Raw genomic sequence first — 111,660 nt, forward strand, 5'->3', positions numbered from 1 at the left:
CCCGGTGTGCACGGCGGTGCTGGCTTTCCTGGTCTTCGGCGAGAAAGCCAGCCCCGCGCGGCTGATCGGCCTCGTGGTGATCGTCTGCGGCGTCGCGCTGTTCTCCTGGGAGGCGATCCTCAGCACGCCGACGCGCGCCGACGCCTGGATCGGCGACCTGCTCTTCGTGGTGATCGCGCTGCTCTGGTCGACCTTCGGCCTGCTCGCCCGGCGTTGGGGCGCCGACGCGGTCGAGGTCACCATGGCGACCTGCCTGCTCTCGGTGCCGTTCCTGCCGCTCATCGGCCTGGTGCAGCCGGTGACGCTGCTCAGCGCCCCGCTGTCGGCCATGGCGCTGCAGGCGATCTATCAGGGCGTGCTGGTCGGCGCGGTCGCGCTCTTCCTCTATGCCCAGTCGGTGACGGTGCTGGGCGCGGCGCGGGCGGCGCTGTTCCTGCCCTTCGTGCCGGTGGTCACCGCACTGGTCAGCGCGGCCTGGCTCGGCGAGCACGCATCGGCGCTCGAGGTGGCCGGCATGATGGTCGCCATGGCCGGCATGCTGGTGGCGCTGCGGGCTCCGAGCAGCGCCTGAGGGCGGTCAGCCCTTCGAACCCTTGGCGATCGGCTCGACATAGGACAGGCCCATATCCCAGGGGAAATAGATCCAGGTGTCCTGGCTGACCTCGGTGACGAAGGTATCGACGGTCGGCACGCCGGCCGGCTTGGCGTAGACGGTGGCGAAATGCGCGTTCGGCAGCATCTCGCGCACGATGCGCGCGGTCTTGCCGGTATCGGTCAGGTCGTCGACGACCAGAACGCCCTTGCCCTTGCCGTCGCCGATGGCGCGGATCGAGGGGGCGACCTCCTTCATCACCACGAGCTCGGTCTGGTTCTTGTAGTCGTGATAGCTCGCGACGCAGACCGTCTCGATCAGGCGCAGGTTGAGCTCGCGGCAGATGATCGCCGCCGGGACGAGGCCGCCGCGGGTGATGCAGACGATCGCCTCGAACGGGCCGGAATCGGCCAGGCGCCAGGCGAGCGCACGCGCGTCGCGGTGGAACTGGTCCCAGGAAACGGGGAAGGCCTTATTGGCGGTCGGATCGGCCATGAGCGGAAGTCCCTGCGGCGAGCGGTGGCGACCTCCTGCGAAAAGCGCATTGCGGCGGCCGTGACAAGTGCCCGGCCACCGCTTTTCCCGAAACCGGGCGCGATCCGGCTCAGAATTCTTCCCAGCCGCTGCCTCCCGCTCCTGCGACGACACGCGGTGCCTTCGCCGGCGCGGGCCGTGACGCCGAAGCGGGCGCCGCCGCGATGGCGGCCGTCGCACGCGGGCGCGGCGCCGGCCTGGCCGGCTCGGCCTTCGCCATCAGGGCGCGCAGCTCGCCGACCATGGCGTCGGTCGTCGCCGGCCGTGCCTCGCCCGCGACCCGGAAGCCGCCGACCAGCGCCGCCAGCGCCTGCGTCTCGCCGAGCAGCTCGCCCGACAGCCGCGAGCCCGAATCCGCCATCATCGCGTTCTGCTGGGTCATCTCGTCGAGATGGGCGATGGTACGGGCCATCTCCTCGACGCCGCTCGCCTGCTCGGAGGCCGCGCTGGAGATCTCGCCGATGGTCGTGGCGACGCGGTTCGCCGCCTCGACGATCTCCTCCAGCGTCTTGCCGGCCTCCTTGACCAACCGCACGCCATTGCGGACCTGCTCGCTCGAATTGCCGATCAACCCCTTGATGCCGTTGGCGGATTCGCTCGAGCGCTTGGCGAGTTCGCGCACCTCGGAGGCGACGACCGCAAAGCCGCGCCCGGCATCGCCGGCGCGGGCCGCCTCGACCGCCGCGTTGAGCGCCAGAAGGTTGGTCTGGAAGGAGATCTCGTCGATCATCGTGATGATGTCGCCGATCGAGGCCGAGGCCTGCTCGATGCGCGCCATGGCATCGACCGCGTCGGCGACGGTGGCGCCGCCGCGCGAGGCGACGCGCCGCGCCTCCTCGCCGAGCGAGGCCGCCTGGCGCGAATGCCCGGCGCTGGTCTTGATCGAGGCCGCCAACTCCTCAGTGGTCGCCGCCGTCTCCTGCAGGCTCGAGGCCTGCGCGTCGGTGCGGCCGGCGAGATCGACGCTCTCGCTGGCGACCCGGTCGGCCGCGACCGAGACCTTGCCGGAGATCGCCCCGACCGAGACGACGACCTCGGCCATGGTCTCGATCAGGTCGTTGATGCCGCCGCAGAGCTCGGCCACCTCGCCTTCCTTGCTGGTCATCGCGATGCGCGGCAGCAGGTCGCGGCCCTTGGCGCTGGCGATCACCTCGCGCGCTTCGGCCACCGCCTGGGCCAGCTGGCGCGCCGCCTTCTGCTCGGTGATGTCGGTGGCGTATTTCACCACCTTGAGCGGTCGCCCCCGCGCGTCGAGGATCGGGTTGTAGCTCGCCTGGATCCAGACCTCGCGACCGCCCTTGCCGAGCCGCAGATACTGCCCCGCATCGTATTCACCGCGGCCCAGCCGCTCCCAGAAGGCGCGATAGTCGGGCGAGGACCGGTAGGCCGGCTCGCAGAACAGGCTGTGATGCTGCCCGCGGATCTCGTCCAGCGTATAGCCGGTCACCGCCAGGAAGTTCTCGTTGGCGTCGAGCACCACGCCCTCGGGCGAGAACTCGATCACCGCCATCGCCTTGCGGATCGCGGTGACCTGCCCGGCGAGGTCGGCCTCGTGCAGCTTGCGGTCGGTGATGACGGTGGCGAACTTCACCACCTTCACCGGCCGTCCGGCGCCGTCGAAGACCGGGTTGTAGCTCGCCTCGATCCAGAGTTCGCGCCCGCCGGCGCCGACGCGCAGGAACTGGCCGGCCTCGTATTCGCCCTTGCCGAGCCGCTCCCAGAACGCCCGGTATCCCGGCGTGTCGGCCTCGCCCGGCGGCATGAACAGGCTGTGGTGGCGGCCCTTCACCTCGCCGAGGCGATAGCCGACCGCGCAGAGGAAGTTCTCGTTGGCGTCGAGGATGGTGCCGTCCAGCCCGAAGCTGATCACCGCCATCGACCGGTCGAGCGCCGCCAGCTCGGCCAGGCGCTCCCGGCGCGCCGCGCCGCCAGCAAAAGGATTCAGTCGCATGCCATTCCCCTTCGTCAGCCGCACGGTCCACCGCGATGAGAAAGATGATGCCGGCAAAGGGGTTACGGCAAGATAAACGGCTCACTAACCGCAGCGGGCGAGTGGAGGGGTTACGACGAAAGATGAAGAACAGCGAAGACTGGACACAGCGCCAAGAGGATCGGCGCACGCCAAACAACCATGCCGCCACATCTGTCGTGAGACCTTCGCGCGCCGGCCGAGCGCGCGCCCACCCATGCGGTTCCGCGCGAGCACGCGCACGCGCACGACCGCCGGCAGGAGACCGCCGGCTGTGTCGGGGGCTGCGGGCGCCGCCTCTGCCGGCGCCCGGCTCCAGGGCTCAGCCCTTCAGGCGGGAGCGTTCGTGCTCGACCATGGCCTGCACCGCGGCGACCGCACGCATCAGCGCCTCGGGATCGCGCGAGCGCACCACGACATTGGTATCCGGCCCGGTCTCGGACCAGAAGGGATAGGAGCCGATGGCGCAGTCGGGATGGGCCTTGGCGATCTCGCCAAGCGCGGTGCCGATGTCGCCTTCGCGCAGCCCGGCCAGGACGGTCTCCGAGAGCATGCGCACGCCGGTCTTCAGCGTCGGCGCGACATGGTCGAGCATCGCCTGCATGATCGAGGGCACCCCGGCCATGACATGCACGTTGCCGATGCGGAAGCCCGGCGCCTTGGAGACCGGATTGTCGATCAGGTCGGCGCCCTGGGGGATGCGGGCCATGCGCATCCGCGCCTCGTTGAGCTGGTCCGGCGGGAAGCGCTCGGCCAGCATCGCCACGGCGCGCGGATCATGGTCGATCGGCACGCCGAAGGCGCAGGCGACCGCGTCGGCGGTGATGTCGTCATGGGTCGGCCCGATGCCGCCGGTAGTAAAGACGTAGGTATAGCGCGCCCGGATCGCGTTCAGCGCCGAGACGATCTCGTCCATCAGGTCCGGCACGATGCGGACCTCGCGCAGGTCGATGCCGAGATTGGTCAGGTACTCGGCGATGTAGCCGATGTTCTTGTCCTTGGTCCGCCCCGACAGGATCTCGTCACCGATGACGAGGATCGCCGCCGTCACGGGCGTGCGGGAGGCCGGCGTGCTGCTCTGCGACATAAGCGTGCTTCCGTTGCGGTCGATGCCTTGCTCCTCACGGAGCTACAGCATCGCGCAGCGGCAGGGAATTCGCGTTCGCGGCAGGGGGCCACGCGGCCGGCGCGCCCGCTCAGGCGGCGCCGCGCTCGTAGACCAGGTTGAGCCGGGTCTGCGCCACGAGGCGATAGCCCTTGGCCACCAGCAGGCCGGCAAGGTCGGACTGCCAGCGCGTCCGCGAATCCTCGACGATGATGAAGCCGGGCCAGAGCGCCTCGGGCGCATCGCGCAGGAAGGGCTCGAGGATCAGGTCCTCGGCGCCCTCGACGTCGAGCTTGATCGCGTCGATGCGCTCGTAGCCCTCGCCCTGCACCAGCGCGAGCAGCGTCGTCGCCGGCACGCGCACCGAGGTCGCGCTGCTGGAGCGCAGGATGCGCACGCTCGACTCGCCCTTGTTGGCCGGGTCGAGGAAGAGCGTCAGCTCGCCCGACTTGTCGGCCAGCGCGCAGGCGATCGCCTTCACCGTGCCGAACGGGTTCTGCCCGATATTGTAGGTGAGCCGCGCGAAGATCTCCGGCTGCGGCTCGACCGCGAGGATGCGGGCGCGCGGCCCGGCCTTGGCGGCGACGAACAGCGAATAGGCGCCGATATTGGCTCCGACATCGATGAAGCAGAAGCCCTCGCCGATGCGCGCGGCGAGCAGCTCGCGCTCCTTGGCGTCGAAATATTGCGGCGTGAACAGCACGCGCTTCTCGCAGACATTGCCGTCCGGATAGAGCCGCATGCGCGCGCCGAGCGACTCGACGTCGACCGGTCGGCCCTTGAGCGAGCGCAGGCCGAAGCGCCGGAGCGCAAAGGCGATCTTGCGACCGAGGAAGGAATCGGACGCCGCGCGCGTCCACGCGATGACGCGGGCCATCGCGCCTTGCGGCGCATATGCGCCGAAGGGCTTGTCATCGCGGGATTGCATATCGTTCAGTGCCATCGTGCCGGCTGATACACCTCGCGCCCGCGAAGCGCCAGCCTTGCGCGCTCGAGACCGCGCGCGGCTTGCACGGGCCGCCAAACCCAATAGATAGAACGGCAGAGGAGCGATCCCCGGAATGACGCTGAACGAAACCTTCGCCCGCCGCCGTGATCCCGCGATCAAGCTGCATGGTCCGGACGCCTTCGCTGCGATGCACAAGGCCGGGCAGCTGACGGCGCAGGGGCTCGACATGCTGGCCGCCGAAGTGCGCCCCGGCGTCACCACCCAGCGGCTCGACGACCTCGCCTTCCAGTTCGCCATGGATAACGGCGCCCTGCCGGCGACGCTGTTCTATCGCGGCTACACCAAGTCGATCTGCACCTCGATCAACCATGTCGTCTGCCATGGCATCCCCGACGACAAGCCGCTGCGCGAAGGCGACATCCTCAACATCGACTACACGCTGATCGTCGACGGCTGGCACGGCGATTCCAGCCGCATGTACGGCGTCGGCGAAATCCCGCGGAAGGCCGAGCGGCTGATCGAGATCACGCTGGAATGCCTGCGGATCGGCATCGCCGCCGTGCGTCCCGGCGCCACCACCGGCGATATCGGCTTCGCCATCCAGCGCTATGCCGAGGGCGAGCGCTGCTCGGTGGTGCGCGACTTCTGCGGCCACGGGCTCGGCCAGCTCTTCCACGACGCGCCGAACATCCTGCACTATGGCAGCCCCGGCGACGGCCCGGTGCTCAAGCCCGGCATGATCTTCACCATCGAGCCGATGATCAATCTCGGCAAGCCGGACGTGAAGGTGCTGCGCGATGGCTGGACCGCCGTCACGCGCGACCGTTCGCTCTCGGCGCAGTTCGAGCACAGCATCGGCGTCACCGAGACGGGCTGCGAGATCTTCACCCTCTCGCCCGCCGGCCTCGACAACCCGCTCGCCAGGCGATGAGCGAGGGCGGCGGGGCCAGGAACGGCAAGCCTGCCGCCGGCGCCCCGGCCTCCCCGCACCATCTCGGCCATCGCGACCGGCTGCGTCAGCGCTTCGCCGAAGCCGGCGACGCCGCCCTGCCCGATTACGAACTGCTCGAGCTCTTGCTGTTCCGCTCGATCCCGCAGCGCGACGTCAAGCCGCTCGCCAAGCAGCTGATCCAGCATTTCGGCTCCTTTGCCGAGGTGATCGGCGCGCCCGCCGCCCGTCTCACCGAGGTGAAGGGCGTCGGCGAGAGCGTGGCGCTCGACCTCAAGATCGTCGAGGCGGCGCTGAAGCGCACGATGAAGGGCGAGGTCGCCCGCAAGACCGTGCTCTCCTCCTGGTCGGCGGTGATCGACTATTGCCGCATGGCGATGGCCTTCGCCGAACGCGAGCAGTTCCGCATCCTCTTCCTCGACAAGAAGAATGCGCTGATCGCCGACGAGGTGCAGCAGACCGGCACGGTCGACCACACCCCGGTCTACCCGCGCGAGGTGATGCGGCGGGCGCTGGAGCTCTCGGCGACGGCGCTGATCCTGGTTCACAACCACCCGTCGGGCGACCCGACGCCGTCCGGCGCCGACATGCGCATGACCCGCGAGCTGGTCGACATCGCCAAGCCGCTCGGCATCGCGATCCACGACCACATCATCGTCGGCCGCGACGGCCATGCCAGCTTCAAGGGCCTCGGCCTGATCTGACGGAACACCGGCGCGGCGCCCGCGTTAACGCCGGCCTTCCTGCTCAGGAAACGGGCAGGGCTTCGCCGAATGGCTGGCAACGCACCTCTTCCCGAACCGCTCCGAATGGGCATAGGCTGACCGAAACGGGGACGGTGGCGGCATGGTCGCATTCGACGAGATGACCGGCGGAGAGGGCGGCCTGCGGTCGGCCTATGGCGAGCTCGATCGCTGGTTGAAGGAGGCGCCGCCCGAGACGCTGGCCCTGCGCCGTTCCCAGGCCGAGCTGTTCTTCCGCCGCATCGGCATCACCTTCGCCGTCTATGGCGAGGAGGAGGCGACCGAGCGCCTGATCCCCTTCGACATCATCCCGCGCGTGCTGACCAAGCCGGAATGGACCAAGCTGGAGAAGGGGCTGCGCCAGCGCGTCACCGCGCTCAACATGTTCCTCGCCGACGTCTACGGACCGAAGGAATGCATCAAGGCCGGGATCATCCCGCCCGAGCTGGTCTATCGCAACGCCAGCTATCAGGTGCAGATGCTGGATTTCCAGGTGCCGCACGGCATCTACTGCCACATCGCCGGCATCGACGTGGTGCGCGTCGACGCCGACACCTTCTATGTGCTCGAGGACAATGCCCGCACGCCGTCCGGCGTCTCCTACATGCTGGAGAACCGCGAGGTGATGCTGCGGCTCTTCCCCGAGCTGTTCGCCACCCATCGCGTCGCGCCGGTCGACAACTATCCCGACCAGCTCCTGGCGACGCTGCGCTCGGTGGCGCCGCGCAGCGCATCGTCGGACCCGACGATCTGCCTGCTGACGCCCGGCCAGTACAATTCGGCCTTCTACGAGCACTCCTTCCTGGCCGACAAGCTCGGCGTCGAGCTGGTCGAGGGTTCCGACCTACTGGTCAAGGACGACGTCGTCTACATGCGCACCACGCAGGGGCCGAAGCGCGTCGACGTGATCTACCGGCGCATCGACGACGACTTCCTCGACCCGCTGGTCTTCCGCAGCGATTCCGTGCTCGGCGTGCCGGGCATCGTCGGCGCCTACAAGGCGGGCAACGTCACGCTCGCCAACGCGATCGGCACCGGCGTCGCCGACGACAAGGCGGTCTACAGCTACATGCCCGAGATCGTGCGCTTCTTCACCGGCGAGGAGCCGATCCTGAAGAACGTGCCGACCTGGCGCTGCCGCGAGCCCGACGCCCATGCCTATGTGCTCGACAACCTGGCCGAGCTGGTCGTCAAGGAGGTCAACGGCTCCGGCGGCTACGGCATGCTGGTCGGCCCGCATGCCAGCAAGGCGCAGATCGAGGATTTCCGGAAGAAGCTGAAGGCGCATCCGGACGGCTTCATCGCCCAGCCGACGCTGGCGCTCTCCACCTGCCCGACCTTCGTCGCCTCCGGGGTCGCGCCGCGCCATGTCGACCTGCGCCCCTATGTGCTCTCCGGCGCCAACGGCATCTCCTGCGTGCCAGGCGGCTTGACCCGCGTGGCGCTGAAGGAAGGCTCGCTCGTCGTCAATTCCAGCCAGGGAGGCGGCACCAAGGATACCTGGGTGCTCGACGCATGACGCACGGCGCCCGCCACACGATCCCATCACGCCGATCGCTCACGGAGCGCACCTCTTGACCATGCTCTCGCGTACCGCCGACAGCCTCTACTGGGTCTCGCGCTATGTCGAGCGGGCCGAATACCTCGCCCGCATCCTCGACGCGACCATGCGGCTCAGCAACCTGCCCTCCTCCTATGGCGGAGCGGGCAGCGAATGGCAGAGCGCAGTCGCCACCGCCGGCTGCGAGGACACCTTCGCCAAGGCCTATGGCGAGGCCAACGAGCGCAATGTCCGCGACTTCCTCGCCTTCAACCCGGACAACCCGTCCTCGATCCGCAACTGCTTCGCCCTCGCCCGCTCCAATGCGCGTGCGGTGCGCACCGCGCTGACATCGGAGATGTGGGACGCGCTCAACGGCGCCTGGCTCGAGCTGCAGCGCTTCGAACGCCGGCCTATGGACCGCGAGGAGTTCGCCCGCTTCCTCGACTGGGTGAAGAACGTCTCGCTGGTCTTCGACGGCTCGGCCTACCGCACCATGCTGCGCGACGATGGCTACTGGTTCCTGCGGCTCGGGGTGAACATCGAGCGCGCCGACAACACCGCCCGCATCCTCGACGTGAAATATCACCTGCTGCTGCCGGCCAACGAGCAGGTCGGCGGCTCGCTCGACTACTTCCAGTGGACCACGATGCTGCGCGAAGTCTCGGCGCTGACCGCCTATCACTGGGTCTACCGCCAGGCCGTGCAGCCGATGCTGGTGGCCGACCTGCTGATCCTCAACCGGCGCATGCCGCGCTCTCTGGCGAGCTGCTATGAGAACGTCTCACGCTATCTCGACCAGCTCGGCGAGGCCTATGGCCGCCAGGGCGCGGCGCAGCGCCAGGCCAGGCGCACGCTGACCAAGCTCGGGAGCACGCCGATCGAGGCGATCGTCAAGCGCGGGCTGCACGAGTTCATTTCCGACTTCATCGGCGAGAACAACCGCCTCGGAAACACCATCGTCGAGCAGTATCTGCAATAGGAGCGACGCCGCTCCCCGGCCCCGACATCACGAAGCCCGCCATGCGAATCCGCGTCTCCCACAGCATTGCCTATTCCTATGCCGAGCCCGTGCGCCAAATCCGGCAGGTGCTCCGGCTGACGCCGCGCGACCATGACGGCCAGCATGTCGTGTCCTGGCGCGTCACGCCGAGCATCGACGGGCGCCTGCATGCCGGCCGCGACCCGTTCGGCAATATCAAGCATGACTTCTCGGCGGACGGCCCGATCGAGAACTACACGATCGACATCGAGGGGCTGGTCGAAACCAGCGACCTCGCCGGCATCGTGCGCGGCGCCAGCGAGCCGCTGCCGCCCGAGATCTTCATGCGCGAGACGCGGCTGACCGAGCCCGACGATGCCCTGCGGGCGCTCGCCGGCCAGGCCATGGTCGAGGGCACGGACCTCACCCGGCTGCACACGCTGCTCGCCACCCTGCATCGCGGTATCGCCTGCGTCCCGACCGCGGACCGGCTCGGCCAGGGCGCCGCGGCCTGCGTCGCGGCCGGCGAAGGCATTCCGCAGGACGTTGCGCATGTCTTCATCGCCTGCGCGCGCCTGCTCGGCGTGCCCGCCCGCTACGTCGCCGGCTATGTCGCGGCATCCGAGGGGCTGCCTCATGCCAACGGCGCCCATGCCTGGGCCGAGGCCTGGCTGCCGGACTATGGCTGGATCGGCTTCGACTGCGCCAACGGCATCTGCCCGGTCGACACCCATGTCCGGGTTTCCACCGGCATCGACTATGCCGACGCGGCCCCCGTGCGCGGCGCCCGCACCGGCGGCAATGGCGAGAGCCTGCTCGTCGCCGTCAGCGCCCGCGACGCCTCGGCGCAGCAAGTCCAGTAGCCGCGCGCCCGGCGGGCGATTGCCGCCCGCCGCCGGCGCTGTTACCCAGCAGCCGGCCGCCCCGGCCCGGAGACCAGACCCGTGACCTATTGCGTCGGCATCCTCGTCAAGGACGGCCTCGTCATCATGGCCGACACCCGCACCAATGCGGGCCTCGACGACATCTCGACCTTCCGCAAGCTGCACGTCTTCTCCTGGCCGGGCGAGCGCACCATCGCGCTGGCGACCGCCGGCAATCTCTCGATCAGCCAGTCCGTCGTCAGCCTGCTGCACGAGGGCGTGCCATCGCCCGAGACCGGCGAGGTCGAGACGCTGCTGGAGATGCCCTCGATGTTCCGCGCCGCGCAGCTGGTCGGGCGCGCCATCCGGACCGTGCGCGAGACCGACGGCCCGGGCCTCCAGGAGGCCGGGCTGAAATTCGACGTCTCGATGCTGCTCGGCGGCCAGATCAAGGGCGGGCCGATGCGGCTCTTCATGATCTACTCGGCCGGCAACTCGATCGAATGCGGCATCGACTCGCCGTTCCTCCAGATCGGCGAGCACAAATACGGCAAGCCGATCCTCGACCGCGCCGTGACCTTCGGCACACATCTCTACGACGCGCTCAAGGTCGGGCTGATCTCGATGGATTCGACCATGCGCTCCAATCTCGGCGTCGGCCTGCCGATCGACCTGCTGGTGCTGCGCCGTGACGCCGACGAGCCGGAGCTGAACTACCGCATCGAGGCCGGCGAGCCCTATTTCAACGATCTGCGCGAGCAATGGTCGGCCGCGCTGCGCGCCGCCCATATGGCGATCCCGCGCCCGCCCTACGGGCCCGGCAGCGACTGAGCGGCGAAAAACGAGCCGCCGGGCGACGAAATTAGCCCGAGAATTATTCGAAAGGCCCGGTTCGGAAACGGAGTGGCAAGAATCGACCGCCAGAGTGACGGTTCGATTGGTGCTGGGCGGGTCTTCGTGTTTTGCCTCCACTCCCCAAGATGACGAACGCCGAATCCTCGGCGCGGTTGCTGACAGGCACCATCGCGTCGCTCGCCGGCGCGTTCGTCGTCGTGCTGGCGGCCGCGGTGGCGCTCGCCTTCGGCATCATGACCAACGCCAACGACCTCGAAGCCGCGCGCCAGAACGACCGGCTCGACGCCGCGATGAATGCCGAAGTGCTGCTGCGGCGGGACAATCTGCGCACCGTGCGGGCGCTGAAGCCGCTGCTCGACGCCGGCCTGCCCCATGCCACGCTGCAATGGTCGTTCAGCCTGATCGCCGAGCGCCTGCTGGAGTTCGATGGCAGCTTCCTCGTCACGGCGGCTGGGAGGCTCCTCGCCGGCGTCGAGAATGGGCGCCCTGCCACCCAGGCAGGTTACGATGCCTTGCGCCGCCTGAAGCCCGGCCTGCCGGGTGGGAATTCAGCCGGCCAGTTGCCCCCCGCCGGCCATCCGCCCCCCCTGCCGCTGTTCAGCATCGTCAACGATAACGGCCAGATCACCAGCATCGTCGTCGCCACCATCGCCGACGACGACATCGTCAACGCCGCCACCCGCGAGGCGGCGTTCGTCGTCGGTTATCGCAGGGCTACGCCCGCGCGCATCGCCGCGCTGGGGCACCGCCACCGCATCGACGATCTGCATGTCGTCACCGACAAGCCCTCCGACGCCCTGCTGCGCCGGCCGATCCCCTCCCCCGACGGTCAGGTCGCCGCATGGCTGACCTGGCAGGCCTCGCGGCCCGGCGACGCGATGCTGCCGCGCTTCGCCTGGGCGCTCGGCATCGTCGCCATTCTGCTCAGCAGCATCTTCGCCTATGTCTGCCGGCGCCTCGGCCATGCCGCCCAGCAGATCGCGCTGCGCGAGCGCCAGATCCAGCGCCTCGCCGGCCAGGACGAGCTGTCCCGCCTGCCCAATCGCCGTACCTTCGACCGGCGCCTCGACCAGGAGATCGCCCAGCTCGACCGCAAGGGCAGTCCGCTCGCGGTGCTGCTGATCGATCTCGATCGCTTCAAGGCGGTCAACGACACCTATGGCCACAATGCCGGCGACGAACTCGTCCGCCAGGTCGCCGGCCGCCTCGCCGCCATGCTGCGCATCGGCGACACCGTCGCGCGCCTGGGCGGCGACGAATTCGGCATCATCATGACCCATCTCGGCCAGCCGGGCGACAGCGCCGCGCTCGCCCAGCGCATCCTCGACACCCTGGCCGAGCCCTTCGAGGTCGGCGGCGTCACGGTCTCGATCGGCTGCTCGATCGGCATCGCCCACGCCCCGCAGGACGGCAAGGACCGCGCCACACTCATGCGGCGCGCCGACGCCGCGCTCTACCAAGCCAAGAACGAGGGTCGCAACCGCTACGCCTTCTTCGAGACCCAGATGAACGCGGCGCTGCAGATGAAGCGCACGGTCGAGGACGAGCTGCGCAGCGCCATCGCCCGCGACGAGCTCACCCTGCACTACCAGCCGCAGGTCTCGATCGACGGCACCAAGATCATCGGCCTCGAGGCGCTGGTGCGCTGGCCGCATCCCGTCCACGGCATGATCCCGCCCTCGGAGTTCATTCCGATCGCCGAGGAGCGCGGCCTGATCATGCCTCTCAGCGAATGGGTGCTGCGCCGGGCCTGCGAGCAGGCGCGCCACTGGCCGGGCGTCAAGCTCGCGGTGAACGTCTCGCCGATCCAGTTCCGCCACAAGGATTTCGTCGCCAGCGTCATCCGCATCCTCGACGAGACCGGCTTCGACCCGGCGCGGCTGGAGCTGGAGCTGACCGAGGGCGTGCTGGTCGACGACGCCGACGCCGCGGAGAATGCGATGATGGATCTGCGCTCGCACGGGGTCAGCCTGGCGCTCGACGATTTCGGCACCGGCTATTCGAGCCTGATCTATCTGCGGCGCTTCGCCTTCGACAAGATCAAGATCGACCGCTCCTTCCTCGAATACATGGAAGCGACCGGCGAATCCGCGATCCTGGTCCACTCGGTCGTGCATCTCGGCCGGGCGCTCGGGCTGCGCGTCTGCGCCGAGGGTGTCGAGACGCCAGAGCAGCACCGCTTCCTGCAGGCGGTCGGCTGCCACGAATTGCAGGGCTTCCTGTTCTCGCGCCCGGTCCCGGCCGAGGCGATCGATACCCTGCTGGCGCGCGAAAGCCCGTTCGCCGCCACGCAGACCGCGGCCTGACGCATCTGGCTTCAGACTAGCAGCCCGGCGATCCCGCTGACCAGCGCATAGGCGAAACCGGCCGAAAGCATCAGGCCGACCGCGCCGATCGCCGCGCCAGCCAGGATCAGCACGCCATCGCGCTCGACAAGGCCGAGCCCGACCAGGCAGACGGCGAGGCCGAGCGGGATCTGCCCGATGAAGGGCGCCGAGACCACGAGCCCGATCGACAGCACCAGCAGCACCGCGCCGAGCACCGGAATCGCACGCGGCCCGCCGAGCATGGTCAGCCGGGCGCGCGAGACGCGCTCGAGCCGGATCAGCGGCGGCAGCGCCCGCTCGACGGCACGCACCAGGTCAGGCTGAGCGATGGAGCGCGCCAGCAGGCGCTGCGGCAACCAGGGCATCGCCCGGCCCATCAGCATCTGCGCCGCGACGAAGGCCAGCACCAGCCCGCAGACCAGCGGGATCGGCGGCGGCATCGGCAGGCAGTTGGGCAGGCCGAGCAGCACCACCAGCAGCGCGTAGGCGCGATCGCGCAGCGCGGCCACGATGTCGCCGACGGCGACGCGCGGCCCGGGCAGGGCCGCGATCGCGACGAGCAGATTGGAGGTGCGCAAGGGCGAGGACAAGCGGGGCCGCCAGCAGGAAGCAGGGGCTGCGGCCTAGCATGGCGGCGGGCGCGGCAACAAGCCTGCGCCACGCGCCCCCTCAATGCAGCAGCAGCTCCCGCGCCGCGACGATCTCCGCCGGCTTGATCAGCCGGGCATGCGCCACCGTCACCGAATGCAGCGCTCCGTCGAGTTCGCGCCGCCAGAAGTCGAGGAAGTGCCGCAGCTCGGGAAAGCGCGGGGCCAGGTCGTAGTCCTGCCAGATATAGCTTTGCAGCAGGCGCGGATGGTCGGGCATCCGGTAGAGGATCGTCGCCGTGGTCAACCCGTAGCCGGCGAGCTGGCGGGTGAAATCGCGTGAAGCCATGACCGATACGCTCCTTGTTCCAAAGGAAGGCCAGTCGACATCATCGAGGCTGCGCCTCGTTGGTTAACGAAAGCTTGCGGCAACCACGACAGCTTGCGAGGATCGCCGGAGGTGGGGGGCGCCGGCTCTGCCGGCGGACGGATCGTCATGGCGTGGCAGATCCGCATATCGGCCGTTCTGCGCGCGTGGCTATGCCGCGCGGCGGTGCTGCTCGCCTGCCTTCCGGCGGACAATGCCCAGGCCGACCCGGCCTTTCACCTGCGCGATCCGGACTGGCTGGTGATCTTCGCCTCGATCGAAACCGCCAGCCGCAAGACCCATGCCGCCGTCGGCATGAAGCGCGCGCTCGGCGCACCGCGCCTCGATTCCAGCGGCTTCCGACTCGGCGTCAAATGGGGCGAAAGCGTCGAGCCGGCCGAGCGGCGCCCGCGCCACGGGCGGCAATACCGCACCGAATTCCACGCGACGCTCGGCTATGAACGTCGCATTGGCGATAGTTTCCTGATGGTCTCGGCCGGCCCGGAACTGAGCGCCGCCTATGTCGAGACCCGCACGCGGCGGCAGCTGTCGCAGCGCCTCCGCCCGCGGCTCCAGCTCGATCTCTGGATGACGCCGAGCGACACCACCTTCGTGCAACTGGGCGCGTACCTCATTCCCGGCACCGACAGCCGCATCTGGGCCCGGCTGGCGGCGGGCTGGGCCCTGGCGCCCGGCGTCTATGTCGGCCCGGAGACGGAAGCCTATGGCGAGGGCGACTATCACAAGCTGCGCCTCGGCCTGCACCTGACCGGCCTGCGCCTGCTCGGGCTGCGCTGGCGCATCGCGCTCGGCGGGCAGGTCAGCCGCAACGAGCCGGGCGGCTTCTACGCCGTGCTCGGCCTCAACTGGTTGCGCTGAGGCCGCGGCTCAGGCGACGGGATCGCGGCCGGTGAGCGCCTTGAGCGCGGCGGGCGTGTCGATGTCGAGCGCGATCGCCGGATCGTCGAGCGGGACCTCCGCCACCGCGTCGCCGGCGGCGTCGAGCAGGCGACGGGCGCCCTGGTCGCCGTCGAGCGTCGCGACCTGCGCGAAGGCTGCACGGGACAGGAGCACCGGGTTGCCGCGCTCGCCCAGCAGCGTCGGCACCACCGCCAGCGCCTCGGGCCGGTCGGCGAAGGCTTGCGCCAGCCGGCCGATGACCTCCGGCGTGACGTTCGGCATGTCTCCGAGCGCGACGACCACGCCCGCGGCCTCGGCCGGCAGCGCCGCGATGCCCGCCTTCAGCGAACTGGCCAGCCCGCTCTCATGGTCGGGATTGGCGACGAAGGCGACATCGAGCCCGTCCAGCGCCGCGCGCACGCGGTCCTGCTCATGGCCGGTGACGACGAGCACCGGCCCGGTCGCCGCGCCGAGCAGCGCCTCCACCGCATGGCGCACCATCGGCACGCCCCTCACTACCTGCAGCAGCTTGTTCGCCTCGCCCATCCGGCGCGAGCGGCCGGCCGCCAGCACCAGCCCGGCGACGGGCTTCACCGCGGCACGGCCCGGCGCACGCGGCTGCGGCCGCGAAACGATCTCCATCAGCAGGCCGCCGACGCCCAGCGCCTGGATGTCGGCCCGCTTCAGCGGCAGCCCCGCCAGCGAGCGTTGCAGCACCCAGTCGAACCCGTTCTCCTTGAGCGAGCGCGCGCAGCCCGGCGCGCCGAGCACCGGCTTGCCCTCGATCTCGCCGAGCATCAGCAGGTTGCCCGGATCGACCGGCATGCCGAGGTGCTCGACCCTTCCCCCGGCCTCGACCAGCGCCTGCGGAACGATGTCGCGCCGGTCGGTGATCGCCGAGGCGCCGAAGACGACGACGAGCTCATCCGGCCCTGCCGCCGCCTCGCGGATCGCCTCCGCCAGCGCCGCCGTCTCGTGCGGCACGCGCCGCTCGAGCCCGATCGCGGCGCCGGCCGGCGCCAGCCGCTCCGCCATCACGCGCAGCGTCTTCTCCACCACCGAGGGCTTCAGCCCGGGCAGCAGCGTCGAGACCACGGCGACGCTCTTCAGCCGGTATTCCGTGACCGCGATCGGCTTGTCCGCGCCCAGGCGCTCCAGCGCCTCGTCGATCCGCGCCTGCGGCACGGCATAGGGGATGATCTTGACGGTGGCGACCATCTCGCCCGCGACGACCGCCTTGAGCGGCGGCAGGGTCGCGATGGTGATCGCCTCGTCCACCGCGTTCAGCGCATCGACCGTCGCCGCGTCGATGGACAGAACGCCGGCTGCGGCCGCGAACAGGTTCACCCGGCCGGTGAACGGCGCCTCGGTCACCACCGCGCGGCCGGCGAGCGCGCGCGCCAGTTCCTCCGCCGCCGCGTTCTCGTCGACGTCACCGGGCTCGAGCGTCACCGCGACGATCTCGGCGACGCCGGCCGCGGCGAGCCGCCGGGCCTCCTCCTCGCCGATGGTCGCGCCCTTGCGCACCACCACCTCGCCCGCCCGCAGGCTGTGCGCCGCGATGCAGCCGACGGCGTCCGCGATCGCGACCGGACCGAACTTCATGGCAATGCTCCTTCCCGGCCCTCAGGCCGGCCGGCGCCGCGGCCCGCGCAGCGCGGCGACGATCTCGCCGAGGACGGACAGCGCGATCTCGGCCGGCGAGACCGCGCCGATGTCGAGCCCGACAGGCGCGTGGATGCGGCCGGTATCGGCGGCCGAGAACCCGGCCTCCGCCAGCCGTTCGAGGCGGCGGCCATGCGTCTTCCGGCTGCCGAGCGCGCCGATATAGAAGCAGTCGGAGCGCAGGGCGGCCTGCAGGCCGGGATCGTCGATCTTGGGATCGTGGGTCAGCGCCACGAAGGCGGTCCAGGCGTCGAGCGGCACCCGCGCCAACGCCGCCTCCGGCCATTCAGCCAGCAGCGCGACATCGGGAAAGCGCTCCGGCGTCGCGAAGGCGCTGCGCGGGTCGATCACCACCATGTCGAGGTCGAGCAGGCGCGCCATCGGCGCCATGGCCTGCGAGATATGGACCGCCCCGGTGACGACGACGCGCGGCGGCGGCGCCTGCACGGTCAGGAACAGCTGCTGCCCATCGGCCTCGACGGCGCCGCTGCGGCCGCTGCGCAGTTGGCGCTCCAGCACCGCGGCCAGCGGATCGCTTGCGAGCCCGGCTTCGGTCACCAGACGCTGCCGGCCGGTCGCGACCTCGGTCACCAGCACGACGGCGCGGCGCGCGGCGCGCTCCGCATTGAGCGCTGCGAGCAGGGAGAGATCCATGGCTAGCCCTTGTCGGTAGCGAGCTTTAGGCCGAGCGCGATCATCAGCGAGCCGCCGAGCCAGCGGCCGAAGGCGAAGCCGGCGCGGCTCGCCTTCATCGTCTTCATCACCAGCGAAGCGCCGAAGACCGTGACGAGATCGGCCGAGGAGAAGGCGAAATTCACCACCGTTCCGAGAATGAGGAACTGCGCCCAGACCGGCAGCGACGCCGCCGGATCGACGAATTGCGGCAGCAGCGCGATGAAGAACAGCGCCACCTTCGGGTTCAGGATCTCGACGATGAAGGAATCGAGCAGCGCCCGCTTCACCGTTTTCGGCGGCGCCGGCGGGCTCTCGGCGCTCTGGCCCATGCGCGAGCGGATCATGCCGATGCCGAGCCAGACCAGATAGAGCGCGCCAGCGAGCTTCACCGCTAGATAGAGCTCCGGCACGTGCTTGAACACCGCCGAGAGCCCGAAGGCGGCGGCCATGACATGGACATAGCAGCCGAGATGAATGCCGAGCATCGCCATCAGCCCGGCACGCCGGCCATGCGCAATGGTCTGGGCGGCGGTATAGAGCAGCGCCGGGCCCGGGAAATAGGCCACCAGCAGTGTCAGCGTCGCGAAGGCGACGAGGGTCTCCCACGAGGCCATGTGGCGTATCCCTCAGACCGTGACGGGTTCGACATAGACGGCGATGCGCCCGCCGCAGGACAGGCCGACCTGCCAGGCGGTCTCGTCGGCGACGCCGAACTCCAGCCGGCGCGGCCGGCCCTCGGCGATGACCTCGGCCGCCTCCGCCACCACCGCGCCCTCGACGCAGCCGCCGGAGACCGAGCCGAGGAAGTTCCCCGTCCCGTCGATCACGAGATGCGAGCCGACCGGGCGCGGCGCCGAGCCCCAGGTCTCGACCACGGTCGCGATGGCGACGCCGCGGCCTTCGCGCGCCCAGCGCTCGGCCTCGGCGAGGATGTCGGTGTCTGTGCTGATCATCGGAAGACCTCGCGGGACGAGCGAACGACGACCGCTTTCGCCATGGCGCGCGACGGCAATGCGGCGTGTCGACGGCATATCATGCCTCACCCCGCGCGCTTCAACCACTCGCGCGGATCGCCGGCCCGCCCCGCGTCGGCGGAGAGGGCGGCGCAGAGATCGGCCATCGCCGCGAGGTTATGGATCGGCCGGAACTGGTCGACATGCGGCAGCATCGCGCGGATGCCGCTGGCCCGCGCCGCGAAGGCGTCATAGCGCAGCAGCGGGTTCAGCCAGATCAGCTGGCGGCAGGAGCGGTGCAGCCGGTCCATCTCGAAGCCGAGATCGTCGCCGAGATCGCGCTCCAGCCCGTCGGTGAACAGCAGCACCACCGCGCCGCCGGAGAGCACGCGCCGCGACCAGTTGCGGTTGAAGGCGTGCAGCGCCGAGGCGATGCGCGTGCCGCCTTCCCAGTCCGGAGCCGCCTTGCCCGCCAGCGCCAACGCCTCGTCGGGATCGCGGGCGCGCAGCATCCGGCTGATATTGGTCAGGCGCGTGCCGAACACGAAGGAGTGCACGCGGCGGCGCCGCTCGGTCAGCGCGTGCAGGAAATGCAGGAAGATGCGGGAATACTCCGCCATCGAGCCGGAGATGTCGACCAGCGCCACCAGCGGCGGCGCGACCTCCGCCCGCTCGCGGAAGGCGAGATCGATGACCTCCCCGCCATGGCGCAGCGAGCGCCGGAAGCTGCGGCGCGGATCGATGCGCCGGCCGGCCGGCGCAGGTTGGAAGCGGCGCGTCCGCACGGTGTCGTCCGGCAGGCGCAGCGCGGCGATCAGACGGCGGGCGCGCGAGATCTCAGCCGCGGTCATCTGCGCGAAGTCGCGCGTCTGCAGGGTCTCGCGTGCCGAGACGGTCAGCCGCGCCGAGAACTCGGTCAGCTCCACCGGCTCGTCCTCGTCGCGCTCGGGCGAGGCGAAGGCCTCGGCCACCCGCAGCGCCCCGGCCTCGGGCGGTGGCGGCGGCTCGTCGACGCGCGGCGTGGACGGCGACATCTGCGCCATCAGCTTCTCGATCAGGCCGCGCCTACGCCAGAACAGCCGGAAGGCCTGATCGTAGAGCGGGCTGTCCTCGTGGCGCTTCACGAAGATCGCGTGCAGGGCCCAGTAGACCTCTTCGCGGCCGCCCAGGGCCCCCTCGCCAAGCGCCTCGACCGCCTCGACCACCTGCCCCGGCCCGACGCGCAGGCCCGCGGCGCGCAGGGCGCGGGCGAAATGCGCGACGTTCTCGGGCAGGCAGCCGCTCATCGCCGGCTCAGCCCCGCGTCTCGACCGCGAAGACCTTCTGGACCACCTGCCAGCGGCCGCCGATCTTCAAGAACGACAGGAGATCGACGAAATAGCGCGGCGGGATCTGGCACTTCACCTTGACCAGAGCCATCCCCGGGGCGGCGAGGTCGATCGTCAGGATATGGTCGGCGCGCGCCAGCCCGGCCGCCTGCGGCGACTGGCGCCCGCCGACACGCTCCAGCCATTGCGCGCGCGGCAGGATCGAGACCTCGCCGCCCTCGAGATGGGTGAGCGCGCTGGTCGGATGGAAGACCGAGGCGAGCTTGGCGGTGTGCCCCTCGTAGAGCCCGTCGAGATAGGTGCGGGTCGCGGTCTCGATCGCCCGGATGTCCTCGTCGTCCATGGTCGTCCTCCCTCGTCGCCGGCATCGTCCCGGCCGTTCCCGCCCGGCGCTCAGCGCGCGGCCTGCTTCGCCCGGTCCAATAGCTCGGTCAGGCTCGAGCCCTGCATGGCCTGGATGTCGTCCTGGTATTTGAGCAGCGCACCCAGCGTGTCGGAGACGATCGCCGGATCGAGCCCCACCGCGTCGAGTTCGACCAGCGCGCTCGCCCAGTCCAGCGTCTCGGCGACGCCCGGCGCCTTGAACAGCTCCTCCTTGCGGATCGCCTGCACGAAGGCGACCACCTGCCGCGAGAGCTTCGCCGGAGCCTGCGGCGCCTTCGCCTTGAGGATGGCGAGCTCGCGCTGCGCGTCCGGATAGCCGACCCAGTGATAGAGGCAGCGGCGCTTGAGCGCGTCGTGGATCTCGCGGGTGCGGTTGGAGGTCACGATCACGATCGGCGGCTCGGGCGCCCTGATCGTCCCGAGTTCGGGGATAGTCACCTGCGCATCGGCCAGCACCTCGAGCAGGAAGGCCTCGAAGGCCTCGTCAGTGCGGTCCAGCTCGTCGATCAGCAGCACCGGCGCCCCGCCCTCCTGCGGCTCCAGCGCCTGCAGCAGCGGTCGCTTCACCAGATAGCGCTCGGAGAAGAGATCGCTTTCGAGCCGCGCCCGGTCGTTCGCGGCGCCACCGGCCTCGGCGAGGCGGATCGCCATCATCTGCCCGGCATAGTTCCACTCGTAGACGGCGGAGGCGAGGTCGAGCCCCTCATAGCATTGCAGCCGGATCAGCCGGCGCCCCAGCCCGGCCGAGAGCACCTTGGCGATCTCGGTTTTGCCGGTGCCGGCCTCGCCCTCGAGCAGCAGTGGCCGCTTCATCCGCAGCGCCAGGAACAGCACGGTGGCGAGCGGGCGGTCGGCGACGTAACCCTGCGCCTGCAGCAGGGCGAGCATCGCGTCGATCGAGTCAGGCAGCGCGTGCGTCATGCGGCATCCATGGTGATCGGCCGGGGCGGCGTCGGCGGGAGCGCCCCCGGTTTGGGCTCCCGTAACCCTTAGTCGCTAAGACGGGGCAGGAACAGCGAGCGGAGGCCGCGCCATGCTCCTCGTCATGTACATCGTCGCCATCGTGGTCGAGGCGATGTCGGCCGCGCTCGCCGCCGGCCGGCGCAGCATGGACTGGGTCGGCGTCTGCATGCTCGGCTGCGTCACCGCGCTCGGCGGCGGCTCGGTGCGCGACATGCTGCTCGGGCATTATCCGCTCGTCTGGGTGAAGCATCCGCACTATCTGCTGATCACCGCCGGCGCGGCGCTGTTCACCATCGCCGTCGCCCGCGTCATGCACCGGCTGCGAAAGCTCTTCCTGCTGCTCGATGCCATCGGCCTCGTGCTTTTCACCGTGATCGGCTGCAATGTCGCGCTGGAGATGCAGCTGCCCTTCGTGATCGTCATCGCGGCCGGGCTGATCACAGGCTGCGTCGGCGGCGTGCTGCGCGACGTTCTCTGCGCCGACATCCCGCTGCTCTTCCGCAGCGAGCTCTACGCCACCGTCTCGGTGGTCACCGGGCTGGTCTATGTCGGCGGGCTCCAGGTCGCACTGCCGCACGACCTGATCATGGTGATCGCCATGGCTGTCGGTCTGACGCTGCGCATGATGGCGCTGCGCTTCAACTGGAGCATGCCGAAATTCGTCTATACGCAGGACCTGCATTGAGCCGGGGCGAGCGTGCCGGAAGCTTGCGCGCCCGGCACGACGCCGCTCACTTGCCGGTGGCCATCGCGACCGCCTGACGGGCCATCACCCCGATCAGATGGGCGCGATATTCGGCGTCGGCGTGCATGTCGGCATTGATGCCGTCCGCGCCATGGGCCAGCCCGTCCAGCGACTTCACCGCGAAGCGCGCCTTCAACGCCGCCTCGGCCTCGGGCCAGCGGAAGACCCCGCCCTCGCCCGCGCCGGTCACCGCGACCGCGACCTCGCCGCCGCGCTTGGCGACGAAGACGCCGACCATCGCATAGCGCGAGGCCGGGTTGCGGAACTTGGCGTAGCCGGCCTTGGACACCACGGGGAAGGAGACGCGCAGGATGACCTCGCCTTCCTCCAGCGCGGTTTCGTAGAGGCCGGTGAAGAACTCCGCCGCCGAAAGCTTGCGGCGGTTGGTGACCACGGTGGCGCCCAGCGCCAGCAGCGCCGCCGGATAGTCCGCCGCGGGGTCGTTGTTGGCGACCGAGCCGCCGATCGTGCCGCGATGGCGCACCGCCGGGTCGCCGATATGGCCGGCAAGATAGGCCAGCGCCGGAATGGCGTCGCGCACCACGGGCGAATTGGCGACCTCGGCATGGGTCGTCATCGCGCCGATGATCAGGTTGCGCCCCTTCTGCGCAATCCCCTTGAGATCGAGGCAGCCGGAGAGATCGACCAGCGCGGTCGGCGCGGCTAGCCGCTGCTTCATCGTCGGCAGCAGGGTATGGCCGCCGGCCAGGAGCTTGGCGTCCTCCTTCTTGCCGAGAAGCGTCGCGGCCTGACGGGCGCTCGCCGGGCGATGGTAAGTGAAGGCGTACATGGGCCCTGTTCCTTCGTCGGAGAGATCAGGCTCGCCCCGGCGCAAGCACGCCGGGGCGAGGAAGATGGGTTATTCCGCGGCCAGCCGCGAGACGGTCCTGCGCGCGGCGCGCCAGACCGCCTGCGGCGTCGCCGGCATGGCGATGTCCTCATGGCCGAGCGCGTCGGTGATGGCGTTGATCACGGCGGGCGGCGCCGCGATCGCGCCCGCCTCGCCGCAGCCCTTGATGCCGAGCGGGTTGGACGGGCACGGCGTCACCGTCATCCCGACCTGGAAGGACGGCAGGTCGTCGGCCCGCGGCATGCAGTAGTCCATGAAGCTCGCGGTCACGAGCTGCCCGTCGCCGTCATAGCGCGCGCCTTCCAGCAGCGCCTGCCCGACGCCCTGAGCGATGCCGCCATGCACCTGCCCCTCGACGATCATCGGGTTGATGACGTTGCCGAAATCGTCGACGGCCGACCAGCGCTCGATCGTTGTCACGCCGGTCTGCGGGTCGATCTCCAGCTCGCAGATGTGGACGCCGGCTGGGAAGGTGAAATTGGTTGGGTCGTAGAACGCCCCCTCCTTCAGCCCCGGCTCCAGCTCCTGGCCGCTGAACTTGTGCGCGATATAGGCCTGCAGGGCGCAGGAGCCGAAATCCAGCTTGCGATCGGTGCCCTTCACCGCGAAATGCCCGTCCGCGAACTCGATGTCGGCCTCGTCGGCCTCGAGCACATGGGCGGCGACCTTCTTGCCCTTGGCGATCACCTTGTCGAGCGCCACAGCGATGGCCGACATGCCGACCGCACCCGAGCGCGAGCCATAGGTGCCCATGCCCATCTGCACCTTGTCGGTGTCCCCATGGATGATCGAGACGTTCTCGATCGGCACGCCGAGCCGGTCGCTGACCAGCTGGGCGAAGGTGGTCTCGTGGCCCTGGCCGTGGCTGTGCGAGCCGGTCAGCACCTCGACCGTGCCGACCGGATTGACCCGGACCTCGGCCGATTCCCACAGGCCGACGCCGGCACCGAGCGAGCCGACCGCAGCGGAGGGCGCGATGCCGCAGGCCTCGATATAGGAGGAGAAGCCGATGCCGCGCAGCCGGCCGCGCCGGGCGGAATCGCGCTTGCGCTTCGCGAGCCCCTTGTAGTCCGCCAACTCCAGCGCCTTCTTCATCGAGGCGGCGTAGTTGCCGGTGTCGTACATCATGATCACCGGCGTCTGGTGCGGGAACTGCCGGATGTAGTTCTGCATGCGGAACTTCGCCGGGTCCTTGCCGAGCTGGCGCGCCGCCATCTCGACCAGCCGCTCGACCACGAAGGTCGCCTCCGGCCGTCCGGCGCCGCGATAGGCGTCGACCGGGGCCGTGTTGGTGTAGACCGCGTCGACCTCGCAATAGATCGCCGGGATGTCGTACTGGCCCGACAGCAGCGGCGCATAGAGATAGGTCGGCACCGAGGAGGAGAAGGTCGAGAGATAGGCGCCGAGATTGGCGGTGGTGTGCACGCGCATGCCGAGCATCCGTCCGTCCGCATCCATCGCCAGCTCGGCATGGGTGACGTGGTCGCGGCCATGCGCGTCGGCCAGGAAGGCCTCGGTGCGGTCGGAGGTCCACTTCACCGGCCGCCCGACCTTCTTCGCCGCCCAGACGCAGACCGTCTCCTCGGCATAGATGAAGATCTTCGAGCCGAAGCCCCCGCCGACATCCGGCGCGATCACCCTGAGCTTGTTCTCCGGCGCGATGCCGATGAAGGCCGAGAGCACCAGTCGCGCCACATGCGGGTTCTGGCTGGTGGTGTAGAGCGTGAAGACGCCGTCGCCGTCGTCATAGTCGCCGACGGCCGCACGCGGCTCCATCGGGTTCGGCACCAGCCGGTTGTTGACGAGGTCGAGCTTGGTGACATGGGCCGCCTTGGCGAAGGCCGCCTCGGTCGCCGCCTTGTCGCCGAGATGCCAGTTGAACACCGTGTTGTCCGGCGCCTCGTCATGGACGACCGACTTGGCCTTCGCCGCCCCCGCAGTGTCGACCACGGCCGGCAGCACCTCGTAATCGACGGTGATCGCCTCGGCCGCATCGCGCGCCTGGGCCAGCGTCTCGGCTACGACCACCGCGACATGGTCGCCGACATAGCGGACCTTGCCCTGCGCCAGCGCCGGGTGCGGCCCGGCCTTCATCGGCGTGCCATCCTTTGAATGGATCATCCAGCCGCAGATCAGCCCGCCGATCTTGTCGGCGGCGAGGTCCTCGCCGGTGAAGATGCCGAGGACGCCGGGCATCGCGGCCGCCGCCGCCGTATCGACGCTGCGCAGGCGGGCATGGGCGTGCGGCGAGCGCAGGAAGAAGGCGTGCGCCTGGCCGGGCCGGTTGATGTCGTCGGTATAGCGGCCCTGGCCGGTGATGAAGCGGTGGTCTTCCTTGCGGCGGACGGGGGCGCCGATTCCGGTGGCGGACATGGTTTCCTCCTGGCGTGGCGCCTCTTGTCGGGCGCTTGCTGCATGGACTGGGCTTGACGGCTGCTTGCGGGCCGCGCGGGCCCGGTCTCCGGAACCCGCTATTCGGCGGCCTGCCTGGCCGGTTCGCCCATTGCCTCCGCCCCGGCGGCGATCGCCTTGACGATGTTGTGGTAGCCCGTGCAGCGGCAGATGTTGCCGTCGAGATCCTCCCGGATCGTCGCTTCGTCCAGCGCATTGCCCCGGCGGTTCACCATGTCGACCGCCGTCATGATCATGCCCGGCGTGCAGAAGCCGCACTGCAGCCCGTGATGCTCGCGGAAAGCCTCCTGCATCGGATGCAGCGCGCCGCCCGCGGCCAGCCCCTCGATGGTCGTGACCGAGGCCCCCTCGCAGGACACCGCGAGCGTGGTGCAGGCCTTCACCGCCTTGCCGTCGAGATGCACGACGCAGGCGCCGCACTGGCTGGTGTCGCAGCCGACATGGGTGCCCGTCAGGCGCAGGTTCTCGCGCAGGAACTGTACCAGGAGCGTGCGCGGATCGATCGTCGCGGTGACGGGCTTGCCGTTCACCGTCATGGTCACATTGGCCATGGGGCATCCCCTCCGAAGCCTGTTCGTCCAGAGCGGAGCGAAGACATCTCGACGCGCCGCGCGGGCCTCCGGAGACCGCAGCGCCTCCGAAGACATTTTTCTTGGAACAACTACAAAACCGAGTTTGGCCCCGCATTTCGCCGGGGTCAAGCTGGCGGCCCTGCTGCGAAAGGCTGATTTCGCGGCAGTTTCGGGCAGTTTTCCAGAACGGCCCGCCAGCGCCCCTCTTCGACATTTGTTAAGGTCGAATCCCGATAATCGCGCGTGAAGACGGCATCAGATCGTCCAGACAATTCGGGGGACGCAGTGGCCACGATCCTGGAGCACGTCCGCAGACGCCTGGAGACCCTGGCGTATGACGAACAGCAGCGCCTGCGCCTGCGGCGCTATCGCGCCATCGTCGAGCGCGAGATCGAGCGGGTCGTCGCCGAGGATTTCGAGCGCGCCTTCGAGATCCACCCCCGCATCAGGGATGCCGTCGCCCCGGTCGCGGCCGAACTCTACGCCGCCGAGGCCCGTCATTTCCGCCTGCTCTTCGACGGCGATTTCGACGCCGCCTACTGCGACTCCCTCGAGCGGCTGAACGAGCTCGAGCGACGCGCCGAGGTCGGTGCCCGGGCCCGCGCCTCGATCGCCTTCACCCTCTTCCGCCTCTTCCTCGCCGAAAAGCCGCTCACCCTGGCGCGACGCAAACAGGCGCGCGACCTTTTCGTCATCGAGCGACTGCTGACCTATGACGTCAACACCGCGATGTCGCTCGACAAGCGCGCCGAGGCCGTCGACGCCAGCCGGCGCAGCACGGCGCTCGACCAGGTCGCGGCCACGCTGACCGCGCGCATCACCCAGATCGACAGCGTGATCACCACAGCGGTCGACGATTTCGCCGCCACCTCAGACGAGACCGCCGCCGCCACCAGCTTCATCCAGGACCAGGTCGCGCTGGTCGCCAAGGCCTCGACGCTGGTGCGCGAGCGCGCGCTGCAGACCGCGGCGGCCACCGAGGAGATGTCGGCCAACATCGCCGAGATCGAGCAGCGCGCCCGCCAGAGCCTCGCCATCACCAACCGGGCCGTCGCCGACGCCGAGGCGATGAACGGCGCCATCGCCCATCTGCGCGACGTCGCCAGCAGCATCGGCACCGTGGTGGGCATGATCGCCGACATCGCAGCGCAGACGAACCTGCTCGCGCTCAACGCCACCATCGAGGCGGCCAGAGCCGGCGAGGCCGGGCGCGGCTTTGCGGTCGTGGCCTCCGAGGTCAAGACGCTGGCCACGCAGACCGCCGGCGCCACGCAGGAGATCGCCCAGCAAATCTCCAAGCTCGCCGCCAGCACCGAGGCCTGCGACCAGCGCGCTTCCTCGATCGGCGGGACGATCCGCGAGATCAGGACGGATTCGGAGGCGATCTCCGAGGCGGTGGCGCAGCAGAGCCAGGTCACCGGCGCCATCGCCCGCGACGCGGCGGCCGTCGCCTCCTGTTCCGACGAGGCGATCGACAGCGCCCGCCGGGTCAACGACAGCCTGGAGGCCAGCGCCCGGGCGCTGGAGCGCGCCAACGCCGCCGCCTCCCACATCGCGCTTCAGGTCGGCGCCGCCGAGACGGCGGTCGGCGAAACGCTGGCGGCGCTGCGCAGCGTCTCCTGAGCGATCAGCCCTCGGCGACCGCCTTGGCGAAATTGGCGAAGAACTCGTCGGCCAGCTTCTTCGAGACCGAATCGATCAGCCGCGAGCCGAGCTGCATCAGCTTGCCGCCGACCTGCGCGTCAACCTCGTATCGCAGCAGCGTCTGCCCGCCCTCGGCGTCCTCGAGCATCACCTTGGCGCCGCCCTTGGCGAAGCCGGCGATGCCGCCCTCGCCCTTGCCGACGATGCGGTAGCCGTTCGGCGGATCGAGATCCTGCAGCTCGACCTCGCCCTTGAAGGTCGCCTTCACCGGGCCGAGCTTGATCTTCACCACCGCGGAGAAATGCGTGTCGTCGTCCTTGCTGAGCTGCTCGCAGCCTGGGATCGCCGCCTTCAGCACCTCGGGATCGTTGAGCTTCGCCCAAACCACGTCCTTGCCCGCCGGCAGGATCGCCTCGCCCGTCATCGTCATCGCCATGATGCCGTTCCTCCCTCAGTCACGGACCACGCCTGCCGGCGCTTTGACAATCCATGGCCGGAAAGCACCGGCGCGCACAAGGGGCCGGCGTACTCAGGCGGCGCCGAAATGGCGCTCGCGATAGATCAGCCCCGGCCCGGCCCCGCCGCCGCCGAGCCCGACCACCTCGCCGATCAGGATGCGATGCGTCGCGACCGCATGCGTCGCGACCAGCCGGCAGTCGAAGGCAGCGAGCGCGCTGGCCAGCGCCGGCGCGCCCGTGGTCAGCGCGCGCCACTGCCCCGCCCCGAAGCGCGCTTCGCCGAACAGGCCGCGCTGCCCGGCGAAGACGGCGGCGAGCTCGCGGTCGGCCTCGGCCAGCGTGTTGACGCAGAAGACGCCATTGGCCTCGATCGCCGCCAGCGTGCGGCTGCCGGCCGAGACGCAGACCAGCACGGTCGGCGGCGCGTCGGAGACGGAGGCGACAGCCGTCGCCGTCAGCCCGGCTCGCCCGCCGGCGCCCGCCGTGGTGACGAGATGCGCCGCGCTGGCGACCCGCGCCATCGCATCGCGGAAATCATGGGCGGAGGGAACCGCGACGGGCGCGGCGGCATCGGCGGTGCTGATCATCGGGCCTTGGGTCTGCGGGAGCGGAAAAGGCGCTCGCCGTTCATTTAGGCGCTCGGGACGGCGAAGGCCAGTTCGGCGCGCGACGGCCGACACGCATTGCCGCTGCCCGGCCCGCGCCCTAACCTCGGCAGCATCTGACCCGGGCGACGACCGCGGCCGGCCGGAATCGAATCCTCAACGCGACGGCCCAAATCCATGGCGACACACACTTTCTTCTGCGTCGACGGCCATACCTGCGGCAACCCGGTCCGGCTCGTCGCCGGCGGGGCCCCGCCGCTCGAGGGCGCGACCATGGTCGAGAAACGGGCGCACTTTCTCGCCGCCTTCGACTGGATCCGCACTGGGCTGATGTTCGAGCCGCGCGGCCACGACATGATGTCGGGCGCGATCCTCTATCCACCGACGCGGCCCGACGCCGACATCGCCTTCCTCTTCATCGAGACCTCGGGCTGCCTGCCGATGTGCGGCCACGGCACCATCGGCACCGTGACCATGGCGCTGGAGCGCGGCCTCGTCACGCCGCGGCAGGAGGGCGTGCTGAAGATCGACACGCCGGCCGGCCTCGTCACCGCGACCTATGTCCGCAACGGCGATCACGTCGACAGCGTGCGCATCACCAATATCGCGAGCTATCTCCACGCCACCCGGCTGGCAGCCACGGTGGAAGGGCTCGGCGAGGTCACGGTCGACGTCGCCTATGGCGGCAATTTCTACGCGATCGTCGATCCCCAGCCGGCCCTCGACGACATCGCCTCGGTCAACCCGTCCGACCTGCTGCGCTGGAGCCCGAAGCTGCGTGCCGCGCTCAACGCGGCATACGACTTCGTGCATCCGGAGAACCCGGCGATCCGCGGCCTGTCGCACATCCTCTGGACCGGCGCGCCGACCCGGCCGGAGGCCCATGCCCGCAACGCCGTGTTCTATGGCGACAAGGCGCTCGACCGCTCGCCCTGCGGCACCGGCACCTCGGCGCGCATGGCGCAATGGGCCGCCAAGGGCCGGCTCGCGGTCGGCGACGACTTCGTGCACGAGAGCATCATCGGCACGCTCTTCCGCGGCCGCGTCGAGGCGGCAGCGAAGGTCGGCCCGCATGACGCGATCATCCCCTCGATCGAGGGCTGGGCCCGGATGACCGGCTACAACACCATCTTCATCGACGACCGGGACCCGCTCGCCCACGGCTTCCAGCTGGCCGACCGGCCCTGAGCGGGCGCACGGCTCAGGCGAAGCGCGACGGCGCGAAGGGCGTCGGATCGACGAAGACCGGCCGCCCGGTCACCATCTCGGCGATCATGCGGCCGGTGACGGCGGCGAGCGTCAGCCCGTGATGGGCGTGGCCGAAGGAGAACCACAGGTTCCTGTGCTTCGGCGCCGGCCCGATGATCGGCATCATGTCCGGCGTGCAGGGCCGCGCCCCGAGCCAAGGCTCGGCATCGATCCGCTCGCCGAGCGGGAACAGGGTCTTCGCGATCGGCTCGGCCCGCGCCAGCTGCACCGGGGTGCGCCGCGCATCGCGTGCCGCGAATTCGGCACCGGTGGTCAGGCGGATGCCCTGCTTCATCGGCGCGAGGAAATAGCCGCGCTCGGTGTCGAGCACCGGATGGTTCAGCACCGCATTGCCGAGAGGCTTGTAATGCATGTGGTAGCCGCGCTTGACCGCCAGCGGCAGGCGATAGCCGAGGCGGTTGGTCAGCACGTCGGCCCAGGGGCCGAGCGCCACCACCGCATCGCGGGCCTGCGCCACCGTGCCGTCGGCCAAAGTCACGCTCCAGCCCTCGCCGTCCTGGCGCAGCGTGCCGGCGTCGCCGCGGGCGCTGCGCCCGCCGAGCCTCTCGAACAGAGCGAGATAGGCGCGCGACAGGCCGAGCGGATCGATGACCGTGACCGGGTCGGTCCAGTGCAGGCCGCCGATCAAGCTGGTGTCGAGATGCGGCTCCTCGGCGCGCAGCGCGGCGGCGTCGAGCGCGCGGTAATTCAGCCCGAAATCGCGGTTCCAGCGCGCGGCCTCGGCCAGGCGGGCCGCCTGCTCGCCCTCGCTGCGGAACACCTTCAGCCAGCCCTTGCGGCGCAAGAGCTCGGTCGCCCCGGCCTCCTGCGCCAGCGCATCGTGCTCGCTGACGCTGTGCTCGATCAGCGTCGCGTATTTGTGGGCGATGGCCTCGTGCTGCGAGGCGCGCGAATGCAGCCAGTAGGACCACAGGAACGGCGCGAGCTTCGGAATCGCGCTCCAGTGGTAATGCGCATCGATGGTGTTGTTCATCGCGTAGCGGATGAGCGCACCGAAATCATGCGGGAAGCCATAAGGGTAGACGCCCTCGCGCTGGATCAGGCCGGCATTGCCGTAGCTGGTCTCGCGCCCCGGCTCGCCGCGATCGACGAGGAGGACGGAGCGGCCCGCCTTCTGCAGATGGAGCGCGACCGAGATCCCGACGATCCCGGCACCCACAACGATCGCGTCGGTCCGCATGGACTCACACTCTCCGTTCGACCCTCTTGTGCCCCAAGGATAGCGCGTCCGCCGGCCCTGTCAGCACTCGCGCGCGATCATGCGGCCTATTGCGCAAATTATCGCTGATCGCGTCGCATCTTGACTATCTTGCCGCAACATCGGGCGAGCTTGGCGCCATAGTGCGAATTTTATACCGCGCCGAGCCGCCGAGGACATGCCCCCGCCACGCCGCCCCCCAATGCGCGCCGGGGAGATGACTATAGGGCACGGATCATCCACTGTGACCTCTTTGCGCCGACAGCGGATCTCATGCTCGGATTGATCGCTTCGTTTCTCGCCTGGCTGGGCCGCTACGGCACGCAGTGCTTCGCCCTGTCGATCATGCTCGGCCTCGCTTTGCCGCAGTTCTCGGCCGCCGCGCGCCCGCTCCTGCCGGTCGCGATTTTCTGCTTCACCCTGATCGTCTTCCTGCGCGCCGATTTCGGCGTGATCGCCGGGCTGGTGCGCCGACCGGCGCGGCTGATCGCGACCTGCCTCTGGCTGATCGCGGTGCCGCCGCTGATGATCGCGATCGCCTTCGCCCTGGTCGGCCGCGAGGCGATGGACCCCGGCCTGGTGCTCGGCATCGCCATTCTCGGCTCGGCCCCGCCGATCATGTCGGCGCCGGCGGTGGCGATCATCTACGGCTTCGAGCCCTCGCTGATGATCGCCGGCGTGATCGTCACCACCATCCTCTGCCCGATCGTCGCACCGATCTCGGTCGAATGGCTGGCCGGCGCCGCCGTGCCGCTCGACCTGATGGTGCTGACCATGCGGCTGCTGATCTTCATCGGCGGCGGCATGACGGCCGCCTTCGTGCTGCGCTACTGGCTCGGCCGGCAGCGCATCGTCGAGCTCAAGCCCAATCTCGATGGCTTCGGCGTGCTGATGTATTTCGTCTTCGCCATCGCGGCGATGGACGGCGTCACCCATGCCGCGATCGAGCGGCCGGGCCTGGTCGCCAGCTTCCTCGCCGTGGTCTTCGCGATCTCGGCGGCCGGGCTCGGCCTGTCCTATCTGCTGCTGCGCATCCTGCGGCCGTCCGAGCGCTTCATGATCGGCTACGGCACCGGCCAGCGGAACATGGGCCTGCTGATCGCGGCGCTCGGCGCCGGCGTGCCACCGACGACCTTCCTGTTCTTCGCCCTGGCCCAGTTCCCGATCTATCTGCTGCCCTGGCTGCTGGGCGGCATCGCCGCCCGCATCCGCCGCGGCGAGACGGGCTGACGGAAATGGCGTCGGCACGCCGGCAGCGGCGCGCCGGCATGGCATCGGCGTCCTGCGAAAAGTGCTTTCCCCTTTCCGGTCCGATGTTCTAGACCGCCCGCATGAGCACGCTGCGCATCGCCCCCTCCATCCTCTCCGCCGACTTCGCCCGGCTGGGCGAAGAGGTCCGCGCCATCGACGAGGCCGGTGCCGACTGGATCCATTGCGATGTGATGGACGGGCATTTCGTGCCGAACATCAGCTTCGGGCCCGACGTGCTGAAGGCGATCCGCCCGCATACGAAAAAGTTCTTCGACGTGCATCTGATGATCGCCCCGGTCGACCCTTACGTCGAGGCCTTCGCCAAGGCCGGCGCCGACCTGATCTCCTTCCATGTCGAGGCCGGTCCGCATCCGCACCGGACGATCCAGGCGATCAAGGCACAGGGCAAGAAGGCCGGCATCGTGCTCAACCCCGGCACGCCTGCGAGTGCCGCCGAGGCACTGATCGCCGATGTCGACCTCGTCCTGCTGATGACGGTCAATCCCGGCTTCGGCGGCCAGAGCTTTATCCATACGGTGGTCGACAAGATCGCCCAGCTCCGCGCCCTGATCGGCGACCGCCCGATCGCGCTCGAGATCGACGGCGGGGTGACGCCCGAGACCGCACCGCTCGCGGTCAAGGCCGGCGCCGACACGCTGGTCGCCGGCTCGGCCGCCTTCAAGGGCGGCCCATCGGCCTACGCCGCCAACATCGCGGCGATCCGCAAGGCGGCCGAGACCGCCCGCGGCGACTGGGTCTGAAGGCGATCACGGCAGGAGCCCGTCTTTCCGGGGCGCCGCGCAAGCGGCGAACCCGGAATCCATAACCGCGCCTGACCGGTCAGTCGCCCCTGACCGCCTCGTCTTCCTGGCCAGCGGCCATGGGGTACGGGCTCGGGCCTTACGCCCGCCCCGGACAGGCTGCCCGATTCAGAGCTCGATCGCGCTGAAACCGCCATAGATCATGCGGGCGCCGTCGAAGGGCATCGGATTGGCGCCCGGCGCCATGCGCGGATCCTCCATCATCTTCTGCCAGGCGGCGTCGCGCGCTTCCTTGCTCGGCCATTCGATCCAGGCGAAGACCACGACCTCGTCCTCCTTCGCCGCGACGGCGCGATGGAAGTCGGTCTGCTTGCCATGCGGGACGTCGTCGCCCCAGTTCTCGGCGATGCGCGTCGCGCCGAATTCCCTGAACAGCGGCGCCATAGCGCGGGCGTGCGCGGCATAGGCCTCGCGATTGGCGGCCGGCACGGCTGCGACGAACCCGTCGACATAGGACATGAGCGTTCTCCCTGCTGATCGGCCCTCGGCTGGGCCCTGCCCCGAACCTAGCAGGGCGGCGGTGCCCACTCCTGTCAGCAGGGCGTCGAGCCCTCACCGGCATTCCGTCTGCGGCCCTTCCGTGCTAGCGAGCCGGCAAGCCCTTCATCGTCACGTCGCGAGCCCGCTATGATCCCCCGCTATTCCCGCCCCGAAATGGTCGCGATCTGGGAGCCCCAGACGCGCTTCCGCATCTGGTTCGAGATCGAGGCGCATGCGACCGACAAGCTCGCCGAACTCGGCGTGGTGCCGAGGGAGGCCGCGCAGACGATCTGGGCCAAGGCCCGCGACGCGGAGTTCGACGTCGCCCGCATCGACGAGATCGAGCGCGTCACCAAGCACGACGTCATCGCCTTCCTGACCCATCTCGCCGAGATCGTCGGCCCCGAGGCGCGCTTCGTCCATCAGGGCATGACCTCCTCCGACGTGCTCGACACCACGCTGGCCGTGCAGCTCGCCCGCGCCGCCGACATCCTGATCGCCGATGTCGACGCGCTGCTCGCCGCCATCAGGCGCCGCGCCTTCGAGCACAAGCTGACCCCGACCATCGGCCGCTCGCACGGCATCCACGCCGAGCCGGTCACCTTCGGCCTCAAGCTCGCCCAGGCCTATGCGGAGTTCGACCGCTGCCGCGCCCGCCTTATTGCCGCGCGCGCCGAGATCGCGACCTGCGCCATTTCCGGCGCCGTCGGCACCTTTGCCAATATCGACCCGCAGGTGGAGGAATACGTCGCCGCGCAGATGGGCCTGACGCCCGAGCCGGTCTCGACCCAGGTCATCCCGCGCGACCGCCACGCCATGTTCTTCGCCACGCTCGGCGTGGTCGCCTCTTCGGTCGAGCGCCTCGCCACCGAGATCCGCCATCTGCAGCGCACCGAGGTCTACGAGGCTGAGGAGTATTTCTCGCCGGGCCAGAAGGGCTCCTCGGCGATGCCGCACAAGCGCAATCCCGTGCTGACCGAGAACCTGACCGGCCTCGCCCGCCTGGTGCGCGGCATGGTCACGCCGGCGCTGGAGAACGTCGCCCTCTGGCACGAGCGCGACATCTCGCACTCCTCGGTCGAGCGCATGATCGGCCCCGACGCCACCGTGACGCTCGACTTCGCGCTGGCGCGCCTGACCGGCGTGATCGACAAGCTGCTGATCTATCCGCAGAACATGCGCAAGAACCTCGACAAGCTCGGCGGCCTGCACAATTCGCAGCGCGTGCTGCTGGCCCTGACCCAGGCCGGCGCCAGCCGCGAGGACAGCTATTCCATGGTCCAGCGCAACGCGATGCGCACCTGGGAGCACGGCGAGGACTTCCTCACCAACCTCAAGGCCGACGCGGACGTCACCGCCCGGCTCTCCCCTGCCGCGCTCGAGGCGATGTTCGACGAGGGCTACCACTTCAAGCACGTCGACACGATCTTCCGGCGGGTGTTCGGAGAACACTGACCGTGACACGATTCACGAAGGTCAATTTCTCTGCCGGAGATCTGAAGCGAATACATCCAGCACATCGCGGATATTTGATTGCAAGCTCACACGCTTGTAATCAAATAAATTTTTCTAAGATATATCACATTCTTGAGAACGATAATCTTGTTGATCGCTCTCCTGAGAATGCCTTTATCGCGATAAGACAGTTAAATTTACTGAGATTTTGCATCTCATCGATCTTTGAATTTAATACACTAACTTCAAACTACCTTGGATCCATAAAGGAAATATTTCCTACCTTTGCAGAGAAACATAAAAAATCACACGCAGCGATAGTTCGAAAAATTTCAAACGAACGATGGGTAAAAATATTAAGAAACAAATTTTCGTTTCATTTCAGTGCGACAGAGTCACTCGAAATGCTAGAGAATATGCCTGACGACCACGGCCTATATTTTATTTTTGGGAACAGCATTGGCGAAGTAGCCTACTCATTCGCCGAGGAAATTGTTTCATCGAATCTCGCCTATGGTGCAGGAAACGGTCAAATCAAAGCAGGCTCTGAAAAGCTGTGGGAAACGATGAGCAATGCATCCAGCTCGATAATGAACTTTCACGCCATTTTAGTATCAGATATTTTATATCAATATAACCTAAACAAAGACTTTGAAGAGATTGAAGCCAAAAATGAATCATATGGCTCACCAGGAATAAATTTCATTCCAGTATTTATCCGATCCAAACAATAAAATGAGATACAGACTTCACACCGAAACTAAATTCACAAACTAAGAATCCGTCATGCGCACCTCCGACGCAGAAATCCTCATCATCCCCGGCTGGTCCGGCTCCGGGCCGGACCATTGGCAGACCCGCTGGGTCGCGCGCCTGTCCACCGCCCGCGTGATCGAGCAGGACGACTGGTACAGGCCGACCCGCGACGGCTGGGCGCAGCGCATCGTCGCGGCGGTGCGGGCGGCGAGCAAGCCGGTCGTGCTCGTCGCGCACTCGGCCGGCGTCTCGGCCGTGGCCCATGCCGCGGCCCATCTCCACCCGCACGACGTCGCCGGCGGCTTTCTGGTGGCGCCGGCCTCCGAGCGGGCCAAGCGCGCCATTCCGGAGATGGAGAGCGCCTTCATCGATCTGCCGCGCAAGCCCCTGCCCTTCCGCAGCGTGCTGATCGCCAGCCAGACCGATCCCTATTGCACGCCCGAGGAAGCCAAGGCGCTGGCGGAGGCCTGGGGCTCGGAGTTCGTCGATGCCGGCGATAGCGGCCACATCAACAGCGAATCCGGCCACGGGCCCTGGCCGGACGGGCTGATGCGCTTCGCCGGCTTCCTCAAGCAGCTCTCGGCGCACTGATCTACAGACGCCGCCAGTAGATTGTTAGGCTTCGCCTGCTACCTCCGGGCCGACATCGGTCGATCCGGGGGGATACCATGCTGACACGTCGCCTGTTCTGCGGCTGCCTGCCGCTCGTCGCCGGCTTTGCCGCGACCGCCGGGAGCGCGCTCGGCGCACCGGCCGAGCCCGAAGGCGGCGCCTGCGCCGTCTTCTCCCGCGAGCGCCAGCGCGCCGAGACGCCCGCAAGCGCGCTGGAGCGCCTGCTGCAGGGCCATGAGCGCTTTCTCTCCGGCCATACCGTCAATTGCGACCTGCGCGCCCAGGTCAAGGCGACGGCAGGCGGGCAGGCGCCCTTCGCCGCGATTCTCGGCTGCATGGACTCGCGCGTGCCGGTCGAGCTCGTCTTCGACCAGCGCATCGGCGACGTCTTCGTCGCCCGCGTCGCCGGCAACTTCGTCAACACCGACATCCTCGGCAGCCTCGAATACGCCACCCGCGTCGCCGGCGCGCGGCTCGTCATGGTACTCGGACACAGCGGTTGCGGCGCGATCAAGGGCGCGATCGACGACGTGCACCTCGGCAATCTCACCGCGACGCTCGCCAATATCGTCCCGGCCGTCAGCGCGACCGCCACGGCGGACGGGCCGCGCAGCACCGCCAACCCGCATTTCGTCCAGGCCGTCGCCGAGACGAATGCGCGTCTCGCCACCCGCGAGCTGACCCGGCGTAGCGACGTGATGCGCGACCTCGTCAAGGCGGGCGAACTGCGCATCGTCACCGCCATGCACGACGTCGCGACCGGCCGCGTCAGCCTGCTCGCCGACGCCTGAGCAAGGCCTTGAAACGGCGAAGGCCCGCCCCGGATCGCTCCGGGGCGGGCCTTCCTTCACTCTGCGCGATCAGCCGCGGCGATCAGTTCTCGACATAGGTGATCTTGCCGTCGGCCTGCTTCTTCCAAGTGTACATGGTGTAGTCGATGCGGGTGATGTCGCCCTTCTTGTCGAAGGCGAGATCGCCGAGCACGGTCTTGGTCGCGGTGCCGTTCTTCAGCGCCTCGGCCACCTTCTTCGGGTCGGCCGAACCGGCCCTCTTGATGCCGTCGGCGATGATCTGCACGCCCGAATAGGCGTAGAGCGTGTAGGCCTCGGGCTTGAAGTTGCGCGCCTCGAACTTCTTGATGACCTCGGCCGCCTCGGGCCGCTTCTGCGGATCGGGGGCGAAGGTCATCAGCGTGCCCTCGACGCCGGGGCCGCCGATCGTCGCGAACTCGTCGGTGGTGATGCCGTCGCCGCCGATCAGCACGGCGTTGACGCCCTGGCCGCGCATCTGGCGCACGATCAGGCCGCCCTCGGTGTGCAGGCCGCCCCAGTAGACGAAGTCGGCGCCCGAAGACTTGATCTTCGAGACAAGCGCCGAGAAGTCCTTCTCGCCGGCGTTCACGCCTTCGTAGAGCACTTCCTTGAGGCCGGCCTTCTGCAGGCCCTTCAGCGTCTCGTCGGCAAGGCCCTTGCCGTAGGTGGTCTTGTCATGGACCACCGCGATCTTCTTGTCCTTGAAGTTCTTGGCGATGTACTCGGCCGCAACCGTGCCCTGCTGGTCGTCGCGGCCGCAGATGCGGAAGGTGTTCCACAGCCCGCGCTCGGTGACCTGCGGGTTGGTCGAGGCCGGGGTGATCATCAGCGTTCCGTTCTCGGCATAGACCTCGGACGCCGGCATCGAGACGCCGGAGTTGAAGTGGCCGACCACGAACTTCACGCCGTCGCCGACGAACTTGTTCGCCACCGAGACGCCCTGCTTCGGGTCGGAGACGTCGTCGCCGACGACGATCTCGATCTTCTGGCCGTTGATGCCGCCGGCAGCGTTGATGTCGGCCGCGGCCTGCTCCGCCCCGTTCTTCAGCTGGGCGCCGAAGGCGGCGTTCGCCCCGGTGATCGGGCCGCCGACACCGATCTTGATCTGGGCGTTGGCGGCACCGGCGAAGGCCAGCACGGCGCCGAGAGCGATGCCGCTCAAGAACAGCTTCTTCATCTGGTGTGACTCCCCTGTTTTGGTCTTGAACGGGTCGGCCGGGGCCGCCCGTCTCGGCGCGTGGTGCCACCGTGAACGCAGTTTTGCGTGTTTTCCGGGGGCTGTCACGCGGCAAGCCGGTGAACTTTGGTGGTGGGCCCTCTCACCCGTCAGCCGCCCGCCCGCGCCTTCCAGCCGAAGGGGCCGTTCGGCTCGTAGAGCCAGCGATACTGCGTCACCATCTGCCAGGCGCGGTTGTAGCGCCAGCCGGCAAAGGCGAAGGCGAAGAGGATGACCGTGTCGATCAGGTAGAAGCGCAGGCTCAGCAGCGTGCCGTGGAACAGCGCGTAATGGATGAAGCGCACCACGGCGCCGAGCAGCAGCGTGTAGAGCACAAGCTGATAGGTCGGCCGCCAGGTCCGTGCCACCGCCCGCCCGGTCATCCAGGCGGCCCAGCCGCCCATCACCACGCTGACCAGCAGGAAGAGCCAGACCGTCGGTTCCTCGTAGAGAACGCCTTGCATGCCTCGGTCTCCCTAGTGCCGCCCGCCTTCGAGATAGGCCGCCCGCACCTGCGGATCGGCCAGGAGCTCGCGCCCGGTGCCGCTCATCGTGACCACGCCGTTGACCATGACATAGCCGCGATGGGCGAGCTTCAGCGCGTGAAAGGCGTTCTGCTCGACCAGGAACACGGTGAGCCCCTGCGTCCGGTTGAGCTCGCGGATCGCCTCGAAGATCTGCTTGACGATCAGCGGCGCCAGCCCGAGCGACGGCTCGTCGAGCAGGAGCAGCTTCGGCCGCGCCATCAAGGCGCGCGCGATCGCCACCATCTGCTGCTCGCCGCCCGACAGCGTGCCGCCGCGCTGCTGCAGGCGCTCGCGCACCCGCGGGAACAGCGTGCACATCTTCTCGAGGTCTTCCTCGAAATGCTCGAGGCCGGCCACCGTCGCCCCCATCTGGAGGTTCTCGTAGACGGTCATGCGCGGGAAGATGCGCCGGCCTTCCGGCGACTGCGCGATGCCGAGCCGGGCGATCTCGTGGCTCGGCATGCGGGTGATGTCGCGGCCGCGATAGGTCACCGTGCCCTCGCGCGCCTGCGGATTGCCGAAGATCGTCATCATCAGCGTCGACTTGCCGGCGCCGTTGGCGCCGATCATCGTGACGATCTCGCCCTCGTTCACGTCGATGTCGACGCCCTTGAGCGCGATGATCTTGCCGTAATAGGTCTTCACCCCGCGCACGGTGAGCATGGGCCTGGCCGGCACGGCCTGGGCGGCGGGAGAGCTCGCAGTCGCGATCGCCTCGCTCATAGCCCGACCTCCGCCTCGGCCTGCTCGACCTCGTCGTCGTCGACGCCGAGATAGGCGGCGATGACGCGCGGGTCCTCCTGGATCTGCGGCGGCGTGCCGTCGGCGATCTTGGTGCCGTAATCGAGCACCACGACATGGTCCGAGATTTCCATCACCACCGACATGTCGTGCTCGATCAACAGCAGCGCCGTGCCGATCTCCTCGCGGATCGACAGCAGCAACCGGTTGAGATCGAGGCTTTCGCGCGGGTTGAGGCCGGCGGCCGGCTCGTCGAGGCAGAGCAGCACCGGATCGGTGCACATCGCCCGGGCGATCTCGAGCCGGCGCTGGTCGCCATAGGGCAGGTCGGCGGCCGGATCGTCGGCGCGGTCGAGCAGGTTGATCTTGTCGAGCCAGAAGCGGGCCTTGTCGATCGCCTCGCGCTCGCGCGCCTTGTAGCCGCCGATGCCGAGCACGCCGAGGAAGGTGAAGCCCGAGGCCCGCATCAGCGGGTTGTGCTGCGCCACCAGCAGGTTCTCCAGCACGGTCATGCCGCCGAACAGGCGAATGTTCTGGAAGGTCCGCGCCACGCGCGCCTTCCAGGCGATGCGGAAGTCCGGCATGCGCTCCAGCAGGTAGGCGTCGCCATTCTCCTGCGTCAGCGTGATCATGCCCTCGGTCGGCTTGTAGAAGCCGGTGATGCAGTTGAAGACCGTGGTCTTGCCGGCACCGTTGGGGCCGATCAGCGCGGTGATGTCGCCCTTGTGCGCCTCGAAGGAGAGGTCGTTCACGGCGGTCAGCCCGCCGAAGCGCATGGTGACGTGCTCGACCTTGAGCAGCGGCGTCGCGGGCGGCGCCACGGTCTCGGCGGTGGTTGCGGCGGCCTTGGCGGCCGCGATCTCGGCGGAATCGCGCATCAGCCATGGCCCTCCTGCACGAGATCGGCGGAGATCGCCTTGCGCTCCTTGAGGAACGCCGTCGGCTGGCGTGTCGAGATCAGGCCGCGCGGCTTCCAGATCATGATCGCCACCATGGCGAAGCCGAAGATCAGCATGCGGTACTTGGTCGGGTCGAAATCGTTGCCGAGCCCGCCGACATGCCAGTTGGTGAAGGGGAAGGTGAAGCCAGTGCGCAGGAAGTCGAGCTCGCGCAGCAGCTCCGTGCCGCCGATCATCACGATCGCCGCCAGCGCCACGCCCCAGAGCGAGCCCATGCCGCCGAGCACGACGATCGCCAGGATCACCGCCGACTCCATGAAGACGAAGGATTCCGGCGAGATGAAGCCCTGGCGCGCCGCGAAGAACGAGCCGGCGAAGCCGCCGAACATCGCGCCGATCGAAAACGCGGTGAGCTTCGTGTTGGTGGTGTTGATGCCGAGCGAGCGGCAGGCGATCTCGTCCTCGCGCAGCGCCTCCCAGGCCCGGCCGATCGGCAGCCGCCGCAGCCGCAGGCTGACGAAGGCGGTGAGCAGCGCCAGCGCCAGGATCAGGTAATAGAGGAAGATCGTGCGGTAGAGCGGCGAGAATTCGAGCCCGAAGCGCGCCGCGAAGCCGTTGTCGGCCGCTGTAAAGGGGATGCCGAAGAAGGTCGGCCGGGGAATGCCCGAGATGCCGGCATAGCCGCCGGAGAAATCGGTCCAGTTCACCAGGACGAGGCGGATGATCTCGCCGAAGGCCAGGGTGACGATGGCGAGATAGTCGCCGCGCAGCCGCAGCACCGGGAAGCCGAGCAGCACGCCCCAGAAGGCGGCGAGGATGCCGGCCATCGGCAGCAGGATCCAGAAGGACAGGCCGAAATTCTTGGCGAGCAGCGCGTAGGAATAGGCGCCGACCGCGTAGAAGGCGACATAGCCGAGGTCGAGCAGGCCGGCGAGGCCGACCACGATGTTCAGCCCCCAGCCCAGCATCACATAGATCAGAATCTGGACGCCGAAATTGTCGATCCATTTCAGCGCCCCGCCCCAGCCGGCGAGGTTGATCGCGATGATCGGGAAGCTGACCAGGAAGCCGAGCCCGAACAGCGAGAACAGCCGCGAATAGCGCTGGAAGAAGGCAATGGTGCCGTGCGGCAGCAGGCGCAGGCCGGGCTCGCCGGGCCGCTTGTACTGCTGGCGCAGCGCCAGCACGAAGCGACCGACGAAGACGATCGCGACAGCCCAGGCCACCGCGTCCCAGCGCGGATCGAGCACCAGCTGGTTCTCGAGGTTCTGCCGGGTGCCCCAGGCGATGATCGGGATGCACAGGCCGAGCGTGACGAGGGCGGCGAAGGCGGCGTCCTTGAGCGCCGCCATCATGTCGGCCTGGCGGCGGGCCGGGGTGGAGATGTCCGCGGCCATGGGCTCAGACCTTCTCGACTTCCGGCCGCCCGAGGATGCCGGAGGGCTTGAACACCAGCACGATGGCGAGGATGCAGAACGCCGCCACGTCCTTGTAGTCGATGGTGAAATAGGCCGACCACATCACCTCGATCAGGCCGATGAGCAGCCCGCCGAGCACCGCGCCCGGCAGCGAGCCGATGCCGCCCAGCACCGCCGCGGTGAAGGCCTTCACGCCCGGCACGAAGCCGTCATGGAAGGAGACCACGCCGTAAAGCACGAGGTACATCACGCCGGCCACCGCCGCGAGGGCCGCGCCGATGATGAAGGTGATCGAGATCGTGCGGTCGACATCGATGCCGAGCAGCGCCGCCATCTTGCGGTCCTGCTCGCAGGCACGCTGGGCGCGGCCGAGCGAGGTCTTCTGCACCACGTACCAGAAGATGCTGAGCAGCACGACCGTGGTGAGGATGATGGCGATCTGCTTGTAGGAGATCGAGACCGGATAGGTCGCGCTGTCGATCAGCAGGATCGACTGGTTGAGCATGGGCGGCGTCGGCTTGTTGCGCGGCCCCTGCACCACCTGGACGAAGTTCATCAGGAAGATCGACATGCCGATCGCCGAGATCAGCGGCGCCAGCCGGAACGAGCCGCGCAGCGGCCGATAGGCCAGCCGCTCGATGGCCCAGCTCCACAGCGAGGTGAACACCATCGAGAGGATCAGCACGAACAGCAGCGCCAGCACGATCAGCCCGGCGCCGAGCCAGGCCGAGATCAGCATGAAGAAGATCAGCGCGATGAAGGCCGAGAGCATGAACACGTCGCCATGGGCGAAGTTCACCATGCCGATGATGCCGAAGACCATCGTATAGCCGATGGCGATGAGGCCGTAGATCGACCCCAGTGTCAGCCCGTTGATGAGCTGCTGGAGGAACACTTCCATGTGACGACGCCTACCCCTCGCTCAAGGCCGCCCGTTCTTCGTAGGCCACCGACATAATGTCGATGCATGCGGGCTAGGACTTTGTTGCGGAGCTTACAGGGCTCCGTCCCACCGACAATCCACCGGGGTCCCGAAACTGTCAAAAGCAATCTCAGCCTTTATGCCTATGCATTAAGCAGGAACCTGCACCCGCGGGGCGCGTTCCGCGCAGCCTGTCCGCCGGCGCGCGATCGCGCCCGAGCGCCGAGCACATTCTGGCGCTAAACGGCCCTTTCCCGGGCCGGCCGGGCCTGCCACCATCGCGGCCTTCCGCCGAATCCGGACAGCAGCCCATGGCCCTCGCCTCCCCGACCGTCGCCGACGACGCCCATGCCGCCGCCCTCGCCCTGCTCGAGACGGTGCCGCTGATCGACGGCCATAACGACCTGCCCTATGTCGTCCGCGAGGATCCGCAGGCACGCGGCGACCTCGCCCGCTACGACCTCGGGCGCATCCACGCCGAGACCGATACCGACATCCCGCGCATGCGGGCCGGCTGGCTCGCCGCGCAGTTCCTCGCCGCCTATGTGCCGCCGAAGCATCCGAGGCCCGCTGGCTACGCGCTCGCGCAGATCGCGCTGATGCGCGCCATTCTGGAGCGCCATGGCGACGTGTTCCGGCCCGGCCTCTGTGCCGACGACGTGCTCGCCGCCAAGGCCGAGGGGCGCATCGCGCTGGTCATGACGATCGAGAACGGCGCCGCGCTCGACGGCCAGCTCGACGCGCTCGACGCCTATTATGCCCTCGGCGTACGGCTGATGACGCTCTGCCACAACGGCACGCATGACTGGTGCGATTCGGCGACCGACGCCCCGCGCCATGGCGGGATCTCCGCCTTCGGCCGGGAGGTCGTGGCGCGCATGAACCGGCTCGGCATGATCATCGACCTCTCCCATGTCGCTCCTGCCGCCATGCATCAGGTGCTCGATCTCAGCGAGGTCCCGGTCGCCTGGTCGCACTCCAACGCGCTCTCGCTCTGCGACCATCCTCGCAACGTGCCCGACGACGTGCTCGACCGGGTGGCGCGCAATGACGGGATCGTCATGGCGACCTTCGTGCCGGACTTCATCAGCCAGGCCTCCTATGACTGGCACCGGCCGCTGCGCGACGCCTATGGCGGGGCGCGCGCCGATATCGACAAGGCGCAGGTCACCGCCGAGTTGATCCGCAGCGCCGGCCCGCCGCCGCGGGTGACGCTGGCGCAGTATTGCGACCATCTCGATTATCTGGCGCGGCGCATCGGCCACGACCATGTCGGCATAGGCTCGGATTTCTTCGGTGGCGCCGTGCCGGACGGGCTGGAGGACACCTCGACCTTCCCCAACATCCTGGCCGAGCTGATGCGTCGCGGCTGGTCGCGCGAGGACCTCGGCAAGCTCGCCGGCGGCAACATGCTGCGGGTGATGCGCGCTGTGGAATCCGGCCGCGGGGGCTGAAATCGGCGGTTGACGGCGGCCGGCGAGGCGCGCATGCCTCGGCTTTCCACGGAAAGCATCCAATCACGATGACCGGTTCAGGCACCGACCGCACGCGCCCGCCCGTTGCCGGGCAGGCCCCCGTCGTCATCCTCGTCGAGCCGCAGATGGCCGAGAATATCGGCATGTGCGCCCGCGCCATGGCGAATTTCGGCCTGACCGAGATGCGGCTAGTCGCCCCGCGCGACGGCTGGCCGAGCGGCGGCGGCCTCAAGAAGGGCGCGACGGCCGCCGCCTCGGGCGCAACCCATATCCTCGAGAATGCGCGGCTCTTCCCCGACGCCGCCGCCGCGATCGCCGACCTCAACTACGTGCTGGCCACCACCGCGCGCGAGCGCGGCCAGATGAAGCGGGTCTTCACCCCCGCCGAGGCGATGCCCGATCTCGCGCCGCGCATTGCCGGCGGCGAGCGCGTCGGCATCCTGTTCGGGCGCGAGCGCATCGGGCTGACCAATGAGGAGGTCAGCTTCGCCGACGCGATCCTGACCTTCCCGGTCAATCCCGGCTTCGCCTCGCTCAACCTCGCCCAGGCCGTGCTGCTCTGCGGCTATGAATGGCTCAAGGCCTCGGGCGGCCAGCCCGGCTTCCGCGAGAGCAACCCCTCCCCGCCGGCCAGCCGCGCTACGGTCCTGTCGATGTTCGACTATGTCGAGGGCGAACTCGAGCGCTGCGGCTTCTTCCCCGCCGGCAAGAAGCCGATCATGACGGCGAACCTGCGCGACATCCTGCATCGCCTCGCCATGACCGAGCAGGAGGCCCGCACGCTGCGCGGCGTCTTCAAGTCGCTGGCCGAAGGCCCCCGCGCCGGCCGCAAGGACCAGCCGACCGAGTAGGGTCGGCCCGCCTCCGCGACGCGATCGTCAGCGTCGCTCCCCCGTCGCCTGCCTCGCCTTCCAGCCCCCGCGAACGAAAAAGGGCCGCCCCGAAGGGCGGCCCGAAGTCGGTCTCGAAAGGGAGGTCTAGTCAGAACTGGTACTTCAGCGTGGCCTTCACCGTGCGGCCGGGCTCGCTGTAGTAGTCGCGCGCCTGGGCCAGCGTGCCGGCCGGGATGGAGACGGCGTCGAAGTACTTCTTGTCGAAGATGTTGTAGACGCCGACCTGCAGCTCGAGGTCCTGCATCGGGCGCCACCAGGCCGAGGCGTTGAACACCGCGTAGGACGGCGCGACGAAGCCGGCATTGGTGCCCGCCAGCGCCGCGACCTTGTCGCGCTTGCCGGCGATCTTGGCCGAGACCTCGGCGCCCCAGACATCCGTGCCATAAGCGACCGCGACAATGCCCTGCACCGGCGGGATCGAGTTCAGATAGGTGCCGGCGGTCTTGTTCTTGCCCTCGGTATAGGCGAACGAGCCGCGCACCAGCCAGTTCGGCGCGAAGGCATAGTGCAGGTTGGCCTCGACGCCCGAGATCTCGGCGCGCGCCACGTTGCGCGTGCCCTGGATGCCCCCCTGCGGGTAGAGCCCACCCGGAGGCGCGATCTGCACCGTCTCGATGAAGTTGCGGTAGCGGGTGTGGAAATAGGTCACCGAGCCGCCCAGCGCCTTGTCGCCGAAGCGCAGGCCGAGATCGACCCCGTTGGCGATCTCCGGCAGCAGGTTCGGGTTGCCCTGGCGCAGATAGGTGCCGACCGCGCCGAAATTGCCGTAGAGCTCGCTGGCGGTCGGGGCGCGGAAGCCCTTCGACCACTGCGCGAACAGGGTGAGGTCCTTCACCACCGGCGCATTCTTCAGGATGTCGTACTCGAAGCGGACGCGCGGCGACCAGGCATTGTCCGACGAGGAGCGCGGCAGCGAGCCCTGATAGGCGGCGCTGCGGGTGTAGCTGGGCGTGTCCTGCGGCTTCTCCTCGTACCAGTCGAACCGCACGCCGGGCGTGATCCGCATGCGGTTGTCGAGGAAGCCCATCTCGTTATGGGCGTAGAGCGCGAAGGCCTTGCCGTCGACGTCCGGCTGGTCGGACTGGTTGGTGTGCAGGTTGTTGCAGCCGGTGAAGGCGCCCGTATAGGGCCGACGACAATTGTCGAGCCCCTCAGAATACTGGGTCAGCTTGGTGGCACGCAGTTCGGTACCCAGCGTCAGCGCATGCGAGACCGGGCCGGTCTGGAGCCGCTTGACGATATGGCCGTTGAAGCCGAACGCGTCCTGCTCGGTCTGGTTGGTACGGGCGAACGGCCCGACGACGCTGGTGAAGCGATAGGCGCGGGTCAGCGAGTCGCGCTTGACGTTCTGCCAGTAGAGCTGGGCGTGCGCCTCGTCGAGGAAGGCGCCCGGCAGCTTGAAGTCGTAGCTCAGCGAGACGCGCTTGCGCTCGCTGTCTTCGCCGGTCCAGTGCGAGCCCGGACGGTAGTTGCCGGTCAGCGAGACGGCACTGGTGCGGGTCTGCACCCGGTCGCCGCGCTTGAAGAACTCGCCGGTCAGGCCGAAGCGGTGCACCTCGTCGACATAGTGGTTCACCTTGGCCAGCACGCTGTACTGGGTGAAGTCCGTCGGGTTCGGCGCGGTGCGGCTGGCGCCGATCGACTTCAGCGTGCCGCGATTGTCGGTCTCGTGTCCGTCCCGGAAGCCGCCCTGGAGCATGAACCAGGTATTGTTCATCCGTGCCGCCACGGCGCCGCTGCCGAACCAGGCGCGGTCGGTGCTGTCGTAGCCGGTCTTGGCCAGCGCGCCGAACTGCCGGCCGGCGCGGATCAGGTCCTCGGGATCGAGCGTGCGCACCGCGAGCACGCCGCCGAGCGCGCCGGAACCGAGCACGCTGGAGCCACTGCCGCCGCGCAGCAGGTCGAGCGTCGACAGCGAGTCGAAGTCGAAGCTGTTGGTCGAGCGGTTGTCGACGCGCGTATCGGCGAGGAAGGGCTGGCGGATGCCGTCGACCGTGGTCAGCACGCGGGCGCCGTCGAGGCCGCGGATATTGATGCTGCCGTTGACGCGGTTGAAGGAGATGCCGGCCTCGACGCGGTTCGCCAGGTCGGAAATGCTCTGGACCTGGGCCCGATCGAGCTGCTCGCGCGTGGTGACGGTGGTGGTCGGCCCGTCGAGCAGCGGCTCGGCGCGACGCTCGCCCTGCACGGTGATCTGGTCGAGCGCGACCGCATCGCCCGCCGCCGGCGCCTGCTGCGCCATCGCGGGCAAGGCCGTTGCAAGCATCAGGGCCCCGAGAGCGACGCCGCAGCGCAGGCGGCCGCAATATTCGTTCATCATCCCACTCCCGACAGACGCGTGCGAAATCGCTCGAACACGCAGTCTAAAACGATTTCAAACTAGGACAGAGCCTCATTCCTGACATGAAGCGGCTATTGAAAGAGAACTACACTGTCAATCGATTCGATTACTTTAAACTATTACTTGTTTGGACTAATTTAAAACTGAGGCGGAGGACCGCCTCGGGAACGCCGACGCGTCCCTCCCCATCTCGTGAACACGATCGCCCCCGCCGGCCGGCCCCCGCGCCTTGCCCGTTGCGGCCGCCATGTCATGATGCAGTGCGAAACGAGCCCGGAGCCGCGGCCCATGCCCGACCGTCGAACCTTGCTGACGGGCACGGCGGCCCTCGCCGCAAGTCTCGCCTGCCCCGCCCCCGGCTTCGCGGCCGCCCCCGACGTGGTGGTGATCGGCGCAGGCGCAGCCGGGATCGCCGCCGCCCGCGAGATTCGGGCCGCCGGCCGCTCCGTGATCGTGCTCGAGGCGCGCGGCCGCGTCGGCGGCCGGACCCTCACCGACGCCACGCTCGGCACGCCCTTCGAGGCCGGCGCGGTGTTCATCCACTGGGCCGAGCGCAATCCCTGGACGCAGATCGCGGCCGAGCTTGGAGTGCCAACCGCGAGCGAGAGCTGGCGCGGCAGCTTCCGCCTGTTCCAGAACGGGCGCCCGATGGCCGACGACGACCGCGCCAGGCGCCGCGCCGCCTTCCGCGAGGTCGACCGCCGGCTGGAATCGGCCGATCTCGGCAGCCGCGACAGCTCGATCGCCGAGCTGCTGGCGGGCCTCGGCCCCGGCGCCGCGCCCATCGCCTCCTCGGGCCTGCTGCTCTCGATCGGCGAGGAGGCCGCGCGCATCTCGGCGCAGGACTATCAGCGCCTCTGGGCCGGCGAGGACAGGATCGTCCCCTCGGGCTATGGCAACCTCGTCGCCCGCTATGGCGAAGGGCTCGACATCCGCTTGAACCAGCCGGTCGAGACGATCCGCTGGGACGGGCCGGGCGTCGCCGTCACCACGCGCGCGGGCACGATCTCGGCCCGCGCCTGCATCGTCACCGTCCCGGTCGGCGTGCTCAAGGCCGGCAGCATCCGCTTCGTGCCGGAACTGCCGGAGCGTACCGGCGCGGCGCTGGCCGGCATCGGCATGGGCGCGCTGACCAAGATCGCGGTGGCCCTGCCGCGGGCGCGCCTCGGCCTCGATCCCGACACCAGCTATCTCGAAGCCGGCGACCCCGGCCGGCTGATGAACATCGACCTCTTCCCCGGCGGCGGCGACATCGCCATCGGCTATTGCGGCGGCGACTTCGCCCGCGCGCTCTCGCAGGCCGGGCCGGAAGCCGCCCGCGCCGCCGTCGTCGATATGCTGGCCGACATGATCGGCGGCGCGGTGCGCGGGCTCGCCGGCGCCGTCTCCTTCCCCGCCTGGTGGACCGATCCTTTCGCGCGCGGCTCCTATTCCGTCTGCCTGCCCGGCCATGCCGGCGCGCGCGAGGCGCTGGCCGAACCGATCGCCGAGCGTATCTGGATCGCCGGCGAGGCCACGGCCGGCGGCGGCGCCATGACGGTGGGCGGCGCCGTGCTGGCCGGCCGGGCGGCGGCCCGCGCCACCGTCGCCCGCATCAAGGCCTGAGCTGCATCGGCCGGCGAAAACGCGCCTGGCCGCCGCAATGGCTGGTCATCTGGTGCAGTCTTTGCCACCATGACTAGGCTGGGGGGCCTTCAGCGGAGCCTTTGACATGCGCGCGTCGATCGTCCTCGCCGGTATGCTACTCGCAGCCCCTGCCCTCGCAGCCGGCCCCTTCGGCGCCTTCTCGGTGGAGAACTGGAAGGGCGGCGCCTTCACCAACAACCAGACCGGCCGCTTCTCGCATTGCGCGCTTTCGGCGAGCTACAAGAGCGGTGTCGTCATGCACGCGTCGGTCAATGCGAACCTGGGCTGGAGCCTCGGCTTCTCCAACCGCGCCTGGGGGCTGAAGCCTGGCTCCAGCGTCGCGATGACCATGGTGTTCGACCGCAACGACACCGTCCGCATCAACGCGACGGCGGTGCAGCCGCAGCTCGTCGTGGTGCAGATGCCGCCGAACTCGGACATCGTGCGCGCCTTTCGCGGCGCCCAGTTCCTCGAGATCAACATGCTCGGCGCGCGCTACACCTTCCGCCTGACCTCGACCTCGCGGATCATGCCGGCGCTGGTCGAATGCGTGAACGCCAACCGCAACCTCGCCGTCGCCCCGGGCACCACCGGGCCGCAGGGAGCCGCGCCGCCGGGCGGCACGGCGGCTGCCAATCCCGCCCTGCAGCTCGAGGCGGTGACGCTCGCCACCAATTTCCTGCTGCGCACGCAATTACCGGACTCGCGCGTGCTAGGCGGCAGCGAGACGCCCGCCGGCCTCGGCACCAACGGCGTCGCCTGGACCGCGGCCAACGCCACCGGCGTGGTGCGCGTCCTCGGCAGCGGCACCGGCCGCGACATCGACGTCGCCGCGGCCGTCTCGGCCGCCGATTCGCGCCGCTGCACCGGCAAGTTCGCTTCCGGCCGCACCACCGACACGATCGAGGAGCGCAGCCTGCTGCGCGGCTTCTCCTCCTGCGAGGTCAACGGCCGCACGCGCTATTCGGAATACTATGTCATCCCGCGCAAGCAGGGCGGCTTCGCGATGTTCTCCGTGGTCACCAGCGGCGACAGCGCCCTGCACCAGGAACGACGCGCCACCTTCCAGCGCGCGGCGCTCACCGCGGCGCAGTGACCGCCGGGGCCGCGGCGAGATCGAGCTCCCAAGTCTCGCCGACGAGGTCGCAGCCGAAGGAATGGTGCGGCTCCTGCGCGGTCAGCACGAAGCCCTCCGCGCGGTAGATCGCCCGCGCCGCATGCAGGATGTCGTTGGTCCAGAGCACCATGCGCCGATAGCCGGCGGCGCGCGCGAAGGCGACAGCCTCGGCCACCAGCCGCTTGCCGAGGCCGAGCCCCTGCGCCCGCCGCTCGACCAGCACCAGCCTGAGCTTGGCCGTCGCCTCGTCCGCCTGCACCACGAAGGCGCAGCCGACCGGTGCGCCGTCCATATCCGCGATGAAGGCGCGCTCGCGGCCGGGCCGGAAATCGCGCAGGAAGCCGGCCGCGATCTCCGCGACCAGCGCCTCGAAACTGTCGTCGAAGCCGTATTCCCGTGCATAGAGCCGGGCATGGGCCGCGATCACCCAGCCCATGTCGCCCGGACCATGTGGACGGATGGCCACCGCCGGCGGCTCTCCCGCTCCCGACAGCGACTGCTCGACCGTGCGCAGCGCCGCGACCAGCCCCTGCCGCGCAGCAGGATCGAGGCGCTGCACGATCGTCCCCGCCTGCCGGCGCGAAGCCGCCTCGAGCGTCGCGAACGCGGCCCTGCCCTCCGGCGTGAGACTGAGCAGATAGGCGCGGCCATCGCTGCGGGACGGACGCCGGGCGATCCAGCCCTGCGCCGCAAAGCGCTTGAGCAGTCGCGAGAGATAGGCCGGATCGACGCCGAGCTCCGCCGCCAGCGCGCTGGCCCGCCAGTCCTCGCGCTGGGCGAGTTCGTAGAGCACCCGCGCCTCGGTCAGCCCGACGCCGGAGCCGTGCAGATCGGCACCGAGCGCGCCCACCCAGCGGGTGTGGAACCTGTTGAAGCGCCGCAGCGCCTCGATCGCAGTCATGTCGGGATTCGTCATCGCTATCCCCTCCCGCTGAGAGAAGGCAGCGATTTAGTGGACGGAGTCAACTAAATTTCCCTGTCCATCAAACCGACACCTTCACCGGCCCTTAACCGCGCCGGCGCGCAATCGCGCTTCAGTGACGTGGACGCGTGACGCGATGCGAGTCGACCTTCTGGCGGGCAGCCGCCATGCCATGCCTGCGGCGCTGCTGCGCCGCCCTCCGGTGATCCTGCTGTTCGATTCGGGCCTGGGCGGCCTGACGGTTCTGGCCGAGGTGGCCCGTGCCCGGCCCGACGCCGATATCGTCTACGCCGCCGACGACGCCGCCTTTCCCTATGGCCGCTTCTCCGAGGAGAGCCTGTCCACCCGCGTCGTCGCGGTGATGGCGCGGCTGGTCGAGCGTTTCAGCCCGGATCTGGTGGTCATCGCCTGCAACACCGCCTCGACGCTGGTGCTGCCAGCGCTACGGGCCCGCTTCGCCATTCCCTTCGTCGGCACCGTCCCGGCGATCAAGCCTGCGGTCGCCGCCTCGCGCTCGGGGCTCGTCTCCGTACTGGCGACCCCCGGCACCGTGGCGCGCGACTACACCCGCTCGCTGGTCGAGACCTATGCGGAAGGCTGCGAGGTCACGCTGGTCGGCGCGACCGGGCTCGCGGCCATCGCCGAGGCCGCCCTGCGCGGCGAGCCCGTCTCGGACGCGGCGATCGCGGCCGAGATCGCGCCCTGCTTCGTCGCGCGCGACGGGCGCCGCACCGATGCCGTCGCGCTGGCCTGCACGCATTATCCCCTGCTGGTCGAGCGGCTGCGCCGGCTGGCGCCCTGGCCGGTCGCCTGGATCGACCCGGCCCCGGCGATCGCGCGCCGCATCCTGCAGCTGATCGGCCCGCCCACCGAGCGCCCCGACGCACCCGAGGCGACGGCCGTCTTCACCGGCGAGGCCCCCTCCGGCGCCACCCGCATCGCCCTGGCCGGGCGCGGCCTGGCGCGGGTCGAGAGCGAGCCGTTTCCGCTCGGGGTTTGACTTTCGCACGCATCGGTGCTTCTAAGCCGGCACCGCGCGGCTCCTCACGGGGCCGCGCGGTGTTTTCCGCACCCGCGATCCGCTCGCCTTCACGAGCCGGATCTGTCGCCCCGCACGGGGAACAGGAGGGCGCGGTCCTCACCTCGCGAACCTGAGAGGACACGCGACATGTCGAAGCGCCACGAGGCGAAATACAAGATTGACCGCCGCCTCGGTCAGAACATCTGGGGCCGCCCGAAGTCCCCGGTCAACCGCCGCGAATACGGCCCCGGCCAGCACGGCCAGCGCCGCAAGGGCAAGCTCTCCGACTTCGGCACGCAGCTGCGCGCCAAGCAGAAGCTCAAGGGCTATTACGGCTCGATCTCCGAGAAGCAGTTCCGCCGCTACTACGCCGAGGCGACCCGCCTCAAGGGCGATTCGGGCGAGAACCTGATCGGCCTGCTGGAGCGCCGTCTCGACGCGGTCGTCTACCGCGCCAAGTTCGTGCCGACCGTCTTCGCCGCCCGCCAGTTCATCAACCACGGCCACATCACCGTGAACGGCAAGCGCGTGAACATCGCCTCCTATCAGGTCCGTCCCGGCGACGTGATCGCGATCAAGGAGAGCTCGCGCCAGCTCGTTATCGTCCTCGAGTCGGCCGCCCTGGCCGAGCGTGACGTGCCGGACTACATCGACGCCGACCACAGCAAGTCGACCGCCACCTTCACCCGCACCCCGACCCTGTCGGACGTGCCCTACGCGGTGCAGATGGAACCGAACCTGGTCATCGAGTTCTACTCTCGGTAAGTAGCTCGAAGCGGATAGAAATATCCGTTACAGATAAAATACTTAGGGGATGGCGAGAAATCGCCCTCCCCCACACGCCACCCCACACGTTTCCCCCCTCACGCAAATCCGCTGCTGCGCTAGGGTGGCCCATGAGCATCGTCTACACGATAGGGTACGAGGGGACCGACATCACTCGGTTCATCGAGACGCTTCAGCATGTAGGCGTCGAAGTGCTTGCCGACGTGCGAGCCGTGACGGTGTCTCGCAAGCGAGGCTTCTCAAAGAACGGACTGCGGGAGCGGCTGCAAGAGGCAGGTATCTCCTACGAGCATTTCGGTAGCTTGGGCGATCCGAAGCCGGGCCGAGAGGCGGCGCGAGAAGGCCGCATGGCCGACTTTCAGCGCATCTACAGCACACACCTTGCGACAGCAGAGGCTCAAGATGGCCTCAGTTCTCTACGTAAAGTTGTGGACACTAAGGTCACTTGCTTGATGTGCTACGAGCGGGACCCGAAAATCTGCCATCGCACAATCGTCGCGAACTCACTTGCCGACGAAGGTGCGACCATCTTCGATCTCTTCGGAGACGATCCGGGCAGGTATCTTCGACATGCAGCAAAGCTGCCGGGTGGCCATCCTCGTCAAGGCCCTTCCTCAGCCGAGTAGCCGGTACGGCGAAACGGTGTGTTGTGCTGGCGTGACCTTGGATCGTCAGTGGAAGCGCCTCTATCCCGTGCGCTTCCGGCACCTCACCGGCGATAGTGCCTTCAAAAGATGGGACTTGGTCAGCTACGACTACGGTCGGCCCAAGCAGGACATGCGCCAAGAAAGCTGCCATGTCCACGAAGAGAGCATTCAGGTAGACGGAAAACTCGACGAGAAAGCCCGCGCCCGCCTACTGTCTCCCCTCATTGTTGGCTCTGCGGAAGACGCCATGTCGCGCGGACAGTCGTTGGCACTTGTCCGCCCCCGCAATCCTCGTTTCCGATGGAAGGCTAAATCGCCGGGGGTAATTGAGGCGGAGAAGGCCGCGTTTGCGCGAGCCGCGCGACAGATCGGCATGTTCGATCAGCATCTCGCGGCCATGGAGCCGACGCCCTACCATTTTGGCTTCTCGTTTGAGGACAGCGCCGGCAAGCACACTTACCAATGCGGCGATTGGGAAGCTCACGCGATGTTCTGGAATGAGAGCAGAAGGAGCAACGCTGCAAAGGCACTAGCGTGGATGGACGCCACCTTCAATGAGACCTATCCGAAGGCGGGCATGGTCTTCGCTATCGGCAATCAGGCCAAGCGCCCCAAGACATGGCAACTTCTCGGCGTCTTGAAGCTGCCAGAAGAGAAGCAGGGCGACCTTTTTGGATGATACAGACCTTCTTCACATCAGCATATTCTCAGCCGAGCCGGGGGCTCGTGGCGCAATGACGGAGAGTCAGGTGGAGGCGACGCTCGCCCCGGAAAAGGCGCACTGCCCGACATGCAACAGGCAGCAGAACTGCGACGTGCATGGGCGCATCTATAAGCCGTGGAGCTGGTCAGACCGCCAAGGTAATGGCATCGACGGCGGGATCACACACACCTTGTTCGAATGTCGCGGCTGCAACACTGTATTTTATGAGACAAGTTCTTGGGACGATAACGATTTTGACTTCTGGTATGACCAAGATGGTGAGACTCAGAGCGAACCAAATCTAACTAAAGAGACTTACCCGAAGCCACCCTCGCGGCCGCGCCCAGATTGGTTTGATAATATCGGGACGATAGACCCGGCACTTTATCGCATTCTCGATGAGACGTACAAAGCTGATGAGATGGACTGTCACTTACTGACAGCGGTCGGCCTCAGAACTGCCTTAGATAGTTGCGTTACTGCGGTAAAAATCGACCCAGCCATCTCATTTTCCGAGAAGCTGAAGGCTCTCCTTAAGGGAGGCTATATTGGCGAGACAGAGCACGATATTCTTACAGTTCTAACAGATGCTGGGAATGCTGCTGCGCATCAGGGATGGGCGCCTGCACGGGAGGAGGTCCGGCATCTTCTTGATGTCCTGGAGACCTTCATTAAGCGGGTGCTCGTCAACGGAAAGCGGGCGCTGGCCATGAAGGAGGGTATCCCACAAAAGCAGCGGCGCGAAAAACCAGCTAAATCAACCGGGGCGCCGCTTATCGCAGATAGCGAAAATGGCGCTTGAACGAAGGCGTCGCAAGTTCGCAATCGCAGATCCCGTTTGATCGCAAATAATTACGCGAAAAATCTGAAAGCCCTCCCCTCTCCGGCCGCTTCCCAATTTCCCCCCGTGGCCCCTCGCGTTTCCTGTAGGTTGCCATCACGGGGCCTGCCGGGGTCCTGAGGGGCCAAAACAACGGATCGCCCGCCGAGTGTATCGCTCAACGGGCTTTTGCGTTGTTGGTGCAGTGACTGCACCGGAGGCGGGGTTAGCCTTCGCTACTTGAACGAGAACGCCTCGGAGAGCTTGACCCCCGACCACGTGGCATAATTAGACATGCCCTGAATGCCGGCACCGACGACATTGGCGACCATCGCTCCCCGGTTCGGGCTCGCGACGGGAGCCTCCGGCCGTACGGGGTTGACCGGAGACGGGGGATTGATCGGAGCGATAGGGTTGTAGGTCTGGATCGGGATGTTGTAGAGGGCCGCGTCGGCATTCGCCTTCAGCCCCATCGCCTCTAGCGTAAGCTGCCGCATGGTGGCGCTTCGGTTCAGGTTCAGGATGGTTTCATTGTCCCCCTGCTGCCGCGACACGTCGTCGATAAGCTGCTCGACGGTGGACCCTTCGATCCCCTTGGCGTCGGCCGCAACCTGAGCCTTGGCGCGAGCCGCCATGCCGGCCTTCTCGTTGGAGTGGAGGTCGAACGCGGAGGCCATCCCCTCTTCGATCTGGCGCTGCAAGATTTGCGCGTACTTGGCGAAGAGGTTCTTCTGGATGCTCTCGGTCGCATTCTCGACCATTCGGCCCTGACGGTCGAACTCGCTCCGCTGGTACTCCAGCATCTTCCCGCCGTGGTCCACGTCCTGCTGATAGACGACGTTTTGATGCTGGATGATCTCGGCGCGATATTTCTCGTTTATCGCCTCGACCTTGGCGTTATACGCCCGCTGCTCCCATGCAGACTTGTTCTGCTGCTGGAAGCCAACGACCTGCCCGCCGATGCTGGCCCCGGTTGATAGGACGGCGGCGGCTGCGGTTATGCACATGCCAGCGCCTCCATATGGAGCGTGGCGGCTTTACCGCCCCGGACCCGAGCTTGGGTCTCGGGGGAGAATGCGCGGTGAGCGACGAAGACCGGCCCACGCCGCTCATTCTCAAGAACAGTCAGCCGCGCAGCCGCACCTATGGTCCCGCTAAGGTCAACCGTGTCGTGTCCCTCTCGGGACATCTGAAGCGGCGTTGCCGGGGACACGCCCTCCTTTGCGAGGATGCGGGCCGCATCGGTGAATGGAGTTCGCGATGTGCAGAGATGTCTTTGGCCGAGACGCGCGTGATAGCGCCCCCTCCCGGCCGGGGAGATGGTGATGAGCATGGAATGCCTGCTGCTGTGTTTCGGTAGAGGGCGAGAACGGCCGCCAATCAGGCCGCCGCTACCTCACTAACCCGGAGGGCCAAACGGCCGTCCTTGAGCGAGGATGTTACAGGGGCCGATGCTGGCCCGTTGGGGTGACCTTCGGGTGCCGCTTTACGGGTATCGTGATGAGATTATCCCGGCGCAGATCGAGGCCGTTGCGGTTGCGGTGTCGAACCTGATGGCCCTCGGGAGGGCTGACGATCAGGCGGGCGACCCGCTGTGTGTTTAGGGGCCGATGACCGACCCGCACAACGCGGCCGTCGAACGACCAGTTCGGGGAGACACCACGGGCCATGAGGGCGTCGAAGTCGGCGCGGTCGAGAATGGCATGGGCGTTGATCGTGGCGAGCGGTACGCGGACGACCGGAAGGCCGCGCTCATCGGTTCCGTAGCGGGGCGTACGGAGGGCGTTAGGTGGCATGATTTGTTGCGTTGCTGTTTCTCTCATAGAGACAGATCGTGAAGGACGAAGACAGAATTGTCCGGGGGCTTGCGCCCCCTCCGGGGAAGACCCCATCCCCCATGCTGGCCCCATGCCGCCGATGGACGGCCCGCTGGCTTTGGGAAGCCGGCGTGGATTGATTGGAGAGGATCGGTGCAGTGACTGCACTTGAGGTCAGCCCGGAGGGGCGGACGACATCACCCCCGCCCAATCAACATCATCGTAGGATGTAAGAAGGAAGGTTATTAAGGCGGGGAAGAATAAGGGTGATCCCTCCGAGGAAACCGTAACGTCCCCTCAAAGGAAACACTCTTGGATATATAGTACCTGAACCGGGGGGCTCTTCCCTTTCAAGTGGGGGTTAATTGAGTGCAGTACGACTGCACCGGAAGCGCCCGCCGAGAACGCATGTCAGACACCCCGCCTGCTGCATCTAGAGAAGGATGTTGATTGGAGGGGGATGAAGGAGGGGAGGAATGGGAAGAACCATACAGCCTAACTAGAGGGGTATCTTCAAGAAACAGACTAGCCCCCCTACCCCCCATGATGGTCATGAACGATAGGCGGTCGATTGTCGCGACTGAGCCCCCGATAAGAGATGTCGTCTCTTATGTGGAGGTGGGGGTTAATTCAGTGCAGTGCGACTGCACCTATCAATCCATCGGTGCAGTGACTGCACTTTCCCGGCCGGTCGAAGAGAAAGAGCCCCGCTAGGGGCTCCCGAAGATGTTTCTGACAGAGGGACCGTGAACCCTTTGAAGACTTACTAGCGGGCCTTCATTTCCAGTTCGTGGACTCGCATGTCGATGGTGTTATCTCGCTGCTTCAGCTTCTTGATGTCGGCCTCCAACGCCATGACAACCTCCCACGTGTTCATGAGCGTGCTGCTAAGGGTGTCTCTGTCTTGGCGGAGAGACGAAATATCCTGCTTGAGCTTTGCTATTTCCCGCTCCTGCTGTCGCTGCCGCTCAGACACAGAGGGGAATAGCTCAAGGCTTTGAGCCGTGGCGTGGGCAGGAATGCCGGAAGCAGCAAGGAGGATGGCTAGCGGCCGCAGCGCCTTCAAGGTGCTCTTCATGGTCACCCCCGGTTTCCCGAGAGGCGGGGCAGGAAGGCCGCCAGCATCGCAATGGGAGCGAGGATTGGCAGGGCAAAGGCGGCGGGCGTGTCCGCGTTCACCTCCCACCGGCCCAGCCAAACCGTGGTCCCGGTCTGCCGGTCGATGTCGAGACCGAGGCCCATATCGCGGGAGCGGCGGTCAGCCGTGACGAGACCGAGGAAGGGAAGCGAGACGGAACCGAAGCGAGGCATAGCGATAGTCCAAGGCGGCCGGCGGGCTGACAATCAGGCCCGGCAGAATGAGCGGCCGGAGATGTCATGCCGTGGCGGAGTCAGAGCCGTCCAATGACAGTTATGACTCGATCAGCGCCTATCGAGTCACGGCGTTGATAGGTTCCGGAACCGGGAAGGTTACGCTACCGGGCGCATCGCCAGCGGGCGGTTGGGGCTCCCCGGTAGGGATGTAGCCGAGGGGGCTGGAAAGATCGTCTCCGGTGACCCCGTCAGCACGGGAAACAGGCATCGCTGACTTGGGGGAAGTCGCGGAGGCTCGATGATGGTGGAGGTGGCGGATGATATGGCCGAGAACGTGCTATCATCGCCCCGCCACAGGTCCCGCCGCACCTTGAATTTCACTGACGAAACTCTCGACGATCTAACCGGCCTGATCTCGCGCGACTTTGGCCGGCCCCTGTCAAAGTCCGACATGGAAGGCGAGTTGCACGCTTGGCTGCACTATCGTGCCCGCCTGATACCGCAGCGCCCCCGGAAAGCTATTTGGTCGGCCAATGCGCAAGCTGCTGCACTTCGCATCCCGGCGGTGCGTCGAATAGCTGCGGTGTTAGAGGCAGGTGGCGACGTATCGCCGTGGCTCAGCAATCGCGTTCGCATGCGCAAAGACGACAATCAGGCAGACTTGCTCTTCAATGATTGGCAGATCAGCCATTTTCACACTAGCGAGATTTTCTCCACCTCTAGCGGCATTCGGCGGCGCGACGATCTGCTGTTCGCGTTTGTGAGAGCTAATTACGCTGTGCTCTTGGATGTCCTACCTCACAAGGGTTCTTGGACTAATCAAGACCTCATCCGAACCCTTCTTCGTACAAGCCCACGAGATGTCCCCGAGCTACAGGGAATACGTCCTCCGCGTGAACCGCCCGATGGCAACGAGACGAAGCGTCTTCGCGAGGCGCGTATGAACGGGTTCATTGTTATCGAAGACAAGGTTTATATGGCCCCCGGCTTTGGGCTCTCGGGAAGCGGCTCAGCAACAAGGATTGTCCGCTTTGCTGACAAGCTGATGCTCACAATGAGAGACGTAAAAAACGCCATCACTGCTAACAACCCACTCGTGGTCGGCCCGTTAGCAGGGCAGATCGGCCTACCCGTTACCTTGGGGCTACGTTTTCAAGGAGGGTTGTTCACGGTGTATGAGAAGCAGCGTCGCCACGACATCACGCACATTGGCCCGCTGGAATAAGCCTTATCCACCCAGCATCAAACAATGCCCGGCTCCGGTTCCTTTCTAGCTTTCAGGATGCGGTGAACACTGGCTTTGCCGATCCCGAGCCGCCGCGCGATCTCTGACAGACTGACATCCTGCGCCGCCAATTCGGCAACCTGCTCTTCCTTGGCCTTAGCGGTCGGTGCTCTGCCCTTGTACTTCCCCGCCGCCTTCGCCTTCGCGATGCCCTCCCGCTGACGTTCCAACATGATTTCCCGCTCGAACTGCGCCACGCTTCCCAGCACGTTGAGCATCAGGCGTCCGGTAGGTGTCCCCGTATCGAGGTGCATGGACAGGATGCGGAGGGTTGCGCCCTTGGCCTCTATGGTCCCGAGAAGACCCATGAGGTGAGCCATAGAGCGGGCGAGACGGTCCAGCTTCGTGACGACAAGCGCATCCCCAGAGCGGAGGTTGTCGAGGGCGCGGGCAAGCTCCTGCCGCTCCCCTACGTCCACGGAGGACACCTGCTCGACATAGACACGCTCACAGCCTGCCGCAGCAAGATCGCGCTGCTGAGCATCCAAGCCGGCTGTCTGGTCGAGGGTCGAGGTTCTGGCGTAGCCGATGAGCATGACGGGTCCCCATGAGCACTGTCGTTCCGATAGACTCTTAGACATTGCGCCGAATTTCAATGGACCATTTATGTGGAACGAAATGGACTCCATGTGGAACGGTCCATTAGGGCAAGCCCTGCGGAACGACACGCATCGTGCGGCACTGAGCAAGGACGGCCGATGACGCAGGCAGGTAGGGATGTAGCGGCGACACCCAAGGCGGGCCTGCACGGCGCACCCGTCAGCACGGGAAAGGCACATTCGGGGGCGAAGGGTGGCCGCCGCCCCGTCACCTCACCACGGGCGGGCGTGGTGCCTCAACGGTTGCCGAGCGGGAGCTTAGGATGGCCGTAGAGGTATGGGGGGAAATCGCCGCTCGCTCCTACGAGAAGGGCGCTCAGATTTTTGCGTCAAACATCCGGGGGTCTATGCCGCCTCCGACACCGTAGGCCCCTCACCTACCTCTATGCCGAGCGCTTTCCGGGCCTCTGCGGGCAACATCACGGACGCGACGCAGGCCCGCTTGGCTTCCGTCAGTTCGCCCTTGAAGTAGGTCCCGAGCGTGACATCGTTCCTCGGCTGCTCATGGCCCACGACCTGTCTGATAACATGCACCGGCGTCCCCGCCTTAACCGCCTCGGACACGAACCAGCGTCGGAAGGAGTGGAAGTTGACCAGCGACACCGTCTTGCCCGGTGCCTTCTCGTCCACCTCAACACGCTTGCGGAAGCGATAGAAGGCCGCGCTCATGTTGGGGGACCGCTTGCCGAACTTGTCCGGCTCGCCCGCCTCGTCCAATAGCCAATCCTCCGGCCCCTTGCCTTCCCGCCTCCGGTCTACAAGCGCCTGCAAGTCAGGATGGATCGGAACCTTCCTGCGGGCCGCTCTCGTCTTCGTGCCCCGCACGTCGAAGATGCCTTCGGCGCATTGCCCAACCGTGAGCGAACATGCCTCCGCGATACGCATCCCCGAGAGGGCGGCTAGCGCCATAAGGTCGCGCATCCCCGCATCCGGCGCTTTGGTGAAGAGCGTGACCAACTCGTCATCCGTGAAGGGGCGCAACTCGTCGTCGTCCGTCTCGTCATCGAACACCCCCTTGAGGGCGTGCCCTTTCGGGACCTTCGGGATGTCCTGTTCTTTCCACGGGTTGCCGCCTTTCGGAGCGAACCCCTTGCCCGCCAGCCAATCCCAATAGGTCGAGAGCGCAGCCAAGATGTCCCGCATACGGGCTGGACTGAGCTTCTGCTTGTGAAGGGAACTGACATAGCGCCCTGCCACAACCCGCGTGACGCTCTGGACCGTCGAGCCAAGCCCCTCTCCCCCGAGCCAAAGGGCGAAGGAGTCAAGGATGGCGCGATATTCCATCACGGTCCGTGGAGCACGCACCGTGCCCCTCTTGCCCGGCTCAGACAGCCACGTCTCGACATGATGCTTCAGGGGAGTCGCGCGTCCCATCGCGATGTCAGCAAACGCCTTCGCCCGGTCCCTGCCCTCCTCGGCGGCAATCTCCTCGCCCCGCGCTTCAATCGTCTCTCGGACTGTGTCCTCCGCTATGTCCACCTCAACGACAAGCTCGGTGCCTGTGGCGGGGTCCCATACGGTTTCCGGCTGATAGACCGATCCGCCCGGCTTCCGAACGCTTTCCATCTGCTCCCGATAGGCCATTGCTTCCGCCGTCACGGGATCGGTGTCAGCGTTACGGCGGCAGGCGGCATCAATCCGGGCATGAAGTTCCAGCAACGCCTTCGGCAGGCGGGCCTTCGCAACGTGCTTGTCTGGCGTTCCGAGCCCCTTCTTCAGGCGCTTCGCGCCGACCGCCCCGCGCTTTGAAGCGGGAACGTCCACGACTGCTGAGAACCCCCGCCGGCGCTGTTCAAGGTATCCCGCGATCTTCGCCACCCCACACGCTCCCCCACACGTTTCACCCCACACGCATAGCAAAAAGACCTTATGCGTCAATAGGATCAAGCAGTTAGGGTGAGCGTTTATCGAGTTCTACTCGCGCTGATCGGTCGGGACGGGGCGGGCAATCCGCCCGGACCTGCAAGTTTACAAGGGACGGCGAGCGATCGCCGTCCCTTTTTCGTTGCCACGTCGCGGAGTGAGGGCAACTCGCCGCCGACCTTCCCGCTGCCCGCCGGCCCCTCTTGAAAGCCGCCTGTCCCGCACAACATCGGGAACCGCGAAGACTGGCTTCGCGTATCCACATCCATGTTGCTCCAGGAGAATATGGCCATGGCATCCGCGTCTTCCGATGAATTCACGCATCCCGTCGTCGTCCTGACCAGCTTCGGCCGGCCGACCGCGATCGGCACCGCGATGGAAGCCCATATGGTCCTCGTCGACTGGCCGCGGTCGCGGCGCGGCCCCGCCTATGAGGCCGCCGCCGCGGCCTGCCTCGCTGCCCTGCGCGGCGAAACAGCGACAGACGAGGCGAGAGCATGCTTCGTCGCCTGGGCGCAGGAGCGCGGCATCCTCGCACTGGAAGCAGGCCTGATCGCGGCTTCGCGGCGCTCGCCGCCGCGCCGTGCAGCCTGAGCCCATGCAGTTCACGCCCGCCGCGCGATTCCCGCCCTGACGGCGCCAAGGGGAGAGCGTCATTCGCTCTTCCCTTTCTTCCCGGCCGCCCCTAAGCGGCAGGCCGGCCTTTAGCGACCGAGAGACCGATGAAGTTCCTGATCATCGCCGGCGGCATGGTTCTCGCCGCCGCCGTCACCGTCGGCGGGGCGTGGTACAGCTACGTCACCAACACCAAGACGCCCTATCAGGAGGTCGGCATCGAACTGAACAGCCGCATGCCCGGCCCGATCAACCAGTGGGGCTGCGACCGGCTACGCCAGACTTTCGGCAAGTCGCTGCCGCCCTATGGCTGCCAGGCCCCGCAGGGCGACGGCCGCCAGTGGCGCTGAGCCGCCGGCCGACAGAGAAGATCCGTGCCCCCGGCGTCCCGCGGGGGCCGAGATCGGAGCCCGCGGCGCGGCGCTAGCGCCCGCGGCCGGCGCCGCACCGACCGGGACCGCTACTGCCAACGAGAACGAGAGAGCCACCCCATGATCAAGCACGCCCTAGCCGCCCTGGGCTTCGTCGTCGTCGCCTCCGCCGCCCAGGCGCAGACCGTCGGCATCGCGTCCTGCGACGATTTCCTGACGAAATACGACGCCTGCGTTCCGAAAATGCCGGAGGCGCATCGCGCCACGATGAAGCAGCAGCTCGATCAGATGCGCAGCAGCTGGATCGAGGCGAGCAAGTCGCCGCAGGCCAAGGTGCATCTCGAGAGCATGTGCACGCAGACCGCCGAGCAGATGAAGGCCGCGGTCAAGGACTTCGGCTGCTCGTTCTGAACCGTCCCGGCGGAGGGCCATCGCGGCCTTCCGCCCTCTTCCGCCGGCGCCGGCGGCAGGCCGTCAGCCGCCCGTGCTGGTTTCCCAGGTGGCGTGCGTGACGCCCGGCAGCGCCTCGATGGCGACGAGCACCGCGTCCAGCTCCTTCGGGTCGACGGCGGTGTTGACCAGCTTGGCGACGATCTCGGTGCGCCGCTCGCCGCGCGGCGTCGCAACGATGTCCCCCGCCGGATAGCTCGCCTGCGCCAGAAGCTCCGCCAGCGCCTCGCGCACCACCGGCAGCGTCTCCGTCTCGCAGGTCACCACCACCTCATAGGTCGCCTCCGAATGGCGCTCGTGCAGCGGGATGCGGTTGATCGCGTTGACCAGCGGCCGCAGCAGCGTGTTGCCGGCGATCACGAACAACGTCACCAGCGCGCCCTCGGCCAGCATGTCGGAGCCGGTGCAGGCCCCGACCGCAGCTGCGCACCACAAGGTCGCGGCCGTGTTGAGGCCGCGCACGTTCATGCCTTCCTTCATGATCACGCCGGCGCCGAGGAAGCCGATGCCGGAGACGACATAGGAGATCACCCTGACCGCCTCGGTCGAGCCGGCGATGCGCATGGCGAGATCGACGAAGGCGGCCGAGCCCACTGCCACCAGAACCGTGGTCCGCAGCCCCGCCGTGCGCTGGCGGTACTGCCGCTCGGCCCCGATCATCGCGCCGAGGACGAAGGCCGAGGCCAGGCTCACCAGCGTGTCGAGGAAGGGAAAGAAGTCGAAGGTCTGGACGAACCGCACGTGCCTGCTCCCCTTCCTGTAGCCGGCCAAGACGGTCGTTCCGCGCCAGCCGCCTTGGCCGGCTATAGGCAGGGGAGCGTGACGGATCAATGAAAACGGCCGGGCAACACGCCCGGCCGTCGAACCTGCGATGCTTTATCGATGGATCGCTGGGCGACAGCCTCAGTCGCGACCGCCGTCGTCGTCATAACCGCGATCGCGATCCCGGTCGCGCTCATGGCGCGGCCCGCGGCCGCGACGGTCCTCGTAGCGGTGCTCGTGCCAGCCGCCCCGCATCTCGCGCATCTCCCGCATCTTGCCGCGGCCTTCGTGCATCACCTGCCGGAAGGCGCGGCGCACGGTGGTCTTCTGCGTGTCGCTGAGCGTAGTCCAGAGCGGGCGCGCGGCGTCGGCGAAAGCCTTGCTGCGCTCGGCGCGCTCGCTAAGGCGGGCGGCACGCATGTCGATGCGCTCCATCACGTCGGCGTCGCGCATGTGGTCGCGCTGCTCGCGCCATTTGGCGCGGCTCTCCTGCGCCATCTTCATGCCGCGCTTCAGCTCGGCCTCCAGCCTGTCGAACAGCGGCGCTTGTTCCGGGGTCAGCTTCAAATCCTCGCGCAGGCGGGCGAGACGCTCGTCCATGCGCTTCTCGGCGCGCTCGGCCCGGCGCTCGCGCCAGTCGTCACGGTCGCCGCGCTCGCTGCGCTCATGGGGCGGCGGAGGCGGCTTGGCGCCGGGGATCGGCTGCGGCTGTGCGATGGCGAGCGTCGCGGTGACGGCGGCCGCACCGGATGCCAGCAGGATGGCGAGGCGTTTCATGCGGTATCTCCATTGCTGTCCCGCGGGACGGGGATGCGCGGCGGGTCTCGAAACCGTCGGCGATGGGCATGAGGGTGGGCTCGCGATCCTCTCCCGGCTATGGCGCCATCATGAAAAGATCGTAATGTTGGCAAGACGCGCCCGGCGGCGCGAAGTTCCAGGAATGATCCCGCCTTGACCTTGCGAAACCTCATCACCGATGTCCGCGGCATCCTCGTCGGCAATGCCGAGGACAGCACCGCCGCCACCGGCGTCACCGTCGCCATGTTCGACAAGCCGACCATCACCTCCGCCGCCGTACTGGGCGGCGCGCCAGGCACCCGCGACACCGCGCTGCTCGACCCCGGCATGTCGGTGGACCATGTCGATGCCGTGGTGCTGTCCGGCGGCTCCGCCTGGGGGCTGGGCGCAGCCGACGGCGTGATGCAATGGCTCGCCTCGCAGGGGCGCGGCTTCCCGGTCGCCGGCTACCATGTGCCGATCGTGCCGCAGGCCATCCTGTTCGACCTCGCCAATGGCGGCGACAAGCCCTGGGCGCGCGGCGCCTGCGAGGCGCCGCACCGGCTGCTCGCGGCGGCCGCCTCGGCCGAGGCCTCCGCCGATTTCGCGCTGGGCAGCTTCGGTGCCGGCCACGGCGCCACCGTCGCCAATCTCAAGGGCGGCCTCGGCTCTGCCAGCGCCCGCGCCGCCACCGGCCAGATCGTCGGCGCGCTCGTCGCCGTCAACGCGGTCGGCACCGCGACCATCGGCGACGGCCCGCATTTCTGGGCGGCGCCCTATGAGCTCGACGACGAATTCGGCGGGCGCGGCTCACCGGCCAGGCTCTCGGCCGACGATCTGGCGCTGCGCTTCAAGGGCGGGCCGGGCGCCAACACCACGATCGCGTTGGTCGCCACGGACGCGACGCTGACAAAGTCGCAGGCAAAGCGACTGGCGCTGGCGGCGCATGACGGCCTGGCCCGGGCGCTGCGCCCGGTCCATGCCCCGCTCGACGGCGACGTCGTCTTCGCCGCGGCAACCGGCTATAGCGGCGCCCCCTCCGACGCCTTCGCCCTCACCGAGCTCTGCGCCACCGCGGCCGACGTGCTCGCCCGCGCGGTCGCCCGCGGGGTCTATGCGGCGACTGCGCTGCCCTTTGCCGGGGCGCAGCCGTCATGGAAGGATCGTTTCGGCGGCTGAACCGGATCCTTTGCCGCAGAAAGGATTACGAAACCATTGACCGGTAACGATTGAGACGGCCTGACGGCGTCCCGACTCTCCACGCCGCAGCCCGATGGCGCCCGCCGGCGCCGGCCGCGATCACGGAGGCTGGATGCGGGAACTGCTGTTCGGCACCGTGGTGGGATCGGCGATGGCCGCGGGCCTGTTGCTGCTCGCCGCCAGACCGGTCGAGGGACGCCCCGTCGTCGCGCTCTTCTCGCCCGGCACCAGCGACGCGGCCATGGCCGGCGCGGTCGCCACCGCCGGCGGCGCGATCATGGGCCTCAGCGACAGCCGCCCGATCGTGGTGAGCCAGGGCCCGCAGACGGACTATGCCGACCGCCTCTACGCCGCCGGAGCCTGGCTCGTGCTCGACGCCAGCCTGGCGCGTCTCTGCGCCGACATTTCGCCTCGCTCCGGGAGCCCTTCATGACGCTCGTCGAGGATTTCCGTGCCCGGTTCGGCCGCCTGGTGATCATGCTGCTCTGGCTGCAGGCCGCCCTGGTTGCGGCCGCGGCCAGCGCCGTCGACGCCCAGCGCTGGGACCTGATCGGCGCCGCGGTGACGCTGGCCCTCATATCGACCCTGCTCTGGATGCTGCGCGGCCCGGCCGCCGTGACGCGCCAGGTCAGCGCGCTCGCCGCGATCGGCCAGGTCATGGTCGTGCTCTATGTCGTGGCGGGCCATCCCTACCAGCCCGACATGCATATGAGCTTCTTCGCGGTGCTGGCGATCCTCGCCGGCTGGCTGGACTGGCGCATCTTCGTCACCACCGCGATCGCCATCGCCGTGCATCACGCCGGGCTCAACCTGATCTATTCCGACGGCGTCTTCCCCGGCGGGCCGGACGGCCGCCGCGTCCTGCTCCACGCTGCGATCGTCGTGCCGCAATGCGCCGCGCTGGCCTGGCTGGTGCACATGCTCGAATCGGCGCTGGTCACCGCCGGTCTGGAGAACCGCCGCGCCAACGAGGCGCGCCGCATCGCCGAGAAGGCCGAGCGCGACCTCGCCGAGAGCGCGCTGCACGCCGCGCTCGAGCGCCAGAAGCTGGTGCTGGAGATCGCCGACGACCTCGAGCGCGAGATCGCCGGCATCGCCAGCGACGTGCACGCCTCGGTCGAGCCGCTGCGCACCGCCGCAAGGCAGATGTCGGACGGCGCCAACCGCGTCCACGAGGGCGCGCGCGCCGCCGGCACCTCGGCCGAGAAGGCCTCCGACACCGTCTCGGCGGTCACGGTCGCCACCAACGACCTCGCCGACGCCATCGCCGACATCCGCGAGCAGGTCGGCGCCACCACGCGCGTCGTCGCCTTCACCACGGGCAATGCCCGCAACGTCGTCAGCACCGTCAACCAGCTCTCGCTCAAGGCCGAGGATATCGGGCAGATCGTCAGCCTGATCTCGACCATCGCCGAGCGCACCAACCTGCTCGCCCTCAACGCCTCGATCGAGGCCGCCCGCTTCGGCGCGCAAGGCCAGGGCTTCGCCGTGGTGGCGCAGGAAGTGAAGGCGCTGGCCGGCCAGACCAGCCAGGCCACCGCCGACATCCAGAAGCGCATCGAGGCGATCCGCGGCTCGGGCACAGAGGCGGTGCGCGCCATCGAGGTGATGGAGCAGTCGATCACCTCGCTGAACAGCGTCTCCGCCTCGGTCGCCGCCTCGATCATCCAGCAGGACCACGCCACCTCCGGCATCGCCGGCACGATCCGCGTCACCGCCAGCGAGGCGGCCGGCGCCTCCGAGGCCATCCGCCGCGTCACCGGCATCGCCAACGAGACCGGCTCGGCCGCGGGCTTCGTCGCCGAGGCGGCCGACAACCTCGCCGCCCAGGCCTCGCAGCTCGACGACCAGGTCCGCTGCTTCCTGCAGCGCATCCGCAACGCCGCCTGAGACGCGGCTCTTCCCCCCGCGCCCGCGGAGGCCTATGACGGCGCCATGTCGACCGACGATTTCCTTGCCCGCTTCGGCGCTGCCGGCCAGCGCCAGCCCGATCCCGTCGCCGCCGCCCAGCTGGCGATGCGAAACGCTTTGCCCAAGCGCTTCTACGCGCAGGCTGCCGTCTCGGAGCAGGACGGGCTGTTCCATGTCGCGCTCGACGGCCGCACAGCCCGCACGCCGGCGCGCCGGCCGCTCGCCGTCACCTCGCGCCCCGTCGCCGAGGCGCTCGCCGCCGAATGGCAGGCGCAGGACGGCCAGATCGATCCCGCCCGGATGCCGCTGACCCGGCTGGTCAATTCGGCGATCGACGGCGTCGCAGACCAGCAGCAGGCGGTGCGCGACGAGATCGTCCGCTATGCCGGCAGCGACGCGCTCTGCTACCGCAGCGGCGAGCCGGAGGCGCTGGTCGCGCGCCAGGACGCGGTCTGGAATCCGATCATCGCCGCGCTCGAGGCGCGGCTCGGCGCGCGCTTCGTCATGGCGCAGGGCATCGTCTTCGCGGCGCAGCCCGAGCCGGTTCTGTCAGCGGTGGCGCGCCGCGCCGGCACGATCCCCGGCCCGCTCGCGCTGGCCGGCGCGCATGCGGTGATGACGCTGACCGGCTCGGCCATTCTGGCGCTCGCCATGGCCGAGGGGCTCATTGCCCCCGATGCCGCCTGGGACGCCGCCCATCTCGACGAGGATTATCAGAGCGAGATCTGGGGTGGTGACGAGGAAGCGGCCGAACGCCGTGCCGCACGCCGCACCGAGTTCGACGCCGCAGCCCTGCTGCTGGCGCAGGGCTGAGCCAAGGCAGAGACGGCCAGGCCCGCGAGACGGCAATCCGTCTCGGGCTGGGAAGAGGCCTATGGTCGGGCTCTTGAAGCGCGAGAGCGCTACGCCGTGCAGCCGGATCGCCGGCCGCCTCCCCCCATGAGACAGAGCCGGCACGCCAGGCGCGACCGCAATGGCCGGTCAGACCGGGACAGGCGCCCCGATCAGCAGCGGCGAGACAGGAGCAGGCGCGCCGCCTATTCCCACTCACTTGTCAACGAGCAGAAAAAAATACGTGATTTCAGCGCGTTAGAGTGGTTCGATTTTCTCCATACCATGCGAAATGCCATGTTTGAGAAGCCTGTTTTCAGGAGCGAATTTTTGCCCCGAACCCAGTCACTTCCACTACGAGAGTCTAGGGGCAGGCGGCTTGCCGACCTCGCTGCGCTTCACTATTTTCGACCACGGCTGACGATAGGAGCACCGGAAGTCCGCTTTGGACCAATGGACCCCATGGGACGCTTTGGCATTCCGGCAATTCGGGATTACCTGGGCTTAGAAGACGCTTGCACGCAAGTGAAGGATGGTCGGCCATATTGATGGAGGCGCTGATGAAGCACTTCAAAAATATCCTTGGCCTCATCCGCAAGTACGGACCGAAGGCCTTTGTGATCTACAAGATTGCAAAGGAAATCGTGAAGTTTGCGGATGAGGTCCTCTTCTACAAATGTCGCACATCAACTACGAGTACCGCTATCAGATAAAGCCGGGCCGATTTGTCTATGTCCAAACCAAGTCATCTGCGGTTTTAGGTCGAGCCATAATCAAGCAAGTTTCAAAGAGATATAAGCCAAACCGGATTTTTTATCATTTTCAGCGCATGGGCGGTCACGTCGCAGCGCTTCGCCTTCATCAGAGTAGCGCATTCTTCTCGCGCTTCGATATCGAAAATTTTTTCGGACAGGTTACTCGATCGCGCATTGCGCGGTCGCTGCGGCAGATTGGGGTACCGCATCGACGCGCCTTCAACATCGCCGTTGAGTCCGTCGTTGTCGAAGGAGCAAACAAAGTTGTTCCCTTTGGATTTTGCCAATCGCCCGTACTGGCCACGGTCGCCCTTGAGTTTTCATTGCTTGGAAGCGCCCTCAGACGAATTTCGGATGCTGGTTTTCTTGTCTCAGTTTATGTGGACGACATCATCATCTCCGGGGACGATCAGAACGCGCTTGAAACCGTTTCCCTCGAACTGATTGATGCAGCTTCGGCATCAAAATTCCCGCTGTCCACGTCGAAGCGAACGATTGCAGCTAGCACTGTCGAGGCCTTCAATTGCCAGATAGATCATCACTTGATCACGGTTCTGGATGATCGAATGGACCGCTTTGCGTCCGACCATCGCGGCGGAACGCCTGCGGCAAAAGCCGCCATAGAGAAGTACGTCAACGCGATCTCCCCCGCAGAGCTGGCACGGCTCAACGCGCTACTCTGATTGACAACTAGGGTAGCAGGCGACCAGCTTCTGCCAGCTTCAACCGCAGCCTGATGATCTCCTGGGCTGCATCCCCGACAAGCTGGTGAACATGGTCATCGTCGCGCGCACTGCCTACGTGAGCGCTCGACCGCCAACGCTTAAGTGCCTCAGCCCTTTCCTGCTCTTCCTGGCGAAGACGGTAGAGAATGTCGTCGGAGCTAACGCGGAGAACGTCTTCGGGGGTCACGCTGCAAGTTCCTGAGGAGTGTCTACGGTGTCGCCCAGCTTTGAAGCCACGTAGCAGCGCATGGCGGCTATTAGATGTGTTTCGCCCTCGGCTATGCAGTCCCCTTTGGATTGAAGCTCACCCGATCTATCAAGATAGCCTTTGTGAAAGGCTTCCCATTCGCCAATCAGCTCGTCGTACACCGCCACAATGCGCTCGCGCTCGATGATCGGACCGCCATGCGCCCAGTTGGTGGACGGAGCATAGGCTTCTTCGCGTTCCAGACCCACGAACCAGTGATCCTTGTGCCTCAATGGGACTTTCCTCTCGGCCTTCGCCACCCAGTAATCCAGCAGCCCTCCGGCCAATTCGTTCGTCTTCATACATCTCCTTGACTAAATTCACCAGTCTACGCATAGACAATGGCGCGATTTCAAAGCAATGGTGTGACATTACTTTAGCACATGCTTCGGTCGGTGTGTGGTTGGATTTGAGACTCTCCAGGATCGGCTCCTTGATGACGCGGCCAAGTCATCAACAAGGTGACGGAGCCGGACCCACCCCAAGCCTTTGAAGTTGTTTCACTAACTCCAGATCGCCATGGTATCGGCGCCAAATTCGATACCATGAAATGAGGCGAGCCAAATTTTCTTGACGCAGCAACGAGTTGACTAGCGTCAATACCATGATCGAGAACCTTGGTGGCCTATGGTATCGGAACACCGCCCGACAAGCATCTCGCACCGTACCATGAACCAGCCCAAGAACTGTCCTGAGCACGCCGCGAATATTTCTCTCTGAGTACATCACACAGAGCATAAAAAAGCCCGCAATCACGCGGGCTTAGTGCATATCATCTTTGAGATTACTGAATCTATTCTTACAAGAATAGGAAAATAACCCTCACTCCCACTCGATCGTGCCGGGCGGCTTGCTCGTCACGTCGTAGACGACGCGGTTGATGCCCTTGACCTCGTTGATGATGCGGGTCGCGGTGCGGCCGAGGAAGGCCATGTCGTAGGGGTAGAAATCCGCCGTCATGCCGTCGACAGAGGTCACGGCGCGCAGCGCGCAGACATGGTCGTAGGTGCGATGGTCGCCCATGACGCCGACGGTGCGCACCGGCAGCAGCACGGCGAAGGCCTGCCAGATCACGTCGTAAAGCCCGGCCTTGCGGATCTCGTCGAGATAGATCGCGTCCGCCTTGCGCAGGATGTCGAGCTTCTCGCGGGTGATCTCGCCCGGGCAGCGGATGGCGAGCCCCGGACCCGGGAAGGGGTGACGGCCGACGAAGGCGTCGGGCAGGCCGAGCTCGCGGCCGAGCGCGCGCACCTCGTCCTTGAACAGCTCGCGCAGCGGCTCGACGAGCTTCATCTTCATGCGCTCGGGCAGGCCGCCGACATTGTGGTGGCTCTTGATGGTGACCGAGGGGCCGCCGGAGAAGGAGACGCTCTCGATCACGTCGGGATAGAGCGTTCCCTGCGCCAGGAAGTCGGCGCCGCCGAGCTTGATCGCCTCGGCGTCGAACACGTCGATGAACAGCCGGCCGATGGTCTTGCGCTTGGCCTCCGGGTCGGCGCCGCATTTGGCGAGCTCGCCGAGGAACAGCTCCTCGGCTTCGACATGGACCAGCGGGATATTGTAGTGGTCGCGGAACAGGGTGACGACCTCTTCGGCCTCGCCCTGGCGCATCAGGCCGTGATCGACGAAGACGCAGGTGAGCTGGTCGCCGATCGCCTCGTGGATCAGCACCGCGGCAACCGCGGAATCGACGCCGCCCGACAGGCCGCAGATCACGCGACCGAGGCCGACCTGCGCCCGGATCTTGGCGATCGCCTCGGCGCGATAGGCCGCCATTGTCCAGTCCGGCGTGCAACCGCAGATCTCGACGACGAAGTTGCGCAGCAGCTTGGCGCCGTCGGGCGTGTGCACCACCTCGGGGTGGAACATGGTGGAATAGAAGCGCCGCGCCTCGTCGCTGGCGATGGCGAAGGGCGCGTTCTCCGAGGTCGCCTTAACCGTGAAACCCTCCGGCAGCCGCGTGACGCGGTCGCCATGGCTCATCCAGACGGGGTAGCGCGCGCCCTGCTCCCAAAATCCGGCGAACAGCGCCGACGGCTCGCGGATCTCGATGTCGGCGCGGCCGAATTCGGCGGCGTGCCCGCCCTCGACCTTTCCGCCGAGCTGGTGCGCCATGGTCTGCTGGCCATAGCAGATCCCGAGCACCGGCAGGCCGGCGGAGAAAACCGCCTCCGGCGCGCGCGGCGAGCCCTCGTCCGCCACGGAAGCCGGCCCGCCCGAGAAGATGACGCCGCGCGGCTTCATCCGCTCGAAGGCCTCTGCCGCCGCCTGGAACGGGGCGATCTCGCAATAGACGCCGATCTCACGCACGCGACGCGCGATGAGCTGCGTCACCTGGCTGCCGAAATCGATGATGAGGATGGAGTCGTGGTGGGGCTTGACGGTCATGGCGATCGGTTACGCCATCGCGCGCGGACGCGCAACGGCACCGATCGCAGGATCAGGCCGCGCGCCTCACGCGGGCGCGGCGAGGCAGCTCAGATAGAAGCCGTCAGTGCCGGTGCGGCGCGGCGAGAGCTGCAGGCCCTGGCGCGTGGCGAAACGCGCGAGAAGCCCGAAATCGACCTCGCCCGCTGCCAGCACGTCGCGCAGCGCCACCGGCCGGAAGCCGGGATGGCGCTCGAGGAAAGCCTCGACCGCCAGGTCGTTCTCCTCCGGCAGCACCGAGCAGGTGACATAGGCGATGCGTCCGCCGGGCTTCACCAGACGCGCGGCGCGATCGAGCACCTGGGCCTGGTCCTTGATGCGCTCGGCCAGCGCGCCGGGGCGCACCCGCCATTTCGCATCAGGGTTGCGCCGCCAGGTGCCGGAGCCGGTGCAAGGCGCGTCGACCAGGACGAGATCGGCGGTGCCGGCGAGATCGGCGAGCGCCTCATGGCCGCGGCTCTTGGGCACCCGCACCTCGACCGTGCCGGCCCCGGCGCGCTTGAGGCGGTCATGCAGCGGCGCCAGCCGGCGGCTGTCGAGATCGGTCGCGACGATGCGCGTGCCCTCCCCCGTCAGCGCGGCGAGCGCCAGCGTCTTGCCGCCGGCGCCGGCGCAGAGATCGATCACGGTCTGGCCCGGCTTCGCACCGCTGAGCAGCGTCACCAGTTGCGAGCCCTCGTCCTGGATCTCGAACTGCCCGTCGAAGAAGCCGGGCTCGCTCTGCAGGGACGGGCCGCGCCCGTCCGGCCCCGGCTGGAAGCGCAGCGCATCGGGCGACCAGGCGCCCGGCTCTGGCTGGAGATGGGCGAGCGCGGCCTGCAGGCGCTCGCGGGTGACGACCAGCCGGTTGGCGCGGATATCGACCGGCGCGCGCCCGGCCAGCGCCTCGCCCTCTGCCACCGCTTCTTCGCCGAAGGCCTCGACGAAGCCGGGCCACAGCCATTCCGGCACGTCGGCGCGAACATGGCCCGGCGCGACGGCGAGATTGCGGGTGACGATGCTCGCCACCTCCTGCTCGCTCAGCGGCGCCGGCGCATAGCCGTCGCCGGAGAACAGGGCGGCGATCTCCTCGACCTCCATGCCGCGCTGGCTGACCAGCATGCCGATGACCAGCGCGCGCGCCGTCTCCTCGCCGAGCGTGAAGGCCGAGGAGGCGCGGCGGCGCAGCGCGTCATAGACCAGCGAGGCGACCGCGGCGCGATCCTTCGAGCCGGCGAAGCGGCGCGACAGCCCCCAGTCCTTGAGGGCGTCGGCGGCGGGCCGCCGGCGCTCGATCAGGTCGGCGAGGACCTCGATGGCTGCGCTGATGCGGGCGGCGGGCGTCATGACTGGCGGCTTCCTGCAAACGGCCCCGTCGCGCAACGAATTGGACCGATTCTGATGTTCCGGGCGGCTCTTGACGCCGTCGTTTCACAAGCAGAAAGACGATACAACCCTTCTGCTGCAACGTCCGTCCAGGAGATGCCCCGATGGCCACGCTGACCCGCCTCGCGCTTGCCGGTTTCCTCCTCACCGCGCTGGCGGCCTGCGCCACCCAGCAGCAGGACCTGACGCCCCCGCCGGCGAAGGCACTCGACGCCAAGACCACGCTCGAGAACCGCCGCTGACGTCAGGCCGGCCCGCTCCGCGCCGCCTCCGGTCCCGCAACGAGAAAGCCCGCCGGCCTCGCGGCCGACGGGCTTTTTTCGTGTGGTGAGAGCGCCGGTCAGTCGCAGACGCGGGTTGTGCGGCGGACCTGGCCGCGCGGGGTGTCGCGCGTCTCGGTCACGGTCCTGCAGCCGCGGCCGGCGCGATAGTCGCGGCGGCGCTCATAGCGCTCGCGACGCTCCTGCGCCCGGTAGCGCTCTTCGCGGCGGATCTCGCGATCCATTGCGCGCTCACGCGGGCTGCGCGGATCGACGGTGACGCCGCCGGGGCCGATATTGAGGGTCTGCGCCGCCGCCGGGGCGGCGCTGAGGCCGATGCCGCCGAGCAGCAGCCCGCCGACCAGGGTCGAAACCAGCAGTCTCATGAATGTCTCCTCGATGTTTCGAGGACAACAACACCGCTGATCCCGACAGGTTCCGCCAACGGGCACCGGCCGCGAGGCGGCCGATGCCGAGGATCGCCCCGCTCAGTGCAGGATCTGGCTGAGGAAGAGCCGGGTGCGCTCGTGCTGCGGGTTCTTGAAGAACTCGTCCGGGCGGTTCATCTCGACGATCTGCCCGGCATCCATGAAGATCACCCGGTCCGCGACCTGGCGAGCGAAGCCCATCTCGTGGGTGACGCAGAGCATGGTCATGCCCTCGTCCGCCAGCGAGACCATGGTGTCGAGCACCTCCTTGACCATCTCGGGATCGAGCGCCGAGGTCGGCTCGTCGAACAGCATGATCTTCGGGCTCATGCACAGCGAGCGCGCGATAGCGACGCGCTGCTGCTGGCCGCCGGAGAGCTGGCCGGGATACTTCGCCGCCTGCTCCGGGATCTTGACCCGGGTCAGGTAGTGCATGGCGATCTCCTCGGCATCCTTCCGGGGCATCTTCTTCACCCAGATCGGCGCCAGCGTCAGGTTCTCGAGGATCGTCAGATGCGGGAACAGGTTGAAGTGCTGGAACACCATGCCGACATCGCGGCGGATCTCGTCGATCTTCTTGAGATCGTTGGTCAGCTCGGTGCCGTCGACGATGATCTGGCCCTGCTGGTGCTCCTCGAGCCGGTTGATGCAGCGGATCATCGTCGACTTGCCGGAGCCGGACGGTCCGCAGATCACCAGCTTCTCGCCGCGCTCGACCTTGAGGTCGATGTCGCGCAGCACGTGGAACTCGCCGTACCACTTGTTGACGCCGATCATCTGGACCGCGGTGTCGGTCTGGAGCGCGGTGGGTTTCAGCGCCGCCGGGCGGGTGGTGGTCTCTGCCATGGCCATGGTCTCGGTCCCCCTAACGCTTTTGACCAGCTGCCAGCCGGCGCTCGACCGCGATCGAATAGCGCGACATGCCCCAGCAGCACAGGAAGTAGAAAACGGCGGCGAAGCCGTAGCCCGTCGCACGGGTCGTCGGCGTCGCCCAGGTCGGGTCGGTCAGCGACGCCTCGATCGTACGCAGGAAGTCGAAGATGCCGACGATCATCACCAGCGTCGTGTCCTTGAACAGGCCGATGAAGGTGTTGACGATCCCTGGGATCACGATGCGCAGCGCCTGCGGCAGGATGATCAGCCGCATCATGCTCCAGTAGCCGAGGCCGAGCGACATCGCGCCCTCATACTGGCCCTTCGGAATCGCCTGCAGGCCGCCGCGGATCACCTCGGCCATATAGGCGGAGGCGAACATGGCGACGCCGATCAGCGGGCGCAGCAGCCGGTCGGGCGAATACTCCTGCGGCACGAACAGCGGCAGCATGGTGTTGGCCATGAACAGCACGGTGATCAGCGGCACGCCGCGCACGAACTCGATTAAGATCACCGAGATGAGCTGGATGATCGGCAGGCGCGAGCGACGCCCCAGCGCCAGCAGCACGCCGAAGGGCAGCGAGAACACGATGCCGACCGCCGCGATCAGCAGCGTCACCGTGATGCCGCCCCACAGGCCGGTATCCACCCGCGGCAGCCCGATCGAGCTCTCGATCATGCCGAGCGCGGCGAACACCAGCAGCGCGAACAGGATGAGCTGCTTCTGCTCCCAGAAGCGCTTGAGCGGCGACATCTCCTCGACGACCGCGATCGCCGCGTCGCCCATGTAGAAGCGCACCAGCCGCGGCGCGAAGGAAAGCACGGCGTAGACCGCCGCCAGCGCCAGCGTGACGAACAGGCAGGTGCGCAGCAGGGCCGCGACGCCGGCGCCGCCGAGCAGCAGCGAATAGGCGCTGAGCGGCATCAGCACGAAGAAGTAGAAGAAGCCCAGCCGCTTGTAAGGCACCCGGCTCCACAGCAGCCAGACGACACCGATGGCGAACATCGCGAAGACGATGTTGACCCGCCAGCGCTGTGTCACCGGGTAGGAGCCGTAGATGAAGTACTGGTAGCGGTCGGCGACGTAGGCCCAGCAGGCGCCCACCGGCCGCCCCGCGGTCTCGGCCAGGCAGGCCTCGCGATTGGTCCCGGTCCACACCGCGTCGAGAATGTAGAAGCGGATCATCCCCGGCAGCGTCGTGACGACGATGTAGAGGCACAGCAGCGTCAGCAGCGTGTTGACGGGGCCGGAGAACAGGTTGTTGCGGATCCAGGCCAGCGGCCCCGCCACGGAGGCCGGTGCCGGGCGTTCCGGCAGGGTCTCGCGACGGATGAAGGCGTAGGGCGCGTTTTCGGTGACTGCGTCGGTCATGTGCGCCCCCTCACCGTTCCACCAGCGCCATGCGCTGATTGTAGATGTTCATGATCAGCGAGGTGACCAGCGAGATCGTCAGGTAGACCGCCATGGTGATCGCCACCACCTCGACCGCCTGCCCGGTCTGGTTCAGCACCGTGCCGGTGAAGACCTGGACGAGATCGGGATAGCCGATGGCCACCGCCAGCGAGGAGTTCTTGGTCAGGTTGAGGTAGTTCGAGGTCAGCGGCGGGATGATGACGCGCATGGCCTGCGGGATCACCACCAGCTTGAGCGTCGGCCCCGACCGCAGCCCCAGCGCATGGGCGGCCTCGGTCTGGCCCTTCGAGACCGCGAGGATGCCGGCGCGCACGACCTCGGCGATGAAGCCGGCCGTATAGGTGGTGAGGCCGAGCAGCAGCGCCACGAATTCCGGGAAGACCTGGATGCCGCCGCGTAGGTTGAAGCCCGCCAGCTCCGGATAGATGAAGGAGACCGGGCGGCCGAGCACGAAATAGAGCGCCAGCGGCAGCAGCACGATCAGCCCGAGCGCCACCCAGCCGATCGGATACTGCCGGCCGGTGCGGGCCTGCTGGCGACGCGCCCAGAAGCGGAATGCGATGCTGGCCACGATGCCGAGGACCAGCGCCCAGACGAGGACGCTGCCGCCGGGCCCGAGCTGCGGATCCGGCAGATAGAGCCCGCGATTGTTGATGAAGATGCCGCCCGGCAGCGTGATCGACTGGCGCGGATTCGGCAGCGGCTTGAGCACCGCATTGTACCAGAAGAACAGCTGCAGCAGGAGCGGCAGGTTCCGGATCACCTCGACATAGACCATCGCGATCTTGGCGACGACCCAGTTGTTGGAGAGGCGCGCCACGCCGACGGCGAAGCCGAGGAAGGTCGAAAGCACGATGCCGATCGAGGCGACAAGCAGCGTGTTGAGCAGGCCGACCCAGAAGGCGCGGCCATAAGTACCGGCAGAGGCGCTGTACTCGATCAGCTTCTGGTTGATGTCGAAGCCGGAGGCGTTGGTCCAGAAATCGAAGCCGGAGGCGATCTTCTGCGCCCGCAGGTTCTCGATCGCGTTCGAGGCGGCGGACCAGACCAGGAAGCCCACCGCGGCAAGCAGGAGCAGCTGGTAGGCATAGCCCCGGATCTTCGGATCGTAGAGCAGGGAGGCCCTGCCCGGTCGAACCGGCTCGGATGATGACGTGGACACCTATGAACGCCCCTTGTTCTGTGACGGCCGGAGGTCCGGTTGCGATCTCGCGATCGAGACACGGCCTCGTTTCTTGTCGGCTCGTCCTGTTTTACGGCGGCCGGATCGCCAGAGGCGAATCCGTATGGACCGGAAGGTCCGGAGTGCTAGTCGAAACGGGAGGAGGTCGCCAGCGTAAGGGACGCGCTACGCACGGCCCTGACCGGGCGCGGAGCCCGCGGTCCGTCGAACAGCGCCACGAAGGCCAGCCAGGCACCGATGGTCGCAACACCCTCGCGCCCGTCAGCGCTCGAAGGACGGGGCCGGCCGGCCTGGCGGGACGTCGCCGCCTCGCGCGGTCGTATCCCGAGCACGGCCCGCAGGGCCGTCAGCATGCGAGTCCCCATATCGTATCCCCTTGATCGCGCGGAGCGGGTTCGAGCCCGCCCTCTGGTATCGTCAGCAAGGATCGGGCCAGTATCGCCCCGATCCGCCTCCTTGGGGTATCGACGTCCGGAAGTCCTGCCGCGGCGGTCGCCCGCCGCGGCAGTTCGTCAGATCAGCGCACCGGCGGGGCGTATTGCAGGCCGCCCTTGGTCCACAGCGCGTTCTGGCCGCGGGCGATCTTCAGCAGCGAGCCCGAGCCGACATTGCGCTCGAAGCTCTCGCCGTAATTGCCGACATGCTTGATGATCCGGTAGGCCCAGTCGGGCGTCAGGCCGATCGCCTCGCCGAACTTGCCCTCGGTGCCGAGGAGACGCTTGATCTCCGGGTTCGGCGACTTGAGCATCTCGTCGACATTCGCCTGCGTCACGCCGAGCTCCTCGGCGTTCAGCATGGCGAAGTGCACCCACTTCACCAGGTTGAACCACTGCTGGTCGTTGTTGCGGGTCGAGGGGCCGAGCGGCTCCTTCGAGATGATCTCGGGCAGGACCATGTGATCGTCCGGCGCGGTAAGCTTCAGACGCTCGGAATACAGGCCCGACGCGTCCGTGGTGAAGGCGTCGCAGCGGCCGGAATCATAGGCCTTCACCGTCTCGTCGCTGGTCGCGAAGGCCACGACCTCGTATTTCAGGTTGTTGGCGCGGAAGAAGTCGGCGAGGTTCAGCTCGGTGGTCGTGCCCTGCTGCGTGCAAACCGAGGCGCCCGAAAGCTCCAGCGCCGAGGTGACGCCGAGCTTCTTGCGGACCATGAAGCCCTGGCCGTCATAGTAGTTCACGCCGGTGAAGAGCAGGCCGAGCGAGGTGTCGCGCGACATCGTCCAGGTGGTGTTGCGCACCAGTACGTCGACCTCGCCCGACTGGAGCGCGGTGAAGCGGTCCTTGGCCGAGAGCGGGATGAACTTCACCTTGGCCGGATCGTTGAAGATCGTCGCCGAGATGGCCCGGCACAGCTCGACGTCGAGCCCCTTCCAGTTGCCCTGCGCGTCCGGCATGGCGAAGCCGGCCAGGCCGGTGTTGGCGCCGCAGTTCAGGATGCCGCGGCTCTTGACCTGGGCCAGCGTCTGCGGCGCCTGCGCCTGGGACGCCGTGGCGGCGAGAGCGAGACCGAAACCGGCGACGGCGGCCGCCGTGAACTTCTTCATCGTGAAACTCCCCTGTTGTCGACTCCGGCCGCAGGCCGGTGTCATTCGTACCGTTCACCCTCGGCATCGCCGCGCCTTACTCGCGCTGTTCGCTGCCGTTTCTTGGTCCCGGCCGGTCGCCGCAGCGCCGCGCTGGGTGGCCGACAGCGGAATGCCGCCGTCCGGCCTCTTTTCAGTGCGGCCATCACATGCGAGTTTCCGGAGGTGGTCAAGTGCGACCGCCCCCGCCTCAGAGAGCGCTGCAGCCCCCGACATGAAGAAGCTACCGCCGTCCGAATTCGCCAAGCTGAGCGAAAAAACCCGCCTCGTGCTGGCGGGTCGCGATCCGACCGATTCCTATGGGTTCGTCAATACGCCTATCGTCCGGGGGTCCACGGTCGTCTATCCGAACACCGACGACTTCATGGTGCGGAAGGCGCGTTACTCCTACGGAACGCAGGGCAATCCGACGATCGACGCGCTGCTCGCCGCGATCGACACGATGGAGGGCGGCGCCGGCTCGGTGGTGGTCCCCTCGGGGCTGATGGCCTGCACGCTGCCGTTGCTGGCCAATCTCGAGGCCGGCGATCACCTGCTGGTCACCGACAGCGTCTACCGGCCGACCCGCAGCTTCTGCGACAAGATTCTGCCGCGCTACGGCGTCGAGGTCACCTACTACGATCCCGCGATCGGCGGCGACATCGCCAGCCTGTTCAAGCCGAACACCAAGGTCGTGTGGACGGAAGCTCCCGGCTCCCAGACCTTCGAGATGCAGGACATTCCGGCGATCGTCGCCGCCTGCCATGCCCGCGACATCCTGGTGATGATGGACAACACCTGGGCGACGCCGCTGTTCTTCCGCGCCCACGACTTCGGCGTCGACATCTCGGTGCAGGCCGGCACCAAGTATTTCGGCGGCCATTCCGACGTGCTGATCGGCACGATCTCGGCCCGGACGCCCGAACTCTACAAGCGCCTGCGCGAGACCTGGGAGACGATCGGCGTCATCATCGCGCCCGAGGACGCCTTCCTGACGCTGCGCGGCATCCGCACCATGAAGCTGCGGCTCGCCGAGCAGATGCCGGCCGGCATCGAGATGGCCCGCTGGCTCGCCGCGCGCCCGGAAGTGGCGCGGGTGATGCACCCTGCCCTGCCCGACGATCCCGGCCACGCGATCTGGAAGCGCGACTTCACCGGCGCCTCCTCGCTGTTCGCGATCGAGCTGAAGCCGGTCTCGATGAAGGCTGTCGGCGCGATGCTCGACGGGCTGACCCTGTTCGGCATCGGCGCCTCCTGGGGCGGCTATGAGAGCCTGGTCCTGCCCTTCGACTGCGCGAGCTACCGCACGGCGACCAGGCCGAGCCATGCCGGCCCGACCATCCGCTTCCATATCGGGCTGGAGGATCTTGCCGACCTCAAGGCCGATCTCGAGGCCGGCTTCGCGCGCCTGCGCGCCGCCGCCTGAGGCGAATCTGCTCCGGGCCGGGCGTCAGCCTGGCCCGGAGTTGGTGTCCTCGCCGCGCGCCCGGGCGCGCAGCACGAACTGCAGATTGCGCAGGTAGACGAATACGCCGAAGCCCTGGCCGACGATGAAGACAGGATCGCGGCGATAGAGCGCGTAGATCAGCAGCAGCGCGCCGCCGCCGATCGAGAACCACCAGAAGGTCATCGGCACGACCGAGCGCTGCGCCTTCTCGCTGGCCAGCCACTGCACCACGAAGCGCATGGTGAACAGGCCCTGCGCCACGATGCCGAGCAGCACCCACCAGTCGACATTGTTGACGAAGACGTCGTGGAAATAGCCACCCACGACATTTTGCAGGTCGACAAGCATCAGCGCGCCTCCTGGACGATCTGCGGCACCCGCCGGCGCCGCCGAATGAGCCACCAGACCCCGGCGAGATCGAGGATCCCGACCCAGAGCCTGTCGAAGAAGCCGTAATTCGAGACGCCGGTCAGCCGCGGCCGGTCGCGGACGTCGTGATGCAGCACCTCGTAGCCCTCGCGCACGACGAGCGCCGGCATGAAGCGGTGCAGCGCGTCGAAATAGGGCAGCGCCAGATAGGCCTCGCGGCGGAAGCACTTCAGGCCGCAGCCGGTATCGCGCGTGTCGTCCTTGAGCACGGCGCGGCGGACGCGGTTGGCGATGCGCGACTGGAAGCGCTTGAAGCCGGTATCCTTGCGGCCGACGCGCTGGCCCTGCACCAGCCCGGCGCCCGGGCCGGCGCTCTCGATCTGCGTCAGCATGGCCGGGATGAAGGCCGGGTCGTTCTGGCCGTCGCCGTCCAGCGTCACCACGATTGGGCCCGAGGCGGCGCGCACGCCGCTGCGGACCGCGGCCGACTGGCCGCAGGACTGCGCATGCGTGACGACGCGCAGCCAGGGCCTCGTCGCCTGGAGCGCGCGGAGCGCGGCAGGCGTGCCATCGCTGGAGCCGTCATCGACATAGACCAGCTCGAACGGGCCGGCGGCGGCGCAGGCCGCCTCGATGTCCTGCACGAGCGGGGCGATGTTGCCCTCCTCGTTGCGCACGGGCACGACGATGCTGAAGCGCGGGGGGCCGGCGATGGGCGCGGGCTGGATCACGGAAATCGGTCTTTCTGCTTACGGGGCGCGCAAACTGCTGCAACCGGCCGCGCGGGGCAAGGGCCGGTCACTCCTTGACGTAGACGGCGATCGACAGGCGCTTGCCGCCATTGAGGTTGAAGCCGCGGATCGTGGTCACCAGCCTCGGCGCCAGCGTCAGGCCGGCGATGCCTTCGGCGAGGCCCTCGGCGGACCGCGCCTCGACCAGCGCCACCCGGCAGCCCGGCTCGCGCAGGAAGCCCGCCGCGGCCGCGCCGTCATAGCCCATCGCCAGATCGGTGCCGACCAGGAAGACCAGGCTCGGTTCGCGATAGCCGACGGTCATCACCTTCGGGGCAGCGCAGGGCAGCGCGCGCACCGTCTCGGCCAGGCGCGGCGAGGTGTGGAGCGAGCGCAGGCTCGGCACCCCGAAACCGTAGACGCCGATCCCGAGCAGCAGGCTCGCCACGACCCCGCGCCAGAGCGCGCGCTCGGTGTGCCCGGCCAGGAAGGTGCGCACGCAGAGCACCGCGAAGGCCAGCGCCAGCGCGAGGATCGGCAGGGCGACGAAAGGCAGCGTGCGGTCGAGCGTCCAGTTGCCCCAGAGAATGACGCCGACCAGCGCGGTCGGCACCAGCACGACGAGCAGCGCGGTCGCCGTGGCGCCGCGGCGGGCGCGGTCGATGCCGCCGTTCAGCATGGCCAGCAGCAGCAGGGCGGTGATCGCCGGATAGAGCGGCAGCACGTAATGCGGCAGCTTGGTGGGCACCGCCTCGAACACCAGCCAGGACGGCACGATCCAGGCCAGCAGGAAGACGACCTGCGGCTCGCGCCGGCGCAGCCAGGCGAAGGGGATCGCCATCGCCGCCAGTGCCGCCGCCGGCCAGTAGGTGCCGAAAAACAGCACGAGATAGAGCCCGGGCGGTCCCCAGTGCTTCTCCTGCCCCTCGCCGACCTTGCCGAGCATGTCCTTGCCGACGCTCTCGCTGAAGAAGTCGCCGCCGGTCTTGAGCGCGATCGCCACGAACCAGGGCAGCACCACCACGAGGCAGAGCAGCAGGCCGCGCCCGGGCTTAAGCGCATAGAACCAGCGCAGCGTCCGCTCGCGCAGCGAGAGCACGACCACCGCCAGCCCCCAGACCATCGGCACGATCGGTCCCTTGACCAGCAGCGCCAGCGCCGTCGCCGACCAGAACACCAGCCAGTTCCAGCGGCTCGGCACGAAGGCGAGCGAGCGTGTCCAGTCCAGCCAGGCGCGAGCGAGCGCCCCCATGGTCGCCACCGCGCAGGCGGCGAGCACCGCATCGGTCTTCGCGATCCTGGCCTCGACCCCGAGCAGCGCCGCGCCCGCCATCAGCGCCCCGCCCAGCAAGGCCAGCGGCGGCGAGAGGAAGGCGAGCAGCGCCCAGTAGGTCAGCAGCACCGTCCCGATGGCGCCGATCAGCGAGGGAATGCGATAGAGCCAGATCTGCGTGCGCGCCTCGGGCACGCCGAGCGCCTCGCCGGCCGAGACCGCCGCCGATTGCAGCCAGTAGATGCCGACCGGCTTCTTGTGCCGCGCCTCCTCCTGGAAGCGGATGTCGACGAAGTCGCGCGTCTCCAGCATCTGCTTGGTCGCCTGCGCGAAACGCGGCTCGTCGCGGTCGAAGGGCGGCAGGCTGGCGAAGCCGGGCAGGAAGGCACCGAGCGACAGCAGCACCAGCAGCAGGCAGGCACGCCAGTGGCTGACGGAGGCGAAGGCCGTGAGCCGGTCTAGGCCGGAGCCGAACGGGTTCATCAGCACTCCTTGCGGCTGCATCGGGAGCGGCCGGGAACGAGAGGTCACGGCGCAGCCGACAGCGGCCAGCGCCTCGCGCACGGCCCGCGCGACATGGCCGGACCGTCCGCGCCGTTTACGGCTTCGGGCCGCCAGCGGCAAGATGGGCGGCCTCGCGGCGATGCCGCATGGCGGGCGGCCAACCGCCCGCTCCGGGAACCGTGCGCCCCCCCGCCCGTTCCTCTTTCATGGTTCACACGCCGCGGCAGCGGCGGCACCATGCCGCCGTGCCCAAGGTCGAAACCGCCTTACGGGGAGAGCAGGAATGAAGATGCCGATCGCCGTCCACACCGAAGAAGACTATGCGCAAGCGCAGGAGCGCGTGGCCGAGCTCAGCACCGAGCCGGACAGCAAGGAAAAGGACCGCGAACTCGAAGCGCTGGCCGAGGCGATGCTCGCCTTCGAGCTGCGCCGCGACGAGGCGTTGAGCTGACGAACGCTCCCTTGCGGAGCCTACGCCCGCACGGCTAGCCGACCGAAGCGGGCCGTGTCGGCAGCGACGAGCGCGCCGCGCCGACGCCGGCCTTTCCGCGCGGCAACGCACAGCCGGGCTTGCACCAAAGCCTGACGGACGGGCGATGGACAGGCCGGGCCTCCCCGCTTAAGCCGTGACGACAAGCTTTGTCGGCTCGCGGGGAGACGCTCCATGAAGGACATTCTCGACCATCTCGAATCCCGCCGCGAAGGCGCCCGCCAGGGCGGCGGCGAACGCCGCATCGCGGCGCAGCACGGCAAAGGCAAGCTGACTGCCCGCGAGCGCATCGAGCTGCTGCTCGACAAGGACTCCTTCGAGGAGTTCGACATGTTCGTGCAGCAGCGCTGCGTCGATTTCGGCATGGACAAGGCCGAGAAGATCCCCGGCGACGGCGTCGTCACCGGCTGGGGCACGGTCAACGGCCGCACCGTCTTCGTCTTCTCGAAGGATTTCACCGTCTTCGGCGGCTCGCTTTCCGAGACCCATGCCCAGAAGATCATGAAGATCCAGGACATGGCGCTGAAGATGCGCGCGCCGATCGTCGGCCTGTTCGACGCCGGCGGCGCCCGCATCCAGGAGGGCGTCGCGGCGCTCGGCGGCTATGGCGAGGTCTTCAAGCGCAATGTCGCCGCCTCCGGCGTCATCCCGCAGATCTCGGTGATCATGGGCCCCTGCGCCGGCGGCGACGTCTACTCCCCGGCGATGACCGACTTCATCTTCATGGTGCGCGACACGAGCTACATGTTCGTGACCGGCCCGGAGGTGGTGAAGACCGTCACCAACGAGACGGTCACCTCGGAAGAGCTCGGCGGCGCCAAGGTCCACACCTCGCGCTCTTCCGTCGCCGACGGCTCGTTCGAGAACGATGTCGAGGCGCTCCTGCAGGTCCGCCGCCTGATCGACTTCCTGCCCGCCAACAATCTCGACGGCCCGCCGGAATGGCCGAGCTTCGACGTGCCGGACCGCGTCGACACCAGCCTCGACACGCTGGTGCCCGACAACCCGAACAAGCCCTACGACATCAAAGAGCTGATCCTGAAGACGGTCGACGAGAGCGACTTCTTCGAGATCCAGGCGGCCTATGCCGGCAACATCGTCACCGGCTTCGGCCGGATCGAGGGCCGTACCGTCGGCATCGTCGCCAACCAGCCCATGGTGCTGGCCGGCGTGCTCGACTCCGACGCCAGCCGCAAGGCCGCGCGCTTCGTGCGCTTCTGCGACGCCTTCGAGATTCCGATCGTCACCTTCGTCGACGTGCCGGGCTTCCTGCCGGGCACCGCGCAGGAATATGGCGGGCTGATCAAGCACGGCGCCAAGCTGCTCTACGCCTATAGCGAGTGCACCGTGCCGCTCGTCACCGTGATCACCCGCAAGGCCTTCGGCGGCGCCTATGACGTGATGGCCTCCAAGCATATCGGCGCCGACGTCAACTACGCCTGGCCGACCGCGCAGATCGCGGTGATGGGCGCCAAGGGCGCGGTCGAGATCATCTTCCGCGGCATGGACGCGGATGGCATCGCGGCGAAGACGAAGGAATACGAGGACCGCTTCATGTCGCCCTTCGTGGCGGCCGAGCGTGGCTATGTCGACGAGGTGATCATGCCGCATTCGACGCGCCGGCGGATCGCCCGCGCGCTCGCAATGCTGCGCACCAAGAATGTCGAGCGACCCTGGCGCAAGCACGACAACATCCCGCTCTGACGGGAGACGCGGCGCCCGGCCATGGCTCGGCGCCGCACGCCGCGCGCGGAAGGCCAACCCCAAGACCTGAATTAGAATAACTATAATATTCGCAGATATTGCACTGCGACATCACGGCAGGCTTGCGCATTTCCCTAGCGGTATTATTGACCGCAGCGCAGCATCAGCCGGCCGATCGACTTGCCACGACTATCCACCATCGCAGCCTTCAGCATCACGCTCGCCCTCTGGTGGCTCGCGAGCTCATCCGGCTGCGTCAGCGCCTTCCTGCTGCCCTCGCCGGTCACGGTCGCGCGCACGCTCGGTGAACTCGCCTGGTCGGGCGAGCTGCTGCATCACACGCTGGTCAGCCTCAGGCGCGTCGGCCTCGGCTATCTCCTGGCGATCGCGCTCGCCGTCCCGCTGGCACTCGCCTTCGTGCTTAGCCGCCATCTGCGCGCGGCGCTGGAGCCGCTGCTCGAATTCCTGCGCCAGATTCCACCACTGGCGATGATGCCGCTGCTGCTGCTCTGGCTCGGCATCGGCGAGACGCAGAAGATCGGCATCATCATCCTCTCCTGCTTCTTCCCGATCTTCCTCGGCGTGCGCGGCGGCTTCGACTCGGTCGATCGCAAGCTGGTCGATGTTGGCACCGTCAGCGGCTTCTCCCGGGCCGAAATCCTGCTGCGCATCGTGCTGCCCTCGGCGCTGCCGGCCATCGTGGTCGGGCTGCGCATCGGCCTCGGCTACAGCTGGCGCGCGCTGGTCGGTGCCGAGCTGATCGCCTCCTCCGCCGGGCTCGGCTACATGATCGTCGACGCCGAGAACCTGGCGCGCACCGACATCGTGCTGGCCGGCATGCTGGTCATCGGCGTGCTCGGCCTCCTCGCCGACGCGCTGCTGCGCCTCGTGATCCGCCGCTGCGCGCCCTGGCTCTCCGGCGAGCTGGAGATGGCGCGTGCTTGAGCTTGCGGGCATCGGCCGGCGCTATCGCGTCGCGGGCGGCGAGGTCACGGCGCTGGCTGATGTCGACCTGGTCTTTCCGCGCGGCTCGCTGACAACGATCGTCGGCCGCAGCGGCTGCGGCAAGACCACGCTGCTGCGCATCCTCGCTGGGCTCGACCAACCGAGCGAAGGCGAGATCAGGCGGCCGGGCGCCAAGGCGCCGCGCATCGGCGTCGTCTTCCAGGAGCCGCGCCTGATGCCCTGGCTCGACGTCGCGGGCAATGTCGGCTTCGCCCTGCGCGGCCGCCAGCCCCGGCCGGTGATCGCCGAGCGCTGCGCGGCGGCGCTGGCGCTCGTCGGGCTCGCGGCCTTCGCTGGCGCGATGCCGGCGCAGCTCTCGGGCGGCATGGCCCAGCGCGTCGCCATCGCCCGCGCGCTGGTGCAGGAGCCCGAGCTGCTGCTGCTCGACGAGCCCTTCGCGGCGCTCGACGCCTTCACCCGCCGCGCCATGCAGAACGAGCTGGTCGCGATCTGGCAGCGCAGCCGGCCGACCATCGTCTTCGTCACCCACGATGTCGAGGAGGCCGTCCTCCTCGGCGAGCGCGCGCTGGAGATGCAGGCCGGCCGCGTCGCCGGACATGAGGACATCGCCCTGCCCTATCCGCGCGATCCCACCGATCCGCAGGTCAACCATCACCGCCGCGCCATCCTCGAGCGCCTGATGGCGCCGCTGGCCGCCGGCGCACCGCTTTCCCACCAAGGAGAACCCCGATGAGATCCCCCCTCGCGCTGCTCGGCCTCGCCACCGCGCTGCTGCTCGGCCAGGCGCCCGCCCACGCCCAGGCACCCGAGAAGCCCAAGACGGTGCGCATCACCTATGTCACCGCGCCGTTCAACGTCCCCTCGATCGTGATGCGCGAGAAGGGCTTCCTCGACGCCGCCTTCGCGCCGCTCGGCGTCAAGGTCGAGAACCCGGTGATCACCTCCGGCGCCCAGCAGACCCAGGCGATCGCCGCCGGCGAGGTCGATATCGCCAGCGTGCTCGGCGGCACCTCCGCCATCCTCGCCGCCGCCAACGGCGTGCCGCTCAAGGTGGTCGCGGCCTATGCCCGCTCGCCGAAGGCCTATTTCCTGATGACCCGCGCCGACGGGCCGAAGGCGCTCGCCGATCTCAAGGGCAAGAAGATCGCCGGCCCCAAGGGCACAGTGCTGAACCAGTTGCTCGTCGCCGCGCTGGCCTCGCAGAAGCTGACGCTCAAGGATGTCGAGTACATCAACATGGACCTCGGCGCGGCGCGCGCCGCCCTGCTCGCCGGGCAGGTCGACGTCGCGACGCTGGCCGGCGCCAACGCCACCCAGGTCGAGAAGGCCGGCGGCCGCGCCCTCGCCAGCGGCGAGGGGCTGATCAAGCCGACCACGGTGATCGGCGCCTCCAGCGGCTTCGTCGAAAAGCATCCCGAGCTGCTGGCCGCCTATTTCGCGGCGCATCGCCAGGCGCTCGACTTCATGAAGACGAACCCGGAAGAGGCGCTCGCCATCGCCGCCAAGGAGCAGAAGATCGGCATCGAGGACGCCCGCGCCCAGCTGCCCCTCTACGACTTCACCCCGGCGATGACGGCCGCCGACGTCGCCAATCTGGGCGAGGACCAGGCCTTCATGATCGAGGCCGGCATGCTGCCCAAGGCCAAGGCGATCGACATCAAGGCCACGCTGATCGCGCCCTCCGCCTTCACCCTGAACTGAGCTGAACCGGCTCGCGCCCGCCTACCGCCGGCGCGAGCCCACCCATCCGGACGCCGCCATGCTGACGCTCTCGCTTCTCGATCCTCTCGTCGTCCCGCGGGGCTCGACCTCCGGCGGCGCGCTGCGCACCGCCTGCGACATCGCACGCGAGATCGAGCGGCTGGGCTTCGTCCGCCACTGGATCGTCGAGCATCACGACGTCGCCTTCGAGGCGAATCCGGCGCCAGAGGTGTTCGCGGTCGCGCTGGCACAGGCGACCTCGCGCATCCGCATCGGCGTCGGCGGCGTGCTGCTCAACCATTACAGCCCCTACAAGGTCGCCGAGGCGCTGCGCACGCTCGGTGCCCTGTTTCCCGGCCGCATCGATGTCGGCATCGGCCGCGCCACCGCAGGCCCGCTCGCCGACCGGGCGCTGCAGCGCCTGCGCGACGCCGAAATCCCCGACGATCATGCCGACCATGTCGCCGAACTGATCGGCTGGCTCGGCAACGACCTGCCCGAGAGCTCACCCTTCCACGGCATGTCGATCATGCGCGACGAGCCCCCGGGCCTGCTGCCCTGGATCCTCGCCGTCAGCGAAGGCAGCGCGCGCCGCGCCGCCGAAATGGGCCTCGGCCTCGCCTGCAGCGCCTTCCACGTGCCCGAACAGGCACCGCACTCCTGGGCCGCCTATCACCAGGCCTTCCGACCCTCGCGCCACGCCGCCGGCATCGCCGCGCCGCAGGGCTTCATCGCGGTGCGCGTCATCGTCGGCGAGACGCAGGAGGAGGCGGAGCGCCTCGCCATGCCGGTGCGCGCCGTCTTCCACCAGCGCCGCAAGCCCGAGCGCATCATGCTGGAGCGCCTGCCCTCGCTCGACGAGGCGGTGGCGATCATGGGCGGGATGATCCCGGCCGAGGGCAGCGACTGGCCGGCCTTCATCGTCGGCACGCCGGCCCGTGCGAAGGCGGCGCTGGAGCGCATGGCGGCGCAGACCGGCGCCCGTGAGTTCATGATCCAGGACTTCCTCGACGACCCGGCGCTGCGGCTGCGCAACTATGAGTTGCTGGTTCGGGCGCTGGCCTGACGGCATCCGGCCATGACATGGCGGGCATAATCGGCTAAGGCGGCCCTCTCCCGCCGCTGCGCCCTGCCCATGCTGTTCAACTCCTTCGTCTTCCTGCTCGGCTTCCTGCCCGTCGCCCTGCTGCTGCACTGGGCGGCGGAGCGCTTCGCGCCGCATTGGCGGCTGCCGGTGCTGGCTGCGCTGTCCTTCGTCTTCTACGGCTGGTGGGACTGGCGCTTCGTGCCGCTGCTCGCCTTCTCGATCCTGCTCAACTGGCTGATCGCGGAAGCCTTCCAGAAGACCCGCTCCGGCGGGCTGATCACCCTGGCGATCGTGCTGAACCTCGCCGTGCTGGCGCTGTTCAAGTACTTCAACTTCTTCGCCGATCTCGCTGCGATGATTCCGGGTTTGCCGACGACGAAGCTGGATCTCGCTTTGCCGCTCGGCATCTCCTTCTTCACCTTCCATCACATCATGTACCTGACGGATCTGCGGCGCGGGCAGGCGCCGCGCTTCGATCTGCTGCGCTACACGCTGTACATCTCCTTCTTCCCGCAGGTGCTCGCCGGCCCGCTGGTGCGCTGGCGCGAGATCATGCACCAGTTCGACGAGCGCCCCTATCAGCGCTCCGACGCCGCCCAGCGCATCGCCTGCGGGCTGATGCTGCTGACGATCGGCCTGGCCAAGAAGGTTCTGCTCGGCGATCCGCTGGCCGAATACGCCAACCCCGTCTTCGCCGCCGCGGCGGAGGGCCATCTCGTCACCATGGCGCAGGCCTGGCAGGGCACGCTCGCCTTCACCTTCCAGATCTATTTCGACTTCTCCGGCTACACCGACATGGCGCTCGGCCTGGCGCTGCTCTTCGGCGTCGTGCTGCCGCAGAACTTCGAGGCACCCTATCGCTCGCTCAGCCTGCAGGACTTCTGGCGGCGCTGGCACATGACGCTGTCGCGCTTCCTGCGCGACTATCTCTACATCCCGCTCGGCGGCTCGCGGCACGGCCTGCCGCTGCAGCTCTGGGCGCTGTTCGCCACCATGGCGCTGGGCGGGCTCTGGCACGGCGCCGGGCTGAACTTCGTCGCCTGGGGCGTGGCACACGGCCTGGCGCTGGCGGTCGGCGTGCTCTGGCGCCGCGCCGGCCTGCCGATGCCCAAGCTGCTCGGCTGGCTGCTGACCTTCCTCTTCGTCGCGCTGTGCTGGGTGCTGTTCCGCGCCACCTCCTTCGAGGCCGCGCTGGCGATCTACAAGGGGCTCTTCGGCCTCACCGAGATCGGCAGCGGCTTCAAATGGCGCGCTCTGCTGCCGGCGGCCGCGGTGGCGCTGATCGGCCCAACCGCCTGGGCCGCGGTGCACAAGGCGCCGCCGGCACGCTGGCTCGCGGTCCTCGCCGCGGTGGTCTTCGTGCTGGTGCTGTTCAAGATCGGCGACGACGCGAATTATGAGTTCATCTACTTCCAGTTCTAGATTTCACAATCGTTTGTAAAGTAAACTAACTGTGGAATATACAATAATATCATGATCTTAGATGGTATCCATTGCGATCGTTAAGCGGCTGGGGTTGGTATGCAGACCCACATAATTTGAACGTCGTCAAATCGATCTGCTAAGATGATGATTTTGAAGGGAATCTTAGTTTACGCGATGTTTTGAAACGTCGCGTCCATCGGATCCTCGAATTTTACACCCGATCGCGGTATGCTGTTCCGTCAACTATTCGGAGCAAGCGCCTGCAGGTCCTCGTGAAATCGGCGTACAGGGTCAAGGAAGCGCGTTGGGCCAGCGGCGAGCGCTTCGCGTTCACCGTGGGGCCCGATGGCCTCGGTGCCTACTGGCCGGTCCTCTACGCGGGGACCCGGCTTCGCGCATCCGGCCGCGCCTTCGGAACGATGCTGGCCAAGGCCCGCGTGGTCGCCGCGTTCCATACCTGGGCCCTCGCCAGGGACATCGACGTCCTGGAACGCGTACAGAGCCTGCGGCTCTTCGCCCTGCCGGAGATCGAGGCCCTGCGTCGGGAGATGCACCGTGCCTCGACGGCAAGCCGGCGCGGCGGCGAGTACGTCTCGACCAAGGTCTGGACGGACCGATGCCGGACCGTGGCCGACTACATCGATTGGCTGGCCGCCTTCGCCGTCGACAAGCTCGACAGGCGGGACCCGACCCTGCGGGAGGCGCGCAAGCGGTTGGAAAGCTGCCGCGATTGCCTGCTGGAGGATCTGCCCACGCCGATCGTCGGTTCGCGCGAGGGGCTGACGGAGGAGGAGCAGCGCGCCTTGCTCCGCGCCATCGTGCCGGGCTCAGACGCGAATCCCTTCCGCCCCCAGAACCAGTTCCGTAACTTCGCTCTGTTGCTCGCCTACTATCAGCTCGGCCTGCGTCTCTCGGAGCTTCTCGTCATCAAGACCGGCGACCTGAGGCTCGAAGGCGCCTCGCCGTTGCTAATGGTCGAGAGGCGCGCCGACGACCCGGACGATCATCGGGCCAAGGCTCCCGCGGTCAAGACGAAGGCGCGCCCCCTGCCGGTCTCGCGACCCCTGGCCCTTCTGCTGTCGCAGTGGATCACCGAGCATCGCTCCGACAAGAAGCGCTATCCCAAGGCTCGGAAAACCCCCTACCTCTTCGTATCCCATTTCGGCGAGCCGCTGAGCCAGGGCGCGGTCGAGTTGATCTGCCGGACCCTCCGCGGCTGCGACGGGGTTCCTGCGGACTTCACGCCCCACCGGCTGCGCCATGCCTGGAACGACAGGCTCTCGAAGCTCGCCAGCGAGGGCCAGCTCAGGGACGCGACAGAGAGGCAGATCAGGAATTTCCTGATGGGATGGTCGGACGCGTCCGAGCAGGGCTCGAACTACTCGAAGCGGGCGATCCAGGAGGAGGCGAACGCGCTGATGCTGAGGCTCCAGGACGCGACGATGAGGGACGACTGATGGCTCTGGGACAAGGAAGGACCGCACCGCTCTCGATCGAGGGGTTTCGCCTCGGTCGCGGCGTCGTCGTGGACCGCGCCTCGCTCGACGTCGAGTGCCTCGGACCCGTGTGGCGCCTCAACGATCCCGGGAACAGCCGTCGGGTGATCGATTGGCGCCGGTTCGCCGAGGTGCGCGACGACGTGGCCGGCGCGACTGCCGACTACATCGAATCGCTGATACGGACGCATTCGCCATCGCACGCGAGCACCGCCTATAAAACGCTGGTTCGCGCGCTCACGATCCCATCGTTCAGGGCCGCGGTCACGACGCCGGGCGCCACGATCGGGTTCCAACCGTTCGAGGAGATGCGCTCCAACCTGCGCTGGACAACGACCTACCAGCACCATTACCGCAAATGGTACCTTTGGTGCGCCAAGCGCGAGCGTCCCGGCTTCGACCCCGAGGTCGCGGATCTTCTTCGCGAGGTCACGGTGGGCAACGAGCCCAAAGGGCGGGCCGTGCTGTCCCTCGATCCCGAGGAGGGGCCGCTGACGGACCTGGAGGTGGCGAGCCTCGCCGGCATGCTCCGGGCCGCCGACGAGCTCGGGACGCTCACTGCGGACGAATCCCTGGCGCTCTGGCTCTCGCTCGCTCTCGGAACGAACCCGCTGAACATGGTCCTGCTGCGCGAGGAGGACTATCTTCAGGTCGTCGACGACCGGACCGGCGGCATCGCGCATTCCCTCCGCGTGCCCCGCATCAAGAAGCGTCACGCGAAGTGGCGCACCGAGTTCAAGACCCGCAAGCTCAACCCGGAGATCGGCGCCCGCCTCGCCTCGTTGATCGCGCGGAACCGGGAGCGTTGGCGAGAGGCCGGATGGCCGAATGCGGACTTCGCCAAACCCATCTTCCAGCGGGAGAACCCCAATCGGGGCGTCGCCAACTCCGGCCTGCGCGAGTATGCGATGCATCTCGAAAGCTCCGAGATCCGGGCGCTGGTCGCAGGCGCGGTGGAGAAGCTTGCGGTCATCTCGCCGAGGACCGGCGCGCCACTCCAAGTCTCGCCCCGGCGGTTGCGCTACACCTTCATCACCAGATTCATCGGCGAGGGCGGCTCGCTCATCGCGGCGGCCGAGGCTGCCGACCACACCGACACGCAGACCGTCCTCACCTACACGAATCTCCGCGGCGACATGGTCAAGCGCCTCGACGAGGCGATCGCGCTGGAGATGGCCCCGCGCGCCATGGCCTTCTTGGGAATGGTAGTGCGGACCGAGGGCGAGGCCGTCCGCGGCGAGGCCGAAGCCGCGAGTCGCGTCTATCACCACGCTCGCGATCGCGGCGCGATCGAGCCGGTCGGGACCTGCGGCAGCTTCGCCTTCTGTGGCCTTACCGCGCCCACCGCCTGTTACGAATGCGTACGCTTCCAGCCATGGCTGGACGGCCCGCATGAGGAGGTCCTGCGATCCTACGTCCAGAGGCGCGCGGACATGCAGGAGCGCGGCGTCGACGAGGGCCAGGTCCGCACGCTCGATCGGACGATCCTGGCGGTGGCCGCGGTGGTGCTGAAGGTCGGTGAGATCCGGCGAGGAGACGCGACATGACGGTCCACGTCCTCGTCACGGCGCGGCAGCGCACGGCGGCGGATAACCTGCAGCACGCCCTCGCCGAGGCACGCGCAAGCGTCGCGTTCGGAGCCGACCTCGATTACGACGCGATGGTCTGGCCCCTGCCCCGTGACAGGGCACGCCACCCCTCGATGAACACCCCGCGCGCGTTATACTTCAGTAGGAACCCGCCCGGCGGCAAGCGCACCCACGTCCATCACAGCAAGCGCGCCGAGTCAGACGTCCCGCTGGAGCGACCGTTCGCGGACCTGCTGAAGGCGTATGTGCGGATCGCGGAGTCTAACCGCCCTCGTAAGCTTCTGACCGATTACGTCAACATGGTCAGGGCCGGGCGATACCTCCACGACGTGTTGGCGCCGAAGGGCTACGACCCCTGCTTGTTGACCACGTCCGACTTTCAGGCCGCATTCGCCGCCTTCGACGCTGGCGGGCCGAGCGGATCGGCCCGATACAACATCGGCTCGCACCTGTCGCGCATCGCCGCCTGGGTGGTGAAGCGCGGCATCCCGGTCGCGCGCATCGAATTCCGCAATCCCGTTTCGAACAAGGAGCTGGGGACGACCGGAGCGCGCGCCTATTCCGGCTCGGGCCCCGCGCCGGACAGCAAGCTGCCCTCCGACCGGCTCCTCGACGCGCTCGCTGACATCGCGACCCGGGTCGAGACCGACCAGGACGTCCTCCTGATGCGAACCGTGGAACTCCTGGTCTGCGCCCCCTGGCGGATCGCGGAGGTGATGGCCCTGCCCGTCGACTGCGAGGTCACGCAACACGTGACGGAGCGGGGTCAGCCGGTCCTCGACGAGAAAGGCCAACCGACGATCGCTTACGGGCTCCGCTACCGCGGCGGGAAGGGTCACGGCTGGGACGTGAAGTGGGTCGCCTCCCCCATGGTGGACGTCGCCAGGCGCGCGATCCGCGACATCCGGCGCATTACCGAGCCCTGCCGGGAGACGGCGCGCTGGCTCGCCGCCAACCCCGGCCGTGCGTGGGTGCCTGAGCCCTGGACCGGTGCCGATCCGGACACGATGCTCACCACGATCGACGTTTCCACGATCGTCGCCGGCAAGGCAGATCCCATCTTCGGCAGGGACTTCATCGTCAAGGGCAAGGTTCCCCATCGGCGTGACGGGTGGCGCTACGAGGTACGGCTCGGGGACGTGGAGGCGGCGCTGCTCCGGCGCATGGACGAGCTGCATGGGGACCACGCGGCCATTCCGCGCGAGCAGCACCTCCTGCTGGTGCCGGGCGGTTTCTTCGGGGCGACGCGCATCGTCAAGACCGCCATCGTGCGGCACCTACCCTATTACGACATCCAGAATTTTCTGACCGGGCGCGCGAACGTCGCCTCGGCGTTCGAACGCTTTGGATGCGTCGACGACGTCGGCGCGCCCCTGCGGATGGCGAGCCACCAGCTGCGGCACTGGCTCAACACGCTCGCCCAGCGAAAGGGCTTGTCGCAGATCGACATCGCCCGCTGGTCCGGGCGCCGGTCCGTCGCGCAGAACCAAGCCTACAACCACATGACCGGCGTCGAGCTCGCCGAGAGGGCGCGCGAGCTGATGGACGCGGGCCGCATGAAGGGCGCGCTGGCCGACATGGCCGACACGCTGCCGCCTGCGGACCGCTCGGCCTTCCTCGCCTCCCAGATCGCCACGGCGCATACGACCGACATCGGCATGTGCGTCAACGACTGGTCGCTCGCGCCGTGCCATCATCACGGCTCCTGCGCGGATTGCTGCGATCATCTCGTCGTCAAGGGTGACACGGCGCAGCGCGAACGGGCCGAGACCCTGCTCGCCGAGACCGAGCACGTGCTGGTCAAGGCGCGCCAGGAGATGGCCGACGAGAGCTACGGAGCGTCGAATTGGGTCGCTCACCAAGAGCGCATGCTGGCCGGGGTCCGGTCCATCCTGGCGGTCCACGACGACCCCTCGGTGCCGGACGGGACGCTCGTCCAGGCCAACCCCACGGGCGCCTCGCGGTCCCCACCTCGGATCGCGCCTGTGTAGAACCGCCCGAATCGGGCGCCCGCCGGGTAGCGGGCCCTTGACGCGAAGCTTACGGAGAACGTCGGATGCCCATCCAGAAAACCCTCAGGCCTGCGCGGAAGAGGACGTATGTCGGCGATCCCGGTCGGAACCGCAGAAGGCTTGGCGTGAGGCGCGGAGGACCCGCGGGCGCGCGGCCCGGGCGCGTGCCTGGACGCAGGCGCCTGAAGGTCGAGGAGATCGAGCGGATCGTCATGGAGATCCGGGCCTGGAACCATTCCCGCGCTCCCCTGACATGGGAGGCCGTGCAGGACCTGGCCGAGGGACTTTTCCTCCATCGCTGGACCCGCCAGGCCCTGGAGGGCCGCGCCGAGATCAAAGGCGCGTTCCAGGACGGCAAGGCCACCGGGCCGCGGAAGGTGAAACGGACGCCGCGCGATCCGGTCCTGGTGCTGGAGAGGCGCCGGATCGAGGCTCTAGAGGAGGAGGTCAAGAACCTGAAGGCCAAGCTCGCCGCCTATGAGGAGCGCTTCGCCCGGTATGTCGTCAACGCCATGATGCGCAACGTGACGGAGGCGGAGCTGGACGAGCGCCTCCAGCCCAACGATCGCGGCCAGACGGATCCCAAGCTCAAGGGCGGCGTGCGGTGACGGGCGGCAAGTCCGGCCAGGCCCTCGGGACGGAGAACGTCGAGCGCCTGCGCGCGTATCTCGACGACCTCGCCGGGCGCGGACTGACGCTTCCCATGCGACGCGGAGAGGTCAACATGAGCGCGATCGCCCTCGCCTGCGGCTTCAACAGGCAGGTTCTTTACGTCAACGAGCACGCGAAGGACCTGCTGGCGAAGGCCATTGAGACCGCGGGCCTCACCAAGGGTTCTGCCCCGGATGGCGAAGAGGACGACGCGAAGCCCGAACAGCGCTCGGATCGGCGGGACCGCCGCATTCACAAGCTGGAGCAGGAGAACGCGGCACTTAAGGCCGAGAACGATGGCCTGCGACGGCAGCTGAAGCGTCTGGAGCACGTCGAATCCGTGATGATGACGGGTAGACGGGTCGCGAGTTGATGCGCAGTAGCCCATTTGTCCTTTGTATTGACGTCGGCGGGCCGAAGAACATCGGCTGGGCCGACAGCACCCGCTCGTCCGGTTCTGGACTGGAGCTCGAAGGTGCGCTGGATCGCGCCGCGGCATTGCTCCGCTACGGTCAGGCCGTCGCGCTTGGCTTCGAGGCGCCGATATGGACGCCTCGCCGCGCGGAGCTGATGACTATCACCGGTCGCCGGGGCGGCATCGAGACGACGTACAACAGGGCTTGGTCGGCGGGCGCCGGCACCGGCGCGCTCGGCGCGGCGCTCGCGCTGATGCCTTGGACGTTCTCTCGCCTGCGGAAAGCAGGCGGTGACGTCACCGTCACGGTCGACCTCGCTCGATTTCGTGACGGCGGCGCACGCCTGTTCGTCTGGGAGGCTTTCGTATCCGGCATCGGAAAGGGCGCGTCCCATCACGACGACGCCCTTCTGGCGGTCGACGCCTTCGCGGCAAGGTGGCCCGACCTCGTCAGCGACGTGCCGCCTGAGCCGGCGCTCAACCACGCCGTCACCGCGGCGATGGCCTCGGGATTGCTCGTCGATCCGGGCGAGCTTGCCATGCCCGCGATCGTCGTCGGGGTGTCGCCGGCGACCTTGCTTGATCCCGCAAGATCGGGCTAGCTCCGTCCGGTCCCGTCAAGCCACGCTGGTCGGCATCGGTATCCGCCACCTCGCGGCAAGCATCCGGGTGTGACGGCGATGCCTGTCGGCGTATGTTTCGTGGTCCCAGGCCTTCAGGTGGGCGAGCTCCTGCGCGCTGGCGTAGGTCGCGCGCTTCTTCGCCTTCGCCGCGCCGAGGCCGAAATAGACGTCGACCTTGTTCTGGAACTCCATATTCGACGCTCCCGAATTCTTCCGCGATGTCAGCAGGACAAGGTTGCCGAGCGTGTGGGTGATCGTCTCACGCTGATCCTCTGAGAACTGCGTCCAGGACCCGTCCTGCGGGTTCTGTGGCAGGATGTGCTCGACGGTCTTCTGGCCTTCCCACACGACGGGCTGCTCCGCCATGAGACGATCGAGGCGCTCCAGCATCGCGCGGACCACGCGTGTGGGGAATCGACCGTAGACGGGACCGTTCAGCGACGACCAAGCATCGGCGATCTCCTCGCCTGTGGGGGTCAGCGCATGTTCGATCTCCCCCGCTCCGAGCTTGAGGCCGCGCAGGATGCTCACGTAGCGGTTGAGACGCTGTGTATCGTAGCGCCGCCCCAACTGCATGATCCACGCGAGGCCCTCCAGTCGTTCGAGCAGTTGGACCAACGCGGGCGTTTGGCCGAGCTTGAGCGCTGCCGCGATGGCGACGGCCGTCCAGTCCCGGTTCGGCAGGAGCAACAATCCAGCGAGTGCCTCACTGGCGGCTGCCCGGAGATCCGCAGGGAAGTCGCTGCTGTCACCGTCGAGGATCTTCATGTACTGCCGGTGCGCGGGCGCCAGCTCCTTATCGAAGAACTCGCGTACGACGTTGGCACCGACGCCATGGAAACGTTCGTTGTAAGCCTCGCTCAACGTCCGGCGGCTTCGCATCTCCTCTCGGATGAAGCGCAGGTTCTCAAGCAAACCTTCGAACTCGTCCCGCCCCAGATCGTTCTCGAATTCCCTCCAGCGCTCGGCCTGGTGCGCCATCTCGCCGGCATCATTGAACTTGTCCAGCAAGTCAGCCTTGATCACGTCGGCGTTGGAGAGATCCAGGCCGCGATCGTTGAGGACCCGGAAGATCCTCAGGGCAGCGGCCCGGGACTCGGTCGAGACGACGACCAACACGCATTTCGTCAGCAGGAAGGCGACCAGCTTCTGCCGTTCGGCAGCAGGCAGTTCCAAAGTCAGGCTCCGCAGGGCCTGCGCGTTCTCCCACATCAGTTCCTGCGCTTCGTTCTTGGGTTCGTGCGAAGGTTCCGATTTTGCCGTGGCCCCCGGCATCTGGATCGAATCCTTGAAGAAGCCTCGATCGCGATCGTGGGCCTTGACGCGAACGGCCTCGACTTGGCCCGCGAACGGATTGGGCTCTATGTAAACCACGGAGGTCAATGCCGCCTTCTCCCGCTCGTCGACCGCGACGTCTCGAAGGACCGCCGCCAGGATCGTGAGCGTCGTCAGGCGCTGCTGGCCATCGACGACCTGCCCGGCGATCTGCCCCTTCGGCCTGATCAGGACGATGCTACCCAAAAAATACGGCTCATCGGTCGACGCGCCCACCGCCTCGACCAAGTCTATGAGCAACTGCTTCGCTTCGTCTGGCGTCCAGGCATAGGGCCGTTGATAGGGAGGGATCTCGTGCAGGAACCGATCGCCCAAAACCTCGGAAACCGTGTGCTGATGCGCTTCGATCATGATCGTCCCTCCGCGATCCGGAATATCGGGAGCACTCGGGATTGCAACTGGAAGTTAGTCTAGATTTCATCGGCCCCTCCCGGACGGCCCGACGTGATCATGCTTTCACGACCTGGATCGCGCGGCTCCCACATCCTCCGGGCGAACTCCATCTCCTCGACGCCGGAGACCTCGGCGTAGATGACGGTGGTCCGCAGGGATGCATGCCCCATCCAGCGCTGAACCAGGTTCGGCGGGATCGAGGCCTGGAACGCGGCCACGGCGAATCCATGACGCAGACCCTTCGGCATGGCGCAGTCGCCGGCGACGCCCGCCGCGGCCATGACCGCCTTCACGTGACGCCATCCGGTCTGCCGACGCCACGGCCAGAGACGCCGGTTCGCCCGTAAGGGATCGGCTTGGGCGGCGGCGATGCCATAAGCGGCGTCGAGTTCGGCGACGAGCGGCGGCGGCAGCACGATCTCGCGGACAACGAACTTCCTACGCTTCAGCGTGACGATCGAGACCACGCAGCGATCGAGGTCGAAGGACGCGGGCGTGACGCTGAGCCCCTCCGAGACGCGGCTGCCCGTCCAGGCCAGCAGCAGGCAGAAGGCACCGACATGTCCGGGGCGATCGGCGGCCGCGGCGATGAAGCGCTTCCGCTCAGCGGCGTTGAGGTATTTGCGCCCGCCCAGCGGGCCGTGGAGCGTCAGTCGCTGTGCCTGCATGACGCCGCCCTCCCGGCGGGCCCCCGAGGCGACGTTATTGCCCATAAGGTTACACAGATCGTAACGCACTGATTTCAACCTCTCCTGTAGGGCAAAAGCATTCCTCGAAGCCGAACAACTCGGCCGTCCGAAGCATCGAATCCGCCATGTTTCAGGTGACATCGGACACTATGGGCAAGAATGTCACAAATTCAGGGCCGCACATCGTATGATGAACCCATCGTTGGCCTGGATCACCTTCGCCGAAGCAGGACTTCCTTCCCCTCGACTTCCGTCGTTCCTTTCATCGTCGTCATGACGCGGAATGGAATGGCCCCCGAGGCTGGGATGCCCATCGCGCAGGCGAGCCGATGCCGGGCGGTTCAAGCGCTGGAGAATGCGATGCGATCGGTGAAGCAGGTCGTTGAGGACGTGCGGCTGGAGGCCGTGCGGGGACGGGTGATGGACGCCCAGGTCTGGAGCGAGACCCACGTGAAGGGGTCGGGCTCCGCGATCATGGTCAAGGGGCTAGGAGCGGGCTCGTCCCGGACGACCTCGACGGTGGTCAACCGCCGCGAGGCCTGCATCGAGGCCGAGGACGGCCTTCAGATCGTCGAGGCCTTCGGCGCCGATGCCGTCACGCTGATGCCCGGCCAGGAGGTGACGCTCATCCGCACGTCGCGCCGGAAGGAGACCATCACGGTCGCGATCCGCAACCATTCCATCCGCAAGTCGATGATCACCGGCAAGGAGGTCTTCGAGGGCATGTCCCTGCTGCTGATTGCGTCGCCTTTCGTGACGATCGCCGTCCTGTTCACGCTCTTCGTGATCGTGCCGCGCATCCGGAATCCCGACGAGACCTTCCTGTTCGTGCTCTTCGCGATGTTGGCGGGCAATCTGTACTGGTTCCGGGCGCTGGCCATCCGACGCCGTTTCCGGGAACGCGTCGAGCGCATGATGGAGGAATCGGAGGAGGGGCTTGCACGTCGCGGCTCCGGGAGCGTCGCGGCATGAGGAGCGCCCACGCTCTCGCCGCCGGGATGCTGGCCGCCCTGGCCGCCCCCGCCTCCGCCGAGACCTACTTGTCCGTCGCGGCGGCCACGGACGCCTATAGGACCGAATTGGCCAAGTCCTGCTCCGAGGTCGGTTCGACGCTGGACGTGCGTCCGGGCTTCGTCCGCGAGGTTGACCTGAATGGCGACGGCGTCCCGGACGCCATCCTGTCCACCCGGTACGCCGACTGCGCGACGGCTCCGGCCCCATTCGCCTTCTCGGGCTCGTCCGGCGAGGCCGCCCGCTGGGTGGTGTCCGTGCCGGGCGGCTTCGAAACGCTGGAGTTCGTCTACCAGAAGGTCGAGATCGAGCGGAGCGGCGGGGCGCCCCGTATCACCTTGTCCCTGCCGGGGGGAATCTGCGGGCTCGGCGCGCTCGACCGATGCCGGCACGTCATCCAACTGGACGGTTCTCGGGTCGTCGCCTCGGCCTGGTCGGATGGGCAGGCCCGGCCCGAGCCGACGAAGGCGACCGCGAGCCCAGCGGCGAGCGATCCCGTGCCCGTCATGACGGCGGATCACAACGGCTCCGTCATGGAGATCCGCGACGACCGCATCCTCTACGCCGAGCCGAAGGCCAGCCTGCGCGGCGTTGTGAAGCCCGGCACGGTGCTCGTCGAGGGCAAGTGGACCGGCGACCGCTTCGCCGGCACCGCCTACGCCTTCAAGAAGGGTTGCCCGCCCGCTTCCTACGCCGTCAGCGGTGCCAAGGTCGAGCGGCCAGGCCAGCTCGACCTGGTCCTTCGCGGCGCCGGCCCGATCCGGAAGGGATGCGAGGTCGTCGGCTACTCCGACCGCAGCCCGCATGCGCGGCTCGTCTTCGAAAAGATCATGAGTGAGTGAGGCGAACGATGGCAGGTCAGGTCATACGCGGGAACAGGCTGGCCTACTATTACGGCATTCCCGTCATCGACATGGGCGTCCGCATCATCCCGGCGAGCAAGGACCGCCCTACGAGATGGCCAGTCGCGTGACCGTGCTGACGCCCGGGACGCCCTGTTTGCTCTGCCGAGGGCTGGTCGACCCCGTGCGAGCGCGGGAAGAGGCGCTGCGCCGCACGGACCCCGAGGAGTTCGAGCGCCGCAAGGCCGAGGCCTATGTCTCCGGAGGCGGCGATCCCGCGCCGGTCGTCGTGACCTTCACCACCGAGACGGCCTGCATGGCCGTCAACGAACTGCTCCAAGCCCTGACCGCCTTCCGCGGCGACGGGGGCATGAAGCCCGAACGCCGGCGGCGCTTCGACGCGATCGAGGAGCGCACCACGACGTGCTCGCCTAGGCCGGAATGCGAGCAGTGCGCGACCCCGATAATCTGGGGCCGGGCCGACGTCACGCCCTTCCTGCACAGGATCGGCTAGCCATGATGAAGAAGCTCATCGCGAAGGCGCTTCGGCGCCTCGGCATCATCGAGTTCGATTTCGTGGCGACCCGAGCACGATCCTATCCCTCCGAGTGCGACCTGAGGCCCGGAGAGATCGTCCACGTGGTCGATGGCGAGATCGAAAAGTGGGCCTGCCTGAAATGCCCCGGCGGGTGTGGCGCGATGATCCCGCTTTCGCTGAGCCAGAGGCGTCGGCCGCGCTGGGATATCGCCTTGGACTGGTTCGGCCGCCCGACCGTCAAGCCGTCCGTCCATCAGCAGAACGACTGCGGGTGCCATTTCTGGATCAAACAAGGCCGCATCGATTGGTGCAAGGGCGGTAGGCCTTCTCGGTAACGGAGCAGCGAGGTGCAGTTGATGTGGAATGCAACTCTGCAGCACGTCTTGGCGCTTCTATACTCGCGGCGACCTGCCTTGATTCGGTGCCCTCATGCGACTGCTGCTCGGTCCCAAGAATTCCGCGTACGCCGACATCAGCGACGTCGAGACCAAATTCGGAATCGAGCGCGGACGCATACTGGTAGCTTGGGCAAGGGTTTATGGCGTTGGTCTGCTGCAGAAAATCCTAGGCCCTCGCATGGCGAAGCTTGAGGTAGTCGTAGGCCTCTCGTTTGGGGGAACGAGCGCCGAAGCCCTGATGCACCTTCATCAAATGGGGGCCCAAGTTCGCCTATTTCACAAGCACCCGCGTCAAACCTTCCACCCGAAGATATATTGCTTCGACAGCGGAGGCTCCCATCCCCGAAATGCCCGTGTCTTGGTCGGGAGTTCGAATCTGACCGGCGGCGGCCTCTTTTCGAATTACGAAGGTAACCTCACGATCGACCTGCAGCCGCGTGACGTCGCTTCGGATGCCACGTTCTACGAATCCGTCATGGACGAGTTCGACGAGATAGTGGGTTCCGATTTTTGCACCGCGCTCGGTGGAGCCGATCACATCAAGGAGCTTCTCGAAAGCGGCTTCATAGCCACGGAGACTCGTCTCAGGCAGAAGGCGGCCAAAAATGCGGCTGCCTTTCCACGCCTGGGGAAGACCACGAGCTTTTTCACGGCACCGCCGCCCGAAGTTCCCAAGATCGACCTGCCAGCGTTGCCCATCGACTTCACCGAGGAGGAATCGTCTGAGGCCCTTGCATTGGAAGGCAGCCCCGCGGAGGCAACGCCGGAAGGTGTGCCAGATGTCGTTAGCGCCGTCGAAACCTTGTTCGTCAGAACCCTCACATCGACCGACGTCAAGAAGCTAAAGGGGGCGTCCGGTACTTTCGAGCCGGACCTGGCCATCACGGTACGCGATACTCATCCGGACTTCTGGGGCTGGCCTGGGAAGTTCGCATCGATAGACCGGGGTCGCGGTCCTCGGCTGGAATGGGCGACATCCGCGCGGCTAATCACCTCGTTAACGGGGGAGATGGGCCGCCGTATCGACTTCGTTCAATGGTTTCGGGAAGAGCGAGAAGGGCATGCCCCCGAGCATCGCCTGCGGCTGGGGCCAATATCCCAGATACGCGATGCCGTTCCCCCGAGCTTCGATGCCATGGGCGTGTTGGTGGTGGAGCGCTGTGATGAAGGCAGTCCAGACGATTTCATCGTGCGGCTGATAGCATCCGACGAGCAGCCGTATGCCGACTTCGCCAGTCGCCTCACGGGACAGCGTGCAAAGCATCGGTTCGGCTATGCGAGCTCGGTCGGAGACGAATAGGACGAATTTAGAGCTTTCGGAGCACCAGCAGCGTCTCGGCCTCTACAGCGTTGCTCGCGTGCAGTCCGTATCGTCGGTATGTCTGGAGGGAAGTCGTCTCCTCGATACGCCAGCCTACGCTTTCGGCGAGCGCCGCAAGATGCGCAGGCGTATCGATATCGAAGCGAACGTTCGACAAGACCGTGTGGTTATGGCCGACGATTAGGGCGTATGGCGCCTCTTGCTTCATCGCCTCCGCCACCTTCGAGAAGCTGTCCCGCATACTTACCAAATACCGGTAAAGGAGCGGTGGGACGGCCTGCCGACGGAAGCCATCGGACGGCCCGAGGGCCTTTGACAACCTCATGCAGATGCGATGCTGCGCCTCGGGCAAACGATCCGCGTTCTCGGACAACCGTCGTTCCCACCGCGATCGCCCCGCTTTGCCGAACTCCCTGCTGCCGACCAGCTCGCTCTCCAACGGCCTGATCCGCTCCGGGCCGATCAGGCCCAACCATGCGAGCGACAGACGTTGCGTGTCCACGTAGGGCAGCGCCATGGCGTAAGGCGGGCTCGTTATGGCCATATCGAAGGCTCCGGCCCTGGCGTCGTTCAACGCGCCGGTGGTGACATCACCAAGGATTGCTTTACCGGCACCTCGCATTTCGCCGAGGACGGCCTGAGCAGCGGCGATCCTGTCGATGAATCGGTCGCAGGCTGCGGCGAAGGCCTCTATGAACGGGACCGATGGCGGAGGGCTCGTCCGACGACGAATACGAAGGTCTGCGGGATCCTGGAGCGAATAATCGCGCAAGAGGTCGCTCGCAAGCGCCAGCAATACGGGCGCGCAGATACCCGCCTTTTCGGTGATGGCGATCCGCAGACGTTCGATCGTGGCGAGAATGCTCGGCTCGAACCAGGCTTCGAGGTATCGGCGGCGCTCGCCGGCGTCGAAACCGGCATCTCGGGACCGATGCCTCTCAAAGTCCTTACGGACCTTTGTGGCGGCGGTTTTGAGATCTGTCTCTGAAACGGTCAGAGAGAGGAGCTTGGCATTGCTGAGGAACACCGCCATGGGATTGATGTCGATCCCCGTGGCTTCGGCCCCAAGGTGCGCGCTCTCGACCAAGGTCGTGCCGCTGCCGCAGAAGGGATCCAGGATTTTCTTTCCCGGCCCCGCGCCGAAGATGTTCAGGATCGCGCGCGCGACCTGGGGATTGAACTTGCCCTTGTATTCATGGAGGCCGTGAGCGGAATATCGGGTCGCCTGCCGCTTGGAAGCCGAACGCGCCGCCTGCTCAAGCTCACTTTGGATGGTCCTCATGCGGGAGGAACCGAACGAAAGCGCGGAAAAATAGGTTAGGCGCCTCGCCTGCTCCGAACTCGGCTCCGAGCCCCGCACCATGAGGCCCCCTGAATCGGGATCGAACTGACAGCCGACGATCGCAGCGACCTCTCTCAACGCCAAATCGCGTTCGTAGGGAAAGTAGGCATAGTCGTGCCAGGAGAGGTGCATTATCATCATCAATTCCTACGCAGAACAAGAATTGTCTCGGTCTTGATGTTGGCGTGCGACAAGTTGAACGACTTCCTGTTGGAGCGTATGGCCCGCTCGATCCGATGGACCAATTCCATCCCGCGTTCAGCGCAAGCGTCTGCGATGATCCCAGCGTTATCCACATCCTGACCGTGTATGCGCGATCTACCGACGACGAAACATGCATGCCCCCCACGGACGAGGACCTCTCGCAGCATCTCGGCGAGCCCCGCCATCTGACGAGCGAAGTCGCTAGCGTCGTGCTTCTTCGGACCGAAAAAGTGTGCGCGCGCTCCGATCTCATGCTCCTTGACGCAAAGGGGGTCGAAGCCTAGCCACCACATCCGGTACTTGTGGTAGAGCCAGTATTCATAAGCGTTCGGATATGGGGGCGACGTCACCACAAGGCCGACATCGCCAATCTGATTGGCCGCGACTTTGAGAATGTCGCCTTCAATCACGCGGCTGGGTCCGGATGGTTTCGCACGGTTCATAAGCGCGGCAACTATCTTCTTCGTCGCCTTTGCGAATTGAGGAAGAACGTCTGCGCCAACCACCTTCTTAGGGACGGCGGCATAGCGTGTGTCGCTATCCTGGTTCGAGACGCGCACGATGATGCTGGACATCGCCAACCTAAGAATGTCCCGATTCTCGGGAGCAGATGAATGAATCGCCTGTCCGAGCCGTGCCAATGCATCCTGTACATCAGGCTTGAACCAATGGTTCAGTCGCGGGATTTCAGGGATTGTGACCGCCTCCGCCGCGAGCACTTTTTCGGTGACCTCGGCAAGGGCTTTGCCTATGCTCTCCGGCAGCGGTTCGGTTTTCACCCGGCTCAGAAGCACAGCTATAGGATTGAGATCAACGCCAACGGCAGACATGCCAGCGCGTTGTGCTTCGACCAGGGTAGTCCCGCTGCCGCAGAAGGGGTCGAACACGCAAGTACCCGAGCGCGGCGCCAGCGCAGCGATCAGAGCTTTCGGTATCTCCGGGATGAACTTCGCTGGATACGGGTGAAGCGAATGCAAATCCTGTGGAACGCTGCCTGGGAAGTCCCAATCGAGCGTCGCGAGTTCGCCGACGCCCCCACTCACAGTTGGTGAAGCGTGTATAGAAGGGCTGCCTCGCATCATTCAGCACTCTGCTTTTTGCGCGGCGAGACAGCGCCTTGGGGATGTGGAAAGCCCTCGCGATCAAGATGTTCCCGAACGAGTCTGGCGATAAGCGTGCTCTTCTTGTGTCCTTGCGCCGAGCAATAGGCTTCAAGTCGCGCGCCGTCCGCGGGAGACAGAAGCACCGTTATTCTCATAGGCTTCCCCCCCGCACCACGAATCGACGAATCTTAACGGGTCCCCATGAAAAGCGCGAGAGGATAAATGCGCATTTATGCGCATTTATCCTCATTAGTTAACACGTGCCGCGCTTGCGACCGCAGTGGCCTGAGCATGCGTCATCGCAGCGGCAGCCCCCAGATATCCGTCTTCCCCCACAGCGCCCAGTCTCGCACCCGATCGGCCATCGCCGCCGCCTCGATCCGCTCGACGGCCTCCCGGGCGCGCTCCATCGCGGCCAGATGACGCCCGGTCGAGACATCTAACCCCGTCACGCATCGGCCGAGTGCGGCGCCGCGGGCGACGGGGATGGCGCGGAGCTGTGCCAGCGCAGCGCCCGGACCGCGTCCGTCACGTCCGCGACTGCGACCGTCAGGTCCGACAGGGTGGAGATCAGGTCGTCGAAGCCCGATCCCTCCTCCGAGGGCGGCGCTAGCGCCGCGAGGATCGCATGCAGCAGCCTGTCCTGTGCGGCCAGTCGCCGCTCGATCTCCGTCCATTCCATTTCCGTGGAGCTCCAGTTCCATTCCGTTCAGGCGCGCCTTGACCTCCGCGGCGCGGATGCGGGTGCCCTCGAAGCATCGCGCCGCGGCGCCGATCACGCGGGTCGCGAGATGCGCGGTGCCGGCGGCGTCGACCACGACCGGGCCGGCGCGGCCCTGCCGCAGGTCGAGGCCCCTTTCGCGAAGGGCCGCGAGGAAGCCGGGACCGTCCGAAGTCGACCGCCAGGCCGCGAGGGCATCGCGCCTGACGTCATCGAGGGAGACGCCGGTTCTCTCTTGGATGAGGCGTTCCCGAGGCGTCAGCGGCGCGATGGGCCGGGCGATGGCCGTCATGCCAGCGGCGACGAGCCAATCGGCGACGTCCGATCGACCGTCCCGCCGCAGGCCCGCGACGATGGCCTTGGCGTGCTTGGACGGCACCGGTGCGATCCCGAATTCGAATTCCACGATCCTGGCGATCTTCTCGCGCCGGACGAAGTCGAAGCGAAGGTCCACGACCGAGCCATCCGATTGCGCGACCGTGTAGACTCGGTGTTCATGCTTCCTGTCGTGCTTGACGTGCTCCACGCCGCACCAGGGATGCGCCTCCATGCCGAACTCCCGCTCGAAAAGCTGCCAGAAGCGGGCGCGGGCGGCGGCGTCGTTGGCGATGCCGGGATCGGGGCTGCAATGCACGTGATAGATCGGCCGGTCGGTCCTGCCGCCCGCCGACAGGGCGGCGAGCTCCGCGATCCGACCGGACAGCGACGCGGCTCCGAGGCCGCGCCCGGGCAGGATGCGGACCTCGTTCTCGTCTTCTTTCAGGAGATGGCGCGCGAGCGCGTCGCCGACGCCCGTCCCTCGTGTGGCGCCGCTGATCACGTGCGCCGGACCACCAGCGGGATCAGGGCGGCGCGAGCGCGATCGAGGCCGGCGTTCGCGGCGTCCCTGTCGCCGGCGGCAACCGCGGCGTTGACCGCGCCGAGTTCCCGGACCGCCGCGCCGATCGCCGCGTCGTAGTCCGAGGGCTTGCGGATCGGGCGCCCGCTCCGCGCGTCGCGCTCCGAATCGAGGGCGACCTTCTCCAGCATGGTCCGGCGCACGAACGCGCCGGCGGTCAGGCCATCGCGGCGCGCGTGCTCGGCGATGGCCCGGTCCAGATCCTCTGACATGCGGGTGACGAACCGGATGGCGAGGCCGCGGCGGGTGGGCGCGGCGCGCGTCGGCTTCGCCACCTGGCCGTGGGCTGGGATCTTCGGATTGTTCATGTGCGAGTTGGGCATAGGCTGGTCTCGGAATGCCGTGGTGTCGGCTGTCGGGCCTTCACCTCGGCTTGGGGTATGGCGGGTGGGAGAGATTTTCGTCGGGCCTGAGCGCCGGCGGGGCGCCGCCCCCTTCCCCTCTCGTCCGCGCCTTGCCCGCCCGCTCCAGCGCCGCCGCCCGCTTCGCCTCGATCATGGCCATCACCTCCTGCGGCACGACGAGCGCGGCCGGGATCGGACGGTCGTAGAGCTGGGCGCGGGCGATCCGCGCATCCAGGACGACGACGGCTCGCTCCCAGGTCAGGACGTCGCCGAGGAGAAGTTCGACGGCGCGCTTCCGTTCGTGATCTTCCTCCGCTTGCGGCGACGCGCGCCATGGCGGCTGATCGGTGAGCTGGCGCGCACGCTGCCACGACCAGATCGCAGGCCCCATGGCAGCCGCCCACCGATCGAGGTCCTCGCGCCGTTTGCGATCGAGTAGATTGGCCTCGACCGCGCGGGCGTAGTCCCGGGTCGCGGTGGCTAGCGAAGGCAGGCGCGGAGCGGACAAGGCCAGGCGGCTGCGTGAAGGCACGCTCGGCGCGCGCACCGCCTGGACGGCGCCAGCTTCCTGCTCCCTCCTCAAAAGTATGCGTGTAAGCCATTTGCGCGGCATGACAATATCCGTGCGAATCCAGAAAACGGATGAGCGATCAAGAAAGCACTTAATTGCTTCATGACCAGAGGGATGACAAAATTTCGTAGAGCGACACGAGACAAATTCGACAAAGATAAAATATGATCGATTCTGGAAACGGAATGTTTGATTGAATACTTGGCATGCCGAGCGAATCGTCTGGCCCGCCTCCCTGGACGACGACCGGCTGGGCGCATGCCCACCATGGATTGCGTGATGGCGCGCACCGCTTCGTCTTTCCTCTGATTTGGCCGGGCGGGCTCGCGGAGCAAGAATCCGGTCATCCCGCCGGAGAGCCGCGATGTCAGACAAGATCGAGAGAGCCTGCGTGAATGACGCCAGGCCGACCTTTGAAGAGGAGGCCGCTTTCGCGGCAGCGGCCCCGGAAAGCGCCGGGGATGACATTGGATGCGAAAGAAAAGCGGTTAAGCCAGCCATGGCCGGCATCCCTGCGGGCGCCGTCCAGATGATGCCGGTTTCGGCATCCCCAGGGCCGCCGCCCGTGGACCCGCAGGAAAGGGAGCCTCGCCGTGGCGTGGTGGGGCTCGCCAATGCCGGCGACGGCACGACCCCGCGAAGGCGAGAGACCGCCGCTAGGCGCGTCCTGGGACGTCGGACGGTGCCGCGCGGCCGGCGTCATTGGATGGACGCCCGCTACCGGACGACGCCTTGGCGGGCGGGCGGCGCGTGACCGGGTACATCATCCCGACCGAAGTCGAAGGCGGGAGGAAGCCAACCGGCCGGATGCATGCTAGAGCGCCGGTATGGGCAACGTCGCCGGCATCGTCCGTCACCTCGTCGAGAACCCGGCCTTCGTGGGCATCGGGCCCGCCAGCGCGCGGCGCCTCGCCGATCGGTTCGGCGAGGACCTGCCCCGCGTGCTGGCCAATGGCGACGTGAGCGCCTTGGCCGAGGTGCTTGACGAGGAGCGCGCCGTGACGCTCGTTGCCGCCTGGCGGCTGCGCCTCGCCGAGGGGGACGTCGTCGTCTGGCTGGACGAGCAAGGCATCGGCCCGCGCCAAGCGGCCAGGATCGTCGCCCTTTGGGGCGAGGAGGCCCCCGGCCGCCTTCGGACCAGGCCCTACGATCTCCTCGCGGTCATGGACTGGCAGGTCGTCGATCGCGTC

Annotated in this window: 111 protein-coding genes (2 of these 111 cut by a window edge); 57 read left to right on the forward strand and 54 right to left on the reverse strand. The window is 67.5% G+C overall.

Annotation, left to right across the window (positions count from 1 at the left end; genetic code table 11):
• Positions 1–571 carry the 3' portion of a DMT family transporter gene (locus ABE438_RS00300; protein WP_346500091.1) on the forward strand. It extends 338 nt beyond the left edge of the window, so the window shows 571 of its 909 coding nt (coding positions 339–909); its start codon lies off the left edge, out of view; the stop codon is at positions 569–571.
• Between the two features lie 6 nt (positions 572–577).
• Here the strand turns inward: ABE438_RS00300 and gpt are convergent, their stop codons facing one another.
• The 4 genes from gpt to ABE438_RS00320 all read right to left on the reverse strand — a co-directional run bounded on the left by gpt (position 578) and on the right by ABE438_RS00320 (position 5,077).
• Positions 578–1,087, reverse strand: a complete 510-nt coding sequence (gene gpt, locus ABE438_RS00305) for a xanthine phosphoribosyltransferase (protein WP_346500093.1) — start codon at positions 1,085–1,087, stop codon at positions 578–580.
• Positions 1,088–1,196: 109 nt separating this feature from the next.
• Entirely contained in the window at positions 1,197–3,077 is a 1,881-nt protein-coding gene (locus ABE438_RS00310) for a methyl-accepting chemotaxis protein (RefSeq protein WP_346500095.1), read from the reverse strand.
• Positions 3,078–3,417: 340 nt separating this feature from the next.
• Positions 3,418–4,182 (reverse strand): competence/damage-inducible protein A, encoded by a 765-nt coding sequence (locus tag ABE438_RS00315; RefSeq protein ID WP_346500096.1) that lies wholly within the window; start codon positions 4,180–4,182, stop codon positions 3,418–3,420.
• 109 nt (positions 4,183–4,291) lie between these two features.
• Positions 4,292–5,077, reverse strand: a complete 786-nt coding sequence (locus tag ABE438_RS00320) for an FkbM family methyltransferase (protein ID WP_465248527.1) — start codon at positions 5,075–5,077, stop codon at positions 4,292–4,294.
• 184 nt (positions 5,078–5,261) lie between these two features.
• On the opposite strand from ABE438_RS00320, the gene map reads away from it, so the two are divergent.
• From map to ABE438_RS00355, 7 genes are all read left to right on the forward strand, one after another.
• Complete coding sequence (map, locus tag ABE438_RS00325; protein ID WP_346500100.1) at positions 5,262–6,080, forward strand: type I methionyl aminopeptidase; 819 nt, start codon at positions 5,262–5,264, stop codon at positions 6,078–6,080.
• Entirely contained in the window at positions 6,077–6,802 is a 726-nt protein-coding gene (gene radC / locus ABE438_RS00330; protein WP_346500102.1) for a RadC family protein, read from the forward strand. Before map ends, radC begins: the two co-directional genes overlap by 4 nt.
• A gap of 142 nt (positions 6,803–6,944) precedes the next feature.
• Positions 6,945–8,360 (forward strand): circularly permuted type 2 ATP-grasp protein, encoded by a 1,416-nt coding sequence (locus ABE438_RS00335; protein WP_346500104.1) that lies wholly within the window; start codon positions 6,945–6,947, stop codon positions 8,358–8,360.
• A gap of 61 nt (positions 8,361–8,421) precedes the next feature.
• Positions 8,422–9,363, forward strand: coding sequence for an alpha-E domain-containing protein (locus tag ABE438_RS00340; RefSeq protein ID WP_346500106.1), 942 nt, complete (start codon positions 8,422–8,424; stop codon positions 9,361–9,363).
• Positions 9,364–9,404: 41 nt separating this feature from the next.
• Positions 9,405–10,226: a transglutaminase family protein gene (locus ABE438_RS00345; RefSeq protein ID WP_346500107.1), complete on the forward strand. Its 822-nt coding sequence runs from the start codon at positions 9,405–9,407 to the stop codon at positions 10,224–10,226.
• Between the two features lie 81 nt (positions 10,227–10,307).
• A complete protein-coding gene (locus ABE438_RS00350) occupies positions 10,308–11,057 on the forward strand; it encodes a proteasome-type protease (protein WP_346500109.1) in 750 nt (249 codons plus the stop codon).
• 149 nt (positions 11,058–11,206) lie between these two features.
• Complete coding sequence (locus ABE438_RS00355; RefSeq protein WP_346500111.1) at positions 11,207–13,387, forward strand: putative bifunctional diguanylate cyclase/phosphodiesterase; 2,181 nt, start codon at positions 11,207–11,209, stop codon at positions 13,385–13,387.
• 11 nt (positions 13,388–13,398) lie between these two features.
• On the opposite strand, the gene ABE438_RS00360 is transcribed toward ABE438_RS00355, so the two are convergent.
• Both ABE438_RS00360 and ABE438_RS00365 read right to left on the reverse strand, forming a co-directional pair.
• On the reverse strand, positions 13,399–13,998 hold the full coding sequence (locus tag ABE438_RS00360; protein WP_346500113.1) for an exopolysaccharide biosynthesis protein: 600 nt from the start codon (positions 13,996–13,998) through the stop codon (positions 13,399–13,401).
• Positions 13,999–14,077: 79 nt separating this feature from the next.
• Positions 14,078–14,344, reverse strand: a complete 267-nt coding sequence (locus tag ABE438_RS00365) for an usg protein (RefSeq protein WP_346500114.1) — start codon at positions 14,342–14,344, stop codon at positions 14,078–14,080.
• A 147-nt stretch (positions 14,345–14,491) separates the two neighbouring features.
• On the opposite strand from ABE438_RS00365, the gene bcsS reads away from it, so the two are divergent.
• The gene (gene bcsS, locus ABE438_RS00370) at positions 14,492–15,241 is read left to right on the forward strand and encodes a cellulose biosynthesis protein BcsS (RefSeq protein WP_346500116.1); all 750 of its coding nucleotides are present in this window, start codon (positions 14,492–14,494) and stop codon (positions 15,239–15,241) included.
• Positions 15,242–15,250: 9 nt separating this feature from the next.
• On the opposite strand, the gene ABE438_RS00375 is transcribed toward bcsS, so the two are convergent.
• The 7 genes from ABE438_RS00375 to ABE438_RS00405 all read right to left on the reverse strand — a co-directional run bounded on the left by ABE438_RS00375 (position 15,251) and on the right by ABE438_RS00405 (position 21,188).
• Entirely contained in the window at positions 15,251–16,867 is a 1,617-nt protein-coding gene (locus ABE438_RS00375; RefSeq protein WP_346500118.1) for a molybdopterin-binding/glycosyltransferase family 2 protein, read from the reverse strand.
• A 21-nt stretch (positions 16,868–16,888) separates the two neighbouring features.
• On the reverse strand, positions 16,889–17,581 hold the full coding sequence (locus tag ABE438_RS00380) for an XdhC family protein (protein ID WP_346500120.1): 693 nt from the start codon (positions 17,579–17,581) through the stop codon (positions 16,889–16,891).
• Positions 17,582–17,583: 2 nt separating this feature from the next.
• Positions 17,584–18,216 carry a LysE family translocator gene (locus tag ABE438_RS00385; RefSeq protein WP_346500121.1) on the reverse strand — a complete coding sequence of 211 codons (633 nt, stop codon included), beginning with the start codon at positions 18,214–18,216 and terminating at the stop codon, positions 17,584–17,586.
• A 12-nt stretch (positions 18,217–18,228) separates the two neighbouring features.
• Positions 18,229–18,555 (reverse strand): XdhC family protein, encoded by a 327-nt coding sequence (locus ABE438_RS00390; RefSeq protein WP_346500123.1) that lies wholly within the window; start codon positions 18,553–18,555, stop codon positions 18,229–18,231.
• Between the two features lie 86 nt (positions 18,556–18,641).
• Positions 18,642–19,841 (reverse strand): vWA domain-containing protein, encoded by a 1,200-nt coding sequence (locus tag ABE438_RS00395; protein WP_346500124.1) that lies wholly within the window; start codon positions 19,839–19,841, stop codon positions 18,642–18,644.
• Positions 19,842–19,848: 7 nt separating this feature from the next.
• Positions 19,849–20,226: a nuclear transport factor 2 family protein gene (locus tag ABE438_RS00400; protein WP_346500126.1), complete on the reverse strand. Its 378-nt coding sequence runs from the start codon at positions 20,224–20,226 to the stop codon at positions 19,849–19,851.
• A 50-nt stretch (positions 20,227–20,276) separates the two neighbouring features.
• Entirely contained in the window at positions 20,277–21,188 is a 912-nt protein-coding gene (locus tag ABE438_RS00405) for an AAA family ATPase (protein WP_346500128.1), read from the reverse strand.
• Between the two features lie 112 nt (positions 21,189–21,300).
• On the opposite strand from ABE438_RS00405, the gene ABE438_RS00410 reads away from it, so the two are divergent.
• Positions 21,301–21,915, forward strand: a complete 615-nt coding sequence (locus ABE438_RS00410; protein ID WP_346500129.1) for a trimeric intracellular cation channel family protein — start codon at positions 21,301–21,303, stop codon at positions 21,913–21,915.
• A 46-nt stretch (positions 21,916–21,961) separates the two neighbouring features.
• Here the strand turns inward: ABE438_RS00410 and ABE438_RS00415 are convergent, their stop codons facing one another.
• From ABE438_RS00415 to ABE438_RS00425, 3 genes are all read right to left on the reverse strand, one after another.
• Complete coding sequence (locus tag ABE438_RS00415; RefSeq protein ID WP_346500131.1) at positions 21,962–22,765, reverse strand: FAD binding domain-containing protein; 804 nt, start codon at positions 22,763–22,765, stop codon at positions 21,962–21,964.
• A gap of 69 nt (positions 22,766–22,834) precedes the next feature.
• Positions 22,835–25,198, reverse strand: a complete 2,364-nt coding sequence (locus tag ABE438_RS00420) for a xanthine dehydrogenase family protein molybdopterin-binding subunit (protein ID WP_346500132.1) — start codon at positions 25,196–25,198, stop codon at positions 22,835–22,837.
• Positions 25,199–25,296: 98 nt separating this feature from the next.
• On the reverse strand, positions 25,297–25,788 hold the full coding sequence (locus ABE438_RS00425; protein ID WP_346500134.1) for a (2Fe-2S)-binding protein: 492 nt from the start codon (positions 25,786–25,788) through the stop codon (positions 25,297–25,299).
• A gap of 306 nt (positions 25,789–26,094) precedes the next feature.
• Here ABE438_RS00425 and ABE438_RS00430 point away from each other — a divergent pair, with 306 nt between their 5' ends.
• On the forward strand, positions 26,095–27,432 hold the full coding sequence (locus tag ABE438_RS00430) for a methyl-accepting chemotaxis protein (protein ID WP_346500136.1): 1,338 nt from the start codon (positions 26,095–26,097) through the stop codon (positions 27,430–27,432).
• Between the two features lie 4 nt (positions 27,433–27,436).
• Here ABE438_RS00430 and ABE438_RS00435 read toward each other — a convergent pair whose 3' ends face one another.
• On the reverse strand, positions 27,437–27,889 hold the full coding sequence (locus ABE438_RS00435) for a CoxG family protein (protein WP_346500137.1): 453 nt from the start codon (positions 27,887–27,889) through the stop codon (positions 27,437–27,439).
• Between the two features lie 93 nt (positions 27,890–27,982).
• Positions 27,983–28,498, reverse strand: a complete 516-nt coding sequence (locus ABE438_RS00440) for a flavin reductase (protein WP_346500139.1) — start codon at positions 28,496–28,498, stop codon at positions 27,983–27,985.
• Between the two features lie 195 nt (positions 28,499–28,693).
• Here ABE438_RS00440 and ABE438_RS00445 point away from each other — a divergent pair, with 195 nt between their 5' ends.
• Positions 28,694–29,704 (forward strand): 4-hydroxyproline epimerase, encoded by a 1,011-nt coding sequence (locus ABE438_RS00445; protein WP_346500141.1) that lies wholly within the window; start codon positions 28,694–28,696, stop codon positions 29,702–29,704.
• Positions 29,705–29,717: 13 nt separating this feature from the next.
• On the opposite strand, the gene ABE438_RS00450 is transcribed toward ABE438_RS00445, so the two are convergent.
• On the reverse strand, positions 29,718–30,965 hold the full coding sequence (locus ABE438_RS00450) for an NAD(P)/FAD-dependent oxidoreductase (RefSeq protein WP_346500143.1): 1,248 nt from the start codon (positions 30,963–30,965) through the stop codon (positions 29,718–29,720).
• 300 nt (positions 30,966–31,265) lie between these two features.
• On the opposite strand from ABE438_RS00450, the gene ABE438_RS00455 reads away from it, so the two are divergent.
• Complete coding sequence (locus ABE438_RS00455; RefSeq protein ID WP_346500145.1) at positions 31,266–32,213, forward strand: hypothetical protein; 948 nt, start codon at positions 31,266–31,268, stop codon at positions 32,211–32,213.
• 101 nt (positions 32,214–32,314) lie between these two features.
• A complete protein-coding gene (rpe, locus tag ABE438_RS00460; RefSeq protein ID WP_346500146.1) occupies positions 32,315–32,995 on the forward strand; it encodes a ribulose-phosphate 3-epimerase in 681 nt (226 codons plus the stop codon).
• A gap of 168 nt (positions 32,996–33,163) precedes the next feature.
• On the opposite strand, the gene ABE438_RS00465 is transcribed toward rpe, so the two are convergent.
• Complete coding sequence (locus ABE438_RS00465; RefSeq protein WP_346500148.1) at positions 33,164–33,514, reverse strand: DUF1428 domain-containing protein; 351 nt, start codon at positions 33,512–33,514, stop codon at positions 33,164–33,166.
• A gap of 168 nt (positions 33,515–33,682) precedes the next feature.
• Between ABE438_RS00465 and purB the strand changes: the two genes are divergently transcribed.
• The 4 genes from purB to ABE438_RS00485 all read left to right on the forward strand — a co-directional run bounded on the left by purB (position 33,683) and on the right by ABE438_RS00485 (position 37,149).
• Entirely contained in the window at positions 33,683–34,990 is a 1,308-nt protein-coding gene (gene purB, locus ABE438_RS00470) for an adenylosuccinate lyase (RefSeq protein WP_346500150.1), read from the forward strand.
• Between the two features lie 2 nt (positions 34,991–34,992).
• On the forward strand, positions 34,993–35,724 hold the full coding sequence (locus tag ABE438_RS00475) for a hypothetical protein (RefSeq protein ID WP_346500151.1): 732 nt from the start codon (positions 34,993–34,995) through the stop codon (positions 35,722–35,724).
• Positions 35,725–35,776: 52 nt separating this feature from the next.
• Positions 35,777–36,337: an RBBP9/YdeN family alpha/beta hydrolase gene (locus ABE438_RS00480; RefSeq protein ID WP_346500153.1), complete on the forward strand. Its 561-nt coding sequence runs from the start codon at positions 35,777–35,779 to the stop codon at positions 36,335–36,337.
• A gap of 77 nt (positions 36,338–36,414) precedes the next feature.
• On the forward strand, positions 36,415–37,149 hold the full coding sequence (locus ABE438_RS00485) for a carbonic anhydrase family protein (RefSeq protein ID WP_346500155.1): 735 nt from the start codon (positions 36,415–36,417) through the stop codon (positions 37,147–37,149).
• Between the two features lie 82 nt (positions 37,150–37,231).
• Here ABE438_RS00485 and ABE438_RS00490 read toward each other — a convergent pair whose 3' ends face one another.
• The 6 genes from ABE438_RS00490 to ABE438_RS00515 all read right to left on the reverse strand — a co-directional run bounded on the left by ABE438_RS00490 (position 37,232) and on the right by ABE438_RS00515 (position 42,872).
• On the reverse strand, positions 37,232–38,347 hold the full coding sequence (locus ABE438_RS00490; protein ID WP_346500157.1) for a branched-chain amino acid ABC transporter substrate-binding protein: 1,116 nt from the start codon (positions 38,345–38,347) through the stop codon (positions 37,232–37,234).
• A gap of 149 nt (positions 38,348–38,496) precedes the next feature.
• On the reverse strand, positions 38,497–38,850 hold the full coding sequence (locus ABE438_RS00495) for a DUF6867 family protein (RefSeq protein ID WP_346500159.1): 354 nt from the start codon (positions 38,848–38,850) through the stop codon (positions 38,497–38,499).
• Positions 38,851–38,862: 12 nt separating this feature from the next.
• Positions 38,863–39,636 carry an ABC transporter ATP-binding protein gene (locus ABE438_RS00500; protein WP_346500161.1) on the reverse strand — a complete coding sequence of 258 codons (774 nt, stop codon included), beginning with the start codon at positions 39,634–39,636 and terminating at the stop codon, positions 38,863–38,865.
• Complete coding sequence (locus ABE438_RS00505; protein WP_346500162.1) at positions 39,633–40,532, reverse strand: ABC transporter ATP-binding protein; 900 nt, start codon at positions 40,530–40,532, stop codon at positions 39,633–39,635. The genes ABE438_RS00500 and ABE438_RS00505 overlap by 4 nt, the downstream gene beginning before the upstream one ends.
• Positions 40,532–41,950: a high-affinity branched-chain amino acid ABC transporter permease LivM gene (livM, locus tag ABE438_RS00510; RefSeq protein WP_346500164.1), complete on the reverse strand. Its 1,419-nt coding sequence runs from the start codon at positions 41,948–41,950 to the stop codon at positions 40,532–40,534. The genes ABE438_RS00505 and livM overlap by 1 nt, the downstream gene beginning before the upstream one ends.
• Positions 41,951–41,954: 4 nt before the next feature.
• The gene (locus tag ABE438_RS00515) at positions 41,955–42,872 is read right to left on the reverse strand and encodes a branched-chain amino acid ABC transporter permease (RefSeq protein WP_346500166.1); all 918 of its coding nucleotides are present in this window, start codon (positions 42,870–42,872) and stop codon (positions 41,955–41,957) included.
• Between the two features lie 332 nt (positions 42,873–43,204).
• Between ABE438_RS00515 and ABE438_RS00520 the strand changes: the two genes are divergently transcribed.
• Together ABE438_RS00520 and ABE438_RS00525 are read left to right on the forward strand one after the other, a co-directional pair.
• The gene (locus ABE438_RS00520; protein WP_346500168.1) at positions 43,205–44,347 is read left to right on the forward strand and encodes a dipeptidase; all 1,143 of its coding nucleotides are present in this window, start codon (positions 43,205–43,207) and stop codon (positions 44,345–44,347) included.
• A gap of 68 nt (positions 44,348–44,415) precedes the next feature.
• A complete protein-coding gene (locus ABE438_RS00525) occupies positions 44,416–45,219 on the forward strand; it encodes an RNA methyltransferase (protein ID WP_346500170.1) in 804 nt (267 codons plus the stop codon).
• A 130-nt stretch (positions 45,220–45,349) separates the two neighbouring features.
• Here the strand turns inward: ABE438_RS00525 and ABE438_RS00530 are convergent, their stop codons facing one another.
• Complete coding sequence (locus ABE438_RS00530) at positions 45,350–47,581, reverse strand: TonB-dependent hemoglobin/transferrin/lactoferrin family receptor (protein ID WP_346500172.1); 2,232 nt, start codon at positions 47,579–47,581, stop codon at positions 45,350–45,352.
• Positions 47,582–47,890: 309 nt separating this feature from the next.
• Between ABE438_RS00530 and ABE438_RS00535 the strand changes: the two genes are divergently transcribed.
• Both ABE438_RS00535 and ABE438_RS00540 read left to right on the forward strand, forming a co-directional pair.
• A complete protein-coding gene (locus ABE438_RS00535) occupies positions 47,891–49,207 on the forward strand; it encodes a flavin monoamine oxidase family protein (protein WP_346500174.1) in 1,317 nt (438 codons plus the stop codon).
• A 106-nt stretch (positions 49,208–49,313) separates the two neighbouring features.
• A complete protein-coding gene (locus tag ABE438_RS00540; RefSeq protein ID WP_346500176.1) occupies positions 49,314–50,324 on the forward strand; it encodes a hypothetical protein in 1,011 nt (336 codons plus the stop codon).
• On the opposite strand, the gene ABE438_RS00545 is transcribed toward ABE438_RS00540, so the two are convergent.
• Positions 50,308–51,261 (reverse strand): bifunctional helix-turn-helix transcriptional regulator/GNAT family N-acetyltransferase, encoded by a 954-nt coding sequence (locus ABE438_RS00545; protein WP_346500178.1) that lies wholly within the window; start codon positions 51,259–51,261, stop codon positions 50,308–50,310. The two genes, ABE438_RS00540 and ABE438_RS00545, sit on opposite strands and share 17 nt — an antisense overlap.
• A gap of 142 nt (positions 51,262–51,403) precedes the next feature.
• On the opposite strand from ABE438_RS00545, the gene murI reads away from it, so the two are divergent.
• The 5 genes from murI (at position 51,404) to ABE438_RS00570 (ending at position 55,226) form a co-directional block, all read left to right on the forward strand.
• Entirely contained in the window at positions 51,404–52,267 is an 864-nt protein-coding gene (gene murI / locus ABE438_RS00550) for a glutamate racemase (RefSeq protein ID WP_346500180.1), read from the forward strand.
• 168 nt (positions 52,268–52,435) lie between these two features.
• Positions 52,436–53,053 carry a 30S ribosomal protein S4 gene (gene rpsD, locus ABE438_RS00555; protein WP_346500182.1) on the forward strand — a complete coding sequence of 206 codons (618 nt, stop codon included), beginning with the start codon at positions 52,436–52,438 and terminating at the stop codon, positions 53,051–53,053.
• Between the two features lie 131 nt (positions 53,054–53,184).
• A complete protein-coding gene (locus tag ABE438_RS00560; protein ID WP_346500184.1) occupies positions 53,185–53,700 on the forward strand; it encodes a DUF488 domain-containing protein in 516 nt (171 codons plus the stop codon).
• Positions 53,663–54,400 (forward strand): hypothetical protein, encoded by a 738-nt coding sequence (locus ABE438_RS00565; protein WP_346500186.1) that lies wholly within the window; start codon positions 53,663–53,665, stop codon positions 54,398–54,400. The genes ABE438_RS00560 and ABE438_RS00565 overlap by 38 nt, the downstream gene beginning before the upstream one ends.
• 70 nt (positions 54,401–54,470) lie before the next feature.
• Positions 54,471–55,226 (forward strand): DUF4145 domain-containing protein, encoded by a 756-nt coding sequence (locus ABE438_RS00570; protein ID WP_346500188.1) that lies wholly within the window; start codon positions 54,471–54,473, stop codon positions 55,224–55,226.
• 254 nt (positions 55,227–55,480) lie between these two features.
• On the opposite strand, the gene ABE438_RS00575 is transcribed toward ABE438_RS00570, so the two are convergent.
• The 4 genes from ABE438_RS00575 to ABE438_RS00590 form a co-directional block, all read right to left on the reverse strand.
• Positions 55,481–56,251: a virion core protein, T7 gp14 family gene (locus ABE438_RS00575; RefSeq protein WP_346500190.1), complete on the reverse strand. Its 771-nt coding sequence runs from the start codon at positions 56,249–56,251 to the stop codon at positions 55,481–55,483.
• 432 nt (positions 56,252–56,683) lie between these two features.
• Positions 56,684–57,067, reverse strand: a complete 384-nt coding sequence (locus ABE438_RS00580; protein ID WP_346500192.1) for a hypothetical protein — start codon at positions 57,065–57,067, stop codon at positions 56,684–56,686.
• A gap of 760 nt (positions 57,068–57,827) precedes the next feature.
• Complete coding sequence (locus tag ABE438_RS00585; RefSeq protein WP_346500194.1) at positions 57,828–58,145, reverse strand: hypothetical protein; 318 nt, start codon at positions 58,143–58,145, stop codon at positions 57,828–57,830.
• Positions 58,142–58,372, reverse strand: coding sequence for a hypothetical protein (locus tag ABE438_RS00590; protein WP_346500196.1), 231 nt, complete (start codon positions 58,370–58,372; stop codon positions 58,142–58,144). The genes ABE438_RS00585 and ABE438_RS00590 overlap by 4 nt, the downstream gene beginning before the upstream one ends.
• A gap of 301 nt (positions 58,373–58,673) precedes the next feature.
• Here ABE438_RS00590 and ABE438_RS00595 point away from each other — a divergent pair, with 301 nt between their 5' ends.
• Positions 58,674–59,600, forward strand: a complete 927-nt coding sequence (locus ABE438_RS00595) for a hypothetical protein (protein ID WP_346500198.1) — start codon at positions 58,674–58,676, stop codon at positions 59,598–59,600.
• 17 nt (positions 59,601–59,617) lie between these two features.
• On the opposite strand, the gene ABE438_RS00600 is transcribed toward ABE438_RS00595, so the two are convergent.
• On the reverse strand, positions 59,618–60,196 hold the full coding sequence (locus ABE438_RS00600; RefSeq protein ID WP_346500199.1) for a recombinase family protein: 579 nt from the start codon (positions 60,194–60,196) through the stop codon (positions 59,618–59,620).
• 408 nt (positions 60,197–60,604) lie between these two features.
• On the reverse strand, positions 60,605–62,077 hold the full coding sequence (locus ABE438_RS00605; RefSeq protein WP_346500201.1) for a tyrosine-type recombinase/integrase: 1,473 nt from the start codon (positions 62,075–62,077) through the stop codon (positions 60,605–60,607).
• Between the two features lie 336 nt (positions 62,078–62,413).
• Here ABE438_RS00605 and ABE438_RS00610 point away from each other — a divergent pair, with 336 nt between their 5' ends.
• The 3 genes from ABE438_RS00610 (at position 62,414) to ABE438_RS00620 (ending at position 63,519) form a co-directional block, all read left to right on the forward strand.
• Positions 62,414–62,716 carry a DUF982 domain-containing protein gene (locus tag ABE438_RS00610; protein ID WP_346500203.1) on the forward strand — a complete coding sequence of 101 codons (303 nt, stop codon included), beginning with the start codon at positions 62,414–62,416 and terminating at the stop codon, positions 62,714–62,716.
• A gap of 128 nt (positions 62,717–62,844) precedes the next feature.
• Positions 62,845–63,087: a hypothetical protein gene (locus tag ABE438_RS00615; protein WP_346500205.1), complete on the forward strand. Its 243-nt coding sequence runs from the start codon at positions 62,845–62,847 to the stop codon at positions 63,085–63,087.
• A gap of 141 nt (positions 63,088–63,228) precedes the next feature.
• Positions 63,229–63,519, forward strand: a complete 291-nt coding sequence (locus ABE438_RS00620; protein WP_346500207.1) for a hypothetical protein — start codon at positions 63,229–63,231, stop codon at positions 63,517–63,519.
• A 63-nt stretch (positions 63,520–63,582) separates the two neighbouring features.
• On the opposite strand, the gene ABE438_RS00625 is transcribed toward ABE438_RS00620, so the two are convergent.
• On the reverse strand, positions 63,583–64,299 hold the full coding sequence (locus ABE438_RS00625) for an MgtC/SapB family protein (RefSeq protein ID WP_346500209.1): 717 nt from the start codon (positions 64,297–64,299) through the stop codon (positions 63,583–63,585).
• Positions 64,300–64,461: 162 nt separating this feature from the next.
• Entirely contained in the window at positions 64,462–65,097 is a 636-nt protein-coding gene (locus tag ABE438_RS00630) for a Spy/CpxP family protein refolding chaperone (protein WP_346500211.1), read from the reverse strand.
• Positions 65,098–65,277: 180 nt separating this feature from the next.
• On the opposite strand from ABE438_RS00630, the gene ABE438_RS00635 reads away from it, so the two are divergent.
• The 5 genes from ABE438_RS00635 (at position 65,278) to ABE438_RS00655 (ending at position 70,477) form a co-directional block, all read left to right on the forward strand.
• A complete protein-coding gene (locus ABE438_RS00635) occupies positions 65,278–66,276 on the forward strand; it encodes a P1 family peptidase (RefSeq protein ID WP_346501014.1) in 999 nt (332 codons plus the stop codon).
• Between the two features lie 133 nt (positions 66,277–66,409).
• Complete coding sequence (locus tag ABE438_RS00640) at positions 66,410–66,730, forward strand: hypothetical protein (RefSeq protein WP_346500212.1); 321 nt, start codon at positions 66,410–66,412, stop codon at positions 66,728–66,730.
• Positions 66,727–68,187, forward strand: coding sequence for a methyl-accepting chemotaxis protein (locus ABE438_RS00645; RefSeq protein ID WP_346500214.1), 1,461 nt, complete (start codon positions 66,727–66,729; stop codon positions 68,185–68,187). Before ABE438_RS00640 ends, ABE438_RS00645 begins: the two co-directional genes overlap by 4 nt.
• A gap of 45 nt (positions 68,188–68,232) precedes the next feature.
• Positions 68,233–69,021: an ATP12 family chaperone protein gene (locus ABE438_RS00650; RefSeq protein WP_346500216.1), complete on the forward strand. Its 789-nt coding sequence runs from the start codon at positions 68,233–68,235 to the stop codon at positions 69,019–69,021.
• A gap of 694 nt (positions 69,022–69,715) precedes the next feature.
• Positions 69,716–70,477, forward strand: a complete 762-nt coding sequence (locus ABE438_RS00655) for a reverse transcriptase domain-containing protein (RefSeq protein ID WP_346500218.1) — start codon at positions 69,716–69,718, stop codon at positions 70,475–70,477.
• A 225-nt stretch (positions 70,478–70,702) separates the two neighbouring features.
• Here ABE438_RS00655 and ABE438_RS00660 read toward each other — a convergent pair whose 3' ends face one another.
• The 3 genes from ABE438_RS00660 to ABE438_RS00670 form a co-directional block, all read right to left on the reverse strand.
• The gene (locus ABE438_RS00660; RefSeq protein WP_346500220.1) at positions 70,703–71,068 is read right to left on the reverse strand and encodes a phage protein NinX family protein; all 366 of its coding nucleotides are present in this window, start codon (positions 71,066–71,068) and stop codon (positions 70,703–70,705) included.
• Between the two features lie 520 nt (positions 71,069–71,588).
• Positions 71,589–73,154, reverse strand: a complete 1,566-nt coding sequence (guaA, locus tag ABE438_RS00665) for a glutamine-hydrolyzing GMP synthase (RefSeq protein ID WP_346500222.1) — start codon at positions 73,152–73,154, stop codon at positions 71,589–71,591.
• Between the two features lie 66 nt (positions 73,155–73,220).
• Positions 73,221–74,519, reverse strand: a complete 1,299-nt coding sequence (locus ABE438_RS00670; RefSeq protein ID WP_346500224.1) for an RsmB/NOP family class I SAM-dependent RNA methyltransferase — start codon at positions 74,517–74,519, stop codon at positions 73,221–73,223.
• Between the two features lie 143 nt (positions 74,520–74,662).
• On the opposite strand from ABE438_RS00670, the gene ABE438_RS00675 reads away from it, so the two are divergent.
• A complete protein-coding gene (locus ABE438_RS00675) occupies positions 74,663–74,800 on the forward strand; it encodes a hypothetical protein (RefSeq protein ID WP_346500226.1) in 138 nt (45 codons plus the stop codon).
• 98 nt (positions 74,801–74,898) lie between these two features.
• On the opposite strand, the gene ABE438_RS00680 is transcribed toward ABE438_RS00675, so the two are convergent.
• The 5 genes from ABE438_RS00680 to ABE438_RS00700 form a co-directional block, all read right to left on the reverse strand.
• Complete coding sequence (locus ABE438_RS00680; protein ID WP_346500227.1) at positions 74,899–75,204, reverse strand: hypothetical protein; 306 nt, start codon at positions 75,202–75,204, stop codon at positions 74,899–74,901.
• 102 nt (positions 75,205–75,306) lie between these two features.
• Positions 75,307–76,092 (reverse strand): amino acid ABC transporter ATP-binding protein, encoded by a 786-nt coding sequence (locus ABE438_RS00685; RefSeq protein WP_346501016.1) that lies wholly within the window; start codon positions 76,090–76,092, stop codon positions 75,307–75,309.
• Between the two features lie 19 nt (positions 76,093–76,111).
• Complete coding sequence (locus ABE438_RS00690; RefSeq protein ID WP_346500229.1) at positions 76,112–77,491, reverse strand: amino acid ABC transporter permease; 1,380 nt, start codon at positions 77,489–77,491, stop codon at positions 76,112–76,114.
• 10 nt (positions 77,492–77,501) lie between these two features.
• Positions 77,502–78,695 (reverse strand): amino acid ABC transporter permease, encoded by a 1,194-nt coding sequence (locus ABE438_RS00695; protein WP_346500231.1) that lies wholly within the window; start codon positions 78,693–78,695, stop codon positions 77,502–77,504.
• A 538-nt stretch (positions 78,696–79,233) separates the two neighbouring features.
• Entirely contained in the window at positions 79,234–80,259 is a 1,026-nt protein-coding gene (locus ABE438_RS00700; RefSeq protein ID WP_346500233.1) for an amino acid ABC transporter substrate-binding protein, read from the reverse strand.
• Positions 80,260–80,512: 253 nt separating this feature from the next.
• Here ABE438_RS00700 and metC point away from each other — a divergent pair, with 253 nt between their 5' ends.
• Positions 80,513–81,703 carry a cystathionine beta-lyase gene (metC, locus tag ABE438_RS00705; RefSeq protein ID WP_346500235.1) on the forward strand — a complete coding sequence of 397 codons (1,191 nt, stop codon included), beginning with the start codon at positions 80,513–80,515 and terminating at the stop codon, positions 81,701–81,703.
• Between the two features lie 24 nt (positions 81,704–81,727).
• Here metC and ABE438_RS00710 read toward each other — a convergent pair whose 3' ends face one another.
• The 3 genes from ABE438_RS00710 to ABE438_RS00720 all read right to left on the reverse strand — a co-directional run bounded on the left by ABE438_RS00710 (position 81,728) and on the right by ABE438_RS00720 (position 84,580).
• Positions 81,728–82,072 (reverse strand): lipid-A-disaccharide synthase N-terminal domain-containing protein, encoded by a 345-nt coding sequence (locus ABE438_RS00710; RefSeq protein WP_346500237.1) that lies wholly within the window; start codon positions 82,070–82,072, stop codon positions 81,728–81,730.
• Positions 82,072–82,821, reverse strand: a complete 750-nt coding sequence (locus ABE438_RS00715) for a glycosyltransferase family 2 protein (RefSeq protein ID WP_465248540.1) — start codon at positions 82,819–82,821, stop codon at positions 82,072–82,074. The genes ABE438_RS00710 and ABE438_RS00715 overlap by 1 nt, the downstream gene beginning before the upstream one ends.
• A gap of 70 nt (positions 82,822–82,891) precedes the next feature.
• A complete protein-coding gene (locus tag ABE438_RS00720) occupies positions 82,892–84,580 on the reverse strand; it encodes an ArnT family glycosyltransferase (protein WP_346500241.1) in 1,689 nt (562 codons plus the stop codon).
• A 304-nt stretch (positions 84,581–84,884) separates the two neighbouring features.
• Here ABE438_RS00720 and ABE438_RS00725 point away from each other — a divergent pair, with 304 nt between their 5' ends.
• The 13 genes from ABE438_RS00725 (at position 84,885) to ABE438_RS00785 (ending at position 98,739) form a co-directional block, all read left to right on the forward strand.
• Complete coding sequence (locus ABE438_RS00725) at positions 84,885–85,052, forward strand: hypothetical protein (protein WP_346500243.1); 168 nt, start codon at positions 84,885–84,887, stop codon at positions 85,050–85,052.
• A gap of 213 nt (positions 85,053–85,265) precedes the next feature.
• A complete protein-coding gene (locus ABE438_RS00730) occupies positions 85,266–86,795 on the forward strand; it encodes an acyl-CoA carboxylase subunit beta (protein WP_346500245.1) in 1,530 nt (509 codons plus the stop codon).
• A gap of 180 nt (positions 86,796–86,975) precedes the next feature.
• Entirely contained in the window at positions 86,976–87,740 is a 765-nt protein-coding gene (locus ABE438_RS00735) for an ABC transporter permease (RefSeq protein ID WP_346500246.1), read from the forward strand.
• The gene (locus ABE438_RS00740) at positions 87,733–88,494 is read left to right on the forward strand and encodes an ABC transporter ATP-binding protein (protein ID WP_346500248.1); all 762 of its coding nucleotides are present in this window, start codon (positions 87,733–87,735) and stop codon (positions 88,492–88,494) included. Before ABE438_RS00735 ends, ABE438_RS00740 begins: the two co-directional genes overlap by 8 nt.
• Complete coding sequence (locus tag ABE438_RS00745; protein WP_346500250.1) at positions 88,491–89,462, forward strand: ABC transporter substrate-binding protein; 972 nt, start codon at positions 88,491–88,493, stop codon at positions 89,460–89,462. The genes ABE438_RS00740 and ABE438_RS00745 overlap by 4 nt, the downstream gene beginning before the upstream one ends.
• Positions 89,463–89,520: 58 nt before the next feature.
• Positions 89,521–90,528, forward strand: coding sequence for an MsnO8 family LLM class oxidoreductase (locus ABE438_RS00750; protein ID WP_346500252.1), 1,008 nt, complete (start codon positions 89,521–89,523; stop codon positions 90,526–90,528).
• A gap of 69 nt (positions 90,529–90,597) precedes the next feature.
• Entirely contained in the window at positions 90,598–91,971 is a 1,374-nt protein-coding gene (locus ABE438_RS00755) for an MBOAT family O-acyltransferase (RefSeq protein ID WP_346500254.1), read from the forward strand.
• A 275-nt stretch (positions 91,972–92,246) separates the two neighbouring features.
• Positions 92,247–93,431 carry a tyrosine-type recombinase/integrase gene (locus tag ABE438_RS00760; protein WP_346500256.1) on the forward strand — a complete coding sequence of 395 codons (1,185 nt, stop codon included), beginning with the start codon at positions 92,247–92,249 and terminating at the stop codon, positions 93,429–93,431.
• Positions 93,431–95,017: a hypothetical protein gene (locus tag ABE438_RS00765; protein WP_346500258.1), complete on the forward strand. Its 1,587-nt coding sequence runs from the start codon at positions 93,431–93,433 to the stop codon at positions 95,015–95,017. The genes ABE438_RS00760 and ABE438_RS00765 overlap by 1 nt, the downstream gene beginning before the upstream one ends.
• Complete coding sequence (locus ABE438_RS00770) at positions 95,014–97,050, forward strand: hypothetical protein (protein WP_346500260.1); 2,037 nt, start codon at positions 95,014–95,016, stop codon at positions 97,048–97,050. Before ABE438_RS00765 ends, ABE438_RS00770 begins: the two co-directional genes overlap by 4 nt.
• A 185-nt stretch (positions 97,051–97,235) precedes the next feature.
• Positions 97,236–97,679, forward strand: coding sequence for a coiled-coil domain-containing protein (locus ABE438_RS00775; RefSeq protein WP_346500262.1), 444 nt, complete (start codon positions 97,236–97,238; stop codon positions 97,677–97,679).
• Complete coding sequence (locus tag ABE438_RS00780) at positions 97,676–98,095, forward strand: hypothetical protein (RefSeq protein ID WP_346500264.1); 420 nt, start codon at positions 97,676–97,678, stop codon at positions 98,093–98,095. Before ABE438_RS00775 ends, ABE438_RS00780 begins: the two co-directional genes overlap by 4 nt.
• The gene (locus tag ABE438_RS00785) at positions 98,095–98,739 is read left to right on the forward strand and encodes a hypothetical protein (protein WP_346500266.1); all 645 of its coding nucleotides are present in this window, start codon (positions 98,095–98,097) and stop codon (positions 98,737–98,739) included. The genes ABE438_RS00780 and ABE438_RS00785 overlap by 1 nt, the downstream gene beginning before the upstream one ends.
• Before the next feature lie 15 nt (positions 98,740–98,754).
• Here the strand turns inward: ABE438_RS00785 and ABE438_RS00790 are convergent, their stop codons facing one another.
• Positions 98,755–100,446 carry a DUF262 domain-containing protein gene (locus tag ABE438_RS00790; RefSeq protein ID WP_346500268.1) on the reverse strand — a complete coding sequence of 564 codons (1,692 nt, stop codon included), beginning with the start codon at positions 100,444–100,446 and terminating at the stop codon, positions 98,755–98,757.
• A 59-nt stretch (positions 100,447–100,505) separates the two neighbouring features.
• The gene (locus ABE438_RS00795; protein WP_346500270.1) at positions 100,506–101,156 is read right to left on the reverse strand and encodes a tyrosine-type recombinase/integrase; all 651 of its coding nucleotides are present in this window, start codon (positions 101,154–101,156) and stop codon (positions 100,506–100,508) included.
• Between the two features lie 180 nt (positions 101,157–101,336).
• Between ABE438_RS00795 and ABE438_RS00800 the strand changes: the two genes are divergently transcribed.
• From ABE438_RS00800 to ABE438_RS00820, 5 genes are all read left to right on the forward strand, one after another.
• Entirely contained in the window at positions 101,337–102,149 is an 813-nt protein-coding gene (locus tag ABE438_RS00800; RefSeq protein WP_346500272.1) for a hypothetical protein, read from the forward strand.
• Positions 102,146–103,030, forward strand: coding sequence for a hypothetical protein (locus tag ABE438_RS00805; RefSeq protein WP_346500274.1), 885 nt, complete (start codon positions 102,146–102,148; stop codon positions 103,028–103,030). The genes ABE438_RS00800 and ABE438_RS00805 overlap by 4 nt, the downstream gene beginning before the upstream one ends.
• A gap of 115 nt (positions 103,031–103,145) precedes the next feature.
• Complete coding sequence (locus tag ABE438_RS00810; protein ID WP_346500276.1) at positions 103,146–103,544, forward strand: hypothetical protein; 399 nt, start codon at positions 103,146–103,148, stop codon at positions 103,542–103,544.
• A gap of 2 nt (positions 103,545–103,546) precedes the next feature.
• The gene (locus ABE438_RS00815; RefSeq protein WP_346500278.1) at positions 103,547–103,903 is read left to right on the forward strand and encodes a ubiquitination-like system serine protease family protein; all 357 of its coding nucleotides are present in this window, start codon (positions 103,547–103,549) and stop codon (positions 103,901–103,903) included.
• Positions 103,904–103,997: 94 nt separating this feature from the next.
• Positions 103,998–105,266, forward strand: a complete 1,269-nt coding sequence (locus ABE438_RS00820) for a phospholipase D family protein (protein WP_346500280.1) — start codon at positions 103,998–104,000, stop codon at positions 105,264–105,266.
• Positions 105,267–105,273: 7 nt separating this feature from the next.
• On the opposite strand, the gene ABE438_RS00825 is transcribed toward ABE438_RS00820, so the two are convergent.
• From ABE438_RS00825 to ABE438_RS00845, 5 genes are all read right to left on the reverse strand, one after another.
• Complete coding sequence (locus ABE438_RS00825) at positions 105,274–106,761, reverse strand: DNA methyltransferase (RefSeq protein ID WP_346500282.1); 1,488 nt, start codon at positions 106,759–106,761, stop codon at positions 105,274–105,276.
• 8 nt (positions 106,762–106,769) lie between these two features.
• Positions 106,770–107,915, reverse strand: coding sequence for a DNA methyltransferase (locus tag ABE438_RS00830; protein ID WP_346500284.1), 1,146 nt, complete (start codon positions 107,913–107,915; stop codon positions 106,770–106,772).
• A 317-nt stretch (positions 107,916–108,232) separates the two neighbouring features.
• Complete coding sequence (locus tag ABE438_RS00835; protein WP_346500286.1) at positions 108,233–109,477, reverse strand: relaxase/mobilization nuclease domain-containing protein; 1,245 nt, start codon at positions 109,475–109,477, stop codon at positions 108,233–108,235.
• Complete coding sequence (locus ABE438_RS00840; protein ID WP_346500288.1) at positions 109,474–109,863, reverse strand: hypothetical protein; 390 nt, start codon at positions 109,861–109,863, stop codon at positions 109,474–109,476. The genes ABE438_RS00835 and ABE438_RS00840 overlap by 4 nt, the downstream gene beginning before the upstream one ends.
• 55 nt (positions 109,864–109,918) lie before the next feature.
• Entirely contained in the window at positions 109,919–110,971 is a 1,053-nt protein-coding gene (locus ABE438_RS00845; protein ID WP_346500290.1) for a hypothetical protein, read from the reverse strand.
• A gap of 326 nt (positions 110,972–111,297) precedes the next feature.
• Here ABE438_RS00845 and ABE438_RS00850 point away from each other — a divergent pair, with 326 nt between their 5' ends.
• Positions 111,298–111,660, forward strand: partial view of an AAA family ATPase gene (locus ABE438_RS00850; RefSeq protein ID WP_346500291.1) — the 5' end (the start) only. It continues 1,542 nt past the right edge of the window; the window shows 363 of its 1,905 coding nt (coding positions 1–363); the start codon lies at positions 111,298–111,300; its stop codon lies beyond the right edge, outside the window.

Origin of the sequence: Allobosea sp. TWI1241 (assembly GCF_039673065.1) — a bacterium.
Taxonomy (GTDB): Bacteria; Pseudomonadota; Alphaproteobacteria; order Rhizobiales; family Beijerinckiaceae; genus Allobosea.

What these genes read in the sequence shown, in the direction of transcription:
- gpt (WP_346500093.1), bottom strand. Translation starts at nt 1,087, where the DNA reads ATGGCCGATCCGACCGCCAATAAGGCCTTCCCCGTTTCCTGGGACCAG.
- ABE438_RS00310 (WP_346500095.1), bottom strand. Translation starts at nt 3,077, where the DNA reads ATGCGACTGAATCCTTTTGCTGGCGGCGCGGCGCGCCGGGAGCGCCTG.
- ABE438_RS00315 (WP_346500096.1), bottom strand. Translation starts at nt 4,182, where the DNA reads ATGTCGCAGAGCAGCACGCCGGCCTCCCGCACGCCCGTGACGGCGGCG.
- ABE438_RS00320 (WP_465248527.1), bottom strand. Translation starts at nt 5,077, where the DNA reads ATGGCCCGCGTCATCGCGTGGACGCGCGCGGCGTCCGATTCCTTCCTC.
- map (WP_346500100.1), top strand. Translation starts at nt 5,262, where the DNA reads ATGACGCTGAACGAAACCTTCGCCCGCCGCCGTGATCCCGCGATCAAG.
- radC (WP_346500102.1), top strand. Translation starts at nt 6,077, where the DNA reads ATGAGCGAGGGCGGCGGGGCCAGGAACGGCAAGCCTGCCGCCGGCGCC.
- ABE438_RS00335 (WP_346500104.1), top strand. Translation starts at nt 6,945, where the DNA reads ATGGTCGCATTCGACGAGATGACCGGCGGAGAGGGCGGCCTGCGGTCG.
- ABE438_RS00340 (WP_346500106.1), top strand. Translation starts at nt 8,422, where the DNA reads ATGCTCTCGCGTACCGCCGACAGCCTCTACTGGGTCTCGCGCTATGTC.
- ABE438_RS00345 (WP_346500107.1), top strand. Translation starts at nt 9,405, where the DNA reads ATGCGAATCCGCGTCTCCCACAGCATTGCCTATTCCTATGCCGAGCCC.
- ABE438_RS00355 (WP_346500111.1), top strand. Translation starts at nt 11,207, where the DNA reads ATGACGAACGCCGAATCCTCGGCGCGGTTGCTGACAGGCACCATCGCG.
- ABE438_RS00365 (WP_346500114.1), bottom strand. Translation starts at nt 14,344, where the DNA reads ATGGCTTCACGCGATTTCACCCGCCAGCTCGCCGGCTACGGGTTGACC.
- bcsS (WP_346500116.1), top strand. Translation starts at nt 14,492, where the DNA reads ATGGCGTGGCAGATCCGCATATCGGCCGTTCTGCGCGCGTGGCTATGC.
- ABE438_RS00375 (WP_346500118.1), bottom strand. Translation starts at nt 16,867, where the DNA reads ATGAAGTTCGGTCCGGTCGCGATCGCGGACGCCGTCGGCTGCATCGCG.
- ABE438_RS00380 (WP_346500120.1), bottom strand. Translation starts at nt 17,581, where the DNA reads ATGGATCTCTCCCTGCTCGCAGCGCTCAATGCGGAGCGCGCCGCGCGC.
- ABE438_RS00385 (WP_346500121.1), bottom strand. Translation starts at nt 18,216, where the DNA reads ATGGCCTCGTGGGAGACCCTCGTCGCCTTCGCGACGCTGACACTGCTG.
- ABE438_RS00390 (WP_346500123.1), bottom strand. Translation starts at nt 18,555, where the DNA reads ATGATCAGCACAGACACCGACATCCTCGCCGAGGCCGAGCGCTGGGCG.
- ABE438_RS00395 (WP_346500124.1), bottom strand. Translation starts at nt 19,841, where the DNA reads ATGAGCGGCTGCCTGCCCGAGAACGTCGCGCATTTCGCCCGCGCCCTG.
- ABE438_RS00400 (WP_346500126.1), bottom strand. Translation starts at nt 20,226, where the DNA reads ATGGACGACGAGGACATCCGGGCGATCGAGACCGCGACCCGCACCTAT.
- ABE438_RS00405 (WP_346500128.1), bottom strand. Translation starts at nt 21,188, where the DNA reads ATGACGCACGCGCTGCCTGACTCGATCGACGCGATGCTCGCCCTGCTG.
- ABE438_RS00410 (WP_346500129.1), top strand. Translation starts at nt 21,301, where the DNA reads ATGCTCCTCGTCATGTACATCGTCGCCATCGTGGTCGAGGCGATGTCG.
- ABE438_RS00415 (WP_346500131.1), bottom strand. Translation starts at nt 22,765, where the DNA reads ATGTACGCCTTCACTTACCATCGCCCGGCGAGCGCCCGTCAGGCCGCG.
- ABE438_RS00420 (WP_346500132.1), bottom strand. Translation starts at nt 25,198, where the DNA reads ATGTCCGCCACCGGAATCGGCGCCCCCGTCCGCCGCAAGGAAGACCAC.
- ABE438_RS00425 (WP_346500134.1), bottom strand. Translation starts at nt 25,788, where the DNA reads ATGGCCAATGTGACCATGACGGTGAACGGCAAGCCCGTCACCGCGACG.
- ABE438_RS00435 (WP_346500137.1), bottom strand. Translation starts at nt 27,889, where the DNA reads ATGGCGATGACGATGACGGGCGAGGCGATCCTGCCGGCGGGCAAGGAC.
- ABE438_RS00440 (WP_346500139.1), bottom strand. Translation starts at nt 28,498, where the DNA reads ATGATCAGCACCGCCGATGCCGCCGCGCCCGTCGCGGTTCCCTCCGCC.
- ABE438_RS00445 (WP_346500141.1), top strand. Translation starts at nt 28,694, where the DNA reads ATGGCGACACACACTTTCTTCTGCGTCGACGGCCATACCTGCGGCAAC.
- ABE438_RS00450 (WP_346500143.1), bottom strand. Translation starts at nt 30,965, where the DNA reads ATGCGGACCGACGCGATCGTTGTGGGTGCCGGGATCGTCGGGATCTCG.
- rpe (WP_346500146.1), top strand. Translation starts at nt 32,315, where the DNA reads ATGAGCACGCTGCGCATCGCCCCCTCCATCCTCTCCGCCGACTTCGCC.
- ABE438_RS00465 (WP_346500148.1), bottom strand. Translation starts at nt 33,514, where the DNA reads ATGTCCTATGTCGACGGGTTCGTCGCAGCCGTGCCGGCCGCCAATCGC.
- purB (WP_346500150.1), top strand. Translation starts at nt 33,683, where the DNA reads ATGATCCCCCGCTATTCCCGCCCCGAAATGGTCGCGATCTGGGAGCCC.
- ABE438_RS00480 (WP_346500153.1), top strand. Translation starts at nt 35,777, where the DNA reads ATGCGCACCTCCGACGCAGAAATCCTCATCATCCCCGGCTGGTCCGGC.
- ABE438_RS00485 (WP_346500155.1), top strand. Translation starts at nt 36,415, where the DNA reads ATGCTGACACGTCGCCTGTTCTGCGGCTGCCTGCCGCTCGTCGCCGGC.
- ABE438_RS00490 (WP_346500157.1), bottom strand. Translation starts at nt 38,347, where the DNA reads ATGAAGAAGCTGTTCTTGAGCGGCATCGCTCTCGGCGCCGTGCTGGCC.
- ABE438_RS00495 (WP_346500159.1), bottom strand. Translation starts at nt 38,850, where the DNA reads ATGCAAGGCGTTCTCTACGAGGAACCGACGGTCTGGCTCTTCCTGCTG.
- ABE438_RS00500 (WP_346500161.1), bottom strand. Translation starts at nt 39,636, where the DNA reads ATGAGCGAGGCGATCGCGACTGCGAGCTCTCCCGCCGCCCAGGCCGTG.
- ABE438_RS00505 (WP_346500162.1), bottom strand. Translation starts at nt 40,532, where the DNA reads ATGCGCGATTCCGCCGAGATCGCGGCCGCCAAGGCCGCCGCAACCACC.
- livM (WP_346500164.1), bottom strand. Translation starts at nt 41,950, where the DNA reads ATGGCCGCGGACATCTCCACCCCGGCCCGCCGCCAGGCCGACATGATG.
- ABE438_RS00515 (WP_346500166.1), bottom strand. Translation starts at nt 42,872, where the DNA reads ATGGAAGTGTTCCTCCAGCAGCTCATCAACGGGCTGACACTGGGGTCG.
- ABE438_RS00520 (WP_346500168.1), top strand. Translation starts at nt 43,205, where the DNA reads ATGGCCCTCGCCTCCCCGACCGTCGCCGACGACGCCCATGCCGCCGCC.
- ABE438_RS00525 (WP_346500170.1), top strand. Translation starts at nt 44,416, where the DNA reads ATGACCGGTTCAGGCACCGACCGCACGCGCCCGCCCGTTGCCGGGCAG.
- ABE438_RS00530 (WP_346500172.1), bottom strand. Translation starts at nt 47,581, where the DNA reads ATGATGAACGAATATTGCGGCCGCCTGCGCTGCGGCGTCGCTCTCGGG.
- ABE438_RS00535 (WP_346500174.1), top strand. Translation starts at nt 47,891, where the DNA reads ATGCCCGACCGTCGAACCTTGCTGACGGGCACGGCGGCCCTCGCCGCA.
- ABE438_RS00540 (WP_346500176.1), top strand. Translation starts at nt 49,314, where the DNA reads ATGCGCGCGTCGATCGTCCTCGCCGGTATGCTACTCGCAGCCCCTGCC.
- ABE438_RS00545 (WP_346500178.1), bottom strand. Translation starts at nt 51,261, where the DNA reads ATGACGAATCCCGACATGACTGCGATCGAGGCGCTGCGGCGCTTCAAC.
- murI (WP_346500180.1), top strand. Translation starts at nt 51,404, where the DNA reads ATGCGAGTCGACCTTCTGGCGGGCAGCCGCCATGCCATGCCTGCGGCG.
- rpsD (WP_346500182.1), top strand. Translation starts at nt 52,436, where the DNA reads ATGTCGAAGCGCCACGAGGCGAAATACAAGATTGACCGCCGCCTCGGT.
- ABE438_RS00560 (WP_346500184.1), top strand. Translation starts at nt 53,185, where the DNA reads ATGAGCATCGTCTACACGATAGGGTACGAGGGGACCGACATCACTCGG.
- ABE438_RS00575 (WP_346500190.1), bottom strand. Translation starts at nt 56,251, where the DNA reads ATGTGCATAACCGCAGCCGCCGCCGTCCTATCAACCGGGGCCAGCATC.
- ABE438_RS00580 (WP_346500192.1), bottom strand. Translation starts at nt 57,067, where the DNA reads ATGAGAGAAACAGCAACGCAACAAATCATGCCACCTAACGCCCTCCGT.
- ABE438_RS00590 (WP_346500196.1), bottom strand. Translation starts at nt 58,372, where the DNA reads ATGCCTCGCTTCGGTTCCGTCTCGCTTCCCTTCCTCGGTCTCGTCACG.
- ABE438_RS00595 (WP_346500198.1), top strand. Translation starts at nt 58,674, where the DNA reads ATGATGGTGGAGGTGGCGGATGATATGGCCGAGAACGTGCTATCATCG.
- ABE438_RS00600 (WP_346500199.1), bottom strand. Translation starts at nt 60,196, where the DNA reads ATGCTCATCGGCTACGCCAGAACCTCGACCCTCGACCAGACAGCCGGC.
- ABE438_RS00610 (WP_346500203.1), top strand. Translation starts at nt 62,414, where the DNA reads ATGGCATCCGCGTCTTCCGATGAATTCACGCATCCCGTCGTCGTCCTG.
- ABE438_RS00615 (WP_346500205.1), top strand. Translation starts at nt 62,845, where the DNA reads ATGAAGTTCCTGATCATCGCCGGCGGCATGGTTCTCGCCGCCGCCGTC.
- ABE438_RS00620 (WP_346500207.1), top strand. Translation starts at nt 63,229, where the DNA reads ATGATCAAGCACGCCCTAGCCGCCCTGGGCTTCGTCGTCGTCGCCTCC.
- ABE438_RS00630 (WP_346500211.1), bottom strand. Translation starts at nt 65,097, where the DNA reads ATGAAACGCCTCGCCATCCTGCTGGCATCCGGTGCGGCCGCCGTCACC.
- ABE438_RS00640 (WP_346500212.1), top strand. Translation starts at nt 66,410, where the DNA reads ATGCGGGAACTGCTGTTCGGCACCGTGGTGGGATCGGCGATGGCCGCG.
- ABE438_RS00645 (WP_346500214.1), top strand. Translation starts at nt 66,727, where the DNA reads ATGACGCTCGTCGAGGATTTCCGTGCCCGGTTCGGCCGCCTGGTGATC.
- ABE438_RS00650 (WP_346500216.1), top strand. Translation starts at nt 68,233, where the DNA reads ATGTCGACCGACGATTTCCTTGCCCGCTTCGGCGCTGCCGGCCAGCGC.
- ABE438_RS00655 (WP_346500218.1), top strand. Translation starts at nt 69,716, where the DNA reads ATGTCGCACATCAACTACGAGTACCGCTATCAGATAAAGCCGGGCCGA.
- ABE438_RS00660 (WP_346500220.1), bottom strand. Translation starts at nt 71,068, where the DNA reads ATGAAGACGAACGAATTGGCCGGAGGGCTGCTGGATTACTGGGTGGCG.
- guaA (WP_346500222.1), bottom strand. Translation starts at nt 73,154, where the DNA reads ATGACCGTCAAGCCCCACCACGACTCCATCCTCATCATCGATTTCGGC.
- ABE438_RS00670 (WP_346500224.1), bottom strand. Translation starts at nt 74,519, where the DNA reads ATGACGCCCGCCGCCCGCATCAGCGCAGCCATCGAGGTCCTCGCCGAC.
- ABE438_RS00675 (WP_346500226.1), top strand. Translation starts at nt 74,663, where the DNA reads ATGGCCACGCTGACCCGCCTCGCGCTTGCCGGTTTCCTCCTCACCGCG.
- ABE438_RS00680 (WP_346500227.1), bottom strand. Translation starts at nt 75,204, where the DNA reads ATGAGACTGCTGGTTTCGACCCTGGTCGGCGGGCTGCTGCTCGGCGGC.
- ABE438_RS00685 (WP_346501016.1), bottom strand. Translation starts at nt 76,092, where the DNA reads ATGGCAGAGACCACCACCCGCCCGGCGGCGCTGAAACCCACCGCGCTC.
- ABE438_RS00690 (WP_346500229.1), bottom strand. Translation starts at nt 77,491, where the DNA reads ATGACCGACGCAGTCACCGAAAACGCGCCCTACGCCTTCATCCGTCGC.
- ABE438_RS00700 (WP_346500233.1), bottom strand. Translation starts at nt 80,259, where the DNA reads ATGAAGAAGTTCACGGCGGCCGCCGTCGCCGGTTTCGGTCTCGCTCTC.
- metC (WP_346500235.1), top strand. Translation starts at nt 80,513, where the DNA reads ATGAAGAAGCTACCGCCGTCCGAATTCGCCAAGCTGAGCGAAAAAACC.
- ABE438_RS00710 (WP_346500237.1), bottom strand. Translation starts at nt 82,072, where the DNA reads ATGCTTGTCGACCTGCAAAATGTCGTGGGTGGCTATTTCCACGACGTC.
- ABE438_RS00720 (WP_346500241.1), bottom strand. Translation starts at nt 84,580, where the DNA reads ATGAACCCGTTCGGCTCCGGCCTAGACCGGCTCACGGCCTTCGCCTCC.
- ABE438_RS00725 (WP_346500243.1), top strand. Translation starts at nt 84,885, where the DNA reads ATGAAGATGCCGATCGCCGTCCACACCGAAGAAGACTATGCGCAAGCG.
- ABE438_RS00730 (WP_346500245.1), top strand. Translation starts at nt 85,266, where the DNA reads ATGAAGGACATTCTCGACCATCTCGAATCCCGCCGCGAAGGCGCCCGC.
- ABE438_RS00745 (WP_346500250.1), top strand. Translation starts at nt 88,491, where the DNA reads ATGAGATCCCCCCTCGCGCTGCTCGGCCTCGCCACCGCGCTGCTGCTC.
- ABE438_RS00750 (WP_346500252.1), top strand. Translation starts at nt 89,521, where the DNA reads ATGCTGACGCTCTCGCTTCTCGATCCTCTCGTCGTCCCGCGGGGCTCG.
- ABE438_RS00755 (WP_346500254.1), top strand. Translation starts at nt 90,598, where the DNA reads ATGCTGTTCAACTCCTTCGTCTTCCTGCTCGGCTTCCTGCCCGTCGCC.
- ABE438_RS00765 (WP_346500258.1), top strand. Translation starts at nt 93,431, where the DNA reads ATGGCTCTGGGACAAGGAAGGACCGCACCGCTCTCGATCGAGGGGTTT.
- ABE438_RS00770 (WP_346500260.1), top strand. Translation starts at nt 95,014, where the DNA reads ATGACGGTCCACGTCCTCGTCACGGCGCGGCAGCGCACGGCGGCGGAT.
- ABE438_RS00785 (WP_346500266.1), top strand. Translation starts at nt 98,095, where the DNA reads ATGCGCAGTAGCCCATTTGTCCTTTGTATTGACGTCGGCGGGCCGAAG.
- ABE438_RS00790 (WP_346500268.1), bottom strand. Translation starts at nt 100,446, where the DNA reads ATGATCGAAGCGCATCAGCACACGGTTTCCGAGGTTTTGGGCGATCGG.
- ABE438_RS00795 (WP_346500270.1), bottom strand. Translation starts at nt 101,156, where the DNA reads ATGCAGGCACAGCGACTGACGCTCCACGGCCCGCTGGGCGGGCGCAAA.
- ABE438_RS00800 (WP_346500272.1), top strand. Translation starts at nt 101,337, where the DNA reads ATGTCACAAATTCAGGGCCGCACATCGTATGATGAACCCATCGTTGGC.
- ABE438_RS00805 (WP_346500274.1), top strand. Translation starts at nt 102,146, where the DNA reads ATGAGGAGCGCCCACGCTCTCGCCGCCGGGATGCTGGCCGCCCTGGCC.
- ABE438_RS00810 (WP_346500276.1), top strand. Translation starts at nt 103,146, where the DNA reads ATGGCCAGTCGCGTGACCGTGCTGACGCCCGGGACGCCCTGTTTGCTC.
- ABE438_RS00815 (WP_346500278.1), top strand. Translation starts at nt 103,547, where the DNA reads ATGATGAAGAAGCTCATCGCGAAGGCGCTTCGGCGCCTCGGCATCATC.
- ABE438_RS00820 (WP_346500280.1), top strand. Translation starts at nt 103,998, where the DNA reads ATGCGACTGCTGCTCGGTCCCAAGAATTCCGCGTACGCCGACATCAGC.
- ABE438_RS00825 (WP_346500282.1), bottom strand. Translation starts at nt 106,761, where the DNA reads ATGCACCTCTCCTGGCACGACTATGCCTACTTTCCCTACGAACGCGAT.
- ABE438_RS00830 (WP_346500284.1), bottom strand. Translation starts at nt 107,915, where the DNA reads ATGATGCGAGGCAGCCCTTCTATACACGCTTCACCAACTGTGAGTGGG.
- ABE438_RS00840 (WP_346500288.1), bottom strand. Translation starts at nt 109,863, where the DNA reads ATGAACAATCCGAAGATCCCAGCCCACGGCCAGGTGGCGAAGCCGACG.
- ABE438_RS00845 (WP_346500290.1), bottom strand. Translation starts at nt 110,971, where the DNA reads ATGGCTGGCTTAACCGCTTTTCTTTCGCATCCAATGTCATCCCCGGCG.